General features: G+C 61.8%; 106 protein-coding genes, 1 pseudogene and 1 riboswitch (2 of these 108 only partly in view). Of the genes and pseudogenes, 72 read left to right on the top strand and 35 right to left on the bottom strand.

Annotated elements, in window-relative coordinates; all coding sequences use genetic code 11:
* Positions 1-1,509 carry the 5' portion of a DHA2 family efflux MFS transporter permease subunit gene (locus ACZ9IL_RS16430; RefSeq protein WP_476004458.1) on the bottom strand. The gene continues 45 nt to the left of window position 1, outside the view, so the window shows 1,509 of its 1,554 coding nt (coding positions 1-1,509); its start codon is at positions 1,507-1,509; its stop codon lies off the left edge, out of view.
* Complete coding sequence (locus ACZ9IL_RS16425; protein ID WP_476004457.1) at positions 1,509-2,561, bottom strand: HlyD family secretion protein; 1,053 nt, start codon at positions 2,559-2,561, stop codon at positions 1,509-1,511. Before ACZ9IL_RS16425 ends, ACZ9IL_RS16430 begins: the two co-directional genes overlap by 1 nt.
* Positions 2,562-2,659: 98 nt before the next feature.
* Here ACZ9IL_RS16425 and ACZ9IL_RS16420 point away from each other — a divergent pair, with 98 nt between their 5' ends.
* Both ACZ9IL_RS16420 and ACZ9IL_RS16415 read left to right on the top strand, forming a co-directional pair.
* Positions 2,660-3,562 (top strand): LysR family transcriptional regulator, encoded by a 903-nt coding sequence (locus tag ACZ9IL_RS16420; protein WP_476004456.1) that lies wholly within the window; start codon positions 2,660-2,662, stop codon positions 3,560-3,562.
* A 173-nt stretch (positions 3,563-3,735) separates the two neighbouring features.
* Positions 3,736-4,050, top strand: coding sequence for a putative signal transducing protein (locus ACZ9IL_RS16415; protein ID WP_042642752.1), 315 nt, complete (start codon positions 3,736-3,738; stop codon positions 4,048-4,050).
* 86 nt (positions 4,051-4,136) lie between these two features.
* Here ACZ9IL_RS16415 and ACZ9IL_RS16410 read toward each other — a convergent pair whose 3' ends face one another.
* Positions 4,137-5,420 carry a dicarboxylate/amino acid:cation symporter gene (locus ACZ9IL_RS16410; protein WP_476004455.1) on the bottom strand — a complete coding sequence of 428 codons (1,284 nt, stop codon included), beginning with the start codon at positions 5,418-5,420 and terminating at the stop codon, positions 4,137-4,139.
* Positions 5,421-5,628: 208 nt separating this feature from the next.
* Here ACZ9IL_RS16410 and ACZ9IL_RS16405 point away from each other — a divergent pair, with 208 nt between their 5' ends.
* Together ACZ9IL_RS16405 and ACZ9IL_RS16400 are read left to right on the top strand one after the other, a co-directional pair.
* The gene (locus tag ACZ9IL_RS16405; RefSeq protein WP_476004454.1) at positions 5,629-5,874 is read left to right on the top strand and encodes a YecH family metal-binding protein; all 246 of its coding nucleotides are present in this window, start codon (positions 5,629-5,631) and stop codon (positions 5,872-5,874) included.
* 110 nt (positions 5,875-5,984) lie between these two features.
* Entirely contained in the window at positions 5,985-6,584 is a 600-nt protein-coding gene (locus tag ACZ9IL_RS16400) for a YhgN family NAAT transporter (protein WP_042642758.1), read from the top strand.
* A 155-nt stretch (positions 6,585-6,739) separates the two neighbouring features.
* Here ACZ9IL_RS16400 and ACZ9IL_RS16395 read toward each other — a convergent pair whose 3' ends face one another.
* On the bottom strand, positions 6,740-7,708 hold the full coding sequence (locus ACZ9IL_RS16395) for a LysR substrate-binding domain-containing protein (RefSeq protein ID WP_476004453.1): 969 nt from the start codon (positions 7,706-7,708) through the stop codon (positions 6,740-6,742).
* Positions 7,709-7,981: 273 nt separating this feature from the next.
* Between ACZ9IL_RS16395 and tatA the strand changes: the two genes are divergently transcribed.
* From tatA to ACZ9IL_RS16380, 3 genes are all read left to right on the top strand, one after another.
* Positions 7,982-8,143, top strand: coding sequence for a twin-arginine translocase TatA/TatE family subunit (gene tatA / locus ACZ9IL_RS16390; RefSeq protein ID WP_100858833.1), 162 nt, complete (start codon positions 7,982-7,984; stop codon positions 8,141-8,143).
* Between the two features lie 14 nt (positions 8,144-8,157).
* The gene (locus ACZ9IL_RS16385) at positions 8,158-8,454 is read left to right on the top strand and encodes a YfcZ/YiiS family protein (RefSeq protein ID WP_476004452.1); all 297 of its coding nucleotides are present in this window, start codon (positions 8,158-8,160) and stop codon (positions 8,452-8,454) included.
* A gap of 123 nt (positions 8,455-8,577) precedes the next feature.
* On the top strand, positions 8,578-10,038 hold the full coding sequence (locus ACZ9IL_RS16380) for an MltF family protein (RefSeq protein ID WP_476004451.1): 1,461 nt from the start codon (positions 8,578-8,580) through the stop codon (positions 10,036-10,038).
* Between the two features lie 3 nt (positions 10,039-10,041).
* On the opposite strand, the gene ACZ9IL_RS16375 is transcribed toward ACZ9IL_RS16380, so the two are convergent.
* On the bottom strand, positions 10,042-10,200 hold the full coding sequence (locus ACZ9IL_RS16375) for a hypothetical protein (RefSeq protein ID WP_476004450.1): 159 nt from the start codon (positions 10,198-10,200) through the stop codon (positions 10,042-10,044).
* Between the two features lie 75 nt (positions 10,201-10,275).
* On the opposite strand from ACZ9IL_RS16375, the gene ACZ9IL_RS16370 reads away from it, so the two are divergent.
* On the top strand, positions 10,276-11,532 hold the full coding sequence (locus ACZ9IL_RS16370) for a phospholipase D family protein (RefSeq protein ID WP_476004449.1): 1,257 nt from the start codon (positions 10,276-10,278) through the stop codon (positions 11,530-11,532).
* A 471-nt stretch (positions 11,533-12,003) separates the two neighbouring features.
* On the opposite strand, the gene ACZ9IL_RS16365 is transcribed toward ACZ9IL_RS16370, so the two are convergent.
* Positions 12,004-13,122, bottom strand: coding sequence for an acyl-CoA desaturase (locus ACZ9IL_RS16365; protein ID WP_476004448.1), 1,119 nt, complete (start codon positions 13,120-13,122; stop codon positions 12,004-12,006).
* 149 nt (positions 13,123-13,271) lie between these two features.
* On the opposite strand from ACZ9IL_RS16365, the gene fabR reads away from it, so the two are divergent.
* Entirely contained in the window at positions 13,272-13,892 is a 621-nt protein-coding gene (gene fabR, locus ACZ9IL_RS16360) for an HTH-type transcriptional repressor FabR (protein ID WP_476004447.1), read from the top strand.
* 19 nt (positions 13,893-13,911) lie between these two features.
* Positions 13,912-14,277: a YijD family membrane protein gene (locus ACZ9IL_RS16355; protein WP_476004446.1), complete on the top strand. Its 366-nt coding sequence runs from the start codon at positions 13,912-13,914 to the stop codon at positions 14,275-14,277.
* A 38-nt stretch (positions 14,278-14,315) separates the two neighbouring features.
* Here ACZ9IL_RS16355 and ACZ9IL_RS16350 read toward each other — a convergent pair whose 3' ends face one another.
* Both ACZ9IL_RS16350 and rsmD read right to left on the bottom strand, forming a co-directional pair.
* Positions 14,316-14,630: a DUF1145 domain-containing protein gene (locus tag ACZ9IL_RS16350; RefSeq protein WP_476004445.1), complete on the bottom strand. Its 315-nt coding sequence runs from the start codon at positions 14,628-14,630 to the stop codon at positions 14,316-14,318.
* A 116-nt stretch (positions 14,631-14,746) separates the two neighbouring features.
* Positions 14,747-15,376, bottom strand: coding sequence for a 16S rRNA (guanine(966)-N(2))-methyltransferase RsmD (rsmD, locus tag ACZ9IL_RS16345; protein WP_476004444.1), 630 nt, complete (start codon positions 15,374-15,376; stop codon positions 14,747-14,749).
* A gap of 111 nt (positions 15,377-15,487) precedes the next feature.
* Here rsmD and ftsY point away from each other — a divergent pair, with 111 nt between their 5' ends.
* From ftsY to hutH, 10 genes are all read left to right on the top strand, one after another.
* Positions 15,488-17,344 (top strand): signal recognition particle-docking protein FtsY, encoded by a 1,857-nt coding sequence (gene ftsY / locus ACZ9IL_RS16340; RefSeq protein ID WP_476004443.1) that lies wholly within the window; start codon positions 15,488-15,490, stop codon positions 17,342-17,344.
* 70 nt (positions 17,345-17,414) lie between these two features.
* Positions 17,415-18,086 carry a cell division ATP-binding protein FtsE gene (gene ftsE / locus ACZ9IL_RS16335; RefSeq protein WP_476004442.1) on the top strand — a complete coding sequence of 224 codons (672 nt, stop codon included), beginning with the start codon at positions 17,415-17,417 and terminating at the stop codon, positions 18,084-18,086.
* Between the two features lie 100 nt (positions 18,087-18,186).
* A complete protein-coding gene (ftsX, locus tag ACZ9IL_RS16330) occupies positions 18,187-19,140 on the top strand; it encodes a permease-like cell division protein FtsX (RefSeq protein WP_476004441.1) in 954 nt (317 codons plus the stop codon).
* A 465-nt stretch (positions 19,141-19,605) separates the two neighbouring features.
* The gene (rpoH, locus tag ACZ9IL_RS16325; RefSeq protein ID WP_476004440.1) at positions 19,606-20,460 is read left to right on the top strand and encodes an RNA polymerase sigma factor RpoH; all 855 of its coding nucleotides are present in this window, start codon (positions 19,606-19,608) and stop codon (positions 20,458-20,460) included.
* A 160-nt stretch (positions 20,461-20,620) separates the two neighbouring features.
* Positions 20,621-21,280, top strand: a complete 660-nt coding sequence (can, locus tag ACZ9IL_RS16320) for a carbonate dehydratase (protein ID WP_042642783.1) — start codon at positions 20,621-20,623, stop codon at positions 21,278-21,280.
* An 11-nt stretch (positions 21,281-21,291) separates the two neighbouring features.
* Positions 21,292-21,996: a histidine utilization repressor gene (gene hutC / locus ACZ9IL_RS16315; protein WP_476004439.1), complete on the top strand. Its 705-nt coding sequence runs from the start codon at positions 21,292-21,294 to the stop codon at positions 21,994-21,996.
* 154 nt (positions 21,997-22,150) lie between these two features.
* The gene (gene hutI, locus ACZ9IL_RS16310; protein ID WP_476004438.1) at positions 22,151-23,386 is read left to right on the top strand and encodes an imidazolonepropionase; all 1,236 of its coding nucleotides are present in this window, start codon (positions 22,151-22,153) and stop codon (positions 23,384-23,386) included.
* Positions 23,379-24,317, top strand: coding sequence for a formimidoylglutamase (gene hutG, locus ACZ9IL_RS16305; RefSeq protein ID WP_476004437.1), 939 nt, complete (start codon positions 23,379-23,381; stop codon positions 24,315-24,317). Before hutI ends, hutG begins: the two co-directional genes overlap by 8 nt.
* A 55-nt stretch (positions 24,318-24,372) precedes the next feature.
* The gene (gene hutU, locus ACZ9IL_RS16300) at positions 24,373-26,088 is read left to right on the top strand and encodes a urocanate hydratase (RefSeq protein WP_476004436.1); all 1,716 of its coding nucleotides are present in this window, start codon (positions 24,373-24,375) and stop codon (positions 26,086-26,088) included.
* Between the two features lies 1 nt (position 26,089).
* Entirely contained in the window at positions 26,090-27,622 is a 1,533-nt protein-coding gene (gene hutH, locus ACZ9IL_RS16295; RefSeq protein ID WP_476004435.1) for a histidine ammonia-lyase, read from the top strand.
* 75 nt (positions 27,623-27,697) lie between these two features.
* Here hutH and ACZ9IL_RS16290 read toward each other — a convergent pair whose 3' ends face one another.
* Together ACZ9IL_RS16290 and ACZ9IL_RS16285 are read right to left on the bottom strand one after the other, a co-directional pair.
* Positions 27,698-28,795 carry a calcium:cation antiporter gene (locus ACZ9IL_RS16290; protein WP_476004434.1) on the bottom strand — a complete coding sequence of 366 codons (1,098 nt, stop codon included), beginning with the start codon at positions 28,793-28,795 and terminating at the stop codon, positions 27,698-27,700.
* Positions 28,796-28,934: 139 nt separating this feature from the next.
* Positions 28,935-30,452, bottom strand: coding sequence for an EAL domain-containing protein (locus ACZ9IL_RS16285; protein WP_476004433.1), 1,518 nt, complete (start codon positions 30,450-30,452; stop codon positions 28,935-28,937).
* 503 nt (positions 30,453-30,955) lie between these two features.
* Between ACZ9IL_RS16285 and ACZ9IL_RS16280 the strand changes: the two genes are divergently transcribed.
* Positions 30,956-32,884, top strand: coding sequence for an EAL domain-containing protein (locus ACZ9IL_RS16280; protein ID WP_476004432.1), 1,929 nt, complete (start codon positions 30,956-30,958; stop codon positions 32,882-32,884).
* Between the two features lie 18 nt (positions 32,885-32,902).
* Here ACZ9IL_RS16280 and ACZ9IL_RS16275 read toward each other — a convergent pair whose 3' ends face one another.
* Complete coding sequence (locus ACZ9IL_RS16275) at positions 32,903-33,850, bottom strand: 1-aminocyclopropane-1-carboxylate deaminase/D-cysteine desulfhydrase (RefSeq protein ID WP_476004431.1); 948 nt, start codon at positions 33,848-33,850, stop codon at positions 32,903-32,905.
* Positions 33,851-33,919: 69 nt separating this feature from the next.
* On the opposite strand from ACZ9IL_RS16275, the gene ACZ9IL_RS16270 reads away from it, so the two are divergent.
* From ACZ9IL_RS16270 to tldD, 27 genes are all read left to right on the top strand, one after another.
* The gene (locus ACZ9IL_RS16270) at positions 33,920-34,783 is read left to right on the top strand and encodes an MSHA biogenesis protein MshI (protein ID WP_476004430.1); all 864 of its coding nucleotides are present in this window, start codon (positions 33,920-33,922) and stop codon (positions 34,781-34,783) included.
* Positions 34,783-35,376, top strand: coding sequence for a PilN domain-containing protein (locus tag ACZ9IL_RS16265; RefSeq protein WP_476004429.1), 594 nt, complete (start codon positions 34,783-34,785; stop codon positions 35,374-35,376). Before ACZ9IL_RS16270 ends, ACZ9IL_RS16265 begins: the two co-directional genes overlap by 1 nt.
* Positions 35,376-36,023: a type 4a pilus biogenesis protein PilO gene (gene pilO, locus ACZ9IL_RS16260; protein WP_476004428.1), complete on the top strand. Its 648-nt coding sequence runs from the start codon at positions 35,376-35,378 to the stop codon at positions 36,021-36,023. Before ACZ9IL_RS16265 ends, pilO begins: the two co-directional genes overlap by 1 nt.
* Positions 36,024-36,072: 49 nt before the next feature.
* Complete coding sequence (locus tag ACZ9IL_RS16255; RefSeq protein ID WP_476005369.1) at positions 36,073-36,384, top strand: SctD/MshK family protein; 312 nt, start codon at positions 36,073-36,075, stop codon at positions 36,382-36,384.
* A gap of 70 nt (positions 36,385-36,454) precedes the next feature.
* Positions 36,455-38,146 carry a pilus (MSHA type) biogenesis protein MshL gene (mshL, locus tag ACZ9IL_RS16250; RefSeq protein WP_476004427.1) on the top strand — a complete coding sequence of 564 codons (1,692 nt, stop codon included), beginning with the start codon at positions 36,455-36,457 and terminating at the stop codon, positions 38,144-38,146.
* A 53-nt stretch (positions 38,147-38,199) separates the two neighbouring features.
* Positions 38,200-39,090, top strand: coding sequence for an ExeA family protein (locus ACZ9IL_RS16245; protein ID WP_476004426.1), 891 nt, complete (start codon positions 38,200-38,202; stop codon positions 39,088-39,090).
* Positions 39,087-40,238, top strand: a complete 1,152-nt coding sequence (locus tag ACZ9IL_RS16240) for a tetratricopeptide repeat protein (protein ID WP_476004425.1) — start codon at positions 39,087-39,089, stop codon at positions 40,236-40,238. The genes ACZ9IL_RS16245 and ACZ9IL_RS16240 overlap by 4 nt, the downstream gene beginning before the upstream one ends.
* Before the next feature lie 31 nt (positions 40,239-40,269).
* Positions 40,270-41,982 carry an MSHA fimbrial ATPase MshE gene (gene mshE, locus ACZ9IL_RS16235; protein ID WP_476004424.1) on the top strand — a complete coding sequence of 571 codons (1,713 nt, stop codon included), beginning with the start codon at positions 40,270-40,272 and terminating at the stop codon, positions 41,980-41,982.
* Between the two features lie 3 nt (positions 41,983-41,985).
* On the top strand, positions 41,986-43,206 hold the full coding sequence (locus tag ACZ9IL_RS16230; RefSeq protein WP_476004423.1) for a type II secretion system F family protein: 1,221 nt from the start codon (positions 41,986-41,988) through the stop codon (positions 43,204-43,206).
* 81 nt (positions 43,207-43,287) lie between these two features.
* On the top strand, positions 43,288-43,749 hold the full coding sequence (locus tag ACZ9IL_RS16225; protein WP_476004422.1) for a hypothetical protein: 462 nt from the start codon (positions 43,288-43,290) through the stop codon (positions 43,747-43,749).
* Between the two features lie 77 nt (positions 43,750-43,826).
* Entirely contained in the window at positions 43,827-44,486 is a 660-nt protein-coding gene (locus tag ACZ9IL_RS16220) for a type II secretion system protein (RefSeq protein WP_476004421.1), read from the top strand.
* A gap of 18 nt (positions 44,487-44,504) precedes the next feature.
* Positions 44,505-44,939, top strand: a complete 435-nt coding sequence (locus ACZ9IL_RS16215; RefSeq protein ID WP_476004420.1) for a prepilin-type N-terminal cleavage/methylation domain-containing protein — start codon at positions 44,505-44,507, stop codon at positions 44,937-44,939.
* A gap of 53 nt (positions 44,940-44,992) precedes the next feature.
* Positions 44,993-45,469 carry a pilus assembly FimT family protein gene (locus tag ACZ9IL_RS16210; RefSeq protein ID WP_476004419.1) on the top strand — a complete coding sequence of 159 codons (477 nt, stop codon included), beginning with the start codon at positions 44,993-44,995 and terminating at the stop codon, positions 45,467-45,469.
* A complete protein-coding gene (locus tag ACZ9IL_RS16205) occupies positions 45,456-46,073 on the top strand; it encodes a type IV pilus modification PilV family protein (protein WP_476004418.1) in 618 nt (205 codons plus the stop codon). Before ACZ9IL_RS16210 ends, ACZ9IL_RS16205 begins: the two co-directional genes overlap by 14 nt.
* Complete coding sequence (locus tag ACZ9IL_RS16200; RefSeq protein WP_476004417.1) at positions 46,073-46,852, top strand: PulJ/GspJ family protein; 780 nt, start codon at positions 46,073-46,075, stop codon at positions 46,850-46,852. The genes ACZ9IL_RS16205 and ACZ9IL_RS16200 overlap by 1 nt, the downstream gene beginning before the upstream one ends.
* Positions 46,842-47,309: an MSHA biogenesis protein MshP gene (locus tag ACZ9IL_RS16195; RefSeq protein ID WP_476004416.1), complete on the top strand. Its 468-nt coding sequence runs from the start codon at positions 46,842-46,844 to the stop codon at positions 47,307-47,309. Before ACZ9IL_RS16200 ends, ACZ9IL_RS16195 begins: the two co-directional genes overlap by 11 nt.
* Complete coding sequence (locus tag ACZ9IL_RS16190; protein ID WP_476004415.1) at positions 47,306-50,725, top strand: DUF6701 domain-containing protein; 3,420 nt, start codon at positions 47,306-47,308, stop codon at positions 50,723-50,725. Before ACZ9IL_RS16195 ends, ACZ9IL_RS16190 begins: the two co-directional genes overlap by 4 nt.
* 216 nt (positions 50,726-50,941) lie before the next feature.
* Positions 50,942-51,982: a rod shape-determining protein gene (locus ACZ9IL_RS16185; RefSeq protein WP_005308111.1), complete on the top strand. Its 1,041-nt coding sequence runs from the start codon at positions 50,942-50,944 to the stop codon at positions 51,980-51,982.
* A 41-nt stretch (positions 51,983-52,023) separates the two neighbouring features.
* Entirely contained in the window at positions 52,024-52,965 is a 942-nt protein-coding gene (gene mreC / locus ACZ9IL_RS16180) for a rod shape-determining protein MreC (RefSeq protein ID WP_476004414.1), read from the top strand.
* Positions 52,965-53,450 (top strand): rod shape-determining protein MreD, encoded by a 486-nt coding sequence (gene mreD / locus ACZ9IL_RS16175; RefSeq protein WP_476004413.1) that lies wholly within the window; start codon positions 52,965-52,967, stop codon positions 53,448-53,450. Before mreC ends, mreD begins: the two co-directional genes overlap by 1 nt.
* A gap of 51 nt (positions 53,451-53,501) precedes the next feature.
* Positions 53,502-54,089, top strand: a complete 588-nt coding sequence (locus ACZ9IL_RS16170; RefSeq protein ID WP_476004412.1) for a Maf family protein — start codon at positions 53,502-53,504, stop codon at positions 54,087-54,089.
* 92 nt (positions 54,090-54,181) lie between these two features.
* The gene (gene rng, locus ACZ9IL_RS16165) at positions 54,182-55,651 is read left to right on the top strand and encodes a ribonuclease G (RefSeq protein WP_476004411.1); all 1,470 of its coding nucleotides are present in this window, start codon (positions 54,182-54,184) and stop codon (positions 55,649-55,651) included.
* Positions 55,652-59,611 carry a YhdP family protein gene (locus tag ACZ9IL_RS16160; RefSeq protein ID WP_476004410.1) on the top strand — a complete coding sequence of 1,320 codons (3,960 nt, stop codon included), beginning with the start codon at positions 55,652-55,654 and terminating at the stop codon, positions 59,609-59,611.
* 34 nt (positions 59,612-59,645) lie between these two features.
* A complete protein-coding gene (locus tag ACZ9IL_RS16155; RefSeq protein WP_476004409.1) occupies positions 59,646-59,978 on the top strand; it encodes a Dabb family protein in 333 nt (110 codons plus the stop codon).
* Entirely contained in the window at positions 59,975-60,562 is a 588-nt protein-coding gene (locus tag ACZ9IL_RS16150; RefSeq protein ID WP_476004408.1) for a nucleotidyltransferase domain-containing protein, read from the top strand. Before ACZ9IL_RS16155 ends, ACZ9IL_RS16150 begins: the two co-directional genes overlap by 4 nt.
* A gap of 19 nt (positions 60,563-60,581) precedes the next feature.
* Entirely contained in the window at positions 60,582-61,403 is an 822-nt protein-coding gene (locus tag ACZ9IL_RS16145) for a carbon-nitrogen hydrolase family protein (RefSeq protein WP_476004407.1), read from the top strand.
* 181 nt (positions 61,404-61,584) lie between these two features.
* Positions 61,585-63,033, top strand: a complete 1,449-nt coding sequence (gene tldD / locus ACZ9IL_RS16140; protein WP_476004406.1) for a metalloprotease TldD — start codon at positions 61,585-61,587, stop codon at positions 63,031-63,033.
* A 122-nt stretch (positions 63,034-63,155) separates the two neighbouring features.
* On the opposite strand, the gene ACZ9IL_RS16135 is transcribed toward tldD, so the two are convergent.
* The 3 genes from ACZ9IL_RS16135 to ACZ9IL_RS16125 all read right to left on the bottom strand — a co-directional run bounded on the left by ACZ9IL_RS16135 (position 63,156) and on the right by ACZ9IL_RS16125 (position 65,645).
* The gene (locus ACZ9IL_RS16135; RefSeq protein ID WP_476004405.1) at positions 63,156-63,359 is read right to left on the bottom strand and encodes a hypothetical protein; all 204 of its coding nucleotides are present in this window, start codon (positions 63,357-63,359) and stop codon (positions 63,156-63,158) included.
* Between the two features lie 113 nt (positions 63,360-63,472).
* Positions 63,473-64,195 carry a MarC family NAAT transporter gene (locus ACZ9IL_RS16130; RefSeq protein WP_476004404.1) on the bottom strand — a complete coding sequence of 241 codons (723 nt, stop codon included), beginning with the start codon at positions 64,193-64,195 and terminating at the stop codon, positions 63,473-63,475.
* A gap of 133 nt (positions 64,196-64,328) precedes the next feature.
* Complete coding sequence (locus ACZ9IL_RS16125; RefSeq protein ID WP_476004403.1) at positions 64,329-65,645, bottom strand: MFS transporter; 1,317 nt, start codon at positions 65,643-65,645, stop codon at positions 64,329-64,331.
* Positions 65,646-65,888: 243 nt separating this feature from the next.
* On the opposite strand from ACZ9IL_RS16125, the gene ACZ9IL_RS16120 reads away from it, so the two are divergent.
* Positions 65,889-66,563, top strand: coding sequence for a Dph6-related ATP pyrophosphatase (locus ACZ9IL_RS16120; protein ID WP_476004402.1), 675 nt, complete (start codon positions 65,889-65,891; stop codon positions 66,561-66,563).
* Between the two features lie 106 nt (positions 66,564-66,669).
* Entirely contained in the window at positions 66,670-67,389 is a 720-nt protein-coding gene (aphA, locus tag ACZ9IL_RS16115) for an acid phosphatase AphA (protein ID WP_476004401.1), read from the top strand.
* A 63-nt stretch (positions 67,390-67,452) separates the two neighbouring features.
* Here aphA and ypfJ read toward each other — a convergent pair whose 3' ends face one another.
* Both ypfJ and ACZ9IL_RS16105 read right to left on the bottom strand, forming a co-directional pair.
* The gene (gene ypfJ / locus ACZ9IL_RS16110) at positions 67,453-68,307 is read right to left on the bottom strand and encodes a KPN_02809 family neutral zinc metallopeptidase (RefSeq protein ID WP_476004400.1); all 855 of its coding nucleotides are present in this window, start codon (positions 68,305-68,307) and stop codon (positions 67,453-67,455) included.
* A gap of 73 nt (positions 68,308-68,380) precedes the next feature.
* The gene (locus ACZ9IL_RS16105) at positions 68,381-68,644 is read right to left on the bottom strand and encodes a hypothetical protein (RefSeq protein ID WP_476004399.1); all 264 of its coding nucleotides are present in this window, start codon (positions 68,642-68,644) and stop codon (positions 68,381-68,383) included.
* 232 nt (positions 68,645-68,876) lie between these two features.
* Here ACZ9IL_RS16105 and ACZ9IL_RS16100 point away from each other — a divergent pair, with 232 nt between their 5' ends.
* Entirely contained in the window at positions 68,877-69,398 is a 522-nt protein-coding gene (locus ACZ9IL_RS16100; RefSeq protein ID WP_476004398.1) for a GNAT family N-acetyltransferase, read from the top strand.
* Positions 69,399-69,473: 75 nt separating this feature from the next.
* Here ACZ9IL_RS16100 and ACZ9IL_RS16095 read toward each other — a convergent pair whose 3' ends face one another.
* Complete coding sequence (locus tag ACZ9IL_RS16095; protein ID WP_476004397.1) at positions 69,474-69,650, bottom strand: hypothetical protein; 177 nt, start codon at positions 69,648-69,650, stop codon at positions 69,474-69,476.
* Positions 69,651-70,104: 454 nt separating this feature from the next.
* Positions 70,105-71,382, bottom strand: coding sequence for a cation:proton antiporter (locus ACZ9IL_RS16090; protein WP_476004396.1), 1,278 nt, complete (start codon positions 71,380-71,382; stop codon positions 70,105-70,107).
* A 204-nt stretch (positions 71,383-71,586) separates the two neighbouring features.
* Between ACZ9IL_RS16090 and metH the strand changes: the two genes are divergently transcribed.
* The 4 genes from metH to rimK all read left to right on the top strand — a co-directional run bounded on the left by metH (position 71,587) and on the right by rimK (position 77,917).
* A complete protein-coding gene (gene metH / locus ACZ9IL_RS16085; protein WP_476004395.1) occupies positions 71,587-75,270 on the top strand; it encodes a methionine synthase in 3,684 nt (1,227 codons plus the stop codon).
* A 26-nt stretch (positions 75,271-75,296) separates the two neighbouring features.
* The gene (locus tag ACZ9IL_RS16080; protein WP_476004394.1) at positions 75,297-75,713 is read left to right on the top strand and encodes a hypothetical protein; all 417 of its coding nucleotides are present in this window, start codon (positions 75,297-75,299) and stop codon (positions 75,711-75,713) included.
* Between the two features lie 132 nt (positions 75,714-75,845).
* Entirely contained in the window at positions 75,846-76,907 is a 1,062-nt protein-coding gene (locus tag ACZ9IL_RS16075; protein ID WP_476004393.1) for a Gfo/Idh/MocA family oxidoreductase, read from the top strand.
* A 113-nt stretch (positions 76,908-77,020) separates the two neighbouring features.
* Entirely contained in the window at positions 77,021-77,917 is an 897-nt protein-coding gene (gene rimK / locus ACZ9IL_RS16070; protein WP_476004392.1) for a 30S ribosomal protein S6--L-glutamate ligase, read from the top strand.
* Positions 77,918-78,120: 203 nt separating this feature from the next.
* Here the strand turns inward: rimK and ACZ9IL_RS16065 are convergent, their stop codons facing one another.
* Together ACZ9IL_RS16065 and ACZ9IL_RS16060 are read right to left on the bottom strand one after the other, a co-directional pair.
* Positions 78,121-79,350 (bottom strand): sensor histidine kinase, encoded by a 1,230-nt coding sequence (locus ACZ9IL_RS16065; RefSeq protein ID WP_476004391.1) that lies wholly within the window; start codon positions 79,348-79,350, stop codon positions 78,121-78,123.
* A 76-nt stretch (positions 79,351-79,426) separates the two neighbouring features.
* Positions 79,427-80,095, bottom strand: coding sequence for a response regulator transcription factor (locus ACZ9IL_RS16060; RefSeq protein WP_476004390.1), 669 nt, complete (start codon positions 80,093-80,095; stop codon positions 79,427-79,429).
* Positions 80,096-80,185: 90 nt separating this feature from the next.
* Here ACZ9IL_RS16060 and ACZ9IL_RS16055 point away from each other — a divergent pair, with 90 nt between their 5' ends.
* The gene (locus ACZ9IL_RS16055) at positions 80,186-80,602 is read left to right on the top strand and encodes a hypothetical protein (protein ID WP_476004389.1); all 417 of its coding nucleotides are present in this window, start codon (positions 80,186-80,188) and stop codon (positions 80,600-80,602) included.
* A 131-nt stretch (positions 80,603-80,733) separates the two neighbouring features.
* Positions 80,734-81,207, top strand: a complete 474-nt coding sequence (locus tag ACZ9IL_RS16050) for a hypothetical protein (protein WP_476004388.1) — start codon at positions 80,734-80,736, stop codon at positions 81,205-81,207.
* A gap of 35 nt (positions 81,208-81,242) precedes the next feature.
* Here ACZ9IL_RS16050 and ACZ9IL_RS16045 read toward each other — a convergent pair whose 3' ends face one another.
* Positions 81,243-82,772, bottom strand: a complete 1,530-nt coding sequence (locus ACZ9IL_RS16045; protein WP_476004387.1) for an aryl-sulfate sulfotransferase — start codon at positions 82,770-82,772, stop codon at positions 81,243-81,245.
* Between the two features lie 84 nt (positions 82,773-82,856).
* Positions 82,857-82,970, top strand: a riboswitch (TPP riboswitch).
* Positions 82,971-83,242: 272 nt separating this feature from the next.
* On the opposite strand from ACZ9IL_RS16045, the gene thiC reads away from it, so the two are divergent.
* From thiC to ACZ9IL_RS16010, 7 genes are all read left to right on the top strand, one after another.
* Positions 83,243-85,258, top strand: coding sequence for a phosphomethylpyrimidine synthase ThiC (thiC, locus tag ACZ9IL_RS16040; protein ID WP_476004386.1), 2,016 nt, complete (start codon positions 83,243-83,245; stop codon positions 85,256-85,258).
* The gene (thiE, locus tag ACZ9IL_RS16035) at positions 85,255-86,832 is read left to right on the top strand and encodes a thiamine phosphate synthase (RefSeq protein WP_476004385.1); all 1,578 of its coding nucleotides are present in this window, start codon (positions 85,255-85,257) and stop codon (positions 86,830-86,832) included. The genes thiC and thiE overlap by 4 nt, the downstream gene beginning before the upstream one ends.
* Entirely contained in the window at positions 86,822-87,592 is a 771-nt protein-coding gene (locus ACZ9IL_RS16030; protein WP_476004384.1) for a HesA/MoeB/ThiF family protein, read from the top strand. The genes thiE and ACZ9IL_RS16030 overlap by 11 nt, the downstream gene beginning before the upstream one ends.
* Positions 87,589-87,795 carry a sulfur carrier protein ThiS gene (gene thiS / locus ACZ9IL_RS16025; RefSeq protein WP_476004383.1) on the top strand — a complete coding sequence of 69 codons (207 nt, stop codon included), beginning with the start codon at positions 87,589-87,591 and terminating at the stop codon, positions 87,793-87,795. The genes ACZ9IL_RS16030 and thiS overlap by 4 nt, the downstream gene beginning before the upstream one ends.
* Before the next feature lies 1 nt (position 87,796).
* Entirely contained in the window at positions 87,797-88,564 is a 768-nt protein-coding gene (locus tag ACZ9IL_RS16020; RefSeq protein WP_476004382.1) for a thiazole synthase, read from the top strand.
* On the top strand, positions 88,561-89,784 hold the full coding sequence (gene thiH / locus ACZ9IL_RS16015) for a 2-iminoacetate synthase ThiH (protein ID WP_476004381.1): 1,224 nt from the start codon (positions 88,561-88,563) through the stop codon (positions 89,782-89,784). The genes ACZ9IL_RS16020 and thiH overlap by 4 nt, the downstream gene beginning before the upstream one ends.
* 607 nt (positions 89,785-90,391) lie before the next feature.
* Positions 90,392-90,931, top strand: coding sequence for an REP-associated tyrosine transposase (locus ACZ9IL_RS16010; RefSeq protein ID WP_476004380.1), 540 nt, complete (start codon positions 90,392-90,394; stop codon positions 90,929-90,931).
* A 72-nt stretch (positions 90,932-91,003) separates the two neighbouring features.
* Here the strand turns inward: ACZ9IL_RS16010 and ACZ9IL_RS16005 are convergent, their stop codons facing one another.
* The 5 genes and pseudogenes from ACZ9IL_RS16005 to ACZ9IL_RS15985 form a co-directional block, all read right to left on the bottom strand.
* Complete coding sequence (locus ACZ9IL_RS16005) at positions 91,004-91,867, bottom strand: SIR2 family protein (RefSeq protein ID WP_476004379.1); 864 nt, start codon at positions 91,865-91,867, stop codon at positions 91,004-91,006.
* 1 nt (position 91,868) lies between these two features.
* Positions 91,869-92,882: a ParA family protein gene (locus tag ACZ9IL_RS16000; protein WP_476004378.1), complete on the bottom strand. Its 1,014-nt coding sequence runs from the start codon at positions 92,880-92,882 to the stop codon at positions 91,869-91,871.
* A gap of 267 nt (positions 92,883-93,149) precedes the next feature.
* Positions 93,150-93,706: pseudogene (locus tag ACZ9IL_RS15995) on the bottom strand (GNAT family N-acetyltransferase).
* A gap of 32 nt (positions 93,707-93,738) precedes the next feature.
* A complete protein-coding gene (locus ACZ9IL_RS15990; RefSeq protein ID WP_476004377.1) occupies positions 93,739-94,176 on the bottom strand; it encodes a GNAT family N-acetyltransferase in 438 nt (145 codons plus the stop codon).
* Positions 94,177-94,319: 143 nt separating this feature from the next.
* Positions 94,320-94,973, bottom strand: a complete 654-nt coding sequence (locus ACZ9IL_RS15985) for a Vat family streptogramin A O-acetyltransferase (RefSeq protein WP_476005368.1) — start codon at positions 94,971-94,973, stop codon at positions 94,320-94,322.
* Between the two features lie 220 nt (positions 94,974-95,193).
* On the opposite strand from ACZ9IL_RS15985, the gene ACZ9IL_RS15980 reads away from it, so the two are divergent.
* The gene (locus ACZ9IL_RS15980; RefSeq protein ID WP_476004376.1) at positions 95,194-95,772 is read left to right on the top strand and encodes a penicillin-binding protein activator LpoB; all 579 of its coding nucleotides are present in this window, start codon (positions 95,194-95,196) and stop codon (positions 95,770-95,772) included.
* 534 nt (positions 95,773-96,306) lie between these two features.
* On the top strand, positions 96,307-97,197 hold the full coding sequence (locus tag ACZ9IL_RS15975) for a sensor domain-containing diguanylate cyclase (protein ID WP_476004375.1): 891 nt from the start codon (positions 96,307-96,309) through the stop codon (positions 97,195-97,197).
* Positions 97,198-97,268: 71 nt separating this feature from the next.
* Here the strand turns inward: ACZ9IL_RS15975 and ACZ9IL_RS15970 are convergent, their stop codons facing one another.
* Positions 97,269-97,907: an exopolysaccharide biosynthesis protein gene (locus ACZ9IL_RS15970; RefSeq protein ID WP_476004374.1), complete on the bottom strand. Its 639-nt coding sequence runs from the start codon at positions 97,905-97,907 to the stop codon at positions 97,269-97,271.
* Between the two features lie 228 nt (positions 97,908-98,135).
* On the opposite strand from ACZ9IL_RS15970, the gene ACZ9IL_RS15965 reads away from it, so the two are divergent.
* Complete coding sequence (locus ACZ9IL_RS15965) at positions 98,136-98,735, top strand: outer membrane beta-barrel protein (RefSeq protein ID WP_476005367.1); 600 nt, start codon at positions 98,136-98,138, stop codon at positions 98,733-98,735.
* Positions 98,736-98,796: 61 nt separating this feature from the next.
* Here ACZ9IL_RS15965 and ACZ9IL_RS15960 read toward each other — a convergent pair whose 3' ends face one another.
* From ACZ9IL_RS15960 to ACZ9IL_RS15950, 3 genes are all read right to left on the bottom strand, one after another.
* Positions 98,797-99,834 (bottom strand): acyltransferase, encoded by a 1,038-nt coding sequence (locus tag ACZ9IL_RS15960; RefSeq protein WP_476004373.1) that lies wholly within the window; start codon positions 99,832-99,834, stop codon positions 98,797-98,799.
* Between the two features lie 344 nt (positions 99,835-100,178).
* Positions 100,179-100,805 (bottom strand): PepSY-associated TM helix domain-containing protein, encoded by a 627-nt coding sequence (locus ACZ9IL_RS15955; protein ID WP_476004372.1) that lies wholly within the window; start codon positions 100,803-100,805, stop codon positions 100,179-100,181.
* 44 nt (positions 100,806-100,849) lie between these two features.
* The gene (locus ACZ9IL_RS15950) at positions 100,850-102,892 is read right to left on the bottom strand and encodes a TonB-dependent receptor (RefSeq protein ID WP_476004371.1); all 2,043 of its coding nucleotides are present in this window, start codon (positions 102,890-102,892) and stop codon (positions 100,850-100,852) included.
* Positions 102,893-103,176: 284 nt separating this feature from the next.
* Here ACZ9IL_RS15950 and ACZ9IL_RS15945 point away from each other — a divergent pair, with 284 nt between their 5' ends.
* On the top strand, positions 103,177-103,659 hold the full coding sequence (locus ACZ9IL_RS15945; RefSeq protein ID WP_476004370.1) for a GNAT family N-acetyltransferase: 483 nt from the start codon (positions 103,177-103,179) through the stop codon (positions 103,657-103,659).
* 455 nt (positions 103,660-104,114) lie between these two features.
* Complete coding sequence (locus ACZ9IL_RS15940; protein WP_476004369.1) at positions 104,115-104,852, top strand: class I SAM-dependent methyltransferase; 738 nt, start codon at positions 104,115-104,117, stop codon at positions 104,850-104,852.
* A 238-nt stretch (positions 104,853-105,090) separates the two neighbouring features.
* On the opposite strand, the gene ACZ9IL_RS15935 is transcribed toward ACZ9IL_RS15940, so the two are convergent.
* Entirely contained in the window at positions 105,091-106,149 is a 1,059-nt protein-coding gene (locus ACZ9IL_RS15935) for a porin (RefSeq protein ID WP_476004368.1), read from the bottom strand.
* Positions 106,150-106,365: 216 nt separating this feature from the next.
* Here ACZ9IL_RS15935 and glpX point away from each other — a divergent pair, with 216 nt between their 5' ends.
* Together glpX and ACZ9IL_RS15925 are read left to right on the top strand one after the other, a co-directional pair.
* Positions 106,366-107,376 carry a class II fructose-bisphosphatase gene (gene glpX, locus ACZ9IL_RS15930; RefSeq protein ID WP_476004367.1) on the top strand — a complete coding sequence of 337 codons (1,011 nt, stop codon included), beginning with the start codon at positions 106,366-106,368 and terminating at the stop codon, positions 107,374-107,376.
* A gap of 238 nt (positions 107,377-107,614) precedes the next feature.
* On the top strand, positions 107,615-107,866 hold the full coding sequence (locus ACZ9IL_RS15925; protein ID WP_476004366.1) for a YkgJ family cysteine cluster protein: 252 nt from the start codon (positions 107,615-107,617) through the stop codon (positions 107,864-107,866).
* Positions 107,867-107,940: 74 nt separating this feature from the next.
* Here the strand turns inward: ACZ9IL_RS15925 and ACZ9IL_RS15920 are convergent, their stop codons facing one another.
* From ACZ9IL_RS15920 to hemC, 4 genes are read right to left on the bottom strand one after another with little or no spacing between them, the layout of a single operon-like run.
* Positions 107,941-109,104 (bottom strand): heme biosynthesis HemY N-terminal domain-containing protein, encoded by a 1,164-nt coding sequence (locus ACZ9IL_RS15920; protein WP_476004365.1) that lies wholly within the window; start codon positions 109,102-109,104, stop codon positions 107,941-107,943.
* 10 nt (positions 109,105-109,114) lie between these two features.
* Positions 109,115-110,176: a uroporphyrinogen-III C-methyltransferase gene (locus ACZ9IL_RS15915; RefSeq protein ID WP_476004364.1), complete on the bottom strand. Its 1,062-nt coding sequence runs from the start codon at positions 110,174-110,176 to the stop codon at positions 109,115-109,117.
* Positions 110,173-110,907 carry a uroporphyrinogen-III synthase gene (locus ACZ9IL_RS15910; RefSeq protein WP_476004363.1) on the bottom strand — a complete coding sequence of 245 codons (735 nt, stop codon included), beginning with the start codon at positions 110,905-110,907 and terminating at the stop codon, positions 110,173-110,175. Before ACZ9IL_RS15910 ends, ACZ9IL_RS15915 begins: the two co-directional genes overlap by 4 nt.
* A 46-nt stretch (positions 110,908-110,953) precedes the next feature.
* Positions 110,954-111,883 (bottom strand): hydroxymethylbilane synthase, encoded by a 930-nt coding sequence (gene hemC / locus ACZ9IL_RS15905; protein ID WP_476004362.1) that lies wholly within the window; start codon positions 111,881-111,883, stop codon positions 110,954-110,956.
* A 322-nt stretch (positions 111,884-112,205) separates the two neighbouring features.
* Here hemC and ACZ9IL_RS15900 point away from each other — a divergent pair, with 322 nt between their 5' ends.
* Positions 112,206-112,875, top strand: partial view of a class I adenylate cyclase gene (locus tag ACZ9IL_RS15900; RefSeq protein WP_476004361.1) — the beginning only. It continues 1,850 nt past the right edge of the window; the window shows 670 of its 2,520 coding nt (coding positions 1-670); its start codon is at positions 112,206-112,208; its stop codon lies off the right edge, out of view.

Here is a 112,875-nt window from a genome sequence, read left to right as displayed (position 1 = left end):
CTTGAGCAGCAACATCATGGCACTGGCGATGAGCAGGAAGACCCCCATCACGAAGAACACCTGGTTGTACGCCATGATGGTGGCCTCCCGGTTGATGGTGTTCGACAGCATGGCCTGGGCCTGCAACTGCGCCTGCTCCGGGCCGGCCCCTTGCGCCATCATGCTCTGGGCCAGCTGCAGCAGATAGCTCTGCCCCTCGATGCTGCTGGCGGCCAGGGTGCTGCTGATGTTGCTGAACTGGATGCGGGTATCGTTGTCCAGCATGGTGGCGATCATGGCGATGCCAAAGGCGCCGCCGAGGTTGCGCAACACGTTGAGCAGGGTCGAGGAGGAGGGGATCTCGTCCGGGGTCAGGCTGGCGGTCGCCACCAGGGAGAGCGGTACCATGACGAAGGGTTGGCCGAGCGCCCGCACGATCAGTGACTGGATCAGCTGGGGCCCGGCGTAGTCGGCACTCATGTTCATGTTCATGAAGCAGCTCACTCCGAAGATCAGGAAGCCGAAGCTCACCAGATAGCGCGGATCTATCTTGGTGACCAGCCTGGGTACCAGCGGCAGCACCAGCAGCTGCGGTAACCCCATCCACATCAGCACCTCACCGATTTCCAGCGCGTTGTAGTTGTGGATCTGGGTCATGTAGAGCGGCAGCACATAGATGGAGCCCATCAGCCCCATGCCGAGCACCAGATAGGCGAAACAGGCCATCGCGAAGCGCGGGCTGTGCAGCAGTCGCAGGTTGACCAGCGGGTGGCGGCGCAGCAGCTGGCTGATGACGAAGAAGATCAGCGCCACCACCGAGATGACGGTGAGCCGCACGATGAAGCTGGAACCGAACCAGTCTTCCCGGTTGCCCTCCTCCAGCACCACCTCCAGCAGGCCCAACCCCACCGCCATGGTGAGGATACCGACCAGATCCACCCGTTTGATCACCTCCCAGTCCACCGGCTTCTTGTCCAGCCCGTGGGCCAGCATGGCCATCACCAGCAGGCCGGGCGGCACGTTCAGATAGAAGATGTAGTGCCAGGAGAACTGCTCCGTCAGCCAGCCCCCCAGGGTCGGCCCTATGGTGGGGGCGAAGGTGGCACAGAGGCCGAACAGCGCCATGCCGGTGGCCCGCTTGTGCAGTGGCAGCAGGCTGATGATGAGGGAGAACGCCATCGGGATGAGGGCACCGCCGGTGAAGCCCTGCAGGGCCCGGAACACGATCATGCTGGTGAGGTTCCAGCTGAACGAGCAGAGCACCGAGGCGACGATGAAGGCGCCGGTACTCCACAGCATGTAGCGGCGGGCACTCAGACCCCGGCTGAGCCAGCCACTGAGGGGGATGGCGATCATCTCTGCCACCAGATAGGAGGTGGAGATCCAGGAGCTCTCGCTCAGGGTGGCCGACAGGGCCCCCTGGATGTCCTTCAGGGAGGCGTTGGTGATCTGGATGTCGAGGATGGCCATGAAGGCGCCGATAAGGCCCCCCATGACCGCGATCCAGTTGCGACGCGGAATGGCTTCCATCAGTGAGCCGCGACCACGGGTTCGGGATCACGGGTATCCACTATGACCTCGGTGGAGAGGCCGGGCCGCAGCTTGCCCGCCAGAGCGCCGGGCGCCGGGATGCGGATCTTGACCGGCACCCGCTGCACGATTTTGGTGAAGTTGCCGGTGGCGTTCTCCGGCGGCAGCAGGGCGAACTTGGCGCCGGTGGCGGGTGCCAGGCTGTCGATGATCCCCTCGACCGGTTGATCCGGATAGGCATCCAGGATCACCTCGACCTTCTGACCCGGTTGCATCTTCTGCAACTGGGTCTCCTTGAAGTTGGCCTCGACCCAGACCTGTTGCAGCGGCACCAGGCTCGCGACCTGCATGCCGGACTGCACGTAGAGCCCTTCCCGCAGGCTGCGCTTGCCGATGATGCCGTCGGCCGGGGCCCGCAGCTCGGTATAACCGAGCTCAAGCTTGGCCTGCTCGAGTTGGGCCTCGCTCAGTGCCAGTCTGGCCAGATTCTGCTTGGCCTCGGCATCCAGCACCAGCAGGCGCTCGCGGGCGGCCTGCAGGGCGGCCTTGGCCTCCTGCATCAGGGCCTGGTTGACGCGCAGGCCCGCCTTCACCTCGTCCAGGTTGTCCTGGGAGCTGTAGTTGCGCAGCTTGAGCTGGCCGATGCGATCGACCTGTTGGCGGGAGCGTTCCTGCTCGGCATCGGCGGAGGTAACCTTGGCCTCGGCCTGGCGGATCAGGCTCTGCTGCTGGATGCGGGTGGCGGCGAGGTTCTCGGCCGTCGCCTGATTGAGGTGCAAGTCAGCCTCGGCCTCGATCACCTTGGCCTTGTATTCCCGGTCGTCCAGGCGGGCGATCAGCTGTCCGGCCCTCACCTCCTGGTTGTCGGTCACCAGCACCTCGCTGATATAACCGGGCAGCTTGGAGCCGATGCCGGTCACCTCGCTCTGCAGATAGGCGTTGTCGGTGCTCTCGAAGTAACGGCCGTGCAGATACCAGTAAGCGGCGAACAGCACGCCGAGCAGGGCCAGCAGCAGCGCGGCCAGCAGGGGGATCTTCTTGTGTTGACTCATGATTTTGGTGTTTCCTGAACTGTGGGGGGCAGGCTAACATCGGCCGACTGTTTCGATTAGTATCCATTCATGAGATATACAGTTTCACTGGTGAGACAATGGACCTGAATGCCGCCTTAATTCTCGTGCGCATCGTCGACAAGGGCTCCTTCACCGCCGCCGCCCAGGAGCTGGGGATGACCAAGGCGACGGTCAGCCGCCGCATCGCCGAGCTGGAGCAGCGGCTTGGCGCGCGGCTGCTCTACCGCTCCACTCGCCAGCTCACCCTGACCGAAGCCGGTGAGCAATACTACCTGCGCTGCAGCAAGGCGGTGGAGGAGTTGGCCCAGGCCGAGCTGATGCTGAGCGCCAGCCAGCAGGAGGTGACCGGTACCCTCAAGCTGGCGGTGCCCATAGAGACGGGCCAGCTGGTGGTCGGCCGGCTGGTGGCGAATTTCCTGCAGGCCTATCCGGGCCTGCGAGTCGATCTGGAGCTGACCAATCGCATCGTGGATCCCATCAGCGAGGGGTTGGATGCCATAGTGCGGATCGGTGACATGAGCGACTCCAATCTGGCGGCGCGGCGCCTGTGGAGCACGGAGCGACGGCTCTGCGCCAGCCCGGAATACCTGGCCCGCAACCCGGCTATCAGCAGGCCCGAGGATCTGGTGCAGCACCAGCGGGTGGCGGTCAGCAGCGGCTTTCTGGCCTCCCATTGGTGTTTTGAACTGGATGGGCGCGAGGTACTGGTTGACCCTCCCGCCAGATTCAAGGTCAACAACATTACCTGTGCCAGGGAGGCGGCCAAGGCCGGGTTGGGGCTCGCCTCTTTGCCCGCCATGTTGTGCCATGATGAGCTGGCCGGCGGCTCCCTGGTATCCCTGCTGCCGGACTGGCAGCAGCCCAAGGTGCCGATTTACCTGCTGTTCCCCGAGCGGCGACTGATGCCACGCAAGCTGCGGGTCTTTATCGATTTTCTGATAGCCAACGGGTCGCAGTACGGCATCGATAATTTGTTGTGAGCGGTGATTCTGACAGGGGAGATGAGCATGGTCATTGAGCGCACTGTGAGGGCAGCGGATGGAGCCGTTGACTGATCGGCATCGGGCCTCCCATTCCCTGAAAGCCTACGCACTGAACTGGTGGTGGCGCTGGCGCCGATGATGACATCGACAAGCAGTTTCGAGGACAAGGCATGGAACCATGGATTAACTTGTATCGGGCCTCTCACTCGCTGGAAGCTTATGCCCTGAAGGGGGCGCTGGAGGTCGAAGGCGTGCTGGTGCGGCTCAGCGGGGAAGGGCTGTCGGGGGCGCTGGGGGAGTTGCCGGTGGATCTGTTGCAGGTCACCCTGCTGGTGCGCGAGCAGGATCGCAGCCGGGCAGGCAGGATCATCGAGCGCTACCAGCAGCGCCAAGGCAATGGCTGGCTATGCGGCCAGTGCGGGGAGGAGAACGGCGCCAACTTCGACATCTGCTGGCGTTGCCACCACGATCCCCACGATCACTGAGTTCCTTTATCCTCAAGCCGGCTCTCGCTCGTTGACAAGAGAAGAGGGCCGGGAGTCGAGATCATCCGCAGGTGTCGGCAGGCACTTCAGCGCAGGGTGAAGTCGATGTCCTCGCCCGCGTTGGCATCGTGATAGGTTGCCAGATCCAGCTCCCCCTCGCTGCGGGCGATCAGCACCGACACCAGGATATCCCCAGATACGTTGACCGTGGTGCGCGCCATGTCGAGCAGGCGATCGATGCCGGCGATCAGCGCCACCCCTTCCAGCGGCAGGCCCACCGCGGTGAGGGTCAGGGTCAGCAGCATCAGCCCGGTGCCCGGGGTGCCGGCGGTGCCGATGCTGGCCAGGGTCGCGATGCTGATGATGGTCAGGTAATCCACCAGATGCAGATCCACTCCGAAGGCCTGGGCCACGAACAGGGCCGTCACCCCCTGATAGAGGGCGGTGCCGTCCATGTTGATGGTGGCGCCGATGGGCAGCACCTTGGCGGTGATGGCGGGAGAGACCCCGAGCCGGCGCTCGGCGCAGGCCAGGCTGATGGGCAGGGTGCTGCTGCTGGAGCTGCTGGTGAAGGCCACTGCCTGGGCATCCAGGATGCTCTTGAAGTAGTGCAGCGGGTTGAGGCGAGCCAGCAGGATCAGCAGGCTGCTGTAAACGCCGAGCACGTGCAGCAGGCAGCCGAGGTAGACGGCCCCTATCACCTTGAGCAGCGGCAGCAGCAGATCCAGCCCGTACTTGCCCGTCATCCAGGCCATCAGGGCACAGACACCGTAGGGCGCCAGCGTCATCACCATCTGGGTCAGCTTGAACATGCCCTCCGCCAGTGAGGTGAAGAACAGGATGGCGGGCCGGCCACGGCGGCCGCTGGCGTTGAGGGCGAGGGCGAGAGCCACCGCGAACACGATCACCTGCAGGATCTTGCCGTCCACCATGGCCTGGATCGGGTTGCGCGGCACCAGGTGGCTGAGCACGCTGGCCAGGGTCGGCTGGGCCAGTACCCCGGTGCGCTCATAAGGACCCATGTTGGCGCCCATGCCGGGCTCCAGCAGCCAGCCCATCATCAGGCCGATGCAGATGGCGATGGCGGTGGAGAACAGATAGAGGGTGATGGCCTTGCCGCCGATCCGATCAAGAGTCTTGCCCTTGAGCAGGGAGGTGAGGCCGGCGATCACGGAGCAGAAGATGAGCGGCACCATCAGCATCTGTATGGTGTTGACGAACAGGACGCCGATGGGCTTGAGCAGCAGCGCCTGCTCACTGAAGCCGAGCCCGAGCCCTATTCCGGTCAGCATGCCGAGCAGGGTCTTCAACCAGAGCGGGCGGCGGGTCCAGATCCGCCAGGGTTTGAGGGCCAATCCATGGAACAGCATGACGCCAATGTCCTTATTTTTTGTCTGCGATGGCAAAGAGGGGCGCTAGTGTAGCCATCCCCCATTCAGGTTGCCACCTTATCGACAAAGGGGTGCCCACGGCCAGCCCAAGGGTGTTAAAAACGCCAATTTATTGGTTTATATCAAGATCGGATTTGGCCATTCCGGGTTTAATAAACATCTGACATGATAATTAACGAGGTTTGAGATGTCCCAGTCGATACATGGTCACGAAGTGATGGAGATGATGCTGACCCAGGACGGCCAGTTTACCCGTGCCAGCCTCAAGCAAGCGATCGATCAGCATTTCGGCGCCGAGGCCCGCTTTCACACCTGCAGCGCCAGCGAGATGGATGCGGATGCCCTGATCGAACTGCTGGCCAAGCGCGGCAAATTCATCGAATCGGAGCAAGGCTTCCAGACCCGCGCAGACAAGATCTGCAATCACGGCTGAGGCCGGCGGCGAGCCGCGTCCTGCGGCTCGCGCAATCCCCTTCCCTTTGTTAGTATTTCCCCCTCTTTTCCTCTGCCAAAGGCTTGGCCCGGGCATCGCCCGTCAATCGTATGGATACTTTCTCCGCTGCCGTCATGTTGTTTCTGATCATGGATCCGCTGGGCAACCTGCCGGTCTTCCTCTCCATCCTGCGCCACGTCGATCCCAAGCGGCGGCGCAAGGTGATGATCCGTGAGCTGTTGTTCTCGCTGGCCATCATGCTGGCCTTCCTGTTTGCCGGTCAGCAGATCCTGAGCTTCCTCAATCTGCGCCAGGAGGCGGTGAGCATCGCCGGCGGCATCATTCTGTTCCTCATCGCCATCAAGATGATCTTCCCGACCCCCGGTGGCGTGACCGGGCTGGCCGCCGGCGAGGAGCCCTTTCTGGTGCCCATGGCCATCCCCATGATTGCAGGCCCTTCCATCCTGGCTTCCCTGCTGTTGCTGGCGAACCAGGAGCCGACCCGGATGGCGGACTGGTCACTGGCCCTGCTGCTGGCCTGGGGGGCGAGCGCCGTGATCCTGATGTTCTATGAGCTGTTCAACAAGCTGCTGGGTGAGCGAGGACTCACCGCCGTGGAGCGGCTGATGGGCATGCTGCTGGTGATGATCTCGGTGCAGATGCTGCTGGACGGCGTGCACCACTATCTGGCGGTGACCGGTCAGGGCTGACCGGCCAGCATGATTGCGTGAATGAACGGGGCCGCACTGAGCCCCGTTTTTTTGCCTGTGATACGGCGCACCGGCAATCAGGTGAGCTCGGTCGCCGAGGTTTTCAGCTTGCTCATGATAAGGGCGACAAGGTCTCCCGCAGCCAGCGCCGGTGATCAGGACCCGTCGGTTGTCGAGGCTTCCAGCTTGTTCATGATGAGGGCGAGCAGGGTCTCTCGCAGCCAGCGATGACCCGGATCCTCCTCGTGACTCTGATGCCAGATCAGCAGGTGGGAGATGCTGTCCAGCGCGATGGGCAGTGGCAGTGGCACCAGCGGATAGACCTGGGTCGCGTGGCGGGCGTAGAGCCTGGACAGGGTAACAATCATGTCTGAATGCATCGCCATGCGCAGCGCCGCCTCGAACGAGGGCACGGTCGCCTCGATCCGGCGATAGAGATCCTGCTCCGCCAGCTTGTGATCCAGCATCCAGCGATCCCGCCCCTCGCAATAGGTCTGCACGTGGGGATAGGCCAGGTAGCGGGCGAGATCCCAGTCGGCCTCGTGCAGCGCCGGGTGATCCTGCTGCACCAGGCAGGTCAGGTCATCGATGGCGAGCAGTCGCTGGCAGATGGCGTTGGGCAGGGTATCGAGCCGGAAATCCGAGGTGATGCAGTTTTCCCGCACCGTGAAGGCGATGTCCACCTGGCCCTGGCTCATCTCGGTCAGGCTGTGCTCGGTCCACTCCTCGTAGCGCAGCCGGATCCCCGGTGCCTGGCGCTTGAGCTCGCTCAGGTAGAGGGGGGCGAACAGGGTGAAGGCGCTGTCCATGCTGGCGATGACGAACTCACGCTCGGTGTGGGCAGGATCGAAATCCGGCGGCTGGATCAGGTTGTCCAGCGACAGCAATATGGGTTGCAACTGCTGCTGCAGGCCGAGGGCGCGGGGAGTGGGTTCCAGCCCGTAGGCGGAGCGCACGAACAGGGGATCGTCGAAGGTGTCCCGCAGCCGGCCGAGGGCCTTGCTGACCGCCGATTGACTCAGGTGCAGGCGACGGGCTGCCCGGCTGCCATTGCGCTCTTCCAGCAAGACTTGCAGGATAATCAATAAATTAAGGTCTATGCGCCCGAGCTGTTCCAGCAACATGATATGAATCCCCTTCAATTCTTCGATGAATTTATACCATTTGTTTTCATATCTTGGCGACCTTATGCTCGAAACGTCTCACGCCTTCATGGCGACTGCTACAGGATGTAGTAGTTGAGGGGGACAAGTAGCACCGACTCGTACGGCGGCCATGGGTCGCCGTATTTTTTTGCTGATTGATTCGCAAACTTGCACCTGCCTTGATTTCGCCCAACAATCGCTATGCATTCTTTTGATACAAACTATCGGTATCTATCAGTCAGGAGTATCCCCATGGGACTCGGTGGAATTCATATCTGGCATTTGTTGATCCTGCTCGTGGTCGTCGTCCTGGTGTTTGGCAGCAAACGCCTGGCCGGTGCCGGAGAGGATCTGGGCACCGCCATCAAGGATTTTCGCAAGGCCTTGCGTGACGATGATACGCAGCCGAAATAAGTAGGAGTTGAGTGATGTCTGTAAAAGAGATAGTGCAGGAAACCTGTGACAGCTGTGGCAGCATGGCCGAGATCGGCACCATCATAGGTGAGGGTGACGAGCTGATGGAGCTGGTGATCGAGGCCGCGACAGAAGCCGATGCCCGCGCCAAGCTGGCGGCCTATGAGGCACTGGCCAAGCAGGTGACCGCCGAAGCCAGCGTCAGCAGCGAGCTGAGCCAGGGTGCCGAGGGCGTGATCCTCAAGGCTCGCCTGCAATTTACCTGCACCGCCGAGAAGCTGATCTTCGAGTTGCGTGCCCGCTCGCTCTGAGCGTTGTGATGATACGGCAGGTCCGCCTGCCGTATTGACTCTGCAGCCGTAGCTCCCCGTTCTATAGTGAGTTATCCCACGGATGACTCGCCCGATGCGAATCGGCCAACAGAAGGAGAGAGGATGCTGCGATGGATCTGGGCCCTGCTGGCCCTCTGGTGTCTTCCTCTGCTGGCGGCGGATCTCAAGCCCCTGCCAGACGATTCCCCCACACGCGCAGTGGACGTCAGACCGAAACTCTTGCCCCAACCCGGGGACCTCGAACACATTCTGCAAAAAAAAGAACTCAGGGCCCTGGTGGTCTATGAGCGCGGTTTCTTCTTCTTCGACAAGGGCGCCCAGTACGGCATCCTGGTCAATCAGCTGCAAGGCTTCGAGCGCTGGCTCAACAAGACCTACCTCGCCAACGAAAAGCTCAAACTCAAGATCATCTACATCCCGGTACGCCAGGACAAGTTGCTGGACTACCTCACCGAGGGGCGCGGCGATCTGGTGGCGGCCAACATGACGGTGACGCCGACTCGGCGTGAACAGGTCACCTTCTCTGCTCCCATCATTTCGCCCATTGAGGAGTGGGTGGTGAGCCAGCGTGCCTTGCCCGGCTTCAACCGCATCACTCAGCTGTCGGGGCGACGAGTCTGGGTGCGGGCCAGCTCCAGCTACTATGAGAGCCTGCACCAGCTCAACTGGCTGTTTCGCGAGCTGGGGCTGCCCCCGGTGTACATAGAGACGGTGCCCGAGTATCTGCAGGACGGGGATCTGATGGAGATGGTGGCCGCCGGCATCATACCGCTGACCGTGACCGACAGCTTCAAGGGGCGGATCTGGCTCGACATGATAGGCGGCCTCAAGGCCCACAAGCTGATCCCGCTGCGGGACAAGGGGCGCAGTGCCTGGGCCCTGCGCAACAACAGCCCCGAGCTGCTCAAGGCGGTGAACGCCTATATCTCGGAGTCGAGCAAACGTACCCTCTACAGCGACATGATCCTGCGTCGCCTGCTGGCCCAGAGCGAGCAGATGAGCAACATCCTGGCGCCGGATCCCCTGGGGCGGCTGTCAACCATCCGCCAGGTGCTCGAGACCCAGGCCGCCAAATACCAGCTGGACTGGTTGATGCTGGCGGCGCTCGGCTACAAGGAGTCGGGGCTCAATCCCAATGTCGGCTCCCACGGCGGGGCGGTCGGCATCATGCAACTGCTGCCGAGTACCGGCAGTACAGTGGGGATCCGCGGGGCCAGGTTCACCAGCCTGGAGGGCAATGTGGAGGCGGCCTGTCGCTACCTGCGGCTCATTCTCGACACCTATTTCAACGATCCCGGGATGGACAACATCAACCGCCACCTGTTCGCACTGGCGGCCTACAACGCGGGCCCGAACCGGGTGCAGGCGCTGCAGGCCAAGGCCAAAGAGAGGGGGCTGGATCCGAACGTCTGGTTTGGCAACGTGGAGCAGCTGGTGGCCAACGAGGTCGGCCAGGGGCCCATCAACTACGTCGGCACCATCTACAAGTATTACGTGGCCTATCGTTTCAGCCTGCCGCAGCTGGAGGGCAAGTCCGAGGCCATCGAGGCGGTGCAGCCTTGAGCATCACCTCAGATCAGGGTCGTTAGCCTGATGAGTGGCGCCGATTTCCCACCCCTGATCCCGGTGTTGCAGATACCAGGGGGCGAGTTGCCTCGCCGGGGTGGGATCCGGTTGGCTGGCCTGGGGCCTATGGCACAGAGAGGGGCGGTCATACAGTTCCATGGTCGACTCCTTGGCTCGTGGCGATCAGGGCGCTCGCCCGGGTTATGCCATGGCCCCATGACAAGGAGATGACGCTTGAGCCCCGCCGAATTTGCCCTGCTGGACGATCCTGCCATGGCCCTGAGGGTGCGCTGCCAGCTGATCCGCAGCGCTAGCAGCCGGATCCAGGCCCAGTATTACAGCTGGGAGGAGGATGGCAGCGGCAAGCTGCTGTTGTCCGAGCTGTTGCATGCGGCCAGACGCGGGGTCAGAGTCCAACTGCTGATCGACGATCTCTATGCTGGCGACAACCGCTTCCTGGAGGTGATGGCCCACCAACCCGGCGTGGAGGTGAAACTGTTCAATCCCTTCTGGCTGAGGGGCTGGCGACCGCTGGTCCTGCTGCTCGAGGGGCTGCTCAGCTTTCGGCGCATCAATCATCGGATGCACAACAAACTGTTACTGGTGGATGGCTGTCAGGTGGTGATCGGTGGCCGCAACATCGGCGATCGCTACTTCGGCCTGGGGGGGCTCCCTCACTTCATCGATCTGGATATCGTCTGCCGGGGAGCTCTCTGCCAGCAGGCAGAGCAGGGCTTCAGCCTCTATTGGCAGAGCCGCTGGAGCCATCCCATCCGACGTCTGTGGCGGCGGGCCCTGCAGCCTGCCGAGATGGCAGCATCCCGTGACCTCCTGCTCACCCTGACCGAGCCAGCGGTGGCCGCCGTCTACGATCTGCCCGCCAGCCTGTTCGACGATGAGCCCGTGCCCCTGCGCTGGCATCCTGGTCAGGGCACCTTCTGGTTCGATCGGCCCGGCAAGGGGCTGCTCTCCCGAGCGACCATGGCGGCCGAGCTGGGGCGCAAGCTGGCCCGCAATCGGGGCGACCTGCGGTTGGTGAGCCCTTACCTGATCCTGACGCGGGGGCTGCGTCGTCGCCTCAAGCGGCAGCGACTGGCGGGGGTAAACATAGCGATCCTGACCAACTCTCTTACCAGCACCGACGTGCCGCTGGTGTATGGGGCCTATCGCCGCCATCGCCCCTGGCTGGTGCGTCAGGGCATCAGGCTGTTCGAGCTGGAGGCAGAGGCGCTGAGTCTGCATGCCAAGCTGATCCTGATGGGAGAGGAGGAGGCGCTGCTCGGCAGCTTCAATCTGGATCCCCGCTCCCTGATGCTCAACACCGAGCTGATGCTGCACCTGCGCAGCCCGCCGCTCTGCGCAGAGTTGCAGCAGTGGCTGACGGGCTGGCAGCAGGCCGCCGTGCACCGGGATGCGCCTCCTCCTTCGGCGCTGCGACGCCTGTTGGCCCGGTTGAGCAAGGGGTTGTCGGCTCTGCACCCCTGGCTGTGAGAGGCAAATTTGTGCGAGATCTCGCAAAGCCTTGTGCGCCTTGGTGGATAACGTTTGCCATCCAACGTCGCATTATCGATTTATCGCATTGTTTTTAATCATTTTATGGTTGTCTCTGAATCAGATGCCCGTCCGGCTGTTTGCATACAGAACTGCATAAAACGGTTTTTTATTTTATTTAACTGCGTAGTATTTCAATCGCAAGGACAAACACGGCAGCGGGTCTGCCGTGTGGGTGAAGGTGATGAGAGTACTTGGTCGGTCGGATTGCTCCGGCAGATGCTCGGATCGGGAGCGGAAACCCGTGAAGCGGCAACCGTACCCCTTATGGCCGGATCCCAATATGGAACATGCTATTTGCGAGGGGGTGACATGCGAATGTCGCCCCATTTTTTATCTCTTTTCGCCGCCCAGCACCAAAAAAAAGACCGCCAACGGGCGGTCTCGAATGCGGAGCCTGTATGGACGATATCAGGCGATGCCGGCCAGCAGGCGACTCCAGTTGCGTTTGCTGGCGATGAAGCCATCACGCAGATTGCGATATTCCAGCTGCAACCTGAGCCTGTCGTAGCGGGCCAGCGCCTTGCGTTTGCGCTGTTCCAGCAGCAGCTTGCGGCTGCGGTAGTAGTGCTGGATCTGCTGGCTCAGCTTGTCGTATTCCTCCTGCAGCAGGGCCTGCCATAGCTCCCGATCGTCCTCTTCATGCAGCCTGGCCTTGGCCTGCTTCAGCTGCATCTCCAGCCTGGCCTGCTCGATGCGCTCCTCCGGACAGGACCTCAGATCCTTGGCCAGCCCGCACCAGGCGGCGCTGCGGATCAGCCACTTGGTGGGATCGTACTGCCACCAGCGGATGCCGTTACGGTAATCGTTCTCGAACAGGTGGTGGAAGTTGTGATAGCCCTCGCCGAAGGTGAAGAAGGCCAGGATGCCGTTGTCCCGGGCGCTGTTGCGATCGGTGAAGGGCTGGCTGCCCCAGATGTGGGCGAGGGAATTGATGAAGAAGGTGGTGTGGTGAGTCATCACCATGCGCAGCACCCCGGCCAGCAACAGCATGCCGAGCAGATCGCCGTGGATAAGTCCGAGCAGCAGCGGGATGCCGAGGTTGGCCGCCAGTGTCAGCATCAGGTAGTGCTTGTGCTGGAAGGCGACGATGGCATTGTTCTGCAGATCTCGCACGTTGCTGTAGTCGTGGTAGCGCTCACGCTGGTATTCCCGCAGCATCCAGCCGATGTGGGAGTACCAGAAGCCACGGCCTGCGCTGTAGGGATCCTGCTGGTTGTCATCCACGTGGCGATGGTGGCGGCGGTGATCGGACGACCAGTGCAGGGCCGAGTTTTGCAGGGCGAGGGCGCCACCGATGGCGAAGATCCACTGCAAGATCGGGTGTGCCTTGTAGGCCTTGTGTGACCAGAGCCGATGATAACCGGCGGTGATGGAGATGCCGCAGTAGCAGAACAGCAGCAGGAAGCAGAGCCACTGCCAGAGGTCGTAACCCTGGGTCATGCCGTACCAGGGCACGGCGATCAGTGCCGTCAGCCCGGAGAGGCTGAACAGCAGGGTGTTGGTCATGATGATCGGGGGGCGTTCCATTTCACTCGGCTCCTTTCAGCGAACAGCTGTGCACTATTCTCCAATGCGCCGGAATGCGGGTCAATGGTAAAAAAGTCGGAGACAAACCTGCTCCCGGCCCTGCCTTCGGGTTATCATTTGGCCTCGCTAACCTCAAGGTGACTGTTTTCGTGGGTATTCGCGCGCAACAAAAAGAAAAAACCCGGCGTACGCTGATCGACGCGGCGTTCAGTCAACTCTGCGCCAACCGCAGCTTCTCCAACCTCAGCCTGCGGGAAGTCGCGCGGGAAGCGGGCATAGCACCGACCTCTTTCTATCGTCACTTCCGTGACATGGAAGAGCTGGGGCTGACCCTGGTGGATGAGGGGGGCCTGACCCTGCGTCAACTGATGCGTCAGGCTCGCCAGCGCATCGCCGGGGGCGGCAGCGTCATCAGCACCTCGGTGCAGACCTTCATGGAATTCGTCGGAAACAACCCGAACATCTTCCGCCTGCTGCTGCGCGAGCGCTCCGGTACCTCGGCCGCCTTCCGCCAGGCGGTGGCGCGCGAGATCCAGCACTTCATCGCCGAGCTGACCGACTATCTGGAGGCGACCACGGAGGCGCCGCGGGAAGAGGCCTATATTCAGGCCGAAGCCATGGTCACCATCGTCTTCAGCGCCGGTGCCGACGCCCTCGACATGACCAGCGAGGAGTGCAAGGCGCTCTCCGATCGCACCATCAGTCAGTTGCGCATCATCGCCATGGGCGCCGAGGTCCAGAACCGCAAGCGCCGTGACCCTCTCTCTTAAGCCAAGGATGGACAGTCTCATGCATGAACCGAACGCGATCCCGAAGAAACCCCTGCTGCTGGCTCTGCTCATCGGGATCTGCGGGGATGCCTTCCTGTCGGTACTGACCGAGTCGGCCGTGCCTTTCTCCCTGTTTCCCCTGATCGCGCTGTTGCTGGCCGCCTATCAGCTCTACCAGCACTATCGCCACGAGCCCATGGTGGGCAACACGCCGACCTGCATCCTGCTCTGCTTCTTCATCGGGGTCTTCGGTCACTCGGCGCTGATCAAGGTGCAGTACCCGGAACTTGGCAGCAACTTCTTCTCGTTGATCGCCATGTTGTTGCTGCTTGCCGTGCTCTCCATCAAGCTCGGCATCAGCGTGGGGAAAAAAGCGAAGGAGTGACGATGCACTCCTTCTGGCTGGATTAGGGCGGGTCGACCTCAGTCGGCCCGGGGTGGTGTCCCGCCCTTCTGCTTGGCGTCGATGATGGCTTGCAGCTTGGTGCGGATATCCATCATGCCGAACACCCCGAAGACCAGTACCTGGGTGAATTCGAGACGAGTGACCGCGAAGTAGGGCTTGCAGGCGGCCTTGATCAGACTGGCCTGTACCCAGTGCATCAGGGCCACGATCAGCCCGCAGACCGGCAGAAAACCATTCAACTTGCCCGGCAGGGTGCCAAACAGGGCGAGTGCTACCCCCAGCCAGAAGAACAGCAAGACGCCCATCGCCACCAGATTAAACACGCGCTTCATCGTTTACCTCCCTTGCATAGAGCTGATAGCAGATCTGATCGACCTGCTTGTCCTTGAGCAGTTGCCCACATTGGCCGGGGAGGGGCACAGCGCCCATTTCCCCTCCCGTACGGTGTTTAAACCGCAGCGTCATTCTGGGTGTCCCGCAGATAGAGCTGATAACAGACCTGACCAGCCTGCTTGTCCTTGAGTAGTTTCCAGCTAGCTGGCAGGGCCAGATCGCCCATCTCCTTTTCCCGCTCCAGATAGATGAGTGCCTCCGGCGCCAGCCAGCCGTGCTGCTCCAGCAATTCGCACACCTGGGGCAGCAGCTCGCGGCGAAACGGCGGATCCAGGAACACCAGATCGAAGGGGGTGGCCGGGCCTTGTAGCCAGCGGACCGCATTGGCCTGGATCACCGCCCCCTGCTGGCTGCCCAGGGCGGCCAGATTCTTCTTGAGCTGATCGGCCGCGCCCTTGTCCATCTCGACCAGGGTCACCTGCTCGGCATAGCGCGACAGCGCTTCCAGCCCCAGGCCGCCGCTGCCGGCAAACAGGTCGAGGCAGCGGGTGCCGCGCACGTGGGGTGCCAGCCAGTTGAAGATGGTCTCCTTGACGCGATCCGTGGTTGGTCTGAGTCCTTCCACATCCTTGACCGGCAATTTACGGCCCTTCCACTGACCGCTGATGATTCTTACAAAGCCTGCTTTCCCTTGCGGGATCGGGCTCTTGTGGGGGCTGCTAGGACTGGATTTCACTCTGGGCATCGCGTTTCGTCGTCAGAAAATAAAGTGTTAGTATAAGGCGGTTCATTTTTATGCCGCCCCACCGAAGGACGGCTATCTTAGCAGTCAGCCAACGAAGTGAGTATTTTTTAGATGGCAAAAGGTTTGTTTTCCTGGCTGGGTTTCGGCCGCAAGAAAGAAGAGGCTGAGGCCGTTCAACCACAGGCTCCCGCAGCCACTCCGGTGATCCCTGAGCCCGAGGCCGCTGCTGCCCCCGCTCCCGTCGCTGATATTCCCCAGGTCGAGATCCCAGCCGTAGCGCCCGAGGCGCTTCTGGTGACGCCCGATGAAGGCCCGCTGGTGGTAGAGGATGACTCCGAACTCGAGCCCGTCATCGTCAATGAGGCGCTGATCGTCGAAGAGGCTGCCGAAGCTCAGGCCGCTGAAGTCGCCCGCATTGCTGCCGAGGCGCAGGCTACTGAAGCTGCTCGTATTGCTGCCGAGGCGCAGGCTACTGAAGCTGCTCGTATTGCTGCCGAGGCGCAGGCTACTGAAGCCGCTCGTATTGCTGCCGAGGCGCAGGCTACTGGAGCCGCTCGTATTGCCGCCGAGGCCCAGGCTGCGGAGGCCGCTCGCCTTGCCGCCGAGGCGCAGGCTACTGAAGCTGCTCGTATTGCTGCCGAGGCCCAGGCTGCGGAAGCCGCTCGCCTTGCCGCCGAAGCTCAGGCTGCGGAGGCCGCTCGTATTGCTGCCGAGGCGCAGGCTGCTGAAGCCGCTCGCCTTGCCGCCGAGGCACAGGCTGCGGAGGCCGCTCGTATTGCTGCCGAAGCCCAGGCTGCGGAAGCCGCTCGCCTTGCTGCCGAAGCCCAGGCTGAGGAAGCCGCTCGCCTTGCCGCCGAAGCGCAGGCTGCGGAAGCCGCTCGTATTGCCGCCGAGGCGCAGGCTGCGGAAGAAGCTCGTATCGCCAAAGAGGCCCAGCGAGCGGACGATCTTCGTCTGGTCGCCGAGATGGAGGCCAATGCCGCCGCCCTGGCCGCCTTGCCACTGGCAGCCAAGGTGGACGACGACACCCAGGACAAGCCGCAGCGGGAGGGGTTCTTCACTCGCCTCAAACGCAGTCTGGTGCGCACCCGTGAGAACATAGGCTCCGGCTTTTTCGGCCTGTTTAGTGGCAAGAAGATCGATGACGAGCTGTTCGAGGAGCTGGAGACCCAGCTGCTGACCGCGGATCTCGGGGTCGACACCACCAGCCGCATCATCGACGGCCTGATCAAGCATGCGGATCGCAAGCAGCTCAAGGATGCCGAGGCGCTCTACGGCCTGCTCAAGCAGGACATGGGCGAGATACTGGCTCAGGTCGAGAAGCCGCTGGTCATCGACACCAGCAAGAAGCCCTATGTGATCCTGATGGTCGGCGTCAACGGGGTGGGCAAGACCACCACCATCGGCAAGCTGGCCAAGCAGTTCCAGGCCGAGGGCAAGAGCGTCATGCTGGCCGCCGGCGACACCTTCCGCGCCGCCGCCGTCGAGCAGTTGCAGGTGTGGGGTCAGCGCAACAACATTCCGGTGATCGCCCAGCATACCGGCGCCGATTCCGCCTCCGTCATCTATGACGCCATCGAGGCAGCCCGCTCTCGTGGCGCCGACGTGCTGATCGCCGACACCGCCGGCCGCCTGCAAAACAAGAGCAACCTGATGGAAGAGCTCAAGAAGGTGGTGCGGGTGATGAAGAAGCTGGATCAGGAGGCGCCGCACGAGATCATGCTGACCCTGGACGCGGGTACCGGCCAGAATGCCCTGAGCCAGGCCAAGCTGTTCAGCGAGGCGGTGGGTCTGACCGGCATCACTCTCACCAAGCTGGACGGCACCGCCAAGGGCGGGATCATCTTCGCGATGGCGGACAAGTTCCAGATTCCGATCCGTTACATCGGGGTGGGCGAGGGGATCGACGATCTGCGTCCCTTCGTCGCCAATGACTTTATCGAGGCACTCTTCAGCCGCGATGAATAAGCTCAGTCGTGATCACTAAATGCCAAACGCCCCGACTCCGGTCGGGGCTTGTCAATGTCAGGGAGTCGCTATGATCCGTTTCGACAAGGTCAGCAAGGTATACAGCGGCGGCCATCAGGCGCTGCAGAAGGTCAGCTTTCACCTGCGCAAGGGAGAGATGGCCTTCCTGACCGGCCATTCGGGGGCGGGCAAGAGTACCCTGCTCAAGCTCATCAGCGTGATGGAGCGGCCGACCGACGGCCGGGTATTTTTCCATGGCGACGACGTCAGCCAGATCAAGCGGGGCCAGATCCCCTATGTGCGCCGCCAGATCGGTATGATCTTCCAGGATCACCGGCTGTTGATGGACAGAACCGTGTTCGACAACGTGGCCCTGCCGCTGGTGATCGACGGCTACAGCCACGCGGACATCAACAAGCGGGTGGCGGCGGCGCTGGACAAGGTCGGCCTGCTCGGCAAGGAGCGTTACCAGCCGCGCATGCTCTCCGGTGGTGAGCAGCAGCGGGTCGGCATCGCCCGTGCCATCGTCAACAAGCCGCCGCTGCTGCTGGCGGATGAGCCGACCGGCAACCTGGATCCCCAGCTCTCCATGGACATCATGCGATTGTTTGAGGAGTTCAACCGCTTCGGGGTCTCGGTGCTGATTGCGACCCACGATCTGGGACTGATCGCCCGCATGCGCTACCGCACCCTGACCCTCAAGGCGGGCCGCATGTATTCACAAGAGCAGGAGGAGGGCTGATGGCTACTGTTGCGCGTCATAAACAGCCTCCGCTGGGGCGGCTATGGATGGTATTTCGGATGGTTCATGTCGTTGATGCCGGGCAAGGGGAGGGGATCTGATGGCCATCGTTCGTCATAAGCAACCTTTGTTGCGGCGGATCGCAATGTACTGGGTGGATCACGCTCGCCAGGCGTTCGCCAGCATGGGCGAGCTGTGGCGCAATCCGCTCGCGTCCCTGATGACGCTGGCGGTGCTCGGCGTCAGCCTGGCGCTACCGTCCTGCTTCCACGTGCTGCTCAAGAACGCCGAAGTAGTGGAAGGCAGCTGGCAGACCAGCTCCCAGATCTCCCTCTATCTGCGCAAGGATCTGCCCGAGCAGAGCATTCTCGACATGAAGCAGCGGATCCTGCTCTATCCCGAGGTGGAATCCGTCACCTACATGAACCGGGACGAGGCACTGAAGGAGTTTCGCGAGATCTCCGGCTTTGGCGATGCTCTCGATTATCTCGACAGCAACCCGCTGCCGCCGGTGCTGAGCGTGATCCCGGATCCGCGCTGGCAGAACCCTGACGGAGCTGCCGAGCTGCTCGCCAAGCTGGAGAATGAACCCGGTGTCGAGCAGGGCAAGCTGGACTTGCAGTGGCTGACCCGGTTGCAGGGCATCATGAACCTGCTGCGCCACACCATCACCGGTATCGCGGTGCTGCTGCTCTCCGCTGTGCTGCTGATTGTCGGCAACACTCTGCGGCTGAATATTCTCAACCAGCGTTCCGAGATCGAGGTGCTCAAGCTGGTGGGGGCGACTGACGCCTTCATCCACCGTCCTTTCCTCTATACCGGCATCTGGTTTGGGGTCATCGGCGGCATGCTGGCCTGGTGGCTGACCGAGGTGATGGTGATCTGGAGCGAGGGAGTGGTGAAGGAGCTGGCCGGGCTCTACAACAGTAACTTCCGATTGGTAGGGATGGGGGCATTCGATGGCTTCAATCTGATACTGCTCGGTGCTATTTTGGGGCTGATCGCATCCTGGTTTTCGGTGCATAGACATATTCGCGACATAGAACCGTCTTGATTGATTTTTGATCGCCGCAAAGCACTGGATTTTGAGAACTGGATCAAGTAAAAGAGTGGCCCGTTTCTGGCACGGGGCACTTTCTCAGAGTAGTCTGAATGATACCTGCGTTAGGGATCTTATTTGGATCCTGTGAACCTTTTGATTTATAAGCAGTCTATCTAGTGCGACAGAATGTATACGGGTGTGGCCCTCTGCCTTGCTCGTCTGACTTGGCAAGCATGTGAAGGTTGCGAGCTCCGCAACAATGGACTTAGCATGCTACTTTTCGGGGGTCCTTCACTGTGACCCCCTTTTTTTGACCGTTCATTTATGATTCATCCTGCCGGCTTAACATATGCCGGGCTCAGGCTGGGGTTGATGTTTGACTTAGCTGTTTGATGTGGGCCGCAGAATGACCCCCGGTCAGTAGACAGACCCCCTCAGGGTGTTAGACTGCGTCGATTGAAAAGTAAGAGGTAGAACATGGGAACTTCATTGCAACGCACTATGGCTCTGATTCCGCAAGGTAGTCTGGAAGGCTATATCCAGGCAGTAAACTCGATTCCTGTGCTGAGCGCAGAGGAAGAGCGTGAACTGGCGATGCGTTTGCAGCAGGGTGGCGATCTCGAGGCTGCCCGTCAGCTGGTCATGTCACATCTGCGTTTTGTCGTTCACGTGGCCAAGAGCTACGCCGGTTATGGCCTGCCCCAGGCCGATCTGGTGCAGGAAGGCAACATCGGCCTGATGAAGGCGGTCAAGCGCTTCGACCCGAGCGTCGGGGTACGGCTGGTCTCCTTCGCCGTGCACTGGATCAAGGCTGAAATCCACGAATATGTCCTGCGCAACTGGCGCATGGTCAAGGTGGCCACCACCAAGGCGCAGCGCAAGCTGTTCTTCAACCTGCGCAAATCCAAGAAGCGTCTGGGTTGGTTCAGCCACGACGAGGTGCAGGCCGTCGCCGCCGAGCTCGGGGTCTCCCCGACCGATGTGACCGAGATGGAAGCACGGATGAGCAACTACGATCAGGCCTTCGACCTGGTCGGTGATGATGAAGACGAGGGTGGCTTCGCCCCGGTTCATTATCTGGAAGACAAGTCCTCGGATCTCGCTGCCACCATCGAGAACGACAACTGGGACAACCACGCCACCCGTCGTCTGAGTGCGGCCCTGGCCACCCTGGACGAGCGCAGCCAGCACATCATCCGCGCCCGCTGGCTGGACGAGGAGAGCAAGACCACCCTGCAGGAGCTGGCCGATACCTACGGCGTCTCCGCTGAACGGGTGCGTCAGCTTGAGAAGAATGCGCTCAAGAAGCTGAAGGATGCGATGGACTCTTGAGGTCGCACTCAGATGCCTGAGGGCATTCTCCAACACAAAGCAGGGCCTGATGGCCCTGTTTTTGTATCCGTGTCATCAGATCGGATCTGTTGTTGCGCCTTGCCCCCAATCCCGTCGAATATGGTATGTTGCCGCCATTAACACTCTAGGGAGAGCAGAAGTGAAACTGTTGAACGACTTGTTTACCAATAACCGCGAGTGGGCGGAACGGATCAAGGCCGAGGATCCCGAGTTCTTCGCTACCCTCTCCGCCCAGCAGGCGCCCGAGTATCTCTGGATCGGTTGTTCCGACAGCCGGGTCCCCGCCAACCAGCTGATGGGCCTGCTGCCGGGGGACGTGTTCGTCCACCGCAACGTCGCCAATCTGGTGGTACACACCGACTTCAACTGCCTCTCCGTGCTGCAATACGCGGTCGAAGTGCTCAAGGTGAAACACATCATCATCTGCGGCCACTACGGCTGTGGCGGTGTGCTGGCAGCCATGCGCAACGAGGAGCTGGGGCTCATCGACAACTGGCTGCGCAACATCAAGGACGTCTACTTCAAGTACCGTGAGCAGCTCGATGCCATCGAGGATGAGCACGAGCGCCACGACTACCTGTGCGAGCTGAACGTGGCCGAGCAGGTGGCCAACGTCTGCCACACCACCATCATCCAGAACGCTTGGCGCAAGGGCCAGGAGCTGGCGGTGCACGGCTGGATCTATGGCATCAAGGACGGTCTGCTGCACGATCTGGATCTCTGCATCAGCGGTCCGGATCAGATCGCGGATGTCTATCGCGCCTGGCCGGACATGCGTCCGCCCCATCGTCGCCGCTGAGGATCCTGCCGTTGGCTCCCGCCCTCTACCTGCAGATCAAGCAGCACATCCTCGACGGGATCCGTGAGCGTCACTATCAGGCGGGGGATCGGATCCCGACTGAGGCCGCCCTGTGCGAGCAATTTGCGGTGAGCCGGATGACGGTCAACAAGGCGCTACGCGAGCTGGTGAGCGAAGGCTGGCTGGTGCGCACCGCCGGCTCCGGCAGCTTCGTGGCGGACAGGCGTGCCGAGTCACCCTTGCTGGCGATCCGCAACATCGCCGACGAGATCACCGAGCGGGGCAGCCAGTACAGTGCCAGGGTGATCCGCCTGCAGCGTCAGGCCGCCGACGAGAAGGTGGCGGTACGGCTCGGGCTGCGGGTGGGGGCGCCCACCTTCCACAGCCTCATCGTCCATCAAGCCGATGGGGAGCCGTTGCAACTGGAGGAGCGCTTCGTCGATGCGGAGCGCCTGCCGGGCTATGGCGAGCAGGATTTCACTCGGCAGACGCCGAACAGCTATCTGATGGAGGCTTGTCCCCTCTCGGAGATGGAGCATGTGGTGGAGGCGGTATTACCGAGCGCCGGTGAAGCCGGCCTGTTGCAGGTGCGGGTCGATACCCCCTGTCTGCTGCTGCACCGCCGTACCTGGTCGGACGGTTATCTGGTCTCCTACGCCAGGCTGCTGTCGCCGGGATCCCGTTACAAGTTGAGCTCCAAGACCAGTCTCACCTGATTGTATATACATATCATTAGCGCAGCCCACCACTTGGTGGGCTTTTTTGTGGCTAAACTCTAGTAAATACGCTGTTATCAAGATGTGAACTCGATCCTTTCTTTTCATGCAAAGATCGGATATAAATAAATGTATATACATTTATGGGGTCGATATGAACAAGGAACTGTTGCACTGCGAGCGGGTCTGGCTCAACGTGATGCCCGCCACCCTGCGTTCCGATCTGGCCGATTACGGCCTGCTGGAGCCCCATGCGCTCGGTGTCCATGACGGCAAGATCCGGGCCCTGGTGCCGATGCAGGATCTCAAGGGGCCTTTCCCCGCCAACTGGCGCGACATGAAGGGCAAGCTGGCGACCCCCGGTCTCATCGATTGCCACACCCACCTCATCTTCGCCGGCAGTCGTGCCGAGGAGTTCGAACTGCGCCAAAAGGGCGTGCCCTACGCCGAGATCGCCCGCAAGGGCGGCGGCATCCTCAGCACGGTGCGCGCCACCCGCGCCGCCAGCGAGGATCAGCTCTATGAGCTGGCGCTGCCGAGGATCAAGTCACTGATCCGGGAGGGGGTCACTACTGTCGAGATCAAGTCCGGCTACGGCCTCACGCTACACGACGAGCTCAAGATGTTGCGGGTCGCCCGTCGCCTCGGAGAGGTGCTGCCGATCCGGGTCAAGACCACTTTGCTGGCGGCCCATGCGGTACCGATCGAGTTTCGCGACGATCCCGACTCCTGGGTCGAGACCATCTGCCAGGAGATCATCCCAGCCGCCGCCGAGGCGGGCTTGGCGGACGCGGTGGACGTGTTTTGTGAGCACATCGGTTTCTCCCTGGCCCAGACCGAGCAGGTCTATCTGGCGGCGGATCAATACGGTCTGGCGGTGAAGGGGCACATGGAGCAGCTCTCCAACCTCGGCGGGAGCACGCTGGCCGCGCACTTCGGCGCGCTCTCGGTGGATCACCTGGAGCATCTGGACGCTACCGGGATCCAGGCCCTGGCGCACCGTGGGGTGGTCGCCACCCTGCTGCCCACCGCGTTTTACTTCCTCAAAGAGACCAGGCTGCCGCCGGTCGAGGCCTTGCGCCGCGCCGGGGTGCCCATGGCGGTCTCCTCCGACATCAACCCGGGCACTGCCCCCATCGTTTCCCTGCGCATGGCCATGAACATGGCCTGCACCTTGTTCGGTCTGACGCCGGCGGAGGCCGTGGCCGGTGTGACCCGCCACGCCGCCCAGGCGCTTGGTGAACAGGAGCGATTGGGGCAACTGAGAGTGGGTATGCAGGCGGACTTCCTGATCTGGAGCTGCGGCCACCCGGCGGAGCTCAGCTATCTGGTCGGCGTCGATCAGCTGGTGAGCCGGGTATTCAACGGAGAGGAGACCCACCATGGCTGATCTGTATGAGCCGGATATGTCCGTCTGGCAGGGGCGCCGGGATCCGGAGGATGGTGAACTGGCCCTGCGCTGGCACGACAGGGTACAGCCTTGGCAGGAGGATGCTGCCCCCGGCGTAGCCCTGGTGGGCTTCGCCTGCGATGAAGGAGTGCGCCGCAACAAGGGGCGCGTGGGGGCCGCCGGGGCGCCCCAGGCCATCCGCAAGCTGTTGGCCAACACCGCCTGGCACTTGGGGCAGCCGGTGTACGACAGTGGCGATCTGCACTGCGACGACGGCGATCTCGACGCCGCCCACGAGCGGCTGGCCGAGCGGGTCGCCCGCCTGCTGGACCAGGGTCACTTCCCGCTGGTGCTGGGGGGCGGTCACGAGGTGGCGTTTGGCAGCTGGAGCGGTCTCAACCGTCATCTCAACAGTCGGGGAAAGGTCGGCATCATCAACTTCGATGCCCACTTCGACTTGCGCATGAAACAGGAGCAGGCGAGCTCAGGCACCCCCTTCTTCCAGATCGCCGAGCGCTGCGCCGCCCAGGCTACTGTGTTCCACTACGCCTGTCTCGGGGTGGCCGAGACCGCCAACACCCAGGCGCTGTTCGCCCGGGCCGAGTCGCTCGGGGTCTGGCATGAGCTGGACGAGGCCATGACCCCGGCCGATCTGCCCGAGTTGCTCAATGGGTTGGATGCCTTTATCGCCCGCTGCGATCACCTCTACCTCACCATCGATCTGGACGTGCTGCCCGGCGCCGTCATGCCGGGGGTGAGCGCTCCCGCCGCCCGTGGCGTCGAGCTGGCCGTCATCGAACCCCTGATCGCCCATATCCGGGCCAGCGGCAAGCTCAGGCTCGCCGATCTGGCCGAGTACAACCCGAGTCTGGATCAGGATCAGCGCAGCGCCCGCGTGGCTGCCCGGCTGATCCATCAATTAACCAAGTAGTCGCGTGCCGCACGCAGGTCGCGATAGCTGCCGTATCGATAAACAAGGAGTGTGTATGTCTGTGCAACACCAGGATCCCCGCCACGACCCTAGCCGGGTCATCCGCGCCCCCCGTGGCACCCAGCTGACCGCCAAGAGCTGGCTCACCGAGGCGCCGCTGCGGATGCTGATGAACAACCTGGATCCCGAGGTGGCCGAGCATCCCCAGTCGCTGGTGGTGTACGGCGGCATCGGCCGCGCCGCCCGCAACTGGGCCTGCTACGACAAGATCGTCGAGGTGCTGACCCGGCTCGAGGAAGACGAGACCCTGCTGGTGCAGTCCGGCAAGCCGGTCGGGGTGTTCCAGACCCACAAGGATGCGCCACGGGTGTTGATTGCCAACTCCAATCTGGTACCGCACTGGGCCAACTGGGAGCACTTCAACGAGCTCGATAAGAAGGGGCTGATGATGTATGGCCAGATGACGGCCGGCTCTTGGATCTACATCGGCACCCAGGGGATTGTGCAGGGCACCTACGAGACCTTCTTCGCGGTGGCGAACCAGCACTTCAATGGCGAGCCCGCGGGGCGCTGGATCCTGACCGGTGGTCTGGGTGGCATGGGCGGCGCTCAGCCGCTGGCCGCCACCATGGCCGGCTTCTCGATGATCGCGGTGGAGTGCGACGAGACCCGTATCGATTTTCGCTTGAAGACCCGCTATGTCGACAAGAAGGCCCACAGTCTGGACGAGGCGCTGGCCATGGTCGAGGAGGCCAAGCGCAGCGGCAGCGCCGTCTCCGTCGGCCTGCTCGGTAACGCCGCCGATGTGTTCGCCGAGCTGGTGGCCCGTGGTATCACCCCGGACGTGGTGACCGATCAGACCTCGGCCCATGACCCCATTCACGGCTATTTGCCGCAGGGCTGGAGCGTGGCCCAGTGGCGCGAGTTGCAGAAAACCGCGCCGCAAGAAGTGAACCAGGCGGCCCGTCACAGCATGGCCCGCCAGGTGGAGGCCATGCTGACCCTGCAAGCCCGTGGCGCCGCCACCCTTGATTACGGCAACAACATCCGTCAGATGGCGCTGGAGGAGGGGGTGGAGAACGCCTTCGACTTCCCCGGTTTTGTGCCCGCCTACATACGCCCGCTGTTCTGCGAGGGCATAGGCCCCTTCCGCTGGGTGGCGCTGTCTGGCGATCCGGAAGACATCTACAAGACGGATCAGAAGGTCAAGGAGTTGATCCCGGACGATCCTCACCTGCATAACTGGCTCGACATGGCCCGCGAGCGCATCGCCTTCCAGGGCCTGCCGGCGCGGATCTGCTGGGTCGGTGTCAAGGATCGGGTGCGTCTCGGCCTCGCCTTCAACGAGATGGTCAAAAATGGCGAGCTGAAGGCCCCCGTGGTGATCGGTCGCGATCACCTGGACTCCGGTTCGGTGGCGAGTCCGAACCGCGAAACCGAATCCATGCTGGACGGCTCCGACGCCGTTTCCGACTGGCCGCTGCTCAATGCCCTGCTCAACACCGCCGGTGGCGCGACCTGGGTCTCCCTGCACCACGGTGGCGGGGTCGGCATGGGCTTCTCCCAGCATTCGGGTGTAGTCATCGTCTGTGACGGCAGCGATGATGCCGCCAAACGGGTCGGCCGCGTGCTGCGCAACGATCCGGCCACCGGCGTGATGCGCCACGCGGACGCGGGTTACGAGATTGCCATCGACTGCGCTCACGAGGCGAAACTGGATCTACCCATGTTGACGACAACGTCGGCCGCCAACGGCAAAGGGACTAAATAATATGTTTGAACTCAATCTGTTACCTGGCGAACTCTGCCTCGCTACCCTGCGCCGCGTCAGCCGTGAGCCGGTTCATATCAGTCTGGATCCGGCCGCGCTGCCGGGGATCCACGCCTCAGCTGCCGTGGTCACCAAGGTGATCGAGCAGAACCGGGTGGTGTACGGCATCAACACCGGCTTCGGCCTCTTGGCGAATACCCGCATCCCGGTGGAGCAGCTCGACGAACTGCAGCGCTCCATCGTGCTGTCCCATGCCGCCGGTATCGGCGAGTACATGGATGACGCCACCGTGCGGCTGATGATGGTGCTCAAGGTCAACTCCCTGGCGCGCGGTTTCTCTGGCATCCGGTTGACGGTGCTGGAAGCCCTGATGCGGCTCATCAACACCGAGGTCTATCCGGTGGTGCCGAAGAAGGGCTCCGTCGGCGCTTCCGGCGATCTGGCCCCCCTGGCTCACATGAGCTGTCTGCTGATAGGCGAGGGCAAGGCTCGCCACAAGGGTGAGCTGATAGACGCCGCGACCGCATTGCGGATCGCCGGCCTCGAGCCCATCTCCCTGGCGCCGAAAGAGGGGCTGGCACTGCTCAACGGCACCCAGGCCAGCACGGCCTTCGCGCTGGAGGGCTTGTTCCACGCCGAGGACTTGTTCGCCGGTGCCATCACCATAGGCGCCATGAGCGTGGAAGCGGCGCTTGGCAGCCGTCGTCCGTTCGATGCCCGCATCCACGCCGTGCGCGGTCAGCGCGGCCAGATCGATGCGGCTGCCTGCTATCGCCAACTGCTGGTGGATGGCAGCGAGATCGGCATGTCCCACCATAACTGCGAGAAGGTGCAGGATCCATACTCCCTGCGCTGCCAGCCCCAGGTGATGGGGGCTGGCCTGACCCAGATCCGCCAGGCGGCCGAGGTGCTGGTGTGCGAGGCCAACGCGGTCTCCGACAATCCGCTGGTGTTTGCCGACGACGAGGAGATCCTCTCCGGCGGCAACTTCCACGCCGAGCCGGTGGCCTTCGCCGCCGACAACCTGGCGCTGGCCATCGCCGAAATCGGCTCGCTGTCGGAGCGGCGCATGGCGCTGCTGATCGACTCGCGCATGTCGGGCCTGCCCGCGTTTTTGGTCAACAACGGTGGCGTCAACTCCGGCTTCATGATCGCCCAGGTCACCTCGGCGGCGCTCGCCTCCGAGAACAAGAGCCTGGCTCACCCCGCCTCGGTGGACAGCCTGCCCACCTCCGCCAACCAGGAAGATCACGTCTCCATGGCCACCTTCGCCGCGCGCCGGCTGGCTGACATGGCGGAAAACACCCGTGGCATCCTGGCGGTCGAGCTGCTGGCGGCGGCACAGGGGTTGGATTTCCGCGCCCCGCTGCACACGACAGAGCTGCTGGAGCTGGCGAAAGGCCGGCTGCGCGAGCGGGTCAGCTTCTACGACAAGGACAGGTACTTCTCGCCGGATATCGAAGCCGCCGCCGCCCTGCTGGGCGCCGCCAGCTACAACGATCTGATCCCGGCGGGGGTACTGCCGAGCCTCTGAACCAGAGCCTGATCGAGCCATAACAAAAGACCGCCCATCGGGCGGTCTTTGCATATCGGGTGTGAGCCGGATGGACTATGCGTGTTCGAACATCAGGAACAGGTAGACCACGAACAGCACCAGGTGAGTGGCGCCGTGCAGCACATTGGTACGGCCGCTGCTGAAGGTCACTTTACAGACCATGAGCGTGGTGAACAGCAGCACCATGTCGGCGGGGTCGAGACCGAGGCGCACTTCCTGGCCCAGCATGGCGCCGATAAACAGCACTGCCGGGACGGTGAGCGCTATGGTGGCCAGCACGGATCCGAAGTAGAGGTTCATGGCCCGCTGCAGCTGGTTGTTGACGGCCGCCTTGATGGCGCCGACCGCCTCGGGCGCCAGCACGATACAGGCCACGATGAAGCCGCCAAGGGCCGGCGGGGCCGACATCACCTGCACGCCGTGGTTGATGGGGATGGCCAGGGTCTTGGCCAGCAGGATCACCACCAGCAGATAGGCGAGCAGCAGCAGGGTGTGATAGACGTTGCTCTGCAGCGGGCCGTGGTGATCCTCGTGATCCTCGTTGTCGCTGTCGACGAAGAAGTGACTGTGGCTGCGGGTCTGGATCAGCAAGAAGACGCCGTAGAGCAGCACCGAGATGATGATCAGCATCCAGGACATGGCGCGGGACATGCTGCCAAGATTGCCCCCTTCGGTGAAGTTGGGCAGCACCAGACAGAGCAGGGCCAGCGGGATGATGGCCACCAGATAGGATTTCACCCCGTCCAGATTGAAGCTCTGGGTGTGGTAGCGCCAGCCGCCAAACAGCAGGGTAAAGCCCACCAGGCCGTTGGTCACCAGCATCACCACCGCGAACATGGTGTCCCGCGCCATCACCGGATTGGGGTCGCCGGTCAGCATGACGGAGGAGATCATTACCACCTCGAGGGAGATGACCGACAGGGTCAGGATCAGGGTACCGAAGGGTTCGCCCAGCTTGATGGCAAGGGCATCGGAGTGGCGCACAACGGAGAAGATGGCCCAGGTGACGATGGCGAGCAGGGCCAACGACACCGGCAGATAGACAGCAAGGGGAGTCGCCTCCGTCAGCAGGTTGCTGCCCAGCGTCTTGAAGAACAGCAGGGTCAGCAGGCCGACGGGCAGGGCAATCTCTTGCCGGATAAATGACTTCATAGGCGGTAGTTCTCATCTCAGGGCGGCTGTTGCCGACGGGGATAGGGACAAGTCCGGCTGGACCATGGCGAATCCAGCCATGATAAAGGCAGTTGCCCCGTTCAGGGAAAATCATTTTAGAGGCCCCTGCCGGCGCCCGTCAGTGACCGCCCCGGGTCTGTTGCCAGTACAGCAGCTCTGGCAACGGCATGGGGCGGGCATACAGATAGCCCTGGATGAGGTGGACGCCGTGCAGGGCGAGGTAGTCGACCTGGGCCCGGGTCTCGACCCCCTCGGCGATCATCTCCATGTCGGACTCCAGGCCGAAGGCGATGATGGCGTCCAGCAGGCTGCGTTTGGGATCGTCGGTGCCTATGGTGTCGACGAACATCTTGTCGATCTTTATCTGACGAATGCCGAGCCGTTGCAGATAGGCGAAGCCGCCGTAACCGGTGCCGAAATCGTCCAGTTTGAAGTGATAGCCTCGCTCCTGCAGCGCCGAGATCTCGCTGGTGGCCGTCTCTATGTCCATGATGGGTTCGCGCTCGGTGAGCTCGAAGGTGAGCCGGGCCGGGGAGGGCCAGCCGTGGCGTTGCAGCAGGTTGCGCAGATGAGGGTGCTCGATATGAGCGGCCACCAGGTTGACGCTGACCCATTGCTCCGGCGCCAGTTTCGGCAGATCGGCGATCACCCTGTCCAGCAGCTGTTCCGTCATCGGCAGGATCAACCCCTGCTGCTCCGCATAGGCGATAAAGGCGCCCGGCGCCGTGACATCGTCGTCACGCTGCCAGCGCAGCAGTGCCTCGAAGCCGACGACGGCCTGACTGCGGCTGTCGACTATGGGTTGATAGAAAGGGATAAACTCCTGGCGAGCCAGCCCGGCATGCAGCAATCCCTTGAGGGATCGCCGGTAATTGCGCAGCAGCCAGTAGCTGGCGAGCAGCAGGGCCCCCAGCGTCCCGCCGATCCAGAAGGTGCCTCGATACGCCAGGGTTCGGGCATAGTCCTGCAGCGCCTGACCGGACCACAACACCTGCTGGATCCGGCCAGTCCCGGTGGTGAAGGTGAGTTGCCGGCTGCCGGTTTCCTCCTTGATGCGCTGGTCGCCCCGTGGCAACAGTTCGGGGCCTGAGATGTCGGACTCCAGGGGGACGAGCTCCAGGTAGAAGCAGTCGCGGCAGGGCCGCTTCAATATGCTGTGGCTCCAGCTGTTGCTCAGTACCCAGTAGGCGATATCTTCCCCATGCTTGGCAAACAGCACCAGCTCCTGCTCGGTGTCAAACTCGGGTGCGGTAGCCGTCAGCCCGTAGGTATTGACTGCGGGCTCGGGGAGGCTGCTGGTATCGAAGATCGGCAGATCCGGTCCCAGACTGGAGCACCCCTTGCCCGAGGCCAGTTTCAATCCCTGCAGGCGAATGTGGCGGCTGTAATGCTGCGGCGCCCGCAGCAGCTCCATGTCCTGCTTACTGCAGTCGAAGGTGAAGTGGGCCAGCTGATTGTCCATGCTCGCGATCAGTTCTCGCTGCCGCTCTGCCATGGCGGCCTCGATCTCGACGCGTTTCTCTTTCAGCAGGTGATGGGCCAAGGCATTGCCGGCCAGCCGGTTGAGCGACAGACCGACCAGTATGGGGAGTGCGAGCAGCAACAGGCTGATCCCGAGGGGTGACAATCGTTTCAAATCAGACCTGCTCGATGAAAGGGGCGGCGCCGAGGGTATGTCATCATAGTCCATTAGCTGGTTCGATTTGAGACTCCCGCCGGAACATTCGCATATTCAGATGCTAAGTTATTGATAAACTTGGATTGGCGCCAGGGAGGTGGCGAAGATTCAATCGCTGACCTGTCATAAGTGACAATTGTCCAGCTTATCTGAACTGGTTTAAAGTAGCCGTGCGGTTTGACTCACCGTGTGTTCAATACTCCTGTATCTATTTTTGTCAGTAGCACAGAGTGTTAGTTTTGATATTGAGTGTTTCTTTTGGTCCCCACAGTGGGACCATTTTTCTGCCCGCACGTCAGCATTTCCCCTGTTTTCTACCGATCCCCTGGCTGTCTTCCCTCTCTGTACGCTGAAAATGATGGGCTGCTTAATTGCAGAAGCGGGAGCTTCATCCATAGGCGGGCTTTGGCCAAGGCTGATACCATGAGGCAATATGGATGTTGTCGGCTATGGAAAGGCACATGAAACTGACCACTCAGCTCGTCTCTTTTATAACTCTGTGCGTGATAGCGGCCATGACCATGGTGATGCTCGGCGGGGTGTTCAGCTTCCGCCAGATGGGACTGGAGATGCAGCAGAACCGGGTCGACTCCCTGGTGGAGATCATCGACAAGCAGCTGGGCGCGGCCGACGACGAGCAGGATCTTGCCCGCTGGCTGCCTTCGCTGCTGCGTGCAACCCAGGTGGTCGAGCTGGAGATCCGCCAGGACAAGCAGCGGGTCTACTGGTTTCGCGATGTGCAGCAACAGACCGACGAGAGCCTGCTGATCCCCTACAGCAAGGCCATCCCCCACCAGACGGGCATGCGGGCCGAGTTCAAGCTGGACCGGCCGTTCAAAGAGTTCGAGTACTCCATGCAGGCCATGTCCGGCATCTCCTTTGGCGTCTGCATCGTGGTGTTCGGGCTCTGGTACTCCATTCGCTGGTTGCGGTTGCAACTGCGCGGTGCCGAGCTGCTGGCCGAGCGGGCCCAGCTGATCCTGGATGGCAAGCTCACCAAGCTGGCCCACGATCCTGCCGACGAGTGGCCCGTCTCAGCCAGTCAGGCCCTCAATCACCTGCTGGCCGATCTGGCGGATGCCCGCAAGGAGCGCAGCCGGTTTGACAACTTCATCCGCAGCAACGCCTTCGTCGACAAGGCCACCGGCATCGGCAACCGCCTGTTCTTCGATAACCGGCTGGAGAGCGCCATCATGGAAGCGAGCGTGATCAGCGGAGGGGTCATGCTGATCGAACTGGCCGGGCTGGAGGAGCTGGATCCCGATCTGACCGGGCGCCCGAGCCAGGAGTTGCTGCTGGAGGCGAGCGCCTCTATCGGTGCCTTTGTGCGCAAGCACAGCGGCGCCCTGCAAGCCCGCTACGGTGCCCAGGTGTTTGCCGTGCTGCTGCCCAACATGTCCGAGAGCGAGATGGTGGATGGGGCCAGCCAACTGCTCAAGAGCCTGCAACGACTGCACTGGCCGGAGTCGGTCAATGTCGACACGGCGGTCTATCTCGGCGCCGTCTGTTATCAGGCGCAGGATTCCCTGCTCAAGGTGCAGGAGGAGGCCGAGCTGGCACTCAAGAGCGCGCGGTTGCAGGATCACAGCGGCTGGTTCCTCTACGAAAAGGCGCTGGGTGAGGAGCCGAGCAGCAAGGGGACGGTGCGCTGGCGCACCCTCATCAGTCGCCGCATCGAGGAGCAGGGGGTCCATTTCTATCTGCAGCCGGTGCAGCAGGAACCGGATCAGGCGGTGCTGCAGCAGGAGCTGCTGATCCGCATCCATGACGAACAGGATCGGGAGCTGCAGGCCGGCGTTTTCATGCCGATGGCTGAAAAGGCGGGCCTGTTGCTGCCGCTGGACAGGCTGGTGGTCGCCCGGACTCTGCGTCTGCTGCGCCGGAATCCGGAGCCGGGTTGCCCCGTCAGCCTGTCGCTCTGCGCCCAGAATCTGCTCAATCGGGAGTTCCAGCGTGAGCTCTTCTTCGACCTGTTCCAGTTGCCGCGCAGCATCAATGAGAAGCTGGTGCTGCAGTTGTCGGAATCCCAGGTGACCCGCCACTACGAGGCTCTCAAGCGGCCACTGCGGGCACTGCGCATGCTGGGCTGCCAGCTGGCCATCGATCATGCCGGTCAGGATGTGGTGAGCACCCAATACATCAAGGAGTTCGAGATCAACTTCCTCAAGCTGCACCCCAGCCTGGTGCGGGAGATCCACCGTCGTCAGGTCAATCAGATGGCGGTGCGCAGTCTGGTCGGTGGCTGTGCCAACACCCAGACCCGGGTGATTGCGGTCGGGGTGGAGAGCGACGAGGAGTGGAAGATGTTGCGCCATCTCGGCGTGCATGCGGGGCAGGGCCCCTGGTTCGCCGAACCACAGCTGTTGAGAATGGAACCCGCGGAGGCCTGAGTCGTGGCAGGGCACCTCTCAGAGGCGGCCTTGCTCTTTCAATCCTGCCAATCCCTGCAGGCCGCCGGTGTGGATGAAGACAATCTCGCTGCCACGGGAGATATGGCCCGCGGCCAGCTCCCGAAACAGACCCCAGATCGCCTTGCCGCTGTAGATGGGTTCGAGCGGCAGGCCGGTCCGGGCGCTGAAGTCCTGCACCCACTGCCACATTTCCCGGCTGAATTTGGCATAGCCGCCGTCGTGGTGCTCCAGCGCTATCCGCCAGCCATCGGTGCTGGCGGCGGCAGGATTGAGCCGGCACACCTCGTCATGGATGAAGGCGCCGCCCTTGAGCACGGCGATGGCGAGCACCTGCTCCCGTTCCCGTTTGCCCGCAATGAGCCCCGCCAGGGTGCCGCCGCTGGCACAGGGCAGCACCCAGAGATCCGGCGAGAAGGGGACTTCGGCCACCAGTTCGGCCACCCCGGGGATGGCGAGCGGGCTGCTGCCCCCCTCGGGGACTAGCAGGGTGTCCGGCGCCATGAAGCGGGCCAGCCACTCGGGATCCTGGCGCCGCCGGTAGCTCTGGCGATCCACGAAGATGAGATCCATCCCCCAGCCTTCGGCTGCGCTCAGGGTTGCGTTGCTGACGGCCTCGGGTTCACCGCGTATGATGCCCGTGGTACGCAGCCCCGCCCTGCGGCCCGCCGCCGCCAGCGCATGGATGTGGTTGGAGTAGGCGCCCCCAAACGACAGCAGGTGCGTCTTGCCCAGAGCATCGGCCTGTTGCAGATGGTATTTGAGCTTGCGCCACTTGTTGCCTGAGAGGGTGGGATGGATCAGATCATCCCGTTTGCACCAGAGCCGAACTCCGTGGGCATCCAGCAAGGGATGCTGGATAGGGTGCAGGGGGGAGGGGATCTGGGCGGGAGCCAGCAAGGGATCCCGGTGGATTAACCCCTGGTCAATCAATGTGTCATTTATCATAAAGATGGAGGCTAATAGACTGTTTATGCTAAGGTTTGACCAGTTTTATGCAGCCAGATGCGGGTCTCAATGAAATCACTTTTCCGACGTTCAGCTCCCGGTCATCGGGTTGGACTCCTGCTGGCAAGCGATCGCATCCTGCTGGCTTGTGTGGAGCCGCGCCCCATTTTTACCAGCCGTGCCGTCAATGGGCCCCACGAATGGCCGCAGGCCATGAGCGAGCTGTTCGGCCAGCATGGCCTGGCCAAGTCTAAGGTGCGGGTCGCCCTCGCCGCCACTCTTTATCAACAGATCCAGATCGACAAGCCCGCCGTGCCCGATGCCGAGATGGCCGGGGCCCTGCCCTGGGCCATCAAGGATTTTGTCAACGAGCCGGTGTTGCAGCTCGCCATGGACTATGTGGATTTGCCGACGCCCCCGGCGGGACGGCCTCGCATCAACGTGATCTGCGTTCCCAAGAACCGGGTGACGCAACTGGCGAATGCGGTCAACGGCGTGGCCACGCTGGAGGCTATCGTCAGCGACGAGCTGGCCATGACGGCGCTCTACGAGGCTGATCAGGTGGTGCGCATGCTGCTGTGGCAGCCGAAGGGTCAGGAACTGCAACTGCTGGTCTTCCATCGCGGCGGCCTCTGTTTCTCGCGCCAGTTGCGCGGCTTTGGCAGCCTCACCGGTGCCCATGAGCCCGACGGCGCCCTGCTCGACGGGCTGGCGCTGGAGATCCAGCGCTCCCTCGACTACCTCGCCGGCCAGCTCAAGCTACCGGATCCTGGCCAATTGCAGCTCGCCATCGGGTCTTCCTTCATCGGCATACTGGTGCGCCATCTGGAGCAGGCATTCGGCTTCCCGGTCTCCGCCATGGCCAACAAGGCCGTGCTGGCAGGGGTCGAGTATCTCTCCGCTTATGGCGCTGCACTGGGCAGGGGGGAGTGATGAAGCATCATATCAATCTCTACGGCGCCGAATTCAGGCCCAAGCGTCAGTGGGCCAGCCTCAATCAGATAGCCCTCATCTGGGGGGAGGGCTTGCTGTTGCTGGTGGCCGTCACCCTCTTCTACGGCTGGCAGCAGCAGGGTGTCAGCCGCGAGCTGGCGCAGTTGCAGGCGCTGCTGGCTATCAAGCGCGACGAGGCGAGCCGGCTCGATGCCGAGCTGGCTCGCCACCAGGCCGACAGTCAGTTGCAACAGCAGCTCACCAACAAGCAGGAAGAGCTGATTGCCAAGCAGGGGCTGATGCAGCAGCTCGGCAGCCTCTCCTTGCAAAAATCTCAGGGTTACGCCGGGGTGATGGCCGATCTGGCCCGCCTGCGCGATCCCCATCTCTCCTTGCAGCGGATCGAGATAAACGACGGCCACATCAGCCTCTCCGGTCTGGCCGATCGCAGCCAGGATGTCCCCGCCTGGGTCAATCGCTTCAAACAGACGCCATCACTGGCAGGCAAGCAGTTTGGCGAACTGACGTTGAGCCGGGACAAGGGGGGTCAGCTGGCCTTCCAGCTCAGTGGCATCGCGCGGGAGAAACCTTGATGGAATTGAAGACTCAGTGGCAGGCGTGGGCGCAAACGATCGCCGCCCTCAGCCTGCGGGAGCGGCTGATGATCCTGCTGACCGGGGTGATCCTGCTTGGTGCTGGCGGGATCTACGGTTGGCTGGATGCCGCCGACACCCGCCTTGCTCAGGATCGACAGGCCCTGGTGGCGGCGCAGCGGGATCTGGAGATCCTGGATCTCGAGAACCAGGGCAAGCAGGCCCGGCTGGCACGAGACCCCAATGCACAGGTACGTGAACAACTCGCCGGCACCGAGCAGAGCCTCGCCAGGCTGGATGCCGAGCTCAAGGCCCAGACGGTGGATCTGATCCCGGCACACGAAATGCCCGCCGTGCTGGAGGCACTGTTGTCCCGCTCCGCCAACCTGCACATGCTGGCGCTCACCTCTCTCAAGCCGGAACCATTGATGGCGGGGGAGCAGCGTGTCAATCTGTTCAAGCACGGCATCCGGCTCCAGCTGGAGGGCGGCTATTTCGACGTGTATCAGTACTTGAAGGCGCTGGAAGCGCTGCCGCGCCACTTCTACTGGAAAGGCTTTGACTACCGGGTGATCGAACACCCCAAGGCGACGGTGGAGATGGAAATCTACACCCTCAGCACCAGCAAGGAGTTTATCCGTGGCTAAGTGGCTGATCCCATTCATTACCCTGCCGCGCCCCGGTAGCCTGCCCGGTGTGGCCTGGCTGGCGCTGTGGGGCTGCCTGCTGAGCCCGCAGCTGCAGGCCGAGGTGCTGCAGGATCCTACCGCGCCGCTGGCCGGCATGAGTTCGGGTGCGAGCCCGAGCAAGGTGGCCGGCCTGCCCAGGCTGCAGAGCATCATCCTCGGCAATGGCCCGGCGCTGGCGGTGCTCAATGGCCAGAGCTATCGAGTCGGTCAGCGGGTGGAAGGCTATCAGCTGGTCTCTATCAGCGCCGATGCCGTGGTGCTGGAGAAGGCAGGCAAACGCCAGGCGCTGACCCTGTTTGGCAGCAAGATCAGGATTTGAAGTCGGTGCCGCACGGGATGTTGCGGGCCAGATTTGTCGAGTTTAATTGCGAGTCAGGTGCATCAATAACATGAAAAAACCCCATTTCTGTCTGCTTCCCCTCGCATTGGCGATGGCGGGTTGTACCACCTACAAGCATCCGGAGCCGGTGCAGGCCAAGGATGCCCTCAAGCAGGCCATGACCGAGCAGAACCAGACCGCCCCCCTGACCACCTTGCCCCCTTCGGTGCAAAGCGAGCTGCTGCAACTCAATCGCCCCCAGCAGCCGGTGGCGGTGCCGGAGAAGCGGTTGCGCATCGCGGCCCATGACGTCGACGCCGTCGAGTTCTTCGGTTCCCTGTTCAAGGGATCCCGTTACAGCGTGGCGGTGCACCCCGGGGTGGCGGGTTCGATCTCGGTCGAGCTCAAGGATGTGACCCTGCAGGAAGCGCTGGCGGTGGTGGGTGACATGTACGGCTTCGACGTACAGCGCAAGGGCAACGTGTTCCACGTCTATCCGGCGGGTCTTCGCACCGAGACCATACCGGTCAACTACCTGATGATGGCCCGCCGCGGCCTCTCCCGCACCTCGGTCAGCACCGGCGGCGTCACCGCGAACGACAATAACAACGGCAATAACAACAACTTCGACGGCAGCAACAACAACAGTAATAACGGCAACAACAGCAATAACGGCAACAACTACGGCTCCTCCTCCAACGGTGACAACAGCAATAACAGCAATGGCACCCGGATCGAGACGGACAGCAACAACGACTACTGGACCGATCTGCGCGACTCCCTGCAGACCCTGATCGGCACCGGAGACGGACGGGCCGTCATCACCAGCCCACAGGCGGGCCTGGTCACGGTGCGAGCCTATCCGAAGGAGCTCAAGGCGGTACGCGATTTTCTGGATCAGTCCGGCGAGCACCTCAAGCGTCAGGTGGTGCTGGAGGCGCGCATCCTGGAGGTCTCCCTCAACGAAGGCTATGAGCAGGGGGTTGACTGGAACGGTCTCTCCGCCACTTGGGATGGCAACAAGGGGATCCGGGGGGGGGGCAGCCTTGGCAACAGCCAGGTCGGCGCGACCAACCCCATCTTCAACGCCATCGGCGGCGGCGCCGGTTTCACCATCTCGGATGGCAACTTCGTGGTGGCGGTCGACCTGCTCAAGACCCAGGGCGACGTGAACACCCTCTCGAGCCCGCGGGTCACCGCGACCAACAACCAGAAGGCGGTGATCAAGGTGGGCACGGACGAATACTTCGTCACCAACGCCTCCACCACCACCACCACCTCGGGCAACTCGGCCCCCATCGTCACCCCCAACGTGGAGCTGACCCCCTTCTTCTCCGGCATCGCGCTGGACGTGACCCCGCAGATCGACGAGCAGGGCAAGGTGCTGCTGCACATCCACCCCTCGGTCATCGACACCGAGGAGCAGAACAAGACCATCAACGTTGGCACCGCCGATCCCCTGATATTGCCGCTGGCCAAGAGCTCCATTCGTGAGTCCGATACCGTGGTGCAGGCCAACAACGGCGACATCATCGTCATCGGCGGCCTGATGAAGACCGATAAGAAAGAGGTCGTCAGCAAGGTGCCGCTGCTCGGCGACATTCCCTGGGTCGGTGAGGCCTTCACCAACCGCAGCGAGAGCACTCAGAAGGTCGAGCTGGTGATCCTGCTCAAGCCGACCGTGGTGGATAACGACACCTGGCAGAAGGAGCTGCAACGTTCCTCCGAGCTGCTCGACAAATGGTACCCGTCCAAGGACTAAGTCATGACTGCGCATCGGTTGGTCGTGCACAGCCCGGGGCCACAGGAGGCCTCATGTACCTGAGTCACTTCGGACTGCAGGAGGCTCCCTTTGGTCTCACGCCGAACACCGGCTTCTACTACGGGCTGCCGCCCCATGAGGAGGCCCTGCAGGTGCTGAACTGGGCGCTGGCACAGGGGGAGGGCTTCATCAAGGTGACCGGCGAAGTCGGTACCGGCAAGACCCTGCTCTGCCGCAAGCTGCTGACCGAACTCGGCTCCGAGCAGAGGCCGGTGCGCCTCGCCTGGCTGCCCAATCCCCACCTCAGCCCCGCCGAGCTGCGCACCGCGCTTGCGCTCGATCTGGGCTTGTCGGTGCACGATGGCAGCGAGCTGGATCTGACGGATCGCATCCATCGCCACCTGATCGCCCTGCATCAACAGGGTCAGCGGGTGGTGGTACTGATCGACGAGGCGCAGGCCCTGCCGGACGAGACGCTGGAGGCGATCCGGCTGTTCGGCAACCTGGAGACGGAGTCGAGCAAGCTGCTGCAGATAGTGCTGTTCGGCCAGCCCGAGCTGGATGCGCGGCTGGCCAAGCCCCACTTGCGCCAGCTGCGTCAGCGCATCGGTTTCTCTTACTGTCTGCGTGCCCTGCGCTTTGACGAGGCCCGCGCCTATGTGGAGCATCGGCTGCACGTCTCCGGCTATCGCGGTGCCGCCCTGTTCGATGGCCGCGCCCTGCGTTTGCTGTGGCGAGCGTCGCGCGGGGTGCCGCGGCTCATCAACGTGCTGGCCCAGAAGTGCCTGATGCTGGCTTACGGCCGTGGTGAGCGCCGGATCGGCAGCCGGCTGGTGCGCCTCGCCATCCGCGACACCGACGATGCCAGTCATCCCTCTTTCATCCGCTGGTGGCCGCTGCTGTTGTTATTGGGTGGCGCCCTGGCCTACGGAGTCTGGTCATGAGCGTGATCAATCAGATGCTCAAGGATCTGGAGCAGCGTCAGGGCGGCGGCGAGGCCGCCGTCTATGTGGCGCCGGTACGCCGACAGGGTTGGTGGATGCTGGTGTTGACCCTGCTGTGCGGGCTGGCCATCGGCATCCTCGGCTGGCGTACCTGGATCTACTGGCAGCAGAGCCAGAGATTGCAGGTTCCCACTGCCATGGCCGAGGTTTCGCAGTCAACTAGCGCTGTCAGCCACACAAAAGCAGTCTCTTCAGCTGCCGAGGCTCATGCCGTCATGCCGTTGTCGGCGGCCTTGAGCCTGTCGACTCCGCCGGAGGCCGCGATCGCCGCGGCCACAACACCGGCTGAGACGAGGGAGCCCGAGGCTGTGGATGATCTGCCCGCCGCTGACGATGAGCCGCCGGCGCCTCAGATCGAGTCCGAGGACGAGGAGATGATGGCCGATGAGGTCATTCCGAGCGATGAAGAATTGCAGCCGGATCTGCAGGCCGAACTGGCCGCCGAGCAGGAGGCGATCGCCGCCGCCCCGCCCCGCAAGCCGGGGGTGCTGAAGATCGAGACTGTGGATCTCTCCGAGCCCGAGCTGGCGGCCCTGGCCGAGCGCAAGGCGACCACCGCCATGGCCAAGGGCCAGATGCGGGAGGCGCAGGACAACTACTACCAGGTGCTGGCTCATGATCCGCATCATCAGGGCGCCCGTGAACAGCTGGCGGGCCTGCTCTACGGCGAAGGCCGTCTGGCCGAGGCCGGCCAGGTGTTGGAAGAGGGGCTCAGACTGGCGCCACAACAGGCCGATTTTCGCCTGCTGCTGGCCCGAGTGGCCATCGGCGAGGGAGATCGTCAGAAGGCGCTCGGCTGGCTGACCGGCTATCAGCCCGAGCTGGCCAGCAACATGGATTATTACGCGACCTGGGCCGGGCTGACCCAGGAGCTGGGGCAGAATGCCCAGGCGGCGGAGCTCTATGTCAAACTGCTGCGTCAGCAACCGGATCAGGGCCGCTGGTGGCTCGGGCTCGGCGTGGCCGAGGATGGGCAGGGCCACAGCCAACGGGCGCTGGATGCCTATCGCAACGCCCAGTTGCACGGCAATCTTGGTGCGGCATCCAGCAGCTGGCTGGAACAGCGCATCGCCCAGCTTGCCCCCTGATGGGGAAACTGTTCACTTTTTTGGAGTTTGCATGGCACAACCCAGACTGAAAATGCGGCTCGGCGACTTGCTGGTACAAGAGCAGATCATCTCGGACGATCAGCTCCAGCTCGCCCTGCAACAGCAGCGCCAGACCGGCCGCAAGCTGGGGACCACCCTGATCGATCTCGGCTTCATCAGCGAGGTGCAGTTGCTGCAGTTCCTCGCCCGTCAGCTGGACGTGCCCTTCTTCGATCTCAACAACCTCACCATAGATGGCGCGGCCGTGGCACTGTTGCCCGAGGTGCAGGCCCGCCGCTATCGCGCGCTGGCGGTCCACCTCAGTGACGACAAGGTGACGGTGGCCATGTCGGATCCCGCCGACCTCAGCGCCCTCGATGCCATCGCCGCCCTGCTGCGTCCACGCGAGCTGGTGCTGGCGGTGGCGCGGGAAGGCCAGTTGCTGGAGTATTTCGACAGGCTCTATCGCCGCACCCGCGAGATCGAGAACTTCGCCGTGCAACTGCACGAGGAGCACCAGGACTCGGGGTTTGAGCTTGGGGCCAGCAATCTCAACGGCGGGGCCGACGAGGGGGAGGCGACGGTGGCCAAGCTGCTGCGCTCCCTGTTCGAGGACGCGGTGCAGGTCGGCGCCTCTGACATCCACATCGAGCCGGACGAGAAGGTGCTGCGCATTCGCCAGCGGATCGACGGCATCCTGCATGAGAACATCCTGAGCGAGGTGCGGATCGCCCAGGCGCTGGTGCTGCGCCTGAAACTGGTGGCCGGGCTCGACATCTCCGAGAAGCGGCTGCCCCAGGATGGCCGCTTCGCCATGAAGGTGCGCGGCCGCGACGTGGACGTGCGGATGTCGACCATGCCGGTGCAGTACGGGGAATCCGTGGTGATGCGGCTGCTGGATCAATCCTCCGGCATCCTGTCGCTGGCCGAAACCGGCATGCCGCCGGAGATCCTGACCCGTTTTCGCCGTCAGCTCAAACGCCCCCACGGCATGATCCTGGTGACCGGGCCCACCGGCAGCGGCAAGACCACCACCCTCTATGGGGCGCTGTCCGAGCTCAATCAGGCCAGCCACAAGATCATCACGGTGGAAGATCCGGTGGAGTACCGACTGCCGCGGGTCAACCAGGTGCAGGTCAACGCCAAGATAGGCCTCACCTTCTCCCAGGTACTGCGCTCCACCCTGCGTCAGGATCCGGACATCCTGCTGGTGGGGGAGATGCGGGACAACGAGACGGTGGAGATCGGCCTGCGCGGTGCCATCACCGGTCACCTGGTGCTGACCACCCTGCACACCAACGATGCGGTGACCAGCGCTCTGCGTCTCATCGACATGGGGGCCCCCGGCTATCTGGTGGCGAGCGCGCTGCGGGCCGTGGTGGCCCAGCGCCTGGTGCGCCGGGTGTGCGAACACTGCGTCGAGGAGAAGGCGCCCGATGCGGGCCAGGCGACCTGGCTCGGGGTGCTCAGTGGCGAGGTACCCGGCCAGCATGCCTATCACAAGGGGCGCGGCTGTCAGAGCTGCAACTTCACCGGTTATTCCGGTCGGATCGGGGTCTACGAGCTGCTGGAGCTGGATCAAGCCATGATGGATGCCCTGCGTCGCAACGATGCCGAAGGCTTCGCCAGGGCGGCGCGGGAGCATGAGCACTACCGGCCCCTGGCCCTGACCGCACTCGATTACGCCCGTCAGGGCATCACCTCAGTGGATGAGGTGCTCAGGCTGGCCGAGGATCTGGGTTAAGTCATGGGATCATTTGCGTACAAGGGCCGTGACAGTCAGGGCAATGCCGTCAACGGTGTGGTGGAGGCCGTCAGCGAGATGGCCGCCGCCGAGCAGCTGATGCGGCGCGGCGTGATGCCGACCGAGCTCAAGGCGGGCAAGGCCAAGTCTGCCAGCATCGACTGGTCCCTGCTGCTGGAGGGGGGCGTCAAGCTCGAGGAGCTGGTGGTGTTCAGTCGCCAGATGTATGCCCTGACCCGGGCCGGCATCCCGATCTTGCGCGCCATCGCCGGGCTGGAGGAGAGCGCCCACAGCAAGCCGCTCAAGCGGGCGCTGCATGCGCTGGGAGAGGATCTCGGCAATGGCCGCCCGCTGTCGAGCTCGATGCAGGCCCACCCCAAGGTGTTCGGCAGCCTGTTCGTCGCCATCATCCATGTCGGCGAGAACACCGGTCAGCTGGAGGAGGCCTTCCTCCAGCTCGCCAATTATTTCGATCTGGAGCTGGAGACTCGCAAGCGGATCAAGACCGCCATGCGCTATCCCAGCTTCGTGATGGTCGCCATCGGCATCGCCATGGTGATCCTCAACATCATGGTGATCCCGGTCTTCGCCAACATGTTTGCCAAGTTCGGGGTCGAGTTGCCGCTGGCGACCCGGATCCTGCTCGCCACCTCCCATTTCTTCGTCAACTACTGGTGGCTGCTGCTGGTCATCATGGTGGGGTCCGTGGTTGGCTGGCGGCGCTGGGTCGCCACGGCCAAGGGCAAGCTGACCTGGCACAGATGGCAGCTCAGGCTGCCCATCGTCGGCACCATCATAGAGCGCTCCCTGCTGGCGCGCTTCGCCCGCAGCTTCTCCATGATGCTCAAGGCCGGGGTGCCGCTCAACACGGCGCTGACCCTGGTGGCGGATGCGGTGGACAACGCCTATATGGCGGGGCAGATCCGCGACATGCGGGCGGGCATAGAGCGGGGCGAGAGCCTGCTACGTACCGCCGGGGCCAGCGGCCTGTTCACCCCGCTGGTGATGCAGATGATCGCGGTGGGTGAGGAGACGGGGCAGGTGGACGAGCTGCTGCACGAGGCGGCCGAGTATTACGAGCGGGAGGTGGATTACGACCTCAAGAGCCTCACCGCCCGCATCGAACCCATCCTCATCGGCATAGTGGCTGTCATGGTGCTGGTGCTGGCGCTCGGTATCTTTACACCCATGTGGGACATGATGCGGGCGGTGCGTGGCAAGTAACGAATTGCTGGTGGCATCTTTACTCCCTTGGTGGTGGGACAAGATGCCGGCCGGACGTAGCAAACCAGATACGGGAGCGGCATGAGCAGACAGTCGGAGCAGGATGAGCGCTGGCTGGGGGGGTATCGGCGGGCCGTGGCCGCGATCTTGCTGTTGGTCATCGTCTCCAGTTTGGCCCTGAGCTATCGCAACCACAGGGAGCAGGCGCTGGCGGTCAGCCTGAGCCTGCTTGGCGAGCAGTTTGCCGAACGGGTGCAGCGCCTGCATGGATTGTGGCTCGAGCAGCGCAGACCCGGGCTGGTGCATGCGCAAGGGGTCGCCTGGCAGTTTGATGAACGCGGCTGGCCGTTGGCGGTGCTGCCGCAGCAGTCTCCTTCCGACAACTGTCGCCGGTTGTGGCTGACCTTGCTCGGCCAGGAGGCCCAGTCGATGCCGGCTTTGCAAGTGCTGGCCAGTCGGGATGGCGGGGGATGCGAATTTGGCTGGGAAGCTAACTGGCTGATCTATCGATTCACTGATGGCAGTGTGTTGAACAAATCTTGAACAACATCGTTCTAGCGGCTTGGCGACATGATTTTTTTCTGTCCACATGAAATAATGTGGACCATTACGGAGGCAGCATGGCAGCAAAGAGAGTGAGGTGCGATCGCAGAGCCGGTCAGATGGCGGGTTTTTCTCTGATCGAGCTGGTGATCGTCATCGTGATCCTGGGGATCCTGGCGGTGACCGCCTTGCCCCGTTTTCTCGATGTGACCGACGAGGCGAAGAAGGCCAGTGTGGAAGGGGTCTCCGGTGGTTTCGCCACCGCCGTCTCGCTGGTGCGGGCCCAGTGGGAAGCCGAGGGACGTGCCAAGCAGGACAACCTCAACACCGTGCTCTACGATGGTTCACGCTTCTATCTGACCACGCCGACCGAGAGCCAGGTCAACAATGGCGAGCTCTCGCCAGGCTACCCCATGGATACGGCGGCGAGCGGTGGTATCGACGTAGATCCGTCCAACCTGACGGCTCCGCGCTGTCTCAATATTTGGGAGGGCTTGCTGCAGAATCCTCCCAAGGCGACTGCGAACTTTGACGAGGTGCGCAGTAGCGGCAATGACCTGAAGTTCTATGCCACGGTGAGCAACAACGGACTGGATTCGGTCTGCCGTTACTATCTGGTCAACAGCTTGAACAAGGGCAGTGATGGGCGGTATCAGGACCCGCAAGGGAGCACCGATGCCTATATGAGTTTCAGTTACCGGCCGGCCTCCGGTCAGGTGACGACCAATATCAATTAATAAACAGAGGAAAATGTAATGAAAAAGCAGGCGGGTTTTACCCTGATCGAACTGGTTATCGTAATCATCATCCTGGGTATTCTGGCGGTCACCGCCGCACCCAAGTTCCTGAATCTGCAGGATGATGCCAATAAGGCTGCGGCTCAGGGTGTAGCAGCTGCCGTGCAAAGTGGCGCCCAGCTGGTCTACAGCCGTTCGGCGATCGATGGTACTGAGAAGCTGGACTCTTCTTCCGTTGCCGTAGGCACCAGTTCCGCTACGACTACTTATGGCTACCCGACGGCGGATAAAGCAGGGATTGGTCAGGTAGTTACCATGGATGGCGGCTGGGCAGTGAGTGACACCGGTGTGTTCACTTCCGACCAAGCCAATAGCTGTGAAGTAATCTATAACGCACCAGCGGCAGAAGGCGAGAGTTTCTCTGTCGCGCTGAGCGGTGCCAACTGCTCGTAACAGGTTGTGAGGCGAGGCGTTTGCCTCGCCTTTTTTTATTCGGAATCAATAGAATGCAAAAGGGTTTTACCCTAATTGAACTGGTTATCGTGATCCTGTTGCTCGGGATTCTGGCCGCCTTTGCCGTGCCCAAGTGGCTGGGCAAAGGCGGCTTTGAAACCCATACCCTGCGCGATGAACTGGTGGCCCGTCTACGACTGGTGCAGAGCATGAACATGCAGGAGGGGACGAGCCGGTGTACCCAGCTGGTGCTCGAGGCGAAGCGCTTCGGCCACCTGACCCAGCTTGGTAGCTGCGCCGGCAGCCCCATCTCGACCTGGAGCCAGGATGAGCTGGTCCGGGGGCGGGTGGTGAATGCCTCCGGCAGTCTCTCTATCTCCCCCCAGGGAGCCTTCTCCTTCGATAAACGTAGCGGTCGCCCCCTGGCGCCCGCGGCCTGTCTCAGCGGCTGCGAGCTGGTGGTGAGCGACGGTCAGGAGAGCACCCGTCTGCGTATCGAGTCCGAAGGCTATATTCATGCGCTCCCTTGACCCCTCCCGTGGCTTCACCCTGATCGAGTTTATCGTCGGCATAGTGCTGCTGGCGGTGGCGCTGACCGGCATCCTGGGCTTGCTTGTCAATCAGGCGCCCCAGGCGGTGGATCCGGTGCAACAGGTGCGGGCCGCGCAACTGGCCCAGCGCATCCTCGACGAGGCGCTGCAAAAGTCCTTCGATGAACACTCGGATCACAACGGCGGGCGTTTTCGCTGTGGCGAGACCGCCGGTACTCCAGCGGTGACTTATCCAGCCTGTACGGGTACGGCCAGCTATGGCCCGGAGAGTGGTGAGACCCGCCCCTATCAGTTCAACGACGTGGACGACTATCAGACCAGCACCATCTGCGCCAGGGGACTGGCTAGCTGTGATGGCGACTGGGTGCCTGCCAACTACTTCAGTGCCCAGAGCGGGCAGGGACTCGACGAGGCGGAATACCGGCAGTTCGGGGTCAAGATCCGGGTGAGCGGAGCCGACTTGACCAAGGATCCGCTGCCAGCTTGCAGCGGTACCTGCTCCACCGGCAAGCGCATCGAGCTGTGGGTGCGACTGCCGGATCGCAGCGAGCTGGCCTTCGCCCTCTATCGGGGGAACTACTGATGGGGTCACGGCTGCAGGCGCGGGGCTTTACCCTGATCGAGCTGGTGATGGTGATCCTGCTGCTCGGGGTCATGGCGACCTTTTCCAGCCAATTTATCGGCATCGGTACCCAGATCTACGGGGATGCTAGCCGTCGCGAGCAGTTGATGAGCGATGCCCGCTTCGCCATGGAGCGGCTCAACCGAGAGCTGCGCGATGCGGTGCCCGGCTCGGTGCGAGTGGAGGATGTCGGGGGGGCTCTGGTCGATCGGGGTACTTGCCTGCGGTTCTGGCCCATCGCGACAGCCAGCCGTTATCTGGGCTCTGCGCTCAGCAGCGGACTCAACATAGTTACACCATCCGTGCTCCCCAAGAAAGATGACGACCTTGCCATCGTCTATCCCCTCGCGAGCACCGGCTTCCTGAATCAGGGCTGCCTGCAGGGAGGTTGTACCGCCCACGTCACCGGCGTGGGCAGCGACGTATCGGGAGCGCTGCCCTTGACCCTCAGCAACGGTTTCGCCAAGGACTCCCCGGGTCGGCGCATCTATTTTGCCAACCGGCAGGTGCGCTACTGCGTGCAGGGCGCCGTGCTGACCCGGGCAAGCGCCGCTATCGGGACCGATATCACCGCGAGCCCGACTGCCCTGATGGCCGAGCATATCCGCCCGGCGGCCTATTACTTCTACCGGGATCCCGCTGCCTTCAGCCCGAGCGAGGTCGGACTGCGGCTGGTGTTCGAGCAGCGCGGCGAGAGCGTCAGCTTCAACCACAAGCTGGAGGTGCTCAATGTTCCCTAGTGCCCCTCGCGTTACCCTGGCTTCCCAGCGGGGCAGCGCCATCATGATCGCGCTCTTTGTCATCGTCATCATGGCTCTGCTGGCGGCGGCCATGGGCCGCTTCCTGCTGGACAGTGGCGAGAAGAATACGGCCGAGGTGCGTGGCGTTCGGGCCCTGATGGCGGCCCAGAGCGGGCTGGAGATCGCTCTCTATCGGCTCTATCCCAACAACAGCTGGACTGCCCTGCAGTGCGCCGCGTCGACCACGACTCCGTTTGCGCTGCCCGGGCTGGTCAATTGCCAGGTCATCGTCAGATGCACCGAGGTCAAAGTGAGTGCGGCTGGCACCACCCGGACAGGTTATCGTTTCAACAGCGAGGGGCGCTGCGGCGATCCGGGCGTGAACAATGGCCCGAATCCAGACTTTGCCGTCAGCCGCACCCTGGTGGCGGAAGCCTTTGATGGAGCACTCCCATGAAGCAGTTGTTTCGTGCCTGTTGTGTCCTGCTCTTGTTGGGGGCCCAATCGACTTGGGCTACCTTGAACTGCAACAGCATCTTCCCAGGGCCGATACAGAGCTTCACCAATGCTGGCACACTCTATATGCAGACCGGTGCCAGGGTGGAGAATTACAACAGCCTTGATGTCTGTTTCAGACAGGTACGCGGCTATGAATATGAAATGAGCAACCAGGCGTGTGGCAGCGGCAAGTGCCAGATCACGGGGGTTGCCAGTCAGATTGGTACCAGACCGACCATGATGACGAGCACAGATCCGAGTAACTATACGGTGGCATCCTGGACCAACCCCAACGTGATGCTAGGTACAACGGCGGGTTATGGGCGTCGTGTCGATGCTGGTCGTTGGGATATAGGTTCGGTGGAGGTCAACGGGGGAAATCTCACAGTCTCCGAGCAGTATTCCACTTATGTGTTCAAGGGGATCCGGTTTTTCAATAATGGGAGCATGACGCTCAAGGCCGGCAAGACCTACATCATCGATGGAGACATCGATCTCAGCATGGGACGTATCACGCTCGTGGGAAGTGGTACCACCAAATTTTACGTTAATGGCAATCTGACGATTCAAAACGGCTCCCAGTTCACGGGGAGCAGTGCGCTGGATGTCTACGTCACCAAAGACCTGGCGGTGAGAAGCTCGGCCAAGATACAAGGCAGCTACTATGTCGAGGGCAAAGCAACCCTGCAGGAGAATGCCGAGCTCAGAGGGCGGCTCAGTGCGAGTAATATCGACATGTTGGGCAGTAGCAAGGTCATCTACGACGGTGGAGCCCTGACGTCCACCTGCAAAGACATCTTTACCGATCCCCCCTCGGAAGGCGTCAGCATGACGCCGCCGCCCGGGGTATTGGTGCCCCCCCTCGGGGATCTGGTATGCAGCAAGCAGGGGAATGGCACCAGCTGTACCGGCCACAGCGGCAACAGCTTCGTGCCAGGGGATCACGACTTCAACAACGGCAGCATCAGCAACAAGGCCGAGATCATTGCCACTGGCGTGACGGCGCGGCTCTACTTCAACAATCTCGACTTGAACAACGCCGAACTCAATCCCAACAGTAGCCACCCGGAGAATCTCTTTATCTATGTGAAGGGGGATCTCAAGATAGCCGGGCAGAACCAGATCAATGCTGTCGTCTATGTGGCGGGCAACGTCAAGATGACCGGCAACGCCACTATCGACGGGGCACTGGCGGCGGGTGGAAACATAGAAAACAAGGGGAACGGTAACTTCGAATTTTCCCAAGATGCCGTCGACAAGGTCGATCTCGGTGGTATCACCTGTAGTGGAGGCTCGGGGGGGAGCCAACTCGATCACTTCGAGCTGACCCATTCCGGTCAGGCGCTCACCTGCAATCCGGAGACGGTGGTTATCAAGGCCTGCGCCAACGCGGATTGTTCCCAGCTCGTCACCGAGCAGGTCAGCGCTACCTTAAGCCTCACTCCCAGTTCCGGTAGCAATGGCTGGGTCGGCGGCAATCAGGTGGCCTTCAGCGGGGGCTCGACCTCGGTCCAGCTGCGTAATAATACGGCCAGTGCCGTGACCATCGGGGTCTCAAGTTCGACTCCTGGCTTCCTCCACGGAACCCTGTGCCAGGCCGGCAGCGGGGCACTGAGCGCCGCCGCCTGTACTCTCAACTTTGCCGACAGCGGCTTCCTGTTCGATGTGCCGGATACCCTGGCCAACAAGCCTCAGGATGTGGTGATCAGCGCAGTCAAGAAAGACACTGCGACCCAGCAGTGTATCCCCGGCTTTATCGGTGCGCGATCGGTCGGCTTTTGGGGAACTTATACCAGCCCGAATACCAATATCTTCAACAGCAAGATAGCGATAGATGGCAACGCTATCCCGACTTATGCCGCCAGTGTTACTTCCCCGGCAGCAACGACCATCAATTTGACCTTCGATAGCCAGGGCAAGGCAACGCTGAAAAAAGTCAGCTACCCGGATGCGGGCCAGATGCGGCTCAATGCCCGCCACGATGGCAGCGGCGACACGGCGGGTCTGGTGATGACGGGCTCGGATCTTTTCGTCAGCCGCCCGGTCGGGCTCTGCATCACGCCAACTCAGGGGGCCTGCGCGGCAGGGAACATCAGCTGTCCGGTGTTCAAGAAGACGGGCGATGACTTCCAGCTGACTGTCGGCGCCGTGGCCTGGCAGGTCGATAACGACACCGATCTTTGCAGCGGCAATCTGGCGACCCCGAACTTTGCGCTGACCAATATCGCGCTCGGCAGCCAGCTGGTGGCGCCCAAGCCCGGGGTCGAGGCGGTGGTCAGCAAGCTGAGTTATGACCATGCCATCGCGGCCAGCAACAACCTCAATACCGTCACCCAGTCGCTCAACGAGGTCGGGGTGTTCCAGATGACGGCGACACCGCCGACCTCAGGCTACTTCGGTTCCACCATTCCCGCTGCCACCAGTGTGCCGGTGGGGCGCTTCGTGCCCTGGGACTACAGCTTGAGCAGTGGTTTTATCACCCCGGCCTGCACGCCGTTCAGCTACATGGGGCAACCCTTTGCCAGCGGCTTTGCCATCACGGCCCGTAACGCACAACAGGGCACTACCCTGAATTACAAAGGTGCGTTTGCCAAAGGCAGCGCCAGTTTGGTGGCGGAAAATGGAGACGATGGGGTGGATCGCTCTGCCCGTATCGGTCTGGCTCCGGGTTTGAGCTGGGTGGATGGGGTTGCCAGCGTCAATCAACAGGCGATCCCGTTGGCCAATACCCGCTTCGATCGCGGTGCCAGCGTCGAGGATCCGCTGCCGTCGCTCGATTTTGGGGTCAAGATGGCTGACAACGACGGCGGCTATACGCTGTTGGCTGGCGTAAACATGAAGGCTGATAGCGTCGGTTCCTGTGGGAGCAACTGCAACGCCGTCAAAATTGGGAGCCAGCAACTGCGTTACGGCCGGCTGCTGGCCAGCACCCGTCAGGGAGTCGACAGCGCCCCGCTGGCGCTGCCCCTGCAGGTGCAATATTTCGAAGGGGGCCAGTGGCGAGTCAATCAGCAGGATCTCTGTACCCAGATCTCCCTGGCGGGTGGCGGTATCCAGTTTACCGATCCCGACCAGCATTACGACGCCGGGACGGGAGATCTGACGCTGAAGGATGGCACCCGGATCCGTCTTGGTCTCGGTCAGGTTGCCCCTGGTGGCAGCCAGGTCCGTGTGAGTGCCGGCGAGACCGGGTTCCACTTTGCTGCGCCCAATCAGACGGTGCGCATTCCCTACCGGATCCTGCTGGACAAGCAGCCGCTGCAACCATCGACTCCACTATGGCTCTCTGACCCCAATAGCCTGCTGGGAGAGGCCATCTTCGGCCAAGAGAGGGGTAACGATCGGATTATTTATCGCCGTGAGGTGATGCCCTGAAATTGATCTGCGAAGGGGGAGAGGGGCAGTTTGCCATTGGCTTGCGTCTTATCTCCTTGTTTCGTAGTGTTTGTCGGCCTGTGCGGGTGAGTGATGACTCGCATTTTTGTCGCGCCTGATTGATTGGCGACAGTTTGAGCGCTTGCCCATTGGGGTGGGCATTGGTAAAGTTAGCCGGTTTTCCGCACCTCCAAATTCTTAGGATTTCCCGTAGCCATGTTCAAAAAGCTCAGAGGCGTCTTTTCCAACGATCTGTCGATCGACTTGGGAACTGCCAACACCCTGATCTACGTAAAAGATCAAGGGATCGTCCTTAACGAACCCTCAGTTGTCGCCATTCGCCAAGAGCGCGGGAACGCCAAATCGGTCGCTGCTGTCGGTCATGCCGCCAAGCAGATGCTGGGTCGTACCCCAGGCAACATCTCCGCCATCCGTCCGATGAAAGACGGCGTCATCGCCGATTTCTACGTGACCGAGAAGATGCTGCAGCACTTCATCAAGCAGGTTCACGACAACAACTATTTCCGCCCCAGCCCCCGTGTGCTGGTGTGCGTGCCGTGCGGCTCCACTCAGGTTGAGCGCCGTGCCATCAAGGAATCCGCACTGGGCGCCGGCGCCCGTGAGGTCTACCTGATCGATGAACCCATGGCTGCCGCCATCGGTGCCGGCTTGCCGGTCTCCGAAGCGACTGGCTCCATGGTGGTCGATATCGGTGGTGGTACCACCGAAGTGGCCATCATCTCCCTGAACGGCGTGGTCTACTCCCAGTCCGTGCGGATCGGTGGCGACAAGTTTGACGAAGCCATCATCAGCTACGTCCGTCGCAACTACGGCAGCCTGATCGGGGAAGCCACCGCCGAACGCATCAAGCACGAGATCGGCTCCGCCTATCCGGGCGAAGAGGTGCGCGAGATCGAAGTCCGTGGCCGTAACCTGGCCGAGGGCGTGCCGCGCAGCTTCACCCTGAACTCCAACGAGATCCTGGAAGCGCTGCAAGAGCCGCTGTCCGGTATCGTCTCCGCGGTCATGGTGGCGCTGGAACAGTCACCGCCCGAGCTGGCTTCCGACATCTCCGAGCGTGGTATGGTGCTGACCGGTGGTGGCGCCCTGCTGAAAGATATCGACCGTCTGCTGATGGAAGAGACCGGCATCCCGGTCGTCGTGGCTGAGGATCCACTCACCTGTGTAGCCCGCGGTGGCGGCAAGGCGCTGGAGCTGATCGATATGCACGGTGGCGATCTGTTCCACTACGAATAAGACCCAAAGCCGGCCGAGCGCCGGCTCTTTTTTGACGACTCATGAAACCCATCTTTGGTAGAGGCCCTTCGCTTCAGTTACGGTTGTTTCTCGCCGTCATCATCTCTGTCGCTGCCATCGTCGCGGATTCTCGCTTCGGTGTGTTCACCCATGTCCGCGTCTATCTGAGCTCGCTGGTCAGTCCGCTGCAATATATCGCCAATGCGCCGGGAACCCTGCTCGATACCATGTCGACCCAGGTACAGACCCGATCCAGCCTCATCGAGCAGACCAAGCAGCAAGAACAACAGCTGCTGACCCTGCGATCTCGCCTGCTCAAGCTGGAACAGCTGGAGCACGAGAACCAGCGTCTGCGCGAGCTGCTGGGTTCCCCGGTGCACAAAGAGTCCCGCAAGATGGTGGCCGAGCTGCTGTCGGTGGATTCCGACCCCTTCAGCCATCAGGTGCTGATCAACAAGGGGGCGCTGGACGGTGTCTACAACGGCCAGCCGGTGATCAACGATCAGGGGGTGGTCGGTCAGGTGCTGCACGTGGGATCCACCACCAGCCGTGTTCTGCTCATCACCGATTCCAGCCACGGTATCCCGGTGCGGGTGCTGCGCAACGATCTGCGCGCCATCGCCTCGGGCAGTGGCGAGCTGGACAAGCTGGATCTGCGCAACCTGCCGCGCAACACCGACGTCCAGGTCGGCGATCTGCTGGTGACCTCCGGCCTCGGCGGCCGCTTCCCGGAAGGTTATCCGGTGGCGACGGTGACCCGATCCGATTATGTGGAGGGCAAGCCCTTCGCCCAGGTCGAGGCCAAGCCGCTGGTGGCGCTGGATAGATTGCGCTACCTGCTGCTGCTCTGGACCGACAAGAAACCGGATGTGAACGACAAGGATGCCCTGGCGCCCGCGGCGACAGCACCCGCAGCGCCGGCCACCTCGGCGGCGACAGCGCCTGCTGCAGCTGCTACCTCGGCGGCGGGGGCGACACGCTGATGCTGCAACCCGCCAGTGGCAGGATCTGGATCTGGCTCTCGATCTTGCTGGCACTCTGCCTCTCGATCCTGCCGCTTCCGTTTCAATTCGAACCCTTCCGGCCGGACTGGCTCGCCATGGTGCTGATCTACTGGGCGCTGGCACTGCCGCACCGTACCAACGTCGGCACCGCCTGGGTGGCGGGCCTGCTGCTGGATGTGCTGCTCGGCAGCACGCTTGGGGTGCGGGCCATGGCCATGGCCATCACCACCTATCTGGCGGCCTTCCAGTTCCAGAAGATCCGCAACTTCTCCCTCTGGCAGCAGGCGCTGATCATCGGCCTGCTCTCCCTGGTGGGCAAGATCACCGTGTTTTGGGCCGAGCACCTGTTCAGCCGCGCCAGCCTCAATTTCGCCTATTTTTGGTCGACGCTGACAACGATGTTAATATGGCCATGGATTTTTATGGTCTTGCGCAAGGTGCGCCGTCGCTTCAATATCAAGTGAATATGAGTAAAAACAACGCATTGTCACTGTAACTCATCTCATTAAGTGAATATGAACAAGCACAACGAACCGCAACTGTATCTCGCCTCGGGCTCGCCCCGTCGGCACGAATTGCTGACCCGGCTGGGCTACCGCTTCGAGGTGCTCAGGCTGGATGTGCCCGAGCAGCGCAGCGAGGGCGAGAAGCCCCAGGATTATGTCTGCCGGCTCGCCCGCGACAAGGCGATGGCCGGCCTGGCCGCAGCGCCGACGGCATTGCCGGTGCTGGGCGCCGACACCATAGTGGTGCTGGGGGACCGGGTGCTGGAAAAGCCCTCCGATCTGCTCGATGCGAAAGACATGCTGGAGGCGCTCTCCGGCCGCGTGCATCAGGTGATGACAGCGGTGGCGCTGGCCACCCCGGAGCGTTGCGACGTGCGGCTGGTCACCACCAACGTGGCATTCCGCAAGCTGGATGAGGCCGAGATCGAGGCCTACTGGCGCACCGGCGAGCCCTGCGACAAGGCGGGCAGCTACGCCATTCAGGGCATCGCCGGCAAGTTTGTCAGCCGGCTCGAGGGGAGTTACAGCGCCGTGGTCGGCCTGCCCCTGCTGGAGACGGATCTGCTGATCCGCCAGCAACTCGAGCAGAGTCGATAATCCGTCCCAGCGGTCCCCTGCTGCGTTACTACTTGCGTGCGTCGTCGTGCCATTGGCAGTCAGAATTCAAAACTAGAAAGGCAAGGTAACTTATGTCAGTCGAACTGCTGGTGAACGTCACCCCCTCAGAGACCCGGGTCGCCCTGGTCGAGAACGGTCTGCTGCAGGAAGTGCACGTGGAGCGTCAGGCCAAGCGCGGCATCGTGGGCAACATCTACAAGGGCAAGATCAGCCGGGTGCTGCCCGGCATGCAGGCCGCCTTCGTCGACATCGGCATGGACAAGGCCGCCTTCCTGCACGCCTCCGACATAGTGCCGCACACCGAGTGCGTGGCGATCAAGGAGAAGGAACAGTTCCAGGCTGGCAACATCGCCGAGCTGGTACGCCAGGGGCAGGACATCATGGTGCAGGTGGTGAAAGATCCTCTTGGCACCAAGGGTGCCCGCCTCACCACCGACATCACCCTGCCCTCCCGTTATCTGGTGTTTATGCCGGGCAGTGCCCACGTCGGTGTCTCCCAGCGTATCGAGTCCGAGGCGGAGCGCGAGCGCCTCAAGCGCACCGTGGCCAGCTACGTGGATGATCTCGGTGGCTATATCATCCGTACCGCCGCCGAAGGGGTGGGCGAGCAGGAGCTGGAGCAGGACGCCGCCTTCCTGAAGCGGCTGTGGCGCAAGATCCTGGAGCGCAAGCAGAAGTACCCGCCCTGCAAGATCCTGTACGAGGATCCCAGCCTGGCATTCCGGGTGGTGCGCGACTTCGTTGGCGCCGAGCTCGACAAGATCCGGGTCGACTCGCGGCAGAGCTTCGATCAGCTCAAGCGTTTCACCGAGGAGTATGTGCCTGAGCTTGCGAACAAGCTGGAGTACTACCTCGGCGACTCCCCCATCTTCGATCTCTACGACGTGGAGAACGAGATCCAGCGCGCCCTGGAGCGCAAGGTGGAGCTGAAATCCGGCGGCTACCTCATCATCGACCAGACCGAAGCCATGACCACGGTGGACATCAACACCGGCGCCTTCGTTGGCCACCGCAATCTGGAAGAGACCATCTTCAACACCAATGTCGAGGCGACTGCCGCCATCGCCCGCCACCTGCGCCTGCGCAACCTCGGCGGCATCATCATCCTCGACTTCATCGACATGCAGTCCGAGGATCACCGTCGCCGGGTGCTGCACAGCCTGGAGCTGGCGCTGGCCAAGGACAGAGCCAAGACCAACGTCAACGGCTTCTCCCAGCTCGGTCTGGTGGAGATGACCCGCAAGCGTACCCGTGAGAGCCTGGAACACGTGCTCTGCTCCGAGTGCCCCGAGTGCAAGGGGCGCGGTCGGGTCAAGACGGTGGAGTCGGTCTGCTTCGAGATCCTGCGGGAGATCATCCGCGTCAACCGCGCCTACGATGCGGATCAGTTCACCGTCTATGCGGCGCCGTCCGTTGCCGATTACCTGCGGGGCGAGGAGTCCCACAGTCTGGCCGAGCTGGAAGTCTTCATCGGCAAGCAGGTCAGGGTGGTGACCGAGCCGCTCTGTGGGCAGGAACAATTTGATGTGGTGATGATGTAATTGGTCTACCGCTGGCTGAGTCGGGGCTGGTTAGCCCTCGGGGTCTTCTTTGTGCTGCTGGCCATCATGGTCAGTCTGGTGCGCCTCGGCGGCCCCTTGCTCAACCAGCACCGGCAGGCGCTGATCGCCACCCTGCTCGGCGACAGCCAGCTGGAGGTCAGCGTCGAGCGCGTCGGGTTGGACTGGACCCGGCGCGGCCCGGCCCTCGAGCTGGAAGGACTCGCCATCGCCCCTGACTCGGGGCGTTTCTCTCTGCGCCTCGGCAAGGTGTGGGCCCATCTCGATTTCTGGCGTTCCCTCAATGAGTGGAAACCGGTGTTTGGCCAGTTGCTGCTCAGCGACGGCGACATCGCGCTGGATCTGGCCCAGCCGGCGGAACCGGCGAGCGAGAAGAACCCGAACCAGCAGCAAGCCTTGCTGCGTTTCCTGCTGACCCAGCTCTCCACCTTCGACATTCACGACACTCGCCTCAGCCTCACCACGCCTCTGGGCGAGGTGCGCGCCCTCAACATCGCCCAGCTGCGCTGGCAAAACCGCGGCAAGCGTCACCAGGGGGTGGGCAAGGCCTATCTCATCAACGGGGTGGGCGAGAGCACCATCGATCTCATCCTGGATGTGGATGCGCCAGAAGCCCGGCTTGATCGCTTGCGGGGCCAGCTCTATCTGGGGGCCAGCGAGCTCGACATCAGCCCCATGCTGACCAGGATCCACGCCGGCGAACCCAAGGTGACGGGCCAGCTCGACTTCCAGCTGTGGAGCGAGTTTGCCGACGGCCAACTGGGCAACTCGCTGCTGGCGTTTGGCAACAACCACCTGATCTGGCAGGACGAGGTCAAGCAGGCTCCGCGCCACGGCAAGACTGCTGCCGGCAAGGTGAGTGTGTCCGAGCCGCAGAAGGAGAAAGGCCCCTATCACAGGCTTGACCTGCGTGGCGGCAAGATCCAGCTGCGCCGTGAAGGGGAGGGCTGGCAATTCGCCAGTCACGACGTCATCTTCAAGCTCGATGGGGCGACCTGGCTGCACAGCCGTCTGCAACTCGAGCGAATAGGCGATCGCATCCAGGGTTACGTGCCTGCCATCGATCTCAGCCAGATCGCCAGCCTGAGCCAGCTGGTCTCCGGCCTTTACCCCGAGTTGACCGAGACCCTCAAACGCACCCAGCCCGAGGGCAAGTTGCAGGATCTGGTATTGCAAGCCGATGGCAACTGGCAGGGACTCTCCCTCAACGGCCAGTTGGTCGGGTTTGGCACCACCGCCTGGCGGGATGTGCCCGGTCTGCAAAATATGAACGGCGAGTTCTGGCTGACCCCGGCGGGCGGCAGCGCCCGGCTGAGCCTTGGCAAGGGCAAGGTGGATCCGGCCCGTCACTTCAAGGAGCCGATCCCGGTCGACAGCCTGGGGGCGCGACTGGATTGGTGGCGTGAACCCGAGGGCTGGGTGCTCTATGGCCAGGACATCCTGCTGGATAACCCGGATCTGCACCTCGCCAGTCGCTTCCGGCTCGATCTGTTCGAGCATCCCTTCCTCGCCCTGACCGGTCGCATCGACGTCAAGAACGCCGGCCATGCCTATCGCTATTATCCGCTGGCGGTGATGAGTGACGGCCTGGTGGATTACCTGAGCGGCGCCATCAAGGGGGGTCAGGCCAAGGGGGCGGACTTGCTCTGGTATGGCGAGTTTAGGGACTTCCCCTACGACAACGGCAAGGGAGTCTTCCAGGTTGGTGTGCCGCTCGAGCAGGCGACCTTCCAGTTCTTCCCGGGTTGGCAACCCCTTACCGACCTGCAGATCGATCTGTTGTTCCAGAACGCCGGCCTGTTTATGCACAGCGACTTCGCCCGGCTCGGCAAGGCTCAGTCCGACTACATCGACGCCGACATCCCGACCTACGGCGGCGCCCGGCTCTATATCGATGCCAAGGTGGCGGGCGAGGGCAAGGCCATCAGCGACTACCTGCAGGACTCGCCGCTCGGCGGCTCGGTGGGGCAGGCGCTGCGGGAGATCGAGATCCGCGGACCCATGAAGGGGTCGGTCAAGCTGGATATCCCTCTCGATGGCAAGAGCGAGGTCAAGGCCAGTGGTGATGCCCTGTTCCACAACAACAAGGTCAGGATCGCGACCCTGGACATGCCGCTGGAGAGCGTTGCCGGCCGGCTCGAATATGACAACGAACACACGCGCTTCAGCAACCTCAAGGCCAGCCTGTGGAACCAGCCGCTCACCCTGGATTATCAGGGCAAGCAGTTGCCAAATAGCTATCAGGTCGATCTCAAGTTCAAGGGGCTCTGGGACAGCAGCCGCCAGCGCCAGGATATTCCCGCCCTCGAGATGCTCAAGGGGCGTGGCAGCTGGACCGGCACCCTGGGGCTGACCCTGCCGGAGAGCAGTCCCTTCAGCTTCCAGCTGGCACTGGACTCCAGCCTGCAGGGGATGGGGCTGGACTTGCCAAACCCGTTGGCCAAGGCCGCCGGCAGCACGCTGCCCCTCAAGGTGACGGTGCGCGGCCGTGACGGCAGCGCCGATATTCGCGGCGTGCTGGGTGCCGACGTGGATATGCAGAGTCGGCTGGTCTATGGCGAGGGCGCTCCTTACCTGAGCCGGGTGCGGGTCGACATAGGTCAACCGGGCGCCAGGGTGCTGCAAGACAAGCCCATGCTGCTCGCCATCAACCAGCAGCAGGCGGACGTGGCTGGCTGGCTGGCGCGGCTCAAGCGCTGGCTGCCAGATCAGGCGCTGGTCGGTAATGCGGTGGTCGGTCCCGCCTTCCTGCCACAGGAGTGGTGGGTGGATGGTCAGCTGGCCCGGGCCGACATCGGCAGTGCCAACCTCAAGGCGGTGCACTTCACCGTGGGGCCGGTCAATCAGGCCACCGAGGTGATGATCGACAGCCCGGACGTGATGGGAGTGGTGCGCATCCCCGTCACCGGCAAGCAACCCATCGATGCCAAGTTCGCCCGCATCCATTGGTCCGGCAAGGGTTCGGATCTCAGCCCGGAACCAAATGATCGTCAGGATCAGGCCATCATGGATACCATTCCCTGGCTCACCTTCAGCTGTGTGGATTGCCGCTTCGGCACCCTGCCGCTCGGTGAGTTGAAAGGGGAGCTGGTGCCCGGCAGCAACCGGCTCGATCTCAAGGGGCTTGAGATCGGGCTCGCGGGCAGCAAGTTGAGCGGCAATGCACAATGGTTGGCGCAATCGGGCCAGATGCAGACCAGGCTCCGGGCCAAGATCGACACCCAGAATAGCGAGCTGTTACTCAAACGGCTCGGATTTACCTCCCCCATCGGTGATGCGCCGGGCAAGCTGGCACTGGATCTGAACTGGCGTGACGTGCCCTACAGGCCCAATCTGCCGACCCTGGCGGGCAACGCCGATCTCAAGCTGGAGGGCGGCACCCTGCGGGAGGTCAACGACAAGGGTGCGCGACTGCTCTCCCTGCTCAGCCTGGATTCTCTGCTGCGCAAGCTGCGCCTCGATTTTCGTGACGTGTTCGACAAGGGCTTCTATTTCGAGTCGATGTCTGCCTCGGCCAAGGTCAAGCAGGGCCAGGTGGATAATCAGGATTTTTATATGAAGGGCGCGGCGGGCAACCTGCGCGGCGAAGGCATCGCCGATCTGGTGCGCTGGCGGCTCGATTACGAGTTGAGCTTCTCCCCGAACCTCGGCGGCACCCTGCCGGTGGTGGCGGCATTCTCGCTGACCCCGATCACCGGGCTCTATGTGCTGGCCCTTTCCAAGCTGCTGGAGCCGGTGGTGGACGTGGTGACCCGCATCGATTTCCGGGTCTCCGGCCCGCTCGACGATCCAAAACTGATCGAGGCTGGTCGCGACAGGGCCCGCATCAAGCTCAACCAGCAGCAGAAACAGGCGGTCGATGCGGTGGCGCCCAAGTTGCCTGCCGAGGAGGTCAGCCCCTTCCTGCTCAATCCCAAACACCAGGGAAGTGGTCAGCGCTGAACTAGCGGCCCGGCATCATCACAAGGAGTGAGCCATGATCCGACATATTCTGCTGATCACCTTCAAGGGTGAGGCCAGTCCCGGCGATATCGCGGCCGTCAGGGCGGCCTTTCTCGCCATCCCGCACCAGGTCAGCGGCGTGCTGGCCGTGGAGTGGGGCCAAAATGACAGTCCGGAGGGGCGTGCCGAAGGTTTTACCCACAGCGTGCTGATGACCTTCGCCGATGAAGCCGCCCGCCAGCGCTATCTGCCCCACCCGGATCACGACGCCCTCAAGGCGCTCTTTCGTCCCGTGCTGGATCGCATCATAGTGCTGGATTACAGCCTGCAGGCCGGCGATGCGGTTGCTGTTGGGACGCTGTCATGATGGAGGATGAGCGCTGGGGCAAGATTCCACCGCTGCAATTGGCGTTGTTGCGAGCCGTGGTGGAACATGGCAAAGCCCATCCCGCCATTGGTGCCGGGGTGGTGGTTGGCTCGCTTGCCAAAGGAAAGGCGGACCGGGTCTCTGATGTCGATGTCTTGTTGCTGGCCGAGCCGGGTTTTCACCAGCATGGGGAAGCGCTGGTTCGTTCCATTGTGGGTGAACGTGCTGTGTTCCACTGTTGGCAAGGAAGACATGAAAATGTCTGTTCCTACTGGCGCTATATCTTCCTGGATATGTCCAGCATCGAGATCCATATCCTTGATCGCGATGCCGGTTTCCCGCTTGCCAAGCCTTACATGCCTCTTTTTGATAAAACCCATTCTCTATCGGCGCTGGAGGTCTCGGGGCCCGCGCCCAGCCATTGGGATTTCCCTGCCTACATGGGGGACGGTAATGGTCTGGTGTGGGAACTGTTCGATTGCCTCAAATGGGCGGAGCGGGGCCAACGGGGATTAGTCAGGCATCATCTGCGTAAACTGTTGGCAGAGATGGATAAAGACCCGAATATTGTGGATCGCGAGTAACGCGGACAAGGAGAGAGTCATGTGGTTAGCCGCAATACAGCTGGTGTCCGGCCGTTGCTGGCAGGATAACCGGGAGCAGATTGCCGCCGAGCTGGCTGCCTTGCCCAAAGAGCGGCCATTGCTGGCACTGCTGCCGGAAAACTTCGCCCTGTTCGGTGATCGGCAGGGGTATCTGGACGGCGCCGAGGCGCTCGACACCGATCCGGCTGACGCCGGCCCCATCCAGGCGCAACTGACCGCCTGGGCCAGGGAGCACGGGATCTGGCTGGTCGCCGGCGCCATGCCGACCGTCATTGCTGGCTCGGACCACATTCACACCAGCTCGCTGGTGTTTGATCCAGACGGGGCGCTTAAGGGTCACTACCACAAGATCCATCTGTTTGACGTAGACGTGGCAGACAGCCACGGCCGTTACCGGGAGTCGGAGACCTTCAGCCCGGGCCAGGAGCCCGTGTTGGTAGACTCCCCCTTTGGTCCCCTCGGCCTCTCGATCTGTTATGATCTGCGTTTTCCCGAGCTCTATCGCCAGCTGGCGCGTACCGGTGCCCGGGTGCTGCTGGTGCCCGCGGCCTTTACCGCCGTGACCGGCGAGGCGCACTGGGAGCCGCTGCTGCGGGCCCGTGCCATCGAGAACCAGTGTTATGTGGTGGCGGCCAATCAGGGGGGCACCCACGAGACGGGGCGCCAGACCTGGGGTCACAGCATGGTGATTGACCCCTGGGGAAGGGTGTTGGCTTGCCAGCCAAGCGGCGCCGGCACAGTGTTGGCACAGATGGATGCCGGACTGGTCGAAGAGTTGAAGCGCACCATGCCGGTGATGCAACACGCTAGGTTGTTGTGATCCCGTGGCTTTGACTGGTATAGAACGGATTGAATGCCAACAACCCCTTCCCGACCTCCCCCTTCGAAAGGGGGAAGAGTAGTCAGCTCCCTCTCCTTGTGAAGGGGAGGGCCGGGTGGGGTTATTACGACCCGCACGATTTAACCGTTACGACATCTCACATCGAGATTGGAGAGAAAGATTGAGTCTATTGAGCCAGGTTAGTGCCTCCCTGTTGGCCCCGAACGACCTCGATGAGGGGCAACTGCAAAAGTTGCTCGGCAGCCTGATGAGCCATCAGGTGGAGTTCGGTGACCTCTATTTCCAGCGCAGCTGGCACGAGTCCTGGATGCTGGAAGATGGCATCGTCAAGGATGGCAGCTACAACATCGACCAGGGGGTCGGGGTGCGTGCCGTCAGCGGCGAGAAGACCGGCTTCGCCTACTCCGATGAGCTGAGCCTGCTGGCGCTGCAACAGTCGGTCACCGCCGCCCGTGGCATCGCCGCTGTCGGGGCGCAGGGCAAGGTGAAGGCTTGGGCCCGCACTTCGGCCAACCTGCTCTACCCGGCCATGGATCCGCTGCAGACTCTCGACAAGCTGCAGAAGATCGCCTTGCTGGAGCAGATGGACAGGTTCGCCCGCAGCCTGGATCCTGCCATCAATCAGGTGATGGCCTCCATCAGTGGCGTCTACGAGGAGATCCTGGTGGCTGCCACCGACGGTACTCTGGCCGCCGACGTGCGCCCGCTGGTACGGCTGTCGGTGACCGTCATCGCCGAGAAGGGGGAGCGCCGCGAGCGTGGCAGCGCAGGGGGCGGTGGTCGCTGCGGTTATGACTACTTCCTCGAGCTGGACGGGCTGGAGAGCCGCGCCTTTGGCTATGTGCGGGAGGCCGTGCGCCAGGCGCTGGTCAACCTTGAGGCCATCGATGCCCCGGCCGGCACCATGCCGGTGGTGCTCGGCGCCGGCTGGCCCGGTGTGCTGTTGCACGAAGCCGTGGGCCACGGTCTGGAGGGGGACTTCAACCGCAAGGGCTCGTCCGCCTTCGCCGGTCGCATCGGCGAACAGGTCGCCTCCAAGCACTGCACCATCGTCGATGACGGCACCCTGCCTGGCCTGCGCGGCTCGGTCAGCATAGATGACGAGGGTACGCCGGGTGGCTACAACGTCTTGATCGAAAACGGGATCCTGAAGGGCTATCTGCAGGACAAGCAGAATGCCCGGCTGATGGGTGTGCCGCTCACCGGCAACGGTCGCCGCGAATCCTACGCCGCGCTGCCGATGCCGCGCATGACCAACACCTACATGCTGGCGGGTCAGTACGATCCGGCGGAGATCATCGCCTCGGTGAAGAAGGGTATCTACGCCCCGAACTTCGGCGGTGGTCAGGTGGACATCACCTCCGGCAAATTCGTCTTCTCCGCCTCCGAGGCCTACCTCATCGAGGATGGCAAGATCACCACTCCCATCAAGGGCGCCACCCTGATCGGCAACGGCCCTGAAGCCATGAGCCAGGTCTCCATGGTGGGCCGGGATCTGGCGCTCGATCGCGGAGTCGGCGTCTGTGGCAAGGAGGGGCAGAGCATTCCGGTTGGCGTCGGCCAGCCCACCCTCAGGCTGGATCAGCTCACCGTGGGCGGCACCCAGTAGGATTGAGTGTTCGCGCAGCGATCAGGCAAAAACCCCGGCTCAAGGCCGGGGTTTTTATTGCGTCGTCGCACGGGGATAACAAAAAGCCCCGGCTGGTACCGGGGCTGATTGATGCGAGGCGGTCAGCTGGCAGAAATGGCGCGAGCGTCGATGTAATAGTGTGGCTTGCCCTGAGGATCGATCCTTATCTGGGCCACCAGACGGTTGGATTCCCGGTGTTCCCATCCCTTGCTCAGACGGGCGGGGGATGGACTGGCTATGCCGACCACGTTCAGGTATTCATGAAACAGGCTGTAGCCAGTGATCTCGGTCAGCATCTTTTCCATTTCATATCACCTAAGGAGTAGATTGGTGTGGCAATACCACCTTAGCCCTCGCTAGCTGAACCTGAGCTGTATAAAAAACAGGCTGAGCCCTTATCTCTCTCGTTCAACTTGCCTCATTCGGCATCTTTTGGTTCCAGCGCCTGCTCGATGGCCTGTTCGGCTGCGCTCGGTGCCTGATGCTGGACCTGGGCGACAGGGGCACCGTGGAACGCGGGATCCTGCGCCACCTCCTTGATGCCGTTGATGCAGAACTGCATGCCCATGCACACCAGCAGGAAGCCCATGATCCGGGTCATGGCATCGATGCCGGTGGCGCCCAGGATCTTGCAGACCGGATCCGCCAGCTTGAGTACACCCCAGCTCAGCAGGCTCATCAGGGCGAAGGCGGTGACCATGGCGGCATAGATGACGAAGCGGTTGTAGTCGGCGGGCAGCTCGGCAATCTGGGCGGCGCCGCTGATCACCAGCGCCATGGTGCCGGGTCCGCACATGCTGGGCATGGTGAGCGGCACGAAGGCGATGCTCTGGTTGACGTCGACGCCGGCGGCCTGGCTTGGCGCCGGGAACAGCATGCGAAAGCCGATGAAGGCGATGATGAGACCGCCGGCCAGCCGCAGCCCGGGAATGGAGATCCCGAACAGATCCAGGATGGAGGAACCGATGAAGAAGCTGACACAGAGGGTACAGAACAGGTAGATGGCGGCCAGATTGATCTGGCGGCGAATGTGTTCGCGGGACATGCCCTTGCTTAAGCCCAGCAACAGGGTGGCCGTGGTGGGGGGGTTGACCATGGGCAGCAGCGCCAGCAAGGCGATGAATACGACCTGGAAGAACATCTTGAACCTCTGACATATGACAGGAAAGAAAGGAGCCAGACAATGGTCTGGCTCCATGCAAGATTACCTTATGCAGTGCAGTCTGAATATAGACCCTATGAAAAGGCCCCGACAGCTGGCGGGGCCTTTTCTATCAGGCGGCTTGCGGCACGGGCCGGCGCTGGCCGCGCTGGCGCAGCCAGAGCCACAGGCCGAGCACAAAGCCGAGCGCCGCCAGGCTGACCACATAGTGGGAGGGCGCCAGCACGTCGTTCTTCATCCAGAGGGTGACCAGCATGGGGGTCAGGCCACCGAAGATGGCGTAAGCCACGTTGTAGGAGAACGACAGGCCGGAGAAGCGTACCGCCGCCGGGAAGGCGTTGACCATGACATAGGGCACGGCGCCGACGATGCCGACGGCGAAACCGGCCAGCACATAGAGCGGCACCAGCTGCTCCATGCCTGCCGCCAGACCGTGATAGAAGGCATAGGTCGCTCCTGCCAACAGCAGGGATCCGAGCACGAAGGTGGGACCGCTGCCGATGGCATCGGCCAGCCGGCCGTAGAAGATGCAGCCCAGGGTGAGCGCGACTATGGCCAGGGAGTTGGCGGTCAGCGCATCGGCGGGGCTGATGCCATGCACCTTCTGCAAGTAGGTCGGGGTCATCAGGATCACCACCACAATGCCGGCGGACAGCAGCCAGGTCAGCAGCATGGAGATGAGGACACTGCCCTTGTGCTCACGCAGTACGGTCTTGAGCGGCAGCTCCTCGGCCAGCGCCTTGTTGGCCTGCATCTCGGCGAAGACCGGGGTCTCGTGCAGCCAGCGGCGCAAGTACATGGCGACGATGCCGAACACCCCGCCGAGCACGAAGGCCAGACGCCAGCCCCAATCGCTCACCTCGACCGGACTCATGCCGCGGTTGATGGCAGTGGCCACCAGGGAACCGAGCAGGATGCCGGCGGTCAAGCCTGCCGTGAGCGTACCGCAGGCGATGCCGATCCGCTTGGTTGGCACGTGTTCGGCCACGAACACCCAGGCGCCGGGGACTTCACCGCCGATGGCCGCCCCTTGCAGGATGCGCAGCAGCAACAGCAGCAGCGGGGCGGCGATGCCGAGGGCCGCATAGGTGGGCAACAGGCCGATCAGCAGGGTCGGCAGCGCCATCATGAGGATGCTCAGGGTGAACATGCGCTTGCGGCCGATGAGATCGCCAAAGTGGGCCATGATGATGCCGCCGAGGGGCCGGGCCAGGTAGCCGGCGGCGAAGATGCCGAAGGTCTGGAATTGGCGAAGCCACTCGGGAATATCGGTCGGGAAGAACAGTTCGCCTATCACCACGGCGAAGAAGACGAAGATGATGAAGTCGTAGAACTCGAGGGCGCCGCCCAGCGCCGCCAGGCTCAGGGTCTTGTAATCCTGTCGGTTGAGGGGGCGGTTGCTATCATGCGTTGTGGTGACTGTAGTCATATCCTTATGTTTCCCATGATTTTTTAGTTATTGTTCCCCATCCTTGTGCGGGGACACGCTCAATCACGAGGGTATGCTTTTGTATCCCGAGATGTAAATCGCACAATTTGCAACACAGTCTTGCAACACTTCGTTTGCAACATGACCGTAGAGCTGATGACGAAGACCAGCAAGGTATCGCTGGTGATAAGGACTGTGGCTGTGCGCTCTTCAATCCCCTCGCATCCCACCGTTGGAGAAATGATGATTAAGACCAAGGTGCTGCTCTCCTGGAGCAGCGGGAAAGACAGTGCCTGGGCACTGCATCGGTTGCGGCAGGATCCGGCCATCGAGGTGGTGGGGCTGTTTACCACCCTCAACCAGGCGTTCGAGAGGGTGGCCATGCACGGGGTGCGCAGGCAGTTGCTGGAGCAGCAGGCACAGTGCGTCGGCTTGCCGCTGCTGACTATCGACCTGCCCTGGCCCTGCAGCAACGAGGATTACGGCCGCATCATGACCGGCTTCATTGCCGAGGTGGTGGCCAAGGGTATCCGGCACATGGCGTTCGGGGATCTCTTCCTCGAGGACGTGCGCGCCTATCGGGAGCGCCAGCTCGAGGGCACCGGGATCACGGCGCTGTTCCCGCTCTGGGGCAGCAGCACTTCTGAGCTGGCACGGGAGATGATGGTGGCGGGGCTCAAGGCCAGGATCTGCACGCTCGATCCCAAGCAGCTGAATATGAGCCTGGGCGGTCACGAGTTCGATGAGGCGCTGCTGGCGGCCCTGCCGGAGGGGGTGGATCCTTGCGGTGAGAACGGCGAGTTCCACACCCTGGCCTATGACGGCCCCATGTTCATGCTGCCTCTGTCCATAAAAACAGGGGAAACTGTGGTGAGAGATGGCTTCGTCTTTACCGATCTGCTGTCGGTCAATAATTAATTATTGAGTGCCAAACGCCCCTTTTTGTCGGGTGCCTCACAGTTTGTAGATGGATGAAGGGTCACCATTGACACCCTTTTTAGATTGAAAATGATGGCTACTCCTTATGAAATACTTTTCACGCCCAGCGCTGCTTGCCTCCTTGCTGGCTGCCACCTTCTCCTTGCCTGCCATAGCGGATGAGACTGCTACCATTCAGCTGGTTGCTGCCGGTGTCACCACCGTCACCTTGGCCCAGCAGGCCCCAATTCACTGGGTCTCGGTGGCACAGATTGCCAAGAGTCTGGATGGTCTGCCCCCGATGGCGGTCGGTTTTGATATTGACGATACCCTGCTCTTCTCCAGCCCGGGTTTCTATCGCGGCAAGCAGGAGTTTTCTCCCAACGACGAGAGCTATCTGAAGAATCCCGCCTTCTGGGAGAAAATGAACAATGGTTGGGATGAGTTCAGTATGCCGAAAGAGGTGGGCAAGGCGCTGATCGCCATGCACCTCAAGCGGGGTGACCACATCTATTTCGTCACTGGCCGCTCGGCCACCAAGACCGAAACTGTGAGCAAAACCTTGCAGCAGACCATGGATATCCCGGCCACTCAGCTCAATCCAGTGATCTTCGCTGGTGATCAGCCAGGCCAGAACACTAAGGTGCAGTGGCTCAAAGATAAGCAGATGAAAGTCTTCTACGGTGATGCTGACGGGGATATCAGGGCTGCGCAGGAGGCTGGCATTCGCGGCATTCGTCTGCTGCGGGCTGCCAACTCCAGCTACCGGCCGCTGCCCCTGGCGGGGGCGCTGGGGGAGGAGGTGATCGTCAACTCCCAGTATTGATGTTCACCCATGAATGAGAAAAGGGGCCGGATCCTGTCAGGAGCCGGCCCCTTTTTTGGGCGTCTAGCGGGCGGCGAAGGTGTCGCAGCTGGCGGGTTTGCCACTGTCGAAGCCCTTCTTGAACCAGGCCAGCCGCTGGGCCGAGCTGCCGTGGGTGAAGCTGTCCGGCACCACCCGGCCCTGACCCTGCTGCTGCAGCCGGTCGTCGCCGATGGCCTGAGCGGCATTGAGGGCTTCCTCCAGATCGCCGTGCTCCAGCACCTGCTCCCGCTCCATGTAGTGGCCCCAGACCCCGGCGAAGCAGTCGGCCTGCAGTTCGAGTTTGACCGACAGCTTGTTCTGGGCGGCCTGGCTCAGCCCCTGTTGCTGCTGGCGCACCTTGGTGGAGATGCCGAGCAGGTTCTGCACGTGGTGACCCACCTCGTGGGCGACCACATAGCCCTGGGCGAAGTCACCGTCGGCCCCCAGCTTGTCGCGCATGTCCTGATAGAAGGAGAGATCGATGTAAACCGATCTGTCAGCCGGGCAGTAGAAGGGGCCCATCACCGACTGGCCCTGACCGCAACCGGTGCGGGTGGCACCGCGATAGAGCACCAGCTTGGGGGGCTGATATTGGCTGCCGCTGCCCTTGAAGATCTCCCCCCAGGCATCCTCGGTGGAGGCGAGCATCACAGAGGTGAACTTGGCGAGGGGATCGTTGGCCGGCTGAGGCGCATTCTGGCGCGGCGCCTGGGTTTGCGGGGCCGGATCGTCGAGCAATGGGCTCAGATCCACACCGTAGTAACCCGCCACCATCACCACCACTATCAGGATGAGGCGGCCCTTGCCACCTATGGGCAGGCCGCCACCCCCGCTGCCACCGCCTTCCTGGCGCCTGTCTTCCACGTTGTTGCTCTCACGTCGATCTTGCCAGCGCATATCCGCCTACTCCCGTCATTGGCTGTGGCAGTAATGATAATGGCTGGTCGCCAGGCTTGCCCAATGAGGGACCTTATTCGGCCCAGGGCATCTCGGGCAGGCTGTCGAGGAATTCGGCGTAGCGGATCAGGTTGAAGGGGCCCTGCTCGGCTTCCATCGCCATCAGCTCGGCGCCGAGGGCGCAGGCGATGTATTGCAGCGCCTCTTCGCGCGGGGTGCCTTTCATCACCAGCCGCATCAGGGTGGCTTTTACCTGCAGGGGGTGGCCGTCGGCGAGCTGGTTATCAACCATCTCCAGCAGGGTCTGTTCGTCGAAAAATTCGGTGGATTCCGTCATGGTCTCTGTCCTGATTGTGTCATTGAAGGGAAGGATGGGGCCGCAGTATAGCCGCAACCGGCCCGCGGCTCGCGCCGAAATGGGGTTCATACCGGTGCAGAGGGGAGGCGCCCTGCATCATCACCGGTGCTTTTGCCGCCGACCCCGTCACTTCTGCCCGCCAGATCTTGCCAAGGCGTTGTCGCGGAGGCAGTCTTGGTGGCCTGTCGTTCCTATCAAAAGAGCCTTTGCCATGATCCTCTCCGAGCGCCTCGTCCTGCGCGAACTCAATCTGACCGATGCCCCCTTCATTCTCGAACTGCTCAACGACAGCGACTTTCATCGCTACATCGGGGATCGCGGCGTGCGCACCCTGGGCGATGCCGAAGACTATATCCAGCAGGGCCCGGCGGTCAGCTATGCCCAGCACGGGCACGGCCTCTATCTGGTGATGAGGCGCGAGGATGAGGCCAGGATCGGCATCTGTGGCTTGATCAAGCGCGATACCCTGCCGTGCGAAGACATCGGCTACGCTTTCCTGCCGGCTTATCGCGGTCAGGGTTATGGCATAGAAGCGGCTGTGGCTGCGTTGCAGGACGGGCGTGAGCGGCTCGGGATCGAGCGGGTCATCGCCATCGTCACGCCGGGCAACGAGCGTTCGGTCGGGCTGCTGGCCAAGCTGGGGCTGAGTCAGGGTCGACTGGTCAAGCTGGGTGGGAGCGAGGAGGAGTGCCTGCTGCTGGAAGATCCGGGCAGGGAAAGCGTGCCGGTCTGAGTCGGCAATCCGCAGGACATCAAAGGGCCGCCGTGAGTTGCGGCCTGTTTGTGTCGTGGCGGTCAGCGGATGGGATCAGTTGAGGTCTTCGATGGAGAACTCGCCAGGGATGCCATCGCAGGAGATGGCGAAGCCACCGCTGAAACGGGTACTGAACTGGATCAGGAAGGCATCGGCATCCTGCTCTTGCGGGGGCAGGTTGACGGGTTTGCTACGACGCAGGGGTTTGTGTGTTTGTACGGCTTTCATCATGGTATTTCTCTATATAAATTAAGTGTTTGCTCCTTGTTTTTGCAAATTTCAGGTTAATGGACGTGGTCAGATCCACGCAGGAATACCCAGCCCCTTGGGGGCGTCTGCACTTTTCAAGGAATGCGCCAAGGAACATGCAGATGCATGGTGCTACTTGGAAGTGGGCAGATCGGGTCTGCACCGTGAGAGCCGGGCAACGCAGGCAGACAGCCTGACGGTTCTCAAGGCGAGTAAATCAGAGGAAGGTTATGTGGGTACTGGCAGGATTCATCTAACGTTGAAGCATTGCGAACATAAACAGGGCTGATTAACTAGCCGGCGCGCATTCTCTCTGCAAAATGAATAGAAAGCAAACAGATATTTTGCTGGTGCGTAAAAAAGCCACAGGCTTTGCCAGTGGCCGAGCAGCAAAAGGGCTCCCGTCGGGAGCCCTTTCTATTGGCAATACCCTGGCTTAGTAGCTGCCGCTGGCCTTCTTGGCGGCGGTGATCATGGGCGTGATGGTCATGCCCTGCACCACGATGGAGAACATCACCACCGAGTAGGTCATCACCAGGATCACCTCCCGCAGATCGATACCGTACTCCGGCAGCACCATGACGCCGGAGGGCAGCGCCAGCGCCATGGCCATGGCCAGGCCACCACGCAGGCCACCCCAGGTCAGGATACGGATGGAGAAGGTGTTGTAGCTGCGGAAACGGCGGAAGGCGACGTAGGGCAGCGACACGCTGATGAAGCGGGCGGCCAGGCAGAGCGGCACGGCGATAACCAGCAGGATCCAGTCTTGCCAGGCGAGGTCCAGCAGCACCAGTGCCAGGCCGATCAACAGGAACAGCAGGGCGTTGAGGAACTGATCCATCAACTCCCAGAAGTGATCCAGGTGGTGGCGGCTCTGCTCGGAGAAGCCGGATTGACGGGTCCAGTTGCCGATCATGATGCCGGTGACCACCATGGCCAGGGCGCCGGAGACGCCGATCATGTTGGCGAAGGCGAAGCCGGCGGTCGGGATGCACAGGGTCAGCAGCAGCTCGAGTGAGCCGTCGTCGGTGGCGCTGATCATCACGTGGGCGACGAGACCCAGTACGGCACCGAACAGGATGCCGCCGAGGGCCTCATGCAGGAACAGGCCCGCCACGCTGGTGAAGGTCGGCTCGACCCCGCCGAAGGCGACCGCGAACACGGTGGCGAAGATCACCAGGCCGACCCCGTCATTGAACAGGGATTCGCCCTCGATCTGGATGGCAATCTGGGGTGGCGCCTTCATCTTCTTGACGATGGCCAGCACGGCGATGGGGTCGGTGGGGGAGATCAGCGCACCGAACAGCATGCAGTAGATCAGCGGCAGTTCCCAGCCGAGCAGCTTGGCGATGAACCAGAAGCCGTAGCCGATGAGGAAGGTGGAGATCAGGGTCGCCAGGATGGAGAGGATGGTGATCTCCCACTTCTGACTGCGCAGGGCCTTCAGATTGATGCCGAGTCCACCGGCGAACAGCAGGAAACCCAGGATCCCCTTCAGCAGGAAGTTCTGGAAGTCGATGCTCTCCATGGTCTCGACGGCCAGCGGTTCCAGATTGAACCAACCCAACTTGCCAAACAGCACCAGCAACGCGGAGATCAGCATGGATCCTGCCGTGATGGCGATGGTGGTCTGGATCTTCACCACATACTGGTTGGCAAAGGCAATGAAGATTGCCAAGGCTGCCAAGAAGCAGAGTGTGTAGTAGACGCTCATAGTTATTTTTCTCTTTAGTAAACAGCAAGCACGTGTCCGGATGGAGGACGGGCATAGGGTACTCCCGGCTCATGACGCACTCATTACCCATTTGTGGGTATATTTAATCATGATTACGGACTGATAGACGGCTAGATTTCCATTTGATTTGTTTGCTGCTAGGATGACCCTCACGCAGTTGCATGGATGTAAGAGGAACGAGCGGTGTCGAGCATAAAGTCGGACATAACAAAGAAACTGGAATCTTGTCTCAAGGAACGGATCCTGATCATCGATGGCGCCATGGGCACCATGATCCAGGGCTACAGGCTGGGTGAAGCGGATTATCGCGGCGAGCGCTTCGCGAACTGGCATACCGACATCAAGGGCAACAACGATCTGCTGGTGCTGACCAGGCCGGCGGTCATCCGCGAGATCCACGATCAGTACTGCGCCGCCGGGGCCGACATCCTCGAAACCAACACCTTCAACGCCACCCGTATCGCCATGGCCGATTACGAGATGGAAGCCTTCTCCGCCGAAATCAACCTTGAGGCCGCCCGTCTTGCCCGAGCCGTCGCCGACGAGTGGACCGCACGCGAGCCCCACAAGCCGCGCTTCGTGGCCGGGGTCTTGGGCCCGACCAACCGTACCGCCTCCATCTCGCCGGACGTCAACGATCCCGGCAAGCGCAACGTCACCTATGACCAGCTGGTGGCTGCCTACACCGAATCGACCCACGCCCTGATCGAGGGCGGCGCCGACATCATCCTGATCGAGACCATTTTCGACACCCTCAACGCCAAGGCGGCCGCCTTCGCGGTGGAAGGGGTGTTCGAGGCGCTGGGCTACAGCCTGCCGGTGATGATCTCCGGCACCATCACCGATGCCTCGGGCCGCACCCTCTCCGGCCAGACCACCGAAGCCTTCTATCACTCATTGCGCCACGTCAAACCGCTGTCGTTCGGCCTCAACTGCGCGCTGGGCCCGGCCGAGCTGCGGGAGTATGTGGAAGAGCTGTCGCGGATCGGCGAGAGCTTTGTGAGCGCCCACCCCAACGCCGGGCTGCCTAATGCGTTCGGCGAGTACGATCTCGACGCGGGCGAGATGGCGGCGCACATCCGCGAGTGGGCTTCGAGCGGCTTCTTGAACCTGGTGGGTGGCTGCTGTGGCACCACTCCGACCCACATCCGCGCCATGAGCGACGCCGTGGCCGGTATCAAGCCGCGCGTCTTGCCCGAGCTGCCGGTGGCCTGCCGGCTGTCGGGCCTTGAGCCGCTCATCATCACCGCGGAATCCATGTTCGTGAACGTGGGGGAGCGCACCAACGTCACCGGTTCCGCCAAGTTCAAGCGCCTCATCAAGGAGGGGCTCTACGACGAGGCCCTCGATGTGGCCAAGCAGCAGGTCATGAGCGGCGCCCAGATCATCGACATCAACATGGACGAGGGGATGCTGGACGCCGAGGCGGCCATGGTGCGCTTCCTCAACCTCATCGCCGGTGAGCCGGACATCGCCCGGGTGCCGGTGATGATCGACTCCTCCAAGTGGGAGGTGCTGGAGGCGGGCCTTAAGTGCGTGCAGGGCAAGCCGGTGGTTAACTCCATCTCCATGAAAGAGGGGGAGGCGAAATTTATCGAGCAGGCGAAGCTGCTGCGCCGCTACGGCGCCGCCGTCATCGTGATGGCGTTCGACGAACAGGGCCAGGCCGATACCCGCGCCCGCAAATTCGAGATCTGTCAGCGCGCCTACCGGGTGCTGGTGGACAAGGTCGGCTTCCCGCCGGAAGACATCATCTTCGACCCCAACATCTTCGCCATCGCCACCGGCATCGACGAGCACAACAACTACGCGGTGGACTTCATCGAGGCGGTGAAGGACATCAAGGAGAATCTGCCCCATGCGATGATCTCCGGCGGCGTCTCCAACGTCTCCTTCTCGTTCCGTGGCAACGAGCCGGTGCGCGAGGCGATCCACGCGGTCTTCCTCTACCACGCCATCCAGAACGGCATGGACATGGGCATCGTCAACGCCGGTCAGCTCGCCATCTATGAAGACATTCCGGCGGAGTTGAAAGAGAGAGTCATCGCCGTGGTGCTCAACCTCAATGACAACGCCACCGAGGATCTGCTGGCCATCGCCGAGAAGTATCGCGGCGCCGGGGCCCAGGCCGAAGATCCGCGGGATCAGGAGTGGCGCAGCTGGCCGGTGGGCAAGCGGCTGGAACACGCGCTGGTCAAGGGCATCACCGACTTCATCGAAGAGGATACCGAAGCCGCGCGGGCCGGGGCCGAGAAGCCGCTGCACGTGATCGAGGGGCCGCTGATGGACGGCATGAACGTGGTCGGCGACCTGTTCGGCGCGGGCAAGATGTTCCTGCCCCAGGTGGTCAAGTCGGCGCGGGTGATGAAGCGGGCGGTCGCCTACCTGCAACCCTACATCGAGCAGGAGAAGTCGGGCGGCTCCAGCAACGGCAAGATAGTGATGGCCACCGTCAAGGGCGACGTACACGACATCGGCAAGAACATCGTCGGCGTGGTGTTGCAGTGCAACAACTACGAGATAGTGGATCTGGGGGTCATGGTCTCCTGCGAGAAGATCCTGAAAACCGCGCGGGAAGTTGGGGCGGACATCATCGGCCTCTCCGGCCTCATCACCCCCTCGCTGGACGAGATGGTACACGTCGCCAAGGAGATGGAGCGCCAGGGCTTCAAGCTGCCGCTGCTGATCGGCGGCGCCACCACCTCCAAGGCGCACACCGCGGTCAAGATAGAGCAGAACTACAGCGAGCCGGTGGTCTATGTGTCGAACGCCTCCCGCGCGGTCGGCGTGGCCCAGAGCCTGCTCAACCCCGAGCTCAAGCCCGCCTTCGTCGCCCGCATCGACAAGGAGTACGAGATTGCGCGGGAGCAACACGCCCGCAAGCAGCCGCGCTCCAAGCCGGTCAGCCTGGCCCACGCCCGCGCCAACCGCCAGCAGCTGGACTGGGTGAACTATCAGCCGCCAGCGCCGCGCGAGCCAGGGGTACAGACGTTTGAGAACGTCGCCATCTCGGTGCTGCGTCCCTACATCGACTGGACGCCGTTTTTCCTCAGCTGGGAGCTGGCGGGCAAGTATCCGCGCATCCTGGAGGACGAGATCATAGGCGAGGAGGCGACCAAGCTGTTTGCCGACGCCAACGCCATGCTGGATCTGCTGGAGCGTGACGGCAGCGTGCGCTGCGCCGGCATCATCGGCCTCTTCCCCGCCAACGCCGTCGGCGACAGCATCGAGGTCTACACCGACGAGTCCCGCAGCGAGGTGCGCAAGGTGCTGCACCACCTGCGCCAGCAGAGCGAGAAGCAGGGCTTCCCGAACTACTGTCTGGCGGACTATGTCGCGCCCAAGGAGAGCGGCAAGGCGGATTGGATCGGTGCCTTCGCGGTGACCGGCGGCATAGGTGAAGAAGCCATCGCCAACGCCTACAAGGCGCAGCTCGATGACTACAACGCCATCCTGGTGCAGGCGGTGTGCGACCGTCTGGCCGAGGCCTTCGCCGAATACCTGCACGAGCAGGTGCGCAAGCTGCATTGGGGTTATGCCGCCGATGAGGCGCTTTCCAACGAGGAGCTGATCCGCGAGAACTATCGCGGCATCCGCCCGGCGCCCGGCTACCCGGCCTGCCCGGAGCACACCGAGAAGGGCAGCATCTGGGAGCTGCTCGATGTGGAGCAGGCCATCGGTATGCAGTTGACCGAGTCCTACGCCATGTGGCCGGGGGCGGCGGTGTCCGGCTGGTACTTCTCTCACCCCGAGAGCAAATACTTCGCGGTGGCGCAGATCCAGCAAGATCAGGTGGAAGATTACGCCCAGCGCAAGGGCATGACCCTGGCGGAAGCCGAGCGCTGGCTGGGGCCGAACCTGCATTGATCAGGTGTAAGTGGCTAGGAGGGGAAATGGACAAGGCAAGAGATGATGAGGCCTGGCCGGATGAGGCGTTGATTTCTCGCTGTCTTGCCGAAGCGGATGAAGAGGGATACGTCGATTTCAAGGTGTTCTGTCGGGCGCTGGATGTGTCGGCCTCTGCACTGGCCGGCTTCTTCCATGAGCGCGCTCGCTTCTACGACTCGTCAGAGATGGTGGCTCTGCGTGAAGGGTTGAACCATAGGGTGGAGTGGCGTGAACGCAAGCAGCGGGACGGCACCTCCCACGATCCAGCCAGATTCGTGGTGAAGCGGGCGCAGATTCATCGGGATCATCTCGTGTGCTTTCTGCAGCGGTCGGAGCGATACATCACCCGGGCCAGGGCAGACTTTGATCGGGCTGTGCTGCGCTGGCGAATGGAGCAAAGCGGGGTCGGCCCCCTCCATTGAGCCAGCTTCCCCTTTTATTGATATGAAGGTGATGCCTCCTCTTGGCGTGTCACTTTGCCTGTGCCAGCGCGGTGTGACCTAGCCACCCAGTTGGCCCATTCACGGGTCTATGGACCCTGAATCGAGGTGGTGATGAAGATTGGATTCGTCGGCCTGGGGGCCGTGGTGCAGACGGCCTATCTGCCTGCGCTCGCTATTTTGGCGGAAAATGCTGAAATTTTGGGCTTTGATCCGGCGCGGATGCTGCCAGGGGTGACGTCGGCCCCGAGTCTGGACGCCCTGCTGGCACTGCCGCTGGACCGGTTGGTCATTGCCACCCCCTCCCTGCTGCATCTGCCGGTGCTGGAGCGGGCGCTGGCAAGCCGCATCCCCCTCATACTGGTGGAGAAACCCATGGTGGCCAGCCTGGCTCAGCACGCCCGGCTGCAGACGCTCTTGGCGGATCCTGCCGTGGCGAGCCGGGTGTTGGCGCTGGATCACTGGATGGCGCGCACCGCCGTGCAGCAACTGCTCGGCGGCGAGCTGGATGCCGGCTGGCAGCCGCTGACAGCTGAAGCCGGCATTCGGCCCGCGTCCATCGAGGACGTGGCCTCGGTGGAAGGCTTCCTGCTGGAGCCCTGCGGCATCGACCCGCAGGGTCACCCCTTTGCCCTCAATTTTGCAACCGGCGAGCCGGATCAACGAACCTTCCATCACCCGGACGGGGTCATCCTCGACATCGGCACCCATCTGCTGGCGATGATCCGCGAGCTGCTGGTGGCCCTCGGCGGGGACGACCGCCTGCAGCTGGTCGCCGAGAACGTCTGCGATAGGCTGGGTCAGCCCATTGAGCAGGGGGATCTGACCACCGCCGAGGGGCGTGCCTGTCTGCGCGGCGAGGCGGCCGGGGTGCCGCTGACGCTCTGGCTCGACAAGTACGCGGGGCCCGGGGTGGAGAAGAAGGGGCTCAGTCTCCTGCTGAACGATGGGCGCCAGCTGGAGTTGCTGCGCAGCGGCAATCAGGCCTGGCTGCATTATCATGAGAACGGCGTTATGCAGCGCTGGCAGCTGGAGGGGCCCCTCTATCGCCACTGCATCGCCAAGACCCTGCTGGCGGCGGTTCCCGCCGCGGGATGGGGCGGGGTCAGCGCCCGCCGTTTGCAGGAGGTGGGGCTGTTGCTCGGGCTGCAGCAGCAATTGCGAGGGCCTCATTGAATCTGTTTTAGATTGTCTTGCAGAAAGGCGAATGGTGAGGGGAAAGGATTGGCGTTGCCAGCAGTCCGTGGCACCTTATACTCTCCAGTCCGATTATCAGGTCTGCCATTTCCATGAATATTGCCATTTTATCCCGTGAGCCCAACAACTACTCCACCCGCCGTCTGGTCGAGGTGGCCCAGGCCCGTGGTCATCAGGTCGAGGTGCTCGACACCCTGCGTTGCTACATGAACATCGCCTCCCACAACCCTTCCATCCACTACGAGGGGCGGGAGTTGGGCAGCTATGACGCCGTGATCCCGCGCATCGGCGCCAGCATCACCTTCTACGGCACCGCCGTGCTGCGCCAGTTCGAGATGATGAATACCATGGCGCTGAACAGCTCGGTCGCCATTTCCCGCTCCCGCGACAAGCTGCGCGCCATGCAACTGCTCTCCCGCCACGGCATAGGCCTGCCCATCACCGGTTATGCCCACAGCACCCACGACGTGCCGGATCTCATCACCATGGTGGGCGGCGCGCCCCTGGTGGTGAAGCTGCTGGAAGGCACCCAGGGCATTGGCGTTGTGCTGTGCGAGACCCAGAAGGCCGCGGAGAGCGTGATCGAGGCCTTCATCCAGACCAACAACAACATCCTGGTGCAGGAGTATATTCGCGAGGCGAACGGTGCCGACATCCGCTGCCTGGTGGTCAACGGCAAGGTGGTCGCCGCCATGCGCCGGCAGGCTCAGCCGGGGGAGTTTCGCTCCAACCTGCACCGGGGCGGCACCGCCGAGGCGATCAAGATAAGCCCCGAGGAGCGGGCGACCGCGGTGCAGGCCGCGAAGATCATGGGGTTGGACGTGGCCGGGGTGGATATCCTGCGCAGTGCCCGCGGCCCGCTGGTGCTGGAGGTCAACTCCTCCCCCGGTCTGCAAGGGGTGGAGGCGGCCTCCGGCAAGGATGTGGCGGGCAAGATCATCGATTTTCTGGAACTCAAGGCGAGCCGCAAGCACAAGCCGGCGGAGTGAATTCGGCAAACGGATGGTTGGATCAGACAAGGCGCCCGAGGGCGCCTTGTTGTTGTTGGCCGTCTTGTTGAAAGGCATCCCCCACCTTTCCCAAAGGAAGAGGAGGCCGAGCGGTGATGTGGAGGCGAGTCAGGTGATCGGTGTTTTGCTCCCTTGTCCCGCTTTTTTGCAGAGACGGAGAGAAGGGTTGGGGATGAGGGGAGCTATGACCTCGTAGGGCCGGATGTGCTCATCTCCAGCCTGGCGCTAAAGACGCCCTCCTCCAGCCGGGTCTCTATCTGCCAACCCAGCTTCTCGCAGATGCGCTGGATGATGGTCAGGCCGCAGCCGTAGCCGAGGATCTGATCCGGCGCCGCCGCCGTGGGGTTGCTGATGGTGAGGGTTTGCCCCGTCAGTGCGATCTCGATATGGCCATCGGCGTAACTCAGGGCGTTCTTGAGCAGGTTGCCGAGCGCGATGGCGAGCAGGGAGAGGGGAGCCTGCACTTCGCTCTCCTCGTCCAGACTAAGCCGGATCGCCAGACTCTCCCGTTGCAGCAGAGGGGCGAGGCGGGCCAGCTCCTGATGGATCAGTGGGGCTACCCGCTGTGGTGGGCGCTCGACGTCCTCCTTGCGGCCCAGCAGCAGGAAGGTCTCGGTGAGCAGCGCCATCTCGTCGCTGGCGGCGCGGATGCGGCCCGCCGCCCGGGCGGCGGGGGGGGGCAAGTCCGCCACCTTGCCGAGCAGGGCCGCCGAGCCCTGGATCACCATGTTGGGGGTGCGCAGCTCGTGGCTCGCGAAGCGGCTGAACTCCTGCTCCCTGGCGAACACGGCAGCCACCTCTTGCTTGCCCGCCAGCAGTGCCAGTTCTATCTCCCGCAGCTCCTGCCAGGGGGCGTCCGGCACGAAGTCCGCCTGATCCGGGGTGAGGTGGGCGACCCGTTGGCGCAGTCGCTCGAGGGGGCCGGTGATGTGGCGCACCAGCCAGATGCCGAACCCTATGCAGGCGATCAGCAGGGCCAGCCCGATCAGCCGGGTGGCCAGGTGCAGCTTGTCTTCGTAAGGATCCAGGTAGTCGTCGGCGTCGTCGTTGAAGACGAGGTAGAGCAGTCCCAGGCCGGAGGGATGGGGCCGTACCAGGAAGTGCTTGTCCTCATCGCCGAGCTGGTGCTCGTAGAAGCCGGGGGAGGTGTAGTCCTTGAGCCAGGTGGGCAGCCGACCGGCCTGGGTCCAGTAGCTGGAGAACTGGCGCGGGCTGGGGGCGGGGGCCTCCTGACCGAGCCGCAGCCAGTCATCGTTGTAGCGGGTGACTTCGGCCTCCAGCCAGTGGCGCAGGCTCAGCTCCTCCATCTTGTCTTCGGCCACCACCATCAGCAGGCTGAGGATGACGAGCAGCAAGAGCCCGGCGCTCCCCAGCGCCAGGATCAGCCGCCGGCGCAGGCTGGGCAGGGTCATTGTCCCCACCTGGTACAAGCCGGCAAGGGGGGCAGGCCGGAGCCTGTCGGCGAGGGGGGAGGCAAGCTCGGCGGTCTCATGGGGTCACCAGCCGGTAGCCCTGGCCGTGCAGGGTCTCCAGCATGGGGGTCTCGAAGGGCTTGTCGAGGGCGTTGCGCAGGGCATAGATGTGGCTGCGCAGGGCATCGGAGTCGGGCTCCTCATCCCCCCAGACGCTGTCGAGCACCTCCTGGCGCGTCACCAGCTGCGGCGCGCGCTTCACCAGCAGGCTGAGGATCTGGAACGGGATCTTGCCGAGCTTGAGCTCCACTCCGGCGCGGCGGGCGCGGCCGCTGGCTGGATCCACCTCCAGCTCGCCGAAGCTGAGGACGCCCATGTCGGCACGGGGCCCGCGCAGGGCTAGGGCCTGCAGCCGGACCTCCAGCTCTTCCATGGCGAACGGCTTGACCAGGTAGTCGTCACCGCCGGCGCGAAAGCCCGCCAGCTTGTCGTCCAGGCTGTCGCGGGCGGTGAGAAACAGCACCGGGGTCGCGATGCCATCGGCCCGCAGCTGCTCCACGGTGCGCAGGCCGTCGAGGCGCGGCATCATCACGTCCATGATGATGACGTCGAAGCGTTGCTGTGCCAGCAGTTGCAGGGCCGCCTGGCCATGGTAGGCGCAGTCCAGCCGGTGTCCCGCCAGTTCCAGGTAGTCCATGATGGTCTCCGCCACCTGGGGATTGTCTTCCACCACCAGTATTTTCATGTATCCATCTCCTGGTTTTGGCCGATATTTCACGGCCATTTCACACTGGATGAAGCATCCTGTGTGCCAGTGTAACCCCGAGGATCCCCGATGAAGAAGTCTCTCTGTGCCCTCTGGCTATTGATTTTATTACCCTTTGGTCTGGCGCAGGCGGCCGAGTTCAAGCTGACCGGCCGCACCAGCTGGCAACTGGGACAGTTGATGGTCAACGGCATTCCCTTTGTCATCGATGAACAGACCCGCTTCAAGGATGGCCTCGACGAGGACGATCTGGGTGGAACCTGGGTCGATCTGGAAGGGGTGATGCAGGGAGGGCAGCGGCTGATCCGCGAGGTGGAGGCGCTGGAAGAGGAGGGAGAGATGGAGCTGGAGGGACCGGTGGAGCAGGGGCGGATCTGGGGCTATGTCACCTCGGATGACAGCCTGGCTCCCTTTGAGGGCCGCTGGCTGGAGCTGGAATGTCGGTTTGACGGCATGCGGCTGAGCCGTTGCCGTGAAGAGGATTGATCGCCCGCTGTTTGGCACTCCGATCGGGATGCTGAGCCCGGGTCTGACACAGGCATCTCTGAGCCCGCCGGAAAAAAGGCCGGAGTCGGCCCATAGTTAAGCCTCGAGTCTCCCATCCTTCGAGGCCTTCCATGACCAAAGCCACCCTTGTGCTGTTGTTGCTGCCCCTCGGCGCCCTGGCCGTGGAGTCCGAACTCTGGCTGGTGGAACTGGAGCACAACGACGGCATCCGCCTGCAATTTCAGGGGGCTGAGCTGGAACTCGGCAGTGCCGAGCTGGTCGGCGTGGAGCGGGCCGATGAACTGAGGCCCGGCATGCGGCTCGCCATCCAGAGCCGTTACGGTGTCGCCGAGCAGATCCAGCTGGTCACCTCGCCCCCGAGTCTGGCGCAGAGCAGTCAATGGCAGCGGGCAGAGGATCGGCTGCTCGCCGTGGCTGGCCAAACCTTGCTGCTGCAAGAGCTGGGGGGGTTGATGTTCGATGCGAAGACCCGCTGGCTGAATGGCAACCCCGTCGACCTGCAACCGGGCCGCAAGTTGGTGCTGAGTCGTGATGAGGAGGGGCGCTTGACCGAGGTGCTGCTCCCCAATCCGGAAGACGAATAAAGAGATAGCACCACAGAGTGGCGCTATCTCTTTACTTATTCGAAGTGGATGTTCTCTAGAGGTATCTGGATAGCATTCCAGGAGGTGGCACAGGGCCTTGGACTTGGGTATGTAAATTCGAATAGTTTTTGTTTATCCTTATTTACTCCCTGAATGATGACGCGGGATCTATTGTCGACAGACGCGTAGTTGATCAGAAAATCTCCTTGAGTGGATATCTTGTCCTGATAAATGCTCGAGCAGATATCGGAATAAATACCATCATCAAAACTCCATAAAACATGGCCAGTTTTATTTTGACTATCAATGTCGAAGATGGCTGTCTGGCTGGTAAGTAAATCGATACCGGCGGGGGTTCCAGACGGATTGTTCATACTCCTCAATCCATTGTTGAACAGCATCAATTTCCCTTCTTTGGTGATAGATACTGCGTGCTGCCCTATAGGCTCCTGGCCTGAGGAAAGAGATAAAGCCAACTTCTGTAAGGATGGATAGGAATACCAGTGCTTGGTATTATCACCCAATAACCAGATAATTTTTCCTGTGTTGTAATCCAGTTTTACTACGAAATTCTCACGGCTGGAGACAACCAGGGTATCATCGGTAGGGTCATAGGTGGCTGCATTCATGTGGAACCAGTCAACGCCATCCCTGACAAAATTGCTGGGGTCATCGCCCTCTTGTTGCATATATTCAAAAAATATTTTACCGAGGTCCCATTCTTTTATTACATTGCCATCGCTGTCGATTTCACTCAGGAATGACTCTAATTTAAATATTCCATCCGTAGTGCCATCCAACGCCACTAAAATACCATATTTACCAAAGTCAATATTGTGGTGGAAACGGGCATCATTACCCATAGTTGTGCCACTAATAGTCATTGCGGTCGTCTTTCCATAGAGAGATAAAGTGTCTATGGTTTTATTAGTACTACTTCCTGTCAAGAAGGTATTGTTTAAAAATATAGATGAACTTGAAGGTCGTTTGATATCAGCATCCCACCGGATTTCACCATCTATATCCATGATAATGGGGGATTTTAGCGATCCTTTAAGGTAAAAATAGCTGTAACTGGGAGTCGATGTTGGCTTGATACTTACCCCAACGTCGTCATAGATACCCACGCTATCAATATAGGCTGCAGTATTCACCGTTTTCTGGAATGTATAGCTACTGGTATCAATAAACTGGATTGTAATCGTGAGATTATTTTGATGGTCGCTGTAAAGGCCGAAGAGTGGAACTTGGATGTTGTTATTTGAAATGTTATACAGGCCGTTGTCAGACAGATATTTCCAATCATAACTAACAAAAACCGGCTTGGCATGATGACCATCTTTCGTTTGTATATTATACGAAATATTTTTTATTTTCGTTGTATCTAATCCAACTAGATTCAAGGTTGAAATAAATACTGAGCTGTGCGTGTCATTCTCCACTACTTGTGTTTCCGGATCGTAAACTAATTGCTCTGCCAGAGTTTTACTATCGTTGTCACCATTACATCCATAAAGTCCAAAGCAGAAAAAACTGAGTAGATATACATCATTGCGAGTCATCATAAACGTCGTCCCTGTGTTAATGAGGTGTCTCCAGTGTAGTGAAAAATTCATAGTTGAGTTAAAAAGTGAGCCGTATATACTGGCGCCATCTTGTCGGAGTGCCGACCGTCGAACGACGCGAAGCTGAGACCGTTAATTCGGGATCCGTGGAACCTGATCAGGCTAGAACCTGCGAAGGGAAACAAGGGTAACCAGGGGGTTGCCGCGCCGGGGGAGAGACAAGCCTCCCCAGCTGCCAAAGGGGCCATCCCGAGGCAAGCCAGGGCGCACAAGAGGGAGTCTGTCCCGTGCGCCGTCTCAGTTGGGTGGCGCACGGCCCGCCCGAAAGGGCGTCGGACAGCAGAGCAGGGAAGAAAACATCCCGAGCTCGCTCCCTCTTGCAGCACATCTCGCCCGCTGGTTCATCACTTCTCCTCGAACTCCAGACAAGCAAACACCCATAACTTCAATCAGTTAATGAGAGTTTTGCTATGTCTACCCCAATCCAGTCCGCTCCAGAAGCACAGTCTGTTTCAGAGAATGCCAAGTCAGTCCCCGTCAGCCGCCGCCAGCAGCGCGCCAGCGCCCAGCGCTTTATCGATAACTTGAAGGGCATGGCCCATCCCAACTCCAGCCGCATCTTCATCGAAGGCTCGCGTCCGGACATTCGGGTGGGGCTGCGGGAGATCGCCCTGGCCGACACCTTCGTCGGTGGCTCTGAGGAGCACCCCAAGTTCGAAGCGAACGAACCCGTGCCGGTGTATGACACCTCGGGTGCCTATGGCGACGAGCGCGCCGAGATAGATGTGCGCCGCGGCCTGCCGCGCCTGCGTGAACAGTGGATCCTGGAGCGGGGTGATACCGAATCCTTGGTGGGGCTGAGTTCCCATTTCACCCAGGAGCGTCTCGCCGACGAGGGGCTGGATCACCTGCGTTTTGATAATTTGCCCAAGCCGCGTCGCGCCAAGGCCGGCAAGTGGGTCAGCCAGCTGCACTATGCCCGCCAGGGCATCATCACCCCGGAGATGGAGTTCATCGCCATTCGCGAGAACATGGGTCGTGAGCGGGTGCGCTCCGAGCTGCTGCTGACCCAGCATCCGGGTCAGGGCTTCGGCGCCAGGTTGCCCGAGAACATTACCCCCGAGTTCGTGCGCGCCGAGGTGGCCGCCGGTCGCGCCATCATCCCCAGCAACATCAACCACCCGGAAGCCGAGCCCATGATCATCGGCCGCAACTTCCTGGTGAAGATCAACGCCAACATAGGCAACTCGGCGGTGACGTCCAGCATCGAGGAAGAGGTGGAGAAGCTGGTGTGGTCCACCCGCTGGGGTGCCGACACCGTGATGGATCTCTCCACCGGCCGCTATATCCACGAGACCCGCGAGTGGATCCTGCGCAACAGCCCGGTGCCCATCGGCACTGTGCCCATCTATCAGGCGCTGGAGAAGACCAACGGCATCGCCGAGGATCTCACCTGGGAGCTGTTCCGCGACACCCTGCTGGAGCAGGCCGAGCAGGGGGTGGACTACTTCACCATCCACGCCGGCGTCTTGCTGCGCTACGTGCCCATGACCGCCAAGCGCCTCACCGGCATCGTCTCCCGTGGCGGCAGTATCATGGCCAAATGGTGCCTCTCCCACCACAAGGAGAGCTTCCTCTACCAGCATTTCCGCGAGATCTGCGAGATCTGCGCCGCCTATGACGTGGCGCTCTCCCTGGGGGACGGCCTGCGTCCGGGCTCCATCTATGACGCCAACGACGAGGCCCAGTTCGCCGAGCTGCGCACCCTGGGGGAGCTGACCAGGATTGCCTGGGAGTACGACGTGCAGGTGATGATCGAGGGGCCGGGTCACGTGCCCATGCACATGATCGAGCGCAACATGACCGAGCAGCTGGAGCACTGCCACGAGGCGCCGTTCTACACTCTGGGCCCGCTCACCACCGACATCGCCCCCGGTTACGATCACTTCACCTCCGGCATAGGGGCCGCCATGATCGGCTGGTACGGTTGCGCCATGCTCTGCTACGTGACCCCCAAGGAGCATCTGGGGTTACCGAACAAGGAGGACGTCAAACAGGGCCTCATCACCTACAAGATTGCCGCCCACGCCGCCGACTTGGCCAAGGGTCATCCCGGCGCCCAGATCCGCGACAATGCCATGTCCAAGGCGCGCTTCGAGTTCCGCTGGGAGGATCAGTTCAACCTGGCGCTGGATCCCGAGACCGCTCGCGCTTACCACGACGAGACCCTGCCCCAGGAGTCCGGCAAGGTGGCGCACTTCTGCTCCATGTGCGGCCCCAAGTTCTGCTCCATGAAGATCACTCAGGATGTGCGCGATTACGCCGCCAGACTCGAAGCTGTCGAAGTGAAGCTGGTAGGCATGGATGGCCAGCAGCAGCGGGTCGTGGCCGAAGTTGAAACCGGCATGGCTCGTATGGCAGAGACCTTCAAGGAGAAGGGGGGCGAAATCTACCATCAAGCCGCCAACCTCAAGGCCGAGGCATGAGCCCAATGGCGCAACAACGAGCAGCCAAGTCCATCGTCTGGACCATCGCCGGTTCGGATTCCGGGGGCGGCGCCGGCATCCAGGCAGACTTGCATACCCTGCACAGCCTCGGGGTGCACGGCTGCACCGTCATCTCCGCCATCACCGCCCAGAACTCGGTGGCGGTGAAGATGGTGGATCCGGTGCTGATGCAGAGCTTCTGCGCCCAGATCGACGCCCTCGGCGTCGACTTGCCCCCGGCGGCGATCAAGATAGGCCTGCTGCCGACCCGGCTGCACGTGGAGGTGCTGGCGCGCCGGTTGACGACCCTCAGCGCCCCCTTCGTGGTCTACGATCCGGTCGCCATTGCGAGCACAGGCACCCCCATGGCGGAGCCGAACATGCTGGCGGCGGTGCGTGAGCAGCTGCTGCCGCAGCTGTCACTCATTACCCCCAACGGCCCCGAGCTGGAGGCACTGACCGGCATTCCGGCGACCAGCCCGGCGCTGGTGCGAGCGGGGGCGACGCGACTGCGGGAACTCGGCGCCAAGGCGGTGCTGGTCAAGGGCGGTCATCTCGACTGGAGCGGGGATCACTGCCTCGACTACTACCAGGACGAGAGCCGCGAGTTCTGGCTGGCGGCGCCACGGTTGGCCACCCGCCACGGCCACGGCACCGGCTGCGCTTACGCCAGCGCCATCGCGGCCGTGGTGGCACAGGATTATCCGGTGGAGGACGCCATCACCCTGGCGCGCGCTTATCTGCAGCAAGGGCTGACGGGGGCGCAAGGGGTGGGGGCCGGCCCAGGCCCCATCGCCCATCTCGGCTGGCCCGCCGATCTCGCTCAGTTCCCCCGCGCCGTGCTCCCGGGATCCACGCTGGATCGCCGTTTCGGTCTCTGTATCGAACAGGGTGCCCGGCTGCCGCAGGGGCCCTTCGCCCAGACCGAGCATCGCCTCGGCCTCTATCCGGTGGTGGATTCGGTGCAGTGGCTCAAGCGGCTGCTCACTCAAGGGGTCAAGACCCTGCAACTGCGCATCAAAGATCTGCCAGCCGAAGAGGTGGCGCCTGCCATTGTCGAGGCGGTAGCGCTCGGTCGCCAACACGGCGCCCGGCTCTTTATCAACGACCATTGGCAGCAGGCCATGGCCGCGGGTGCCTACGGCGTGCATCTGGGGCAGGAGGACATGGGATCAGCGGATCTCGCCGCCATCCAGGCCGCCGGCCTGCGTCTTGGCATCTCCACCCACGGTTACTTCGAGCTGATGCGGGCCCGGGAGCTGGCCCCTTCCTACATAGCGCTGGGTCATATCTTCCCCACCAACACCAAGCAGATGCCATCCCGTCCGCAAGGGCTGCTGCGGCTGCACCACTATCGCGCCCTGATGAACGAATGGCCCACGGTCGCCATCGGTGGCATCAGCGAGGAGCGGGTCGGGCAGGTCGTCCAGAGCGGAGTTGGCAGCATAGCGCTGGTGTCGGCCATCACGGCGGCAGCCGATTGGCAGGAGGCCACGGCGCGTCTGCTGGCGGCAGTGGGGGTCGGCGATGCGCCGCATTCCGCCATGACAGAGGAGGTTGAGCATGCTCTCTGACGAAGAGTATCTGAGATACGGCCGCCAGCTGATGCTGGCGGAGATCGGCGAGGTGGGGCAGGCGCGGCTGAAAGAGAAGTCGGTGCTGGTGGTCGGCCTCGGCGGTCTCGGCTCGCCGCTCGCGCTCTATCTCGCCGGGGCCGGCGTCGGCACCCTCTGGCTGGCCGATGGCGATACCCTGGATTCGAGCAATCTGCCACGCCAGATCCTATACACGGGGGAGGATCTGCGCCGCTCCAAGGCCGAGCTGGCCCGGGTGCGATTGGCAGCCCACAACCCCCACGTCGAGCTGATCGCCATCAACCAGCGCCTCGATGGGCAGAGCCTGCCGGCGTTCGTGGCCGAGGTGGATCTGGTGATCGACTGCTGCGACAACCTCGCCAGTCGCCACGCCATCAACGCCGCCTGCGTGGCCCAAAACAAGCCCTGGATCTCGGCCGCCGCCGTCGGCTGGCAGGGCCAGCTGATGGTGCGCACAGACCCGCAGCAAGCCTGCTATGCCTGCCTCTACCCTGCGGATACCGAGATAAGAGAGAGCTGCCAGAGCAGCGGCGTCAGCGGCCCTCTGGTCGGCGTGATGGGATCCTTGCAGGCGCTCGAAGCACTCAAGCTGCTGCTCGGGCGCCCCAGCCCGGTGGCAGGCACCTTGCGCCGCTTCGATGCCTTGAGCCACGAGTGGCAGTGTCTGCAGCTGCCTGCGGATCCCGCCTGCCCTGTTTGCAGCAATGGCAACGGCAGCGCCAAGAAGGATTGCCAATGAATATTCGACTGAACGACAAGGCGCTGGCCCTCGGTGAGCCAGCTAGCCAGAGCGTGGCCGAGCTGCTGACGGCGCAAGGGGTGGCTCCACACGGGGTTGCCGTGGCCCTCAACGGCGCCGTCTTGCCCCGCAGCCGCTGGCCCGAGACCCCGCTCTGCGACGGGGATGAGATCCATCTGTTTACTGCCATTGCCGGAGGCTAAGATGCTACGCATTGCCGATCACGATTTCTCATCCCGCCTCTTTACCGGCACCGGCAAGTTCGCCCGGCCTGAGCTGATGGCCGCCGCCATCGAGGCGAGCGGCTCCCAGCTCGTCACCATGGCCATCAAGCGGCTGGAGCCCGGCAAGCGCCACGACGATATCCTGAGCCCCTTGCTGAAACTCGGGGTCAAGCTGCTGCCCAACACCTCGGGCGCCAAGACTGCCGCCGAGGCGGTGTTTGCCGCCAGACTCGCCCGCGAGGCGCTCGGCACCCACTGGCTGAAACTCGAGATCCACCCCGATCCGAAATACCTGCTGCCCGATCCCATAGAGACGCTGAAAGCCGCCGAGCAGCTGGTGAAGGAGGGTTTCGTGGTGCTGCCCTATTGCGGCGCCGATCCCGTGCTGTGTAAACGGCTCGAAGAAGCGGGTTGCGCCGCCGTCATGCCGCTTGGTGCGCCTATCGGCTCCAACCAGGGGCTGGTTACCCGGGAGTTCCTGTCGATCATCATCGAGCAGGCGCGGGTGCCCGTGGTGGTGGATGCGGGAATAGGAGCCCCCAGCCACGCGGCGGCGGCCTTCGAGCTGGGCGCCGATGCAGTGCTGGTCAACACCGCCATCGCGGTGAGCCGGGATCCGGTCGCCATGGGCCGCGCCTTCGCGCTGGCCTGCGAGGCCGGTCGCAGCGCCTATATGGCCGGCCTCGGTGCTCGCGGCATTCAGGCCCAAGCCTCCAGCCCGCTGACCGATTTTCTGGAGGCCCTATGAGCCAGGGAGTGACAACAGGGCAAGATATTGCGGCTGCTGCTCCGGAGGGGGCCTCTGTTTTTTCCCCTCTCTCTGTGGGAGAGGGGTGGGGGGGGAGGGAGTCTTCCTTTATCGACCGCTGGCGGGAGCTGGACTGGGACGATATCGGCATGCAGATCCGCGCCAAGACGGCCCGGGATGTGGAGCTAGCCCTCGGCAAGTCGCGCCGCAATCTGCAGGATTTTATGACGCTGATCTCCCCGGCGGCAGAGGCTTATCTGCCCCAGCTGGCGCAGCTGGCAGAAGGTCTCACCCGCCAGCGTTTCGGCAACACGGTCGGCTTCTATGTGCCGCTCTATCTGTCGAACCTCTGCGCCAACGACTGCTCCTATTGCGGCTTCTCCATGAGCAACCGCTTGAAGCGCAAGACCCTGAATAGCGAGGAGATAGAGCGTGAGTGCCTGGCCATCAAGGGGCGTGGCTTCGACAGCGTGCTGCTGGTGACCGGTGAGCACGAGACCAAGGTCGGCATGGCCTATTTTCGTGAACACCTGCCGCAGATCCGCCGCCACTTCAGTACCCTGGCGATGGAGGTGCAGCCGCTCTCCCAAGCCGAGTATGCCGAGCTGAAAACTCTGGGGCTGGATGCTGTCATGGTCTATCAGGAGACCTATCACGCCCCCAGTTACGCCCGCCATCACCTGCGCGGCAACAAGCAGGACATCGAATGGCGCCTCGCCACCCCGGACCGGCTCGGCCGCGCCGGGGTGGACAAGATTGGCCTCGGGGCGCTGATCGGTCTGTCGCCGGACTGGCGCGCCGACAGTTACTTCGTCGCCGAGCATCTGAGCTGGCTGGAGCGCCACCACTGGCAGAGCCGCTATTCGCTGTCCTTCCCGCGGCTGCGCCCCTGCACCGGCGGCCTGGAGCCTGAGGTGGTGATGTCGGACCGCCAGCTGGTGCAGCTGATCTGCGCCTGGCGGCTGTTCTCGCCGACCCTGGACCTGTCGCTGTCCACTCGTGAGTCACCAGCGTTTCGCAACGGCGCCCTGCGTCTCGGCATCACCCAGATGTCGGCGGAGTCGCGCACCCAGCCCGGTGGCTACGCCGATGGCGGCAAGGAGGAGCTGGAGCAGTTCGCCATCCATGACGACAGATCCTTGGGAGAGGTGGCGGCTGCCGTGAGGCAGGCGGGGTTGCAGCCTGTCTTCAAAGATTGGGAGGCGTTTTTGGGCCGATAGGGGCGGCCACGCCCCCTTTGCCGGTGGCATCCGGGGAGTTCAGTCAAACTCCGTGCCTGTTGTGAGAGGGCACGGCTTTGCCGTGCAATCGTAGGATCGATTAGCCGTCAGACTTAATCGTCCGCTTTGTTGTGTGGGTGATAGATGGCACGGCTTCGCCGTGCAGGACGCGAGGCCGCTGGCCTCGAAGGGTTTCGCCCGCCCTTCGGGCTGAGGCGAGTGACTTTTCTTTGCGTGGCCAAAGAAAAGTCACCAAAAGAAAGGCCACCCCCGCTTATTCGCCCGACTGTGTCGGGTCCCTTCGGCTCACCCGCTTGTCCAACGGCACGCGCCGACGGGCCATCCATGGCCCGGCGCCGCTCGCTCGACATCCTGTCTTGCGGCCTGGACAAGCGGGCTCGCCTCAGCGAATAAGAGGGGGGAAACCAAGGTCGTGCCCACCAGAGCTTCAGGGGCAATCGTAGGGTGCAATAAGCGAAGCGCATTGCACCGACAACACATGGGTTTGTTATGGTAAGCGGCGCAATTCACGTTGTTCATTGCCCCCCCACATTTTGCGCCATTTGAGCCACATTTATCTCCATGGCTGATAGAGGGTGCGATGGGAATGGCAGATTACAGACGGGCATGGCAACCAGGGGGAACCTGGTTTTTTACGGTAGTTTTGGCCGAGCGTCAGCATAACCATCTGTTAACCGAACGGATCGATTTGCTGAGGCAGGTTGTCAGAGAGGTTCAAGGTCGACACCCATTTTTGATCCATGGTTGGGTGGTCTTACCCGAGCATCTGCACGCCTTGTTGGAATTGCCGCAAGGGGATACGGATTTTCCCCTGCGCTGGCGACAAATAAAGAGCAAATTCTCACGAGCCATCCCCAACACAGAGAAGCGTTCTGAATCACGTTGGAATCGTGGTGAGCGGGGTATTTGGCAACGACGCTATTGGGAACATTTGATCCGCGATCAAGAAGATTTCAATCGCCACCTCGATTACATACACATCAATCCAGTTAAACATGGATTGGTAACAGCCCCGAAAGATTGGCCATATTCCACCTTCCATCGTTGGGTGCAGCAGGACAGGTATCCATTATCATGGGGAGAGACCTCCATACCAGAATATGAAATGCCACACGACGATAAATAATCGGCATTAGCGTGGTTAACGTAGGGTGCAATAAGCGGAGCGCATTGCACCATTTTTGGCTGATGAGATGCATTAAGATGGAACTGTACTGCGTAGCGCTATAACTTCATTTCTTAAAACATCTAAGGCAGGGATGAATTTTGAGTAATCATTATTTGTATTGTCATACTCTATATATCGGATGTTATACGCTTTTTGGATAGCGTTAACGATTGATGAATGCTCACCACTAGGCATCAACGCATAGTGTGGATGCGCACATTTAATTGATATGTTAGTGTTCTCTAAAATTAATTGTATATCTGGATCTGTTAAACTACACCCTATAAATAAGATTGTGTGAGTAAGAAACAATCCATCGAGTAAATGATAGAAGTTTTGATGCTGACTCTTAGTATTGAAATATTGAGATCGAGTTAAAACTAATCTTTCAGGCTCTTTTACACAACCATGTGCCTTTATAATTACTCTATTGGGAGAGCGAATATCATCTAAGGTGTTTTCGTCATAATATCTTTTTACAACATAGCCATTTTCACCATCGATAGGCCCACACTCTTTTTCATATATAACATCATAGTTGGTTTGTATTACTATTTTTGCATCAAGTTCGTGAACGATCTTATGAAGTTCTGATGGTGTATATCTCGGGGTCAAAAAATGCTGTCTAAAGAAGTCCTTAGAATCAGGGATATTGATGTCAGAGAATATTAGTTCTGCCGCATTCAAGTAATCCATTGAGTCGATTTTTTCTTGAGATAGTCGCTTTATATCGTCAGTTAGATTTAACTCTCTCACTGCATCTTCTAAAAAATCTTTCCATGACGGTGGTTTTTTCCCTCCATCACCTTTGCTTGTAGATGATGCCCCAGCACCTAAAAAAATGATACAGCGTCTGTCGGCAATCTCTCTAACTAAAGATGGGCTCCATCTCATATCATTCACCTATATTACTCAGGATTCTTGCTGTTATTTGCTTTAGAATAGTGTGATATTTTTTAGATTGAGAGTAATGACTTCCCACTAATCCATCCGCACTAACAAGCGCGCCAATTGGCGCGTTTACTGCTTGTGCTAAAGGAATAAGACTGAACATGTTTGGTATTTCTCCAAGGCTCATTTTTGTACCTTTTTTGGTATACCTACCCAAGCTCTCTTTTACTTTTACTGGGAAGTCTTTTGTTATATTTTCAAAGGCCTTGGTTGGTCGCCGCTCGCCGCCAGTATATTTTGCTATATATGCTTGAATTGTGTAGCCTAAGAAACCTGACTCAATGCTTAGTTTCTTCGGTATACCATATTTATTTATTGCGCCCTTATATTTTTTCTCACAATTAGAAATGGCGTTGCCATAATCCAAAATCCATGTGTCAAACCAATCGCCAATGTTCTTTAGACCGATAATACTAAATATGTCTGCTCCCATAGGTGCAACGAAATGGTTTGATGCTACAAGGCACGTCCTATTTAAAGAGCCTAAGCTTGGACCTAGATCAAATATGATAAAATCATAATTATCTTTAAAGTGATCACATAAGGTATTAGCCCAAGTAGTTCTTCTTAGACCTTCTATCTCGCCTGCAGCAGAGTCTCTCCATGCTTGGCTTAGCCTCTCTTCTATAATGGAGATTCTTGGGTGTCCAGGAATAAGGTCAAACATAAATCTGTTTTCGTTTTTTCTTATAGGTGTAACATTTAGATTAAGACTTGAATCACCAAATTCAATAGGTTCTAGGACCGTTAAAATAGTATCTATTTTATTAGGGTTCTTATCATAAATGTCAACAGCTCTATCTTCTCCTAACACTAGAATAGTTGTGTTACATTGAGGGTCACAGTCAATTACTAGAACTTTTTTATTGTGATCACTTGCTAATGAATATGAAATATTACAACTTAAGGTTGTTTTTCCAACACCACCTTTATTGTTGAAAAATGATATTGATTTCATTGTCTTGTCCATAAATATGAATAGCTTGTGATGACATCATATCTCTAGTTGTTTGTGGCGGTCTAGTCTGACGTGATTTGTATGTTGCAAATGTGAGCCTAGGTCACCTTTGATTTCTTAGTGAAGACAATTAATTGTGCCTGTGTATTCGTATTTTGGGACATCAACTGTTCTCACAGAGATGTTGTGAATTGATGATTGGCAGAAGGGGAAGTAGGGTGACAAGGCTTTCTGTTACGCTAGCTGAAAGCCATATTGCGAACGGAGTCATTCTGCTGGAACAAGGGAGTAAATATGCGCATCAAGGGGCTGGTCATGAAGGAAGATGCGATTTCTGGCCCGACATTCAAAGGTGGCGCCAGCTGCAATGGCGATGGCTTCGCTGGCGGTGTTGCCAACCCCCATCACGATCTCCAGCCGAAATAGACCTAACTGTTGAAAACCAAAGTCACGCAGCAGGGCGACGGCCTGCCGGGCTATGCCTTGGCCTTGTCTGGATTGGCGCACCCAATAGCCGATGTTGCCGTAGCGATGTTGCCGTAGCGATGGTGCGAAGCCAGTTGATTGATACCGGCGCCACCCAATAGCTGGCCGGTGGCGGCGCAGAAGAGCCCCATATCATAGGCGCGTCCCGCCTCACGATCCTGATCGCAGGTGGCAAACCACCCCAGCGCCTTGTCCCGATTGAAGGAGGGGGTGCACCAGCTCATCCATGTTCCGACCGTCTCGATGGATTCGTGCGCCGCGCGGACAAACTCATCGGCATCACCCGGTTCGAAGGGGCGAATAACGAGATTGGTATTGGCAAGTGGCTGGAATGTCATGGGCTGTCCTGCCGTTTCATTTGGATGAATGGTTAGGCTTTTTCGACGGCAATCCGCTTAAGCCCCATGCCAACACTGGCAGGAGCCGTGAGCGAGAAACCGAATTGCTGATAGAGTCGCTGAGCCTGCCCATCTGCAAGCAAGCTGACATAGCCTGACTCCGGCACCTCGCGGGCGATATAGTCCGCGATCTCCGCCATGATCTTTTTGCCTACACCTTGACCCTGATATTCAGGCAGGACTGCAATATCAACGACTTGATAAAATGTCCCGCCATCTCCGATAACGCGGCCCATGCCGATTGCGGTCTGACCGCAAAATATCTGGACGGCAAACAGCGTATTGGGCAGGCCACGTTCTGCGGCCTCAATAGTCTTCGAGCTAAGTCCCGCTGCTGTTCGAAGATAGCGATAGGTTTCGACGGGCGGCGTTGAGTGGACGACAGTGAAAACGGGTGTTGGTGCGGTCATTCGGGTAACTCCATGTAGGGCCTGATTGAATTAAATTCGCATATATCACAATGGACTGGGGGATTGATGTGTTCTCTCCAAGGGTCTGGCCGCTGTGCTGCGATCTGATGGGTAGGTTCTCCTCGACGCTTCCAGATGGACTGCTATAAACCCACCCTCTCCAATTCCGTAATCTCCCCGCCGCCAATCAACTGCAAATTCTGGCTGATCCGCTCTACCGGCCAGTTCCACCAGGCGAGGGTGTTGAGGCGGGCTATGGTGTCGTCGTCAAAGCGGTAGCGGATCACCCTGGCTGGGTTGCCGCCGACGATGGCGTAGGCGGGCACATCTGTGTTGACCACGGAGCGGGCGGCGATAATGGCGCCGTTGCCGACCTTGACGCCGGGCATGATCAGCGCGTCATAGCCTATCCAGACATCGTTGCCGATGACGGTATCCCCCTTGTAAGGAAGGGTGCCCGGTGCGGGGGCTGCACTCTCCCAGCCGTTGCCGAAGATGAAGAAGGGGTAGGTGGAGAGGCCGGAGGTCTGGTGGTTGGCGCCGTTCATGATGAACTTGACCCCGCGGGCGATGGCGCAGAACTTGCCGATGATGAGTTTGTCGCCGATGAAGGGGAAGTGGTAGAGGACGTTGCGCTCAAAGCCGGCGGAATCTTCCGGGTCATCGTAGTAGCTGTAGTCGCCCACCTCGATATTGGGCCCCTTGATGGTGTTCTTGATAAAGCACACCTGGGGGAAGCCGTTCATGGGATGGGGATTGGCGGGGTCGGGTCCGTGCAAGGTGCTCTCCTTTCGAATCTGTCGGCACCTTACCCTAAGGGAATCTGATGGCCCTTTGCCACCCTTTTTCGGTTGTTTATCACTGGCGAGGTGCCCGTTGGCCACTCCTTGTCGCCCCCTGTGTGTTGGCGCATCGATCTTGGGCGGTTTTTTCTCTAGCATGGGCAGATGCGGGGCGCGGCTCCGTCACACGACTTTTGGCGGCGTCCGTTTAACGGACTTTGGGCGGAGAGAAGAGATGAAGATGCGTTCCTTGTTGGTGTTGAGTGCCCTGGTGCTGGGCGGTTGTGCGGTCAATCCCTATGGCGGCACTCAGGCGCCGGTGTCCGAGCCTAAGCAGCCGGTGAGCCAGCCGGAGAAACCGGTGACCGAGCCCGAGGTGGTCAAGCCCGCCCCCAAACCGGTGGCCCCGACCGGGCTGGCGCTCGCCATGGCGGATGCCTTCCTCAAAGCCCCGGAAGTGAAGGCGCTGGCGGGCGGCAACCCTGTGCTGCTGCTGATGCCGCCCCAGAACGGCACGGGCGAGCCGTTCAATACCCAGCCCATGGCGGTGGCCATGAGCCAGCGGATCCAGCAGCACGGCGGCTTCAGCTTCGCCGATCCCGGTCAGGTCTCGGCCATCACCAGCCAGCTCGAATATCAGCAGGGGGGCATGAATCCAGCCTCCCTGGTGCGCCTCGGCCGTCAGACCGGGGCCGGTTACATGCTCTACGGGGATCTGGTCTCCGAGGGGAGTCGCTACCGGCTCGCCATGAGCCTGATGGACCTGAAAAGCGGGGAGCTGTTGTGGAACGGGAGCCGCTCCGCCAGCCGCTGACATCCCCTCCCTTGCTTCTCATAAAGCCATCGCGCCCTGCCCGATGGCTTTATTGTTTTCTGCCCCATGCCCCATGCCCCATGCCCCATGTTTCTCGGTTTCCGGCAGCCGGACAAGGCTTGATCGCGGACTAGACAAGCGGACTTTGAACGCTTTTTCAGCACGAGATCTCGCCTTTATCGCCTGAATCGTATTTTATTCTGATTTTTAAGTTTAAAAATCCATGAAATAGGATTTTGTTGATATTAATCACTACTCAAGGAGGCCTGGCCGACATAGTATCGACGCTGAACGAAGCCGTCTTGCGATGCCTCGCTGTCGGGCTTGGCTCTCTGGGCCGGCCTCGCCGCTGGTACAGGGAGGGGGCCGACCCTATGCCGATGGCAGGCCCCGGTTCCGGTTTGCCCGTGGCATCTCTGCGGCGGATGAGAGCATGGGATCCCGTCATACGGGCGGCAGGACCGTGTGCGATACTTAACGGGTCGTGTATAACAAACAACACAGGCCCTGGCCCTTCCCATGAAAGGAACACAGATGGCGCTTTCAGTGGCACAACTCTATGAAGTGATGACCCAACTGCCCGATCCGGTCTTCATCCTGAGTGAGGATGGCTACTACGTGGAGTACATCGGCGGGGTGGAGCAGCAGTCCTATCAGGATGGCAACCCGCTGAGCGGCAAGCGATTGCTGGATATTTTGCCTGTCGACAAGGCACAGTGGGTGCTGGAGCAGGTGGCGCGGGCCTTTGCCACCGGTCAGGTGCAGGTGGTGGAGTATGATCTCTCCCCGGCCGAGGTGGAGGGCATCAATGCCGAGGCGGGCCCCCAGGGGATGCAACGCTTCGAGGGCAAGATAGCGCCGCTGCCGTCCCTCTATGAGGGCAAACGGGCGGTGGCCTGGATGACCCGCAACATCACCCGCCAGCACGATCTGCAGCAGCGGCTCAAGCGACTCGGCGAGACGGATCAGCTCACCGGCCTCTACAACCGTCACTTCTTCTTCGAGCAATATCACCACAAGCTGCAGGGGGAGGGACGCACCGGCCTCATCATGCTGGACATAGACCACTTCAAGCAGATCAACGATCGCTTCGGTCATCAGGCCGGGGACAGGGTGCTGTGCAGTTTCAGCGAGTGCGTGGCCGCCCAGCTGCGGGCCGAGGACATGTTTGTGCGCAGCGGCGGCGAGGAGTTTCTGATCTTGCTGCCGCAGATCGACGAGGGGATATTGCTGAAGGTGGCGGAGCGCATTCGCGCCGCGGTGGCAGCCATGGCGCCGGATCCCGCGCCCATCACGGTGAGCCTCGGGACCACCCTGGTGAGGCCAGGGGAGGCGGTCAGCGCCGTGCTGGCCCGGGCGGACGACTGGCTCTACCGGGCCAAGCGGGGCGGGCGCAACCGGGTGGCCCACGACTCCAATCCCTGAATGGCCAAACATAACAATGCACGAGGGCGACCCAGGGTCGCCCTCGTTGTTTTCGTTGGCCTACCCTCGACCTAGCCAAACAGGGTCGAGACGTTCTGACCCGCCATCAGCAGGCCGATGGCCAGCACGCTGAACCAGACGACAGTGGCACTGACCAGGGCGTAGCCGCCGGCGATGAAGAGGCCGTCCCGCTGCAGCATGCCGATGGCCAGCAGCAGTATGGCCCAGGCGGGCATGGCATTGGTGAACGGAATGGCGCCGAGCGGCAGCATCAGCAACAGGGCCGCCAGCATGATCAGCAGGCCGTTGCAGCGATTGATGAGGGAGCTGCCGGTCAGCAGCAGCAGGCGCGGCCGGATGAAGCGGTCGATGCGGGCCAGCAGATCGGCGCCCTTGTGCAGGGTCGGCTTGAGCTGCTCGGCGGCGAAGCGGCGTTCCATCAGCACGCTGGGCAACCAGGGCACCCGGTTGAGGGTGATGCCGACGCCGATAAACAGGATCAGCAGGCCGAACGGGGTGCTGACGCCGGGGATGGAGACCGGCAGCAGAAAGGGGACGGTGAGCAGCACGCAAAACAGCAGCATGCCCTGTTCGCCCACGAGTGCCAGCATGTCCCGCAGGCTGATGTGGCTCTCCTCGATGGCATGAGCGGTGGCCCGCAGGGTGTCGGAAAGCTTGTTCTGTGGGTCGTTGAGTTGCGCGGCAACCATTCCTGAAATCCTCATGCTGTTGACGCCACCACTGTGGCGCCGCCAGCTTACGTGGCAGAGGTTAATCCCAGATGAATGGGCCCTGTGCCGGCGAGTCTCGGGCCGGTCAAAATGGCGCGATACAGCCCCTATTTAGGATCGGATGCAGAAGGCTCTGATATGCTTTTGGCACAAGCAATGCACATGCATCTGCAGATCAGGGAGAAGGCCGTGACGCGAGCGGGAATGATGGTGATGGGGCTGTTGTTGCCACTGGGCCAGGGCTGGGCAGCCCAACCTGATGATCTGGGCTGGCAGCTGACGCCCTTCGCGGGCTACAGCTCGTCGATCGACTTCGAGGCGATGGACGATCCCGAGCCCACGCCGGTGGCAAGCGACATCGATTCCCTGCAGGGGGAGAGCTCGGGCAACTGGGGCTTCTTCATCAGCAAGGAGGTGGACGACCCCGGCATGATAGAGCTGCTCTACAGCCACCAGTCGACCCGGATATCGCCGGATCAGCCGGACAAGCTGACGGTGGACACCCTGCACTTCGCCGGTGCCCTGACGCTCTCCGATCACATGATGGCGCCCTACATAGGCGCCGGGATCGGGGTGACGCGCTTCGATGCCTACGACAGCGAGACGGCTCCCTCCATGTCGCTGGCGCTCGGGGTGCAACCACGCCTGACCAAGCAGCTGGCGCTGCGCGCCGAGGTGCGCGGCTATGGCTCCCTGGTCAACGACGACAGCCAGTTCCTCTGCAATCCGGAGGTCTGCGCCTTCCGGGTGCGGGGGGAGCTCATCACCCAGTGGCAGGCCAATGTCGGGCTGACGCTGAGATTTTGAGCCGCCGCCTCTGTACGGCAGCAGACAGAGGGGCCAGCAGGTCCCTCTGTCATTTGTCCCGTCAGCGAGCCCGCAGCAGCCAGCGGCTGACCGGGGTCATGTCCAGCAGCCGGTAGGCGAGCAGCGTGCAGCCGAGCAGTACCGGCACCTTCAGCAGTTCCCACCAGACGAGCTTGCCTTGCGGGCCGAAGATCATCAGCCAGACCACCAGCATCATGTGCAGACAGTAGAGCCCGAGCACCTTGGGAGCCTGGCGCTCCAGCCAGCTGCCCTTGCCCCAGTCGGGATTGGCCAGCAGCAGGCCGAACAGGCCGAGGGTCCAGGGCAGGGATCCCAGCAGGAAGTCGTGGCGGTTGAGGGGCACCTCGGCAAAGTGCCGCAGGCCAACAGCCTCCAGTGCATAGAGCGCCAGACCCGCGGCCATCAGCAGGGCGCTGTGTTTGCTATCCGGTCGCCATCTGCGGGCGCGCAGGTAGGCGCCGAGCGCCACGAACAGCAGCGAGAAGAAGGGGCCGTTGCGGGTCAGCAGCGCCCACTCGCCACCCAGCAGCGGTTTGCCGTAGGAGCCGCCGAGCAGCGCCAGCAGATAGAGCGGGACGCCGATCACCAGGGCCAGCTGAGGCAGGCCGCCGCGCTGGCACAGCGCCAGGATCAGCACCGCCAGGATCAGGGCGGGCAGGAACCAGAGGTGGATCATGCCACCCACCAGCCAGACGTTGAGCAGATCCCCCACCTGCATCTGCCACTGACCCGCCATGGCTGGCAGGTAGCCCTGCTGCACCGCAGCCACCGGATTGAAGGGCACCAGCAGATAGATGAGGCTCCAGCCCAGCCAGAGCCGCAGCAGGGGGCGGCAGTAACGCCACGCGACCTCCATGGGGTTGTGCGCGATCAGCCTGGGTTGCAGGAAGTAACCGGCGCACAGGAAGAACAGCGGCACCGCGAAGCGGCTCAGCTGGTTGATGGTACCCCCCAGCCAGAGATAGAGAGGATCCCCCCAGAGGGCGGGATCGAACGGATTGCTGAAGGGGGAGATGTGAATGGTCATCACGGCCACTATGGCCAGTACCCGCCCGCACTCGATGCTGGAGATGCGCATGATACCTCTTGGCGTCTGGAGTTCAGGCCGCACCCTAACAGTCAGGGGTGACCCCTGCCAGCCGCGCCGGCCACAACTGTGACCCCTGCCGGTGGCCGGTTACCCTTTGTTACCTCCCCCGAAAAAGGCGTTACCCCCGGTGAGAACCTGATCACGCTCTAACTGCGAGGCCGTGAGCAAGGCTCATGTGCTGCTCGCTTATGTGAAACCAAGGGCTCATTTATGTCTATAAACTCCGGTTCCTGCACTGCTCTTTACCTTGCTGACGACCTCTCGTCGCAGATCGTGAACAGGTTCTGAGAGCGGGATCCCGCTTTGGTGTAGGTAACAAACCGCACCGCTTGCTAGGCCTGGAGCAGGGCGATCAGCACTGTCGCGAGGGCGCTCGCCAGCAGCAGGGCGATGCCCCGCCGGGGCGGCCCGTGCAGCTTGTTCCACATCAGCAGGCTGGTGAGGGCGAGCAGCAGCAGCGCCAGGGCGGCGAGATCGCCAAACAGCTGCCAGGAGAGGCCGGTGCCCATGCCGCGATGCAGCCGGTTGAGGCTGGCGGCAAAATTGGCCTGCTGGTGCTCGATGCGCACCTCGAGAGTGCCGACCACATAGCTGGCGGCCAGGCTCTCGCTCAAGCTGACATCCTTGAGCTCCCAGCGCGCAGGCAAGGTGAGAGTGCCGCTCGGGGTGGGCAGGAGCTGGGGTGGGGTTATGGCGGTGCGCGCCTCTGCCAGCTCGGCGGAATAGTGTTGTTGCAAGAGTGTCGTGAGCGCGGCGGGATCCGCCAGCGGTGTCGTCAGCGTCAGGGTCTCGCTCTGTTTGTCGGTATGGGGGCCGGGCAGGGGCAGCACGGCCCTGTGTTGCAGCCAGAGGCCGCTGAGGCCGTAGATCAGCAGCAGGGCCAGGGTGGCAAATCCGGCCCAGGCGTGGATGCGGCGTACCCACTTGTTGTTATGCAGGGGAAGTTTCTTGGTTTTCATACATATCTGGCCGGCTTGCGCCGGCCAGTCTGGTCAGGAGGGGATCAGAAGCGGTAGGCCGCGGTCAGGTTCAGCTGACGTGGGCTGCCCGGCATGATCTGGGCCGCGCTGGTGGCGCTGACGTAGTACTGGTGGTCGGTCAGGTTCTCCACGCTGAGCTGGGCATCCCACTGTTGCCAGCGATAACCGGCGCGGGCGTCATAGCGGGCGTAGCCCGGCAGCACAGTGGTGTTGGCGTTGTCGGCGAAGCGATCCCCCACCGCCGTTACCCCGGTCTCGCCAAACCAGCCCTGCTGGCCGCTCTGGTAGCCGGCGAACAGCTGGCCGTTCTCGCGCGAAACGTTGCTCGGCCGCTTGCCCTGCAGCTCCGCATCCGCCTTGACCTGCTCCGCATCCTGAATGGCGACGCCGCCGTGCAGATAGATCTCGTCGGTCAGCCGGGCGCGGGCGCTCAGCTCTATGCCGTCGGTACGCTGCAGGCCGGTGAGGATCACCTTGGTGGGATCCAGCGGATCCTTGCTGCGCTTGTTGTACATCTCCAACCGGTAGAGGGAGAGGGTGGTGGCCAGTCGGCCGCCCAGCCAGTCGCTCTTCACCCCGCCCTCGTACAGCCGGGTGTGCTGGGGATCCAGGTTGTTGTTCTGGTCCCCCGGGGTGATGCCGATCAGTTCACCGCCGACCGGGGTGAAGGTCTTGCTGTAGGCGGTATAGAAGGCGTGCTCCTCGATGGGGTTCCACACCAGGCCCAGACGCGGGCTCAGGCTGGTGACCGAGAGGGTCTCCTCCTTGTTGAGGTCGTTGCGGCGGCTGGTGACGGTGAACTCGTCCCGGCGCAGGCCGCCGAGCAGGTGCCAGTCACCCAGGCTGAGCTGATCCTGCAGATAGAGGCCGTAGCCGCGCACCTTGTGGTTGGCGTCGCTGGAGAGCTTCATGGCGCCGTTATAGGTGGGCAAGGAACCTGGTTCGTACAGGTTGCCCGGCGGGATCGGGGTGGCGTTCTGGTACAGCTTGGGGGTGCGCTCCTGCCAGTTTTGCTCCAATCCGACCAGCAGGCGATGCTCGACGGGGCCGGTCTGCAGCTGGCCCTCGACCTCGGTGTTGCTGGTCAGGCTCTTGGCCTTGAGATCCTGCTGCCAGCGGGCGCGGGTCACCTGATCGCCCTTGACGCTGGTGACATAGGTGTTGTCGAACTGGCTGTCGAGGGTGGTGTAGCCGAGCTGCTGGCGCAACTGCCACTGTTCGTTGATATCCCAGGTCAGCTGGGAGCGGGTGGACTGGGCCACGTCGTCGATGAAGTCGCGGCTGGTGTCGCTGTAGACGCTCTCGATGGGCACATCGGCCGGACGGCCGTTGACGCCGGGGATACCGCGATCCGGGGTGCGATCGCTGCCGTTGCGCTCGTACTGCACCAGCCAGTTCAGGTTGTCGGCGATCTCCCAGTTGGCGGAGGGCGCCAGCAGGGTACGCTTGCTGGTCACGCCATCGCGGAAGCTCTCCTTGTCTTCCTGCGCCATGTTGAGCCGCAGTTGTACCCGTTCGCCGGCCTCGGCACTGAGGTCGGCGGCGAGGCGCTGGCTGTCGAAGCTGCCGATCTGGGCGCTGACGCTGGAGGCCTGGCCCCGCTGGGGCTTCTTGCTGACCCGGTTGACGATGCCACCGGTGCTGCCACGGCCGTAGAGCACGGCGGCCGGCCCCTTGAGCACCTCGACCCGCTCTATGTTGCCGAGATCCCGGGTGTACTGCATGTCGTCGCGCAGACCGTCGAGGTAGAAGTCGTTGCTGGCGTTGAAACCGCGGATGTTGACGCTGTCGAAGCGGGTGTCGCCGCTGGCGTTGACCCCGGGGATGCCGCTCAGGGCCTCGCTCAGGGTGGGTTGGCCGTAGGCGGTCAGCTCGCTGACCGGGACGCTCTCTATGGTCTGGGGCACCAGCTTGGCCGGGGTGCCGGTGCGGGTCGCGGTGGCGACCTCCTCGTGTTGACTGCGTTTGCCGACGACCGTCATGGTCTCGTCAGCGGCCTGGGTGCCGGCACTCAAGGCCAGCAAAGCGGCGCCCAGCAGGGCGCGCTCTGGGTTGGGGTTATGCATCTGCGTGTGACTCTTTTAATCGACCTGATGGCCTGAACTTATTGATTTATTTGTAATTATTTTTTTGACTCCCGAGACGGGAGGACGCTAATGATATTTATTTTCATTTGGCTGGCAAGGGAAAGGTGTAAAAAAATTACATCTATGGCTGTGGGCGCAGCCAGATGGCGCTGGCTGGCGGCATTGACCCGGCAGTTGAGCCTTGGTGGTGGCCTGGGGCTGGTTTACCATCTGAGGCCGGTGGCGGGTTGTCACCTCAGACTCATGCAAAGGGAAGGCGACAGATGGAAGAGATCATCAGGGCAGATCTGAATAATCGGCAGCACGGCGAGGCGCTGGTCTTCCTGCTCAACGAATACGCAAAAGACGAGATGGGGGGCGGCTGTGCCTTGCCTGACGAGGTGCAGGCCAATCTGGCCGGGGCGTTGGCGGCGAGAAGTGACGCCCATGTGTTGCTGGCCTGGGTGGATGGCCAACCGGCCGGGGTGGCCACCTGTTTCGAGGGCTTCTCGACCTTCGCCTGCCAGCCCCTGCTCAATATCCACGACATCGCCGTGCACCCGGATTTTCGCGGTCGCGGCCTCGGCAAGCGGCTGCTGGCCGAGGTGGAGCACCTCGCCCGCGAACTCGGTTGCTGCAAGTTGACCCTGGAGGTGCTGGAGGGCAACAAGGTGGCTCAGGCGGCCTATAGTGCCAGCGGGTTTGCGGGATATGAGCTGAGCCCGGAGGTAGGCCGGGCCCTGTTCTGGCAGAAGAAACTGCCGTGAGCCGCCCGGCAAAATCGGGACAGTCTGCTTGTCATCGGGCCGACCAGCCCCTAGAGTGGCGTCCAATTTCCCCATTCTCCCAACGGCCAGCCTTGGCCCGGTGATCAAGATGACGCTTTATGCCTCGGATCAGCGAGTGATCCGAGTGAACTCCGTACAGATGCGCACGATGAAGCATTGTCCGGAGCCTGGGGAGGCCTGAGCCTCCCCCCCATTCATCGTACCCTTGCCGATCGGACCTCATGAGGCCCGAGCCGCGTTGGTACGAGCGAAACAAAGGCCATAGACGCTCCATCGTCTATGGCCTTTTTTGTTGGCCCGCATCCAGGATGCGGGCGCGAAACAGAGCAGAGGCCCGCCCGGGTTCTCTGCTTTTTTTTGGTCTCTGGCTGTGTGGGTCGGGGTATGCTGATGGATGCCTGACTTGCCGCCATGCCAGTATGAGGAAGCGTTAAATGTCACAAAATATCTATGATAACCCAGGCTTTTTTGAAGGCTATGCCCAGTTGCCCCGCTCCCAGCAGGGGTTGGCGGGCGCACCGGAGTGGCCAGCGCTGCAGGCCATGCTGCCGCCCCTTGGCGGCAAGCGGGTGCTGGATCTGGGCTGCGGCTATGGCTGGTTCTGCCGCGCCGTCAGGGAGCAGGGGGCGGCCGAGACAGTCGGCATCGATCTCTCCGCCAGGATGCTGGCCCGCGCCGCCGAGCTGACCCGGGATGAGGGGATCCGCTACCAGCAGGGGGATCTGAGCGAGATCGAGCTGCCCGCCGAGTCGTTCGAGTTGGTCTACAGCTCGCTGGCGCTGCACTACCTGCCCGAGCTGGCACCGCTGTTCGAGACGGTTTACCACTCGCTGGCGGCGGGGGGCAGCTTTGTGTTCTCGGTGGAGCATCCCATCTTCACCTGCCCGCAGCCCCAGGGTTGGCTGGTGGATGGGGAGGGGCGCCGCTCCTGGCCTGTCAACGGCTACCAGGCCGAGGGCAAGCGGGTCAGCAACTGGCTGGCGGAGGGGGTGATCAAGTATCACCGCACCCTGGGCACCCATCTCAATGCGCTTATCGCGGCGGGATTCGCGATCCGTCGCCTGGAGGAGTGGGGACCGACTGCGGAGCAGATCGCCGCCAATCCGGCGCTGGCGGAGGAAGCCGAGCGCCCCATGTTGCTGCTGGTGGCGGTGCAAAAGCCGCTAGGCTGAGAACCTGTTCATGATCTTGCTGCGAGGCCGTGATCAAGGCTCATATGCTGCTCGCTTACGTGTGGTAAAGAGGCTCATGTATTCACATACACTCCGGTTCCTGCGCTGCTCTTTACCTTGCTGACGACCTCTCGCGACAGATCGTGAACATCTTCTGAGGGCAGGGATGAAATGAAAACGGCGCGCAGAGGGTTCTGCGCGCCGTTTTTGGTGAGATTCAGCGGATACGAGGCCGGGCTTAGAAGTCGTAGCGAGCCGCCAGCTGGAAGTCATCCTTGGTGTTCAGCTTGCCGCTGTCATTGCTGTCCAGGTTGTTGATGCGGTATTCGCCGATGACCCGCAGGTTCTTGTTGAACTTGTACTGGGCACCCAGGGTGTAGTAGTCGATGGAGTCGTAGTCACTCTTGCCGCTCTGCTCCACGGTCTGCTTGTTCCACAGGGCCATCAGGCCGAAGCCGCTCTCGAAGTTGTAGCCGAGCGCCGCTTCCCAACCGCTGTGATCCTTGCCGGTCGCCAGGAAGTCGCTGCCGTCGGCGTAGCTCAGGGCGGCGTAGACGGCCTTGTTGTCGTACTTGGCGGAGAGCAGCCACAGCTTGGCGTCCTCTTCACCGCTCTTGTCGCGGATACCCACGTTGTAGGCGGTGCCCAGTGCCAGGTTGAACGGGAAGGTGTAGGAGACGGCGGCGCCGTAGGCGGCATCGCTGTCCTTGCTGGTGGTCTCTTCGGTGTCACCGCCGTCGAACTTGTAGCTGGTGTCGACCTGGAAGCCGTTGAACAGGCCGGAGTATTTCAGCACCGAGCCGGCACGGTTGGTGGCGAAGGTGTCGGTCTTGGCGCCGAGGGCGTCGTTGCCGTAGCCGTCGGAGAGGGAGACGTCAGTCCAGTTGGCCAGCATGCCGGGGGCGCCTTGCTGACGACCGAAGGTGACGTTGCCCCAGTTGGCGCCGACCCCGGCGAAGGCCAGACGGGTGCGCAGGTTGTCGGAGTTCTCGCTGACGGTCTTCTCGCTGTCGTTGATGTAGATCTGCAGCTCGTACTGGGCCAGGGCCTTGAGACCCGGGTTGATTTCGCTCTCAACCTTGGCACCGAGGCGGACGAACTGGTTGGCACCCTGCTTGTCGCTGTATTCGTTCTTGATGTCGCCATTGGCGTCCAGCTCTTTCTTCTCGCCGAAGAACTGGCCGGCGTAGATGCGGCCATAGAGATCGAGCAGGGTGGAGTCATTTTTGTATACTTCGACGGCTTGGGCCTGGAAGGCAGCGGTGAGTGCCAATGCGACTACAGTCAGCTTTTTCATCTTAATCCCTTGTGTTGCAAGCTTTGTTTTAAAAGACGGGGCCATGCTAGTCAGGGGAAATGACAGTGAAGTTACCGCGCCGTGAACAACCGATGGCGGTTTGGTGTCAATTGGGTGACGGCGCGATTTATATGGTGATCCGCCACTTTTGCGCGCAAAGGTTTGCCCTTGTGGTAGAATGCCGCCCGTTTTCGAGCACCTAAGGTTGGATATGCGATGAGACGTGAACTGGCAATCGAGTTTTCCCGAGTGACGGAAGCGGCTGCACTGGCTGGCTACAAGTGGCTCGGACGTGGTGACAAGAATATCGCCGATGGTGCGGCCGTTGCGGCCATGCGCCACATCCTCAATCAGATCCAGATCGATGGTGAGATTGTGATCGGCGAAGGCGAAATCGACGAAGCCCCCATGCTCTACATCGGTGAGAAGGTGGGGACGGGTCTGGGGGACGCGGTAGACATCGCGGTCGACCCCATCGAGGGTACTCGCATGACGGCCATGGGGCAGTCCAACGCCCTGGCCGTGCTGGCCGTCGGTGACAAGGGATCCTTCCTCAAGGCCCCCGACATGTACATGGAAAAGCTCATCGTCGGTCCCAAGGCCAAGGGGTCCATCGATCTCGACCAGGCCCTCGAGCTGAACCTCAAGGCCGTGGCCAAGGCGCTCGGCAAGCCGCTCTCCCGTCTGACCGTGATCACCCTGGCCAAGCCGCGCCACGACAAGGCGATCAAGGAGATGCAGGGACTGGGCGTGCGCGTGTTCGCCATTCCTGACGGCGACGTAGCCGCCTCCATCCTTACCTGTCTGCCGGACAGCGAAGTCGACATGCTGTATGGCATCGGCGGCGCCCCGGAAGGGGTCATCTCGGCGGCGGTGATCCGCGCGCTGGATGGTGACATGCAGGCGCGCCTGGTGCCCCGTCACAAGGTCAAGGGCGACAGCCCGGACGTGCGCGCCCTGGGCGAGCAGGAAATTGCCCGTTGCGAGGAGCTCGGCATCGATCTCTCCAAGGTGCTCAAGCTGGAAGATCTGGCCAAGAATGACAACGTCATCTTCTCGGCCACCGGCATCACCAAGGGTGATCTGCTGGACGGCATCACCAGCGACGGCGTCATGGCGACCACCGAGACCCTGCTGATCCGTGGCAAATCGCGGACCATCCGTCGCATCAAGTCGATCCATTTCCTGGATCGCAAGGACAGCGTGGTGCGCGACATCATCCTGTAATCAGGATGTGGGAGGGGCAAGTTCCGATGCCACCGCCTGGATCGCAAGGGCAGCGGGGTACGCGGCGGCATCCTGTGATGCGCTGAGCCCCTGCTGCTAAAAAGCCCGATGGCCTCGCCGTCGGGTTTTTTGTTGCCTGTGTGGCAAGCGGTGCTCTATTTCAGGGGCACCAAGGATAAGGCTAAGGAGAATCACGGCTCTTTGATAGACTGCTTCGCCATGCACAGGAAAGCATCACATGGAATGTCGTCAAGGTTGTGGGGCTTGTTGCATCGCCCCCAGTATCAGCAGCGCCATCCCCGGCATGCCCTTGGGAAAACCGGCCGGAGTAGCGTGTGTCCAGCTCGATGCCAGACTGGGTTGCAAGATCTTCGGCCAGCCCGAACGGCCCGCGGTGTGCGGCGGTTTTCGCCCCATGCAGGACGTGTGCGGCTCTCACCGACAGGAGGCCATCTGGCTCATCGGTGAGCTGGAGCGGCTGACCGCCTGAACCGGGCGGTACGAGAAAACAACGAACAAAAAAGAGGCCGCAATTGCGGCCTCTTTTGCATGGGAAAGGCGGGCTTAGATCCCGGCAAGCTCCAGGGCCTGACGATAGTACTCGTTGGCCTTGTTGGTGAGCCGGCGTTTGTCCATCAGCTGGCCGAGGGCATGGCAGATGGCGGCATTCGGCGCGCGCTGCACCTCTTGCTCCAGCAGACGCTGGGCCTCATCCAGCTGACCGGCCAGCAGATAGATCTGGGCCAGCGCCGCCTCGGCACCCGGCTGATCCTGCATCTTCTTGAGCAGGGTCAGCATGGGTTGATAGTCATCCAGCTTGAGCTTGGGCAGCAAGGTGAACAGCTCGGGGGCGGGGTGCTTGCGCAGCGCCTCCAGCCAGAGCTCGGCCGCCTCGCTGTCGGCCCCGAGCTGGCGCAGCCGATCGCCATAGCTGGCCAGCAGGGCTGGCTCCTGGCGCAGCTTGCGGGGCAGCTCCTGCCAGACCGGGCGCAGGGTCTCGAGGGCGCCGCTGGCGGCCTCGAGACGTGCACGCCAGGCCTGATGCAACAGCTCTTCTTCCTGCTGGGGCGTCAGCTTGCCCACCTTGCGCAGGGCGGGGGCGAGATCGATCAGCGCCGCCCAGTCTTGCCGTGCCAGATAGACCTGACGCAGCTGGTCCAGCACCATGGGGTGGCGTGGATTGAGGGCGTAGACGGATTCGAGCCGACCGAGGGCGCTGTCGTACTGGCCCTGTTCAATCTGCAACTGGGTCTGGATCAGGGTCAGCGCCAGCTCGGCCTTGGGGTTCTCCTCCTGCGCCTTCTGCAGGTAGTGATCCCGGCGAGCATCATCGCCGCGGGCCTGGGCCACTCTGGCGGCACTGAGGTAGTTGAGCAGCGGGGTATCGCTGTTGTCGGCGCCCTTGAGCAGCAGCTTCTCGGCCTGGCTGTAGTGCCCCTCGGCCATGGCCAGGGTGGCGTTCACCGTCTGCTGATTCGCCTTGCGGCGGCGGCGCGTGCCAAACCAGCCCTGGGTCTTGCGGCGCAGGCCGAACACCCGGCCGAGCAGCCACTCGAGGATGAGCAGGGCACCGTAGAACAGCACCGCCAGGATCACGGCGCTGGTGACCGAGGACTCCACCGTGTAGTTGCCAAGGGAGATGAGCACATAGCCCTTGTTGCCGGACGCTTCGGGGCCGAACATCAGGCCGGCCACCATCACGGCGACCACTAGGATCAGACGAATCATGGTCTCCTCCTCAACTGCCGGCCAGGATGCGTTGCAGGCGCTCGGTCAGCACCTGTTCCAGCATGGCCTGGGTCTTGAACTGATCCGGGTAGTCGAACTGGATCTGCTCGCCTTTGAGCTTGTCGAGCTCGGTTTGCATGTATTGGGTGGCGCTGTTGTCGACGTCGAAGTACTGGGTCAGCCAGCGTTGGGCCTTGTCCAGGCTGTCGGTGTAGAGCGCCTGCTGCTCGCGATACACGGCGAGCTGGGCCTGCAGCAGCTTGGTCTTGAGGTTCTCGCGCAAGAAGATCTCCTGCTGCGGGGAGAGCAGGGCCTCCACCGCACCGTCACGACGGCGGATGGTGATGAAGTTCTCGGTGAACTTGACCCAGTTCTTCTTCAGGTTGCTTTCCCACTCGTCCGGGTTGGTGCTGACCGCCTGATCCGGCTCGGCCTTGGCATCGGGCATGCTGACGGTGGAGAGCGGCAGCAGCTCTATCTGATCGGACAGGGCGGCCAGCTTCAGGGTCAGCCCCTCGCGATCGACTCGCGGCATGGCCTTGAGCTTGGTGATGTCTTCCGCCAGCGCCTTGCGAATGGGCATCAGGCTGGGATCGTTGAGCGCCTTGATCCGTTCGTCGGCGTTGCCGAGCAATGTGATGGCGGAGATGAGATCGTGTTCGAGCCACAGCTTGCGGCCCGCCATGCGCACCAGGTATTCGGATTCGGCCAGCATCCAGTCGTTGGGACGCTTGTCATCGAGATCCAGCACCTTGTGTTGCAGGCCGTCCAGCGCGTCCTGCAGCTGCTGCTGGCTCTTGCCGAGGGTGGCCAGTTGCTCGGCATCCTTGCTGTTGGTCTGATCCAGTTTGCCCATGACCTCGGCCAGCTGTTGCTTGAGGGCCGTCAATTCGGCCTGCTGGGCGACGGCATTGCGGTAGCCGTGCAGATAGAGACCACCGGTCAGCCCGAGGGCCAGCAGTATGGCTATCCCGCCGAGAACGGCGCCGGAGCGGCCTTTCTTGTTATCGGACCGGGTGTTGTCGATCACCGGGGCCGCAGCGCTCGGCTGGACTTCTTGCTGTTCAGTCATTCCATCTTCCTCAGTTCCAGGGCGGCCACCAGAGCCTGGTTGGATGCACCTTGGGCAATCACGATACGAGTAAAGCCAGCCGCCTCGGCCAGTTCGGCCACCCTGGGGCTGGGCACCACCAACAGGCGGTCATAAAGCCAGGGCTGCTGCTGGTCTGGCACCAGTTCCAGCAGCCGCTGCAGCAGTTCGCCACTGGTGATGAGCAGGCTGTCGAGGCCGGCTCCCTGCCAATGGCGGGTCAATGCGTCTCCGTCGAGCGCGGGGTAGTGCCGCTCATAGGTGGCACAATAGTGCACCAGTGCGCCGCGTGAGGCCAGTGTCCGGGCGATGAGATCCCGCCCGCCGTTGCCACGCAGGATCAGCACCCGCTTGCCGGCAACCGTCTGCAGGGCTGGCAGCAGCAGCAGGCCTTCGCTGCGAGGATCCTCGGGGCTCTGGGCCCGGATCCCGACCTCGGCGAAGGCATCGGCACTCGCCTGACCGACCGCAAAGTAGTCAATATGTGGCCAGGTCTGACCAGTTTGCAACAGAAAATGATGAGCGAAATTAATTGCATGCACACTGACGGCGATGACGATCTCCGCCGTGGCCAGCAGGGCAGGCAGGCCGGGGAGCTCATCTCCCGGCCGGGTTTCCAGCAACGGGCAGCAGAGCGGGCGGTGGCCGTGCTGGCGCAGCAGTTGCACCAGATCCTCGGCCTGCTGCGCCGGGCGCACCACCAGCGGGATCATCAGATCCCCCTCAGCGGCAGGGGCGGGATGGCCAACCGGCCTGCCTTCATGCGCGGTAGACCTCGGCCAGGATGACGTCGGCGCCATCGGCCAGCAGGCGTTGGGCCAGGGCATGGCCGAGGGCCTCGCCGTCGGCCAGGGGGCCGCGGATCTCGTCACGGATCACTCGGGTGCCATCCGGGCTGCCGACCAGACCGCGCAACCAGATTTCCTCTCCCTGCACCAGGGCATAGGCACCGATAGGCACCTGACAACCCCCTTGCAGGGCGCGGTTCATGGCCCGTTCGGTCAGCACGCGCACGCGGGTTTCGGCGTGCTCCAGCGGCGCCAGCAGGGCGTGCAGCTCATGATCGTCGATACGGCATTCGATGCCGACGGCGCCCTGACCATTGGCGGGCAGGCTTTGCTCCGGTTCGATAAAGGCGGTGATACGGTGCGTCATCTCCAGCCGTTTCAGACCGGCGGCGGCGAGGATGATGGCGTCGTAGTCACCGGCATCCAGCTTGGCGAGGCGGGTGTTGACGTTGCCACGCAGGTCGCGGATCACCAGATCCGGGCGCGCAGCGCGCAGCTGGCACTGGCGGCGCAGGCTGGAGGTGCCGACCACGGCGCCCTGGGGCAGCTCGTCTATCTGCGTGAAACGGTTGGAGACGAAGGCATCGCGGGGATCTTCCCGCTCGCAGATGGTGTGCAGGCCGAGCCCCTCGGGGAAGTCTACCGGCACGTCTTTCATGGAGTGGACGGCGATGTCGGCACGGCCTTCCAGCATGGCAGTCTCCAACTCCTTGACGAACAGGCCCTTGCCGCCGACCTTGGCGAGCGGCGTGTCCAGGATCTTGTCACCCTGGGTACTCATGGGCACCAGTTCGACCTGTAGATCGGGATAGAGTGCCTCCAGCCGATCTTTGACAAAATTGGCCTGCCACAGGGCCAGTGGGCTCTTGCGAGTGGCGATTTTCAGGGTTCGGGCTGCCATATCAATCAGTTGTTTCATCTTTAGTGAGGAAAACGATCTTACCACCCTTTGCAGGGGCTTTCATGGCGTAGCCGGCAAAAGCGGGGGCAGGCTCAAAAAAGTGGGTTGAAAATGATTTTCATCCAGCCAGAAAATAAATGTAATCATTTGAATTTATTTATTTTTATTGCTTTCCGATGATACCGTCACCGCGCTGGTCAGAAATAATCCGATGATTCCGTACGGGCTTGTTTACCACGGCAGTTTGCATTGTTAACATGATCACACTTTTTTGACGTCTCCCCGTTTTGGTGCGTCATTTCTCTTCCCCATAGGTAGGGCATTGCTGGTAAAACTCGACACGCTGGTGGCGCGCTACGACGAACTCAATCGTCTCAAGACGCAACGAGCGCTGGATCTCATGAGTCGCTATGGGCAACAGGTCTTCCAGTTGCTGCCCGTCATGCTGCACTTCAATCATCCCCTCTTGCCCGGTTATGTGACGGGGGACGTGCCTCATGGTATCTGGAGTTTTGTCGCCAACGAGGCCCAGCAGGCCTTCATCGAAGATCTGTGCCAGAACGCCAACTGTCAGGGTGGCCTCAGCACCCACGACAAGTCGATCCAGGGCCTCTATTCCATGGGCAGCACCTCGTCCATCGGCCAGTGCTGCCACTCGGATCTCGACATCTGGGTCTGCCATGCCGCCGGCCTGTCGGTGGAGCGGCTCGCCTTGCTGGATCAAAAGTGCCAGATGCTCTCCAAGTGGGCCGAGCAGCGCGGTGTCGATCTCAACTTCTTCCTGATCCCCGAGGACAAGTTCCGCCAGCGCAACGACGCCCAGATGCAGGGGGAGAACTGCGGCAGCGCCCAGCACCTGTTGCTGCTCGACGAGTTTTACCGCAGCGCCATGCACATCGCCGGCAAGCGGCTGCTCTGGTATCTGGTGCCCAGCGACTATGACGATCACTACGACGACTATGTGAGCGGCCTGTTTGCCCACGGCAAGCTGA

Source organism: Aeromonas sp. TECH754, from assembly GCF_056279295.1.
This window is presented reverse-complemented; position numbering and strand designations above follow the sequence as displayed.

Coding starts and splice junctions, on each gene's coding strand:
- ACZ9IL_RS16215 (WP_476004420.1), top strand. CDS start 44,505: ATGAAAAAGCAGGCGGGTTTTACCCTGATCGAACTGGTTATCGTAATC.
- ACZ9IL_RS16225 (WP_476004422.1), top strand. CDS start 43,288: ATGAGCAGACAGTCGGAGCAGGATGAGCGCTGGCTGGGGGGGTATCGG.
- ACZ9IL_RS16245 (WP_476004426.1), top strand. CDS start 38,200: ATGTACCTGAGTCACTTCGGACTGCAGGAGGCTCCCTTTGGTCTCACG.
- ACZ9IL_RS15925 (WP_476004366.1), top strand. CDS start 107,615: ATGGAATGTCGTCAAGGTTGTGGGGCTTGTTGCATCGCCCCCAGTATC.
- ACZ9IL_RS16090 (WP_476004396.1), bottom strand. CDS start 71,382: ATGAGCGTCTACTACACACTCTGCTTCTTGGCAGCCTTGGCAATCTTC.
- ACZ9IL_RS16005 (WP_476004379.1), bottom strand. CDS start 91,867: ATGAGATGGAGCCCATCTTTAGTTAGAGAGATTGCCGACAGACGCTGT.
- mreD (WP_476004413.1), top strand. CDS start 52,965: ATGCTGCAACCCGCCAGTGGCAGGATCTGGATCTGGCTCTCGATCTTG.
- ACZ9IL_RS16155 (WP_476004409.1), top strand. CDS start 59,646: ATGATCCGACATATTCTGCTGATCACCTTCAAGGGTGAGGCCAGTCCC.
- ACZ9IL_RS16075 (WP_476004393.1), top strand. CDS start 75,846: ATGAAGATTGGATTCGTCGGCCTGGGGGCCGTGGTGCAGACGGCCTAT.
- ACZ9IL_RS15935 (WP_476004368.1), bottom strand. CDS start 106,149: ATGAAAAAGCTGACTGTAGTCGCATTGGCACTCACCGCTGCCTTCCAG.
- ACZ9IL_RS16030 (WP_476004384.1), top strand. CDS start 86,822: ATGCTCTCTGACGAAGAGTATCTGAGATACGGCCGCCAGCTGATGCTG.
- ACZ9IL_RS16200 (WP_476004417.1), top strand. CDS start 46,073: ATGGGGTCACGGCTGCAGGCGCGGGGCTTTACCCTGATCGAGCTGGTG.
- ACZ9IL_RS15970 (WP_476004374.1), bottom strand. CDS start 97,907: ATGGTTGCCGCGCAACTCAACGACCCACAGAACAAGCTTTCCGACACC.
- mshE (WP_476004424.1), top strand. CDS start 40,270: ATGGCACAACCCAGACTGAAAATGCGGCTCGGCGACTTGCTGGTACAA.
- pilO (WP_476004428.1), top strand. CDS start 35,376: ATGGAATTGAAGACTCAGTGGCAGGCGTGGGCGCAAACGATCGCCGCC.
- ACZ9IL_RS16190 (WP_476004415.1), top strand. CDS start 47,306: ATGAAGCAGTTGTTTCGTGCCTGTTGTGTCCTGCTCTTGTTGGGGGCC.
- ACZ9IL_RS15980 (WP_476004376.1), top strand. CDS start 95,194: ATGAAGATGCGTTCCTTGTTGGTGTTGAGTGCCCTGGTGCTGGGCGGT.
- ACZ9IL_RS16210 (WP_476004419.1), top strand. CDS start 44,993: ATGCAAAAGGGTTTTACCCTAATTGAACTGGTTATCGTGATCCTGTTG.
- ACZ9IL_RS16265 (WP_476004429.1), top strand. CDS start 34,783: ATGAAGCATCATATCAATCTCTACGGCGCCGAATTCAGGCCCAAGCGT.
- ACZ9IL_RS16100 (WP_476004398.1), top strand. CDS start 68,877: ATGATCCTCTCCGAGCGCCTCGTCCTGCGCGAACTCAATCTGACCGAT.
- ACZ9IL_RS16050 (WP_476004388.1), top strand. CDS start 80,734: ATGACCAAAGCCACCCTTGTGCTGTTGTTGCTGCCCCTCGGCGCCCTG.
- ypfJ (WP_476004400.1), bottom strand. CDS start 68,307: ATGCGCTGGCAAGATCGACGTGAGAGCAACAACGTGGAAGACAGGCGC.
- glpX (WP_476004367.1), top strand. CDS start 106,366: ATGAGACGTGAACTGGCAATCGAGTTTTCCCGAGTGACGGAAGCGGCT.
- ACZ9IL_RS16365 (WP_476004448.1), bottom strand. CDS start 13,122: ATGGAACGCCCCCCGATCATCATGACCAACACCCTGCTGTTCAGCCTC.
- ACZ9IL_RS16350 (WP_476004445.1), bottom strand. CDS start 14,630: ATGAAGCGCGTGTTTAATCTGGTGGCGATGGGCGTCTTGCTGTTCTTC.
- ACZ9IL_RS16195 (WP_476004416.1), top strand. CDS start 46,842: ATGTTCCCTAGTGCCCCTCGCGTTACCCTGGCTTCCCAGCGGGGCAGC.
- rng (WP_476004411.1), top strand. CDS start 54,182: ATGTCAGTCGAACTGCTGGTGAACGTCACCCCCTCAGAGACCCGGGTC.
- ACZ9IL_RS16405 (WP_476004454.1), top strand. CDS start 5,629: ATGTCCCAGTCGATACATGGTCACGAAGTGATGGAGATGATGCTGACC.
- ACZ9IL_RS16280 (WP_476004432.1), top strand. CDS start 30,956: ATGAAACTGACCACTCAGCTCGTCTCTTTTATAACTCTGTGCGTGATA.
- rsmD (WP_476004444.1), bottom strand. CDS start 15,376: ATGCCCAGAGTGAAATCCAGTCCTAGCAGCCCCCACAAGAGCCCGATC.
- ACZ9IL_RS15990 (WP_476004377.1), bottom strand. CDS start 94,176: ATGACCGCACCAACACCCGTTTTCACTGTCGTCCACTCAACGCCGCCC.
- mshL (WP_476004427.1), top strand. CDS start 36,455: ATGAAAAAACCCCATTTCTGTCTGCTTCCCCTCGCATTGGCGATGGCG.
- ACZ9IL_RS16385 (WP_476004452.1), top strand. CDS start 8,158: ATGTCTGTAAAAGAGATAGTGCAGGAAACCTGTGACAGCTGTGGCAGC.
- ACZ9IL_RS16380 (WP_476004451.1), top strand. CDS start 8,578: ATGCTGCGATGGATCTGGGCCCTGCTGGCCCTCTGGTGTCTTCCTCTG.
- ACZ9IL_RS15945 (WP_476004370.1), top strand. CDS start 103,177: ATGGAAGAGATCATCAGGGCAGATCTGAATAATCGGCAGCACGGCGAG.
- ACZ9IL_RS16240 (WP_476004425.1), top strand. CDS start 39,087: ATGAGCGTGATCAATCAGATGCTCAAGGATCTGGAGCAGCGTCAGGGC.
- ACZ9IL_RS16105 (WP_476004399.1), bottom strand. CDS start 68,644: ATGACGGAATCCACCGAATTTTTCGACGAACAGACCCTGCTGGAGATG.
- ACZ9IL_RS16290 (WP_476004434.1), bottom strand. CDS start 28,795: ATGAAGTCATTTATCCGGCAAGAGATTGCCCTGCCCGTCGGCCTGCTG.
- ACZ9IL_RS16020 (WP_476004382.1), top strand. CDS start 87,797: ATGCTACGCATTGCCGATCACGATTTCTCATCCCGCCTCTTTACCGGC.
- hemC (WP_476004362.1), bottom strand. CDS start 111,883: ATGGCAGCCCGAACCCTGAAAATCGCCACTCGCAAGAGCCCACTGGCC.
- ACZ9IL_RS16145 (WP_476004407.1), top strand. CDS start 60,582: ATGTGGTTAGCCGCAATACAGCTGGTGTCCGGCCGTTGCTGGCAGGAT.
- ACZ9IL_RS15960 (WP_476004373.1), bottom strand. CDS start 99,834: ATGCGCATCTCCAGCATCGAGTGCGGGCGGGTACTGGCCATAGTGGCC.
- ACZ9IL_RS16065 (WP_476004391.1), bottom strand. CDS start 79,350: ATGACCCTGCCCAGCCTGCGCCGGCGGCTGATCCTGGCGCTGGGGAGC.
- hutU (WP_476004436.1), top strand. CDS start 24,373: ATGTCTGTGCAACACCAGGATCCCCGCCACGACCCTAGCCGGGTCATC.
- ACZ9IL_RS16205 (WP_476004418.1), top strand. CDS start 45,456: ATGCGCTCCCTTGACCCCTCCCGTGGCTTCACCCTGATCGAGTTTATC.
- tatA (WP_100858833.1), top strand. CDS start 7,982: ATGGGACTCGGTGGAATTCATATCTGGCATTTGTTGATCCTGCTCGTG.
- ACZ9IL_RS16230 (WP_476004423.1), top strand. CDS start 41,986: ATGGGATCATTTGCGTACAAGGGCCGTGACAGTCAGGGCAATGCCGTC.
- aphA (WP_476004401.1), top strand. CDS start 66,670: ATGAAATACTTTTCACGCCCAGCGCTGCTTGCCTCCTTGCTGGCTGCC.
- ACZ9IL_RS16270 (WP_476004430.1), top strand. CDS start 33,920: ATGAAATCACTTTTCCGACGTTCAGCTCCCGGTCATCGGGTTGGACTC.
- ACZ9IL_RS16000 (WP_476004378.1), bottom strand. CDS start 92,882: ATGAAATCAATATCATTTTTCAACAATAAAGGTGGTGTTGGAAAAACA.
- thiS (WP_476004383.1), top strand. CDS start 87,589: ATGAATATTCGACTGAACGACAAGGCGCTGGCCCTCGGTGAGCCAGCT.
- thiE (WP_476004385.1), top strand. CDS start 85,255: ATGAGCCCAATGGCGCAACAACGAGCAGCCAAGTCCATCGTCTGGACC.
- ftsY (WP_476004443.1), top strand. CDS start 15,488: ATGGCAAAAGGTTTGTTTTCCTGGCTGGGTTTCGGCCGCAAGAAAGAA.
- ACZ9IL_RS15975 (WP_476004375.1), top strand. CDS start 96,307: ATGGCGCTTTCAGTGGCACAACTCTATGAAGTGATGACCCAACTGCCC.
- ACZ9IL_RS15965 (WP_476005367.1), top strand. CDS start 98,136: ATGGTGATGGGGCTGTTGTTGCCACTGGGCCAGGGCTGGGCAGCCCAA.
- ACZ9IL_RS15910 (WP_476004363.1), bottom strand. CDS start 110,907: ATGATCCCGCTGGTGGTGCGCCCGGCGCAGCAGGCCGAGGATCTGGTG.
- ACZ9IL_RS16055 (WP_476004389.1), top strand. CDS start 80,186: ATGAAGAAGTCTCTCTGTGCCCTCTGGCTATTGATTTTATTACCCTTT.
- ACZ9IL_RS16045 (WP_476004387.1), bottom strand. CDS start 82,772: ATGATGACTCGCAATGATGTATATCTACTCAGTTTTTTCTGCTTTGGA.
- ACZ9IL_RS16355 (WP_476004446.1), top strand. CDS start 13,912: ATGCATGAACCGAACGCGATCCCGAAGAAACCCCTGCTGCTGGCTCTG.
- rpoH (WP_476004440.1), top strand. CDS start 19,606: ATGGGAACTTCATTGCAACGCACTATGGCTCTGATTCCGCAAGGTAGT.
- hutG (WP_476004437.1), top strand. CDS start 23,379: ATGGCTGATCTGTATGAGCCGGATATGTCCGTCTGGCAGGGGCGCCGG.
- ACZ9IL_RS16130 (WP_476004404.1), bottom strand. CDS start 64,195: ATGTTCTTCCAGGTCGTATTCATCGCCTTGCTGGCGCTGCTGCCCATG.
- ACZ9IL_RS16095 (WP_476004397.1), bottom strand. CDS start 69,650: ATGATGAAAGCCGTACAAACACACAAACCCCTGCGTCGTAGCAAACCC.
- ACZ9IL_RS16375 (WP_476004450.1), bottom strand. CDS start 10,200: ATGGAACTGTATGACCGCCCCTCTCTGTGCCATAGGCCCCAGGCCAGC.
- ACZ9IL_RS16275 (WP_476004431.1), bottom strand. CDS start 33,850: ATGATAAATGACACATTGATTGACCAGGGGTTAATCCACCGGGATCCC.
- ACZ9IL_RS15955 (WP_476004372.1), bottom strand. CDS start 100,805: ATGAAAACCAAGAAACTTCCCCTGCATAACAACAAGTGGGTACGCCGC.
- ACZ9IL_RS16080 (WP_476004394.1), top strand. CDS start 75,297: ATGGACAAGGCAAGAGATGATGAGGCCTGGCCGGATGAGGCGTTGATT.
- ACZ9IL_RS16010 (WP_476004380.1), top strand. CDS start 90,392: ATGGCAGATTACAGACGGGCATGGCAACCAGGGGGAACCTGGTTTTTT.
- ACZ9IL_RS16170 (WP_476004412.1), top strand. CDS start 53,502: ATGAACAAGCACAACGAACCGCAACTGTATCTCGCCTCGGGCTCGCCC.
- hutH (WP_476004435.1), top strand. CDS start 26,090: ATGTTTGAACTCAATCTGTTACCTGGCGAACTCTGCCTCGCTACCCTG.
- ACZ9IL_RS15915 (WP_476004364.1), bottom strand. CDS start 110,176: ATGACTGAACAGCAAGAAGTCCAGCCGAGCGCTGCGGCCCCGGTGATC.
- ACZ9IL_RS16150 (WP_476004408.1), top strand. CDS start 59,975: ATGATGGAGGATGAGCGCTGGGGCAAGATTCCACCGCTGCAATTGGCG.
- ACZ9IL_RS16220 (WP_476004421.1), top strand. CDS start 43,827: ATGGCAGCAAAGAGAGTGAGGTGCGATCGCAGAGCCGGTCAGATGGCG.
- ftsE (WP_476004442.1), top strand. CDS start 17,415: ATGATCCGTTTCGACAAGGTCAGCAAGGTATACAGCGGCGGCCATCAG.
- ftsX (WP_476004441.1), top strand. CDS start 18,187: ATGGCCATCGTTCGTCATAAGCAACCTTTGTTGCGGCGGATCGCAATG.
- ACZ9IL_RS16120 (WP_476004402.1), top strand. CDS start 65,889: ATGATTAAGACCAAGGTGCTGCTCTCCTGGAGCAGCGGGAAAGACAGT.
- ACZ9IL_RS16420 (WP_476004456.1), top strand. CDS start 2,660: ATGGACCTGAATGCCGCCTTAATTCTCGTGCGCATCGTCGACAAGGGC.
- ACZ9IL_RS16060 (WP_476004390.1), bottom strand. CDS start 80,095: ATGAAAATACTGGTGGTGGAAGACAATCCCCAGGTGGCGGAGACCATC.
- ACZ9IL_RS16135 (WP_476004405.1), bottom strand. CDS start 63,359: ATGGAAAAGATGCTGACCGAGATCACTGGCTACAGCCTGTTTCATGAA.
- ACZ9IL_RS16395 (WP_476004453.1), bottom strand. CDS start 7,708: ATGTTGCTGGAACAGCTCGGGCGCATAGACCTTAATTTATTGATTATC.
- ACZ9IL_RS16185 (WP_005308111.1), top strand. CDS start 50,942: ATGTTCAAAAAGCTCAGAGGCGTCTTTTCCAACGATCTGTCGATCGAC.
- hutI (WP_476004438.1), top strand. CDS start 22,151: ATGAACAAGGAACTGTTGCACTGCGAGCGGGTCTGGCTCAACGTGATG.
- thiH (WP_476004381.1), top strand. CDS start 88,561: ATGAGCCAGGGAGTGACAACAGGGCAAGATATTGCGGCTGCTGCTCCG.
- ACZ9IL_RS15940 (WP_476004369.1), top strand. CDS start 104,115: ATGTCACAAAATATCTATGATAACCCAGGCTTTTTTGAAGGCTATGCC.
- rimK (WP_476004392.1), top strand. CDS start 77,021: ATGAATATTGCCATTTTATCCCGTGAGCCCAACAACTACTCCACCCGC.
- ACZ9IL_RS15950 (WP_476004371.1), bottom strand. CDS start 102,892: ATGCATAACCCCAACCCAGAGCGCGCCCTGCTGGGCGCCGCTTTGCTG.
- ACZ9IL_RS15920 (WP_476004365.1), bottom strand. CDS start 109,104: ATGATTCGTCTGATCCTAGTGGTCGCCGTGATGGTGGCCGGCCTGATG.
- thiC (WP_476004386.1), top strand. CDS start 83,243: ATGTCTACCCCAATCCAGTCCGCTCCAGAAGCACAGTCTGTTTCAGAG.
- ACZ9IL_RS16400 (WP_042642758.1), top strand. CDS start 5,985: ATGGATACTTTCTCCGCTGCCGTCATGTTGTTTCTGATCATGGATCCG.
- ACZ9IL_RS16425 (WP_476004457.1), bottom strand. CDS start 2,561: ATGAGTCAACACAAGAAGATCCCCCTGCTGGCCGCGCTGCTGCTGGCC.
- ACZ9IL_RS16125 (WP_476004403.1), bottom strand. CDS start 65,645: ATGACTACAGTCACCACAACGCATGATAGCAACCGCCCCCTCAACCGA.
- ACZ9IL_RS16415 (WP_042642752.1), top strand. CDS start 3,736: ATGGAACCATGGATTAACTTGTATCGGGCCTCTCACTCGCTGGAAGCT.
- ACZ9IL_RS16410 (WP_476004455.1), bottom strand. CDS start 5,420: ATGCTGTTCCATGGATTGGCCCTCAAACCCTGGCGGATCTGGACCCGC.
- mreC (WP_476004414.1), top strand. CDS start 52,024: ATGAAACCCATCTTTGGTAGAGGCCCTTCGCTTCAGTTACGGTTGTTT.